General features: G+C 55.2%; 100 protein-coding genes and 4 pseudogenes (2 of these 104 only partly in view). 47 read left to right on the top strand and 57 right to left on the bottom strand.

The window, feature by feature from the left end:
- The 6 genes from VRC33_RS07820 to VRC33_RS07795 all read left to right on the top strand — a co-directional run.
- Window positions 1–177, top strand: the 3' end of a protein-coding gene (locus VRC33_RS07820) for a lipoprotein (protein ID WP_338562541.1). The gene continues 366 nt to the left of window position 1, outside the view; 177 of the gene's 543 nt are visible here — the last part of the coding sequence; the start codon falls outside the window, past its left edge; its stop codon occupies window positions 175–177.
- Between the two features lie 201 nt (window positions 178–378).
- Window positions 379–1,107, top strand: coding sequence for an arginine ABC transporter ATP-binding protein ArtP (artP, locus tag VRC33_RS07815; protein WP_338562539.1), 729 nt, complete (start codon window positions 379–381; stop codon window positions 1,105–1,107).
- A 14-nt stretch (window positions 1,108–1,121) separates the two neighbouring features.
- Window positions 1,122–1,853, top strand: coding sequence for an arginine ABC transporter substrate-binding protein (artJ, locus tag VRC33_RS07810; RefSeq protein WP_338562537.1), 732 nt, complete (start codon window positions 1,122–1,124; stop codon window positions 1,851–1,853).
- Between the two features lie 7 nt (window positions 1,854–1,860).
- The gene (gene artQ, locus VRC33_RS07805; protein ID WP_338562535.1) at window positions 1,861–2,577 is read left to right on the top strand and encodes an arginine ABC transporter permease ArtQ; all 717 of its coding nucleotides are present in this window, start codon (window positions 1,861–1,863) and stop codon (window positions 2,575–2,577) included.
- The gene (gene artM / locus VRC33_RS07800) at window positions 2,577–3,245 is read left to right on the top strand and encodes an arginine ABC transporter permease ArtM (protein WP_338562533.1); all 669 of its coding nucleotides are present in this window, start codon (window positions 2,577–2,579) and stop codon (window positions 3,243–3,245) included. Before artQ ends, artM begins: the two co-directional genes overlap by 1 nt.
- Window positions 3,246–3,362: 117 nt before the next feature.
- The gene (locus VRC33_RS07795) at window positions 3,363–4,115 is read left to right on the top strand and encodes a transporter substrate-binding domain-containing protein (RefSeq protein WP_338562530.1); all 753 of its coding nucleotides are present in this window, start codon (window positions 3,363–3,365) and stop codon (window positions 4,113–4,115) included.
- A 21-nt stretch (window positions 4,116–4,136) separates the two neighbouring features.
- On the opposite strand, the gene VRC33_RS07790 is transcribed toward VRC33_RS07795, so the two are convergent.
- Entirely contained in the window at window positions 4,137–4,616 is a 480-nt protein-coding gene (locus VRC33_RS07790) for a YbjO family protein (protein ID WP_338562527.1), read from the bottom strand.
- Between the two features lie 343 nt (window positions 4,617–4,959).
- On the opposite strand from VRC33_RS07790, the gene VRC33_RS07785 reads away from it, so the two are divergent.
- The 3 genes from VRC33_RS07785 to VRC33_RS07775 are packed head-to-tail and all read left to right on the top strand — an operon-like array spanning window position 4,960 to window position 7,219.
- Window positions 4,960–5,628 (top strand): nucleoside recognition domain-containing protein, encoded by a 669-nt coding sequence (locus VRC33_RS07785; protein ID WP_338562525.1) that lies wholly within the window; start codon window positions 4,960–4,962, stop codon window positions 5,626–5,628.
- On the top strand, window positions 5,618–6,091 hold the full coding sequence (locus tag VRC33_RS07780) for a YjiG family protein (protein ID WP_338562523.1): 474 nt from the start codon (window positions 5,618–5,620) through the stop codon (window positions 6,089–6,091). The genes VRC33_RS07785 and VRC33_RS07780 overlap by 11 nt, the downstream gene beginning before the upstream one ends.
- A gap of 24 nt (window positions 6,092–6,115) precedes the next feature.
- On the top strand, window positions 6,116–7,219 hold the full coding sequence (locus tag VRC33_RS07775; protein WP_338562520.1) for an amidohydrolase: 1,104 nt from the start codon (window positions 6,116–6,118) through the stop codon (window positions 7,217–7,219).
- A gap of 38 nt (window positions 7,220–7,257) precedes the next feature.
- Here VRC33_RS07775 and potI read toward each other — a convergent pair whose 3' ends face one another.
- The 8 genes from potI to VRC33_RS07735 form a co-directional block, all read right to left on the bottom strand.
- The gene (gene potI / locus VRC33_RS07770) at window positions 7,258–8,103 is read right to left on the bottom strand and encodes a putrescine ABC transporter permease PotI (RefSeq protein ID WP_338562518.1); all 846 of its coding nucleotides are present in this window, start codon (window positions 8,101–8,103) and stop codon (window positions 7,258–7,260) included.
- Window positions 8,100–9,059: a putrescine ABC transporter permease PotH gene (potH, locus tag VRC33_RS07765; protein ID WP_338576958.1), complete on the bottom strand. Its 960-nt coding sequence runs from the start codon at window positions 9,057–9,059 to the stop codon at window positions 8,100–8,102. The genes potI and potH overlap by 4 nt, the downstream gene beginning before the upstream one ends.
- A 10-nt stretch (window positions 9,060–9,069) precedes the next feature.
- Complete coding sequence (gene potG, locus VRC33_RS07760; protein WP_338564152.1) at window positions 9,070–10,203, bottom strand: putrescine ABC transporter ATP-binding subunit PotG; 1,134 nt, start codon at window positions 10,201–10,203, stop codon at window positions 9,070–9,072.
- Window positions 10,204–10,315: 112 nt separating this feature from the next.
- Entirely contained in the window at window positions 10,316–11,425 is a 1,110-nt protein-coding gene (gene potF / locus VRC33_RS07755; RefSeq protein WP_338562513.1) for a spermidine/putrescine ABC transporter substrate-binding protein PotF, read from the bottom strand.
- A 411-nt stretch (window positions 11,426–11,836) separates the two neighbouring features.
- The gene (locus VRC33_RS07750) at window positions 11,837–12,316 is read right to left on the bottom strand and encodes a YbjN domain-containing protein (RefSeq protein ID WP_338562511.1); all 480 of its coding nucleotides are present in this window, start codon (window positions 12,314–12,316) and stop codon (window positions 11,837–11,839) included.
- 86 nt (window positions 12,317–12,402) lie between these two features.
- On the bottom strand, window positions 12,403–13,305 hold the full coding sequence (gene rimK, locus VRC33_RS07745) for a 30S ribosomal protein S6--L-glutamate ligase (RefSeq protein WP_338562509.1): 903 nt from the start codon (window positions 13,303–13,305) through the stop codon (window positions 12,403–12,405).
- A gap of 18 nt (window positions 13,306–13,323) precedes the next feature.
- Complete coding sequence (gene nfsA / locus VRC33_RS07740) at window positions 13,324–14,046, bottom strand: oxygen-insensitive NADPH nitroreductase (protein ID WP_338562507.1); 723 nt, start codon at window positions 14,044–14,046, stop codon at window positions 13,324–13,326.
- A complete protein-coding gene (locus VRC33_RS07735; RefSeq protein ID WP_338562504.1) occupies window positions 14,030–14,311 on the bottom strand; it encodes a YbjC family protein in 282 nt (93 codons plus the stop codon). The genes nfsA and VRC33_RS07735 overlap by 17 nt, the downstream gene beginning before the upstream one ends.
- A gap of 190 nt (window positions 14,312–14,501) precedes the next feature.
- Here VRC33_RS07735 and VRC33_RS07730 point away from each other — a divergent pair, with 190 nt between their 5' ends.
- Window positions 14,502–14,765 carry a GrxA family glutaredoxin gene (locus VRC33_RS07730; protein ID WP_338562501.1) on the top strand — a complete coding sequence of 88 codons (264 nt, stop codon included), beginning with the start codon at window positions 14,502–14,504 and terminating at the stop codon, window positions 14,763–14,765.
- A 231-nt stretch (window positions 14,766–14,996) separates the two neighbouring features.
- Here VRC33_RS07730 and ybjM read toward each other — a convergent pair whose 3' ends face one another.
- Window positions 14,997–15,371: an inner membrane protein YbjM gene (gene ybjM, locus VRC33_RS07725; RefSeq protein ID WP_338562499.1), complete on the bottom strand. Its 375-nt coding sequence runs from the start codon at window positions 15,369–15,371 to the stop codon at window positions 14,997–14,999.
- Window positions 15,372–15,979: 608 nt separating this feature from the next.
- Between ybjM and VRC33_RS07720 the strand changes: the two genes are divergently transcribed.
- The 3 genes from VRC33_RS07720 to VRC33_RS07710 all read left to right on the top strand — a co-directional run bounded on the left by VRC33_RS07720 (window position 15,980) and on the right by VRC33_RS07710 (window position 19,102).
- A complete protein-coding gene (locus VRC33_RS07720) occupies window positions 15,980–16,711 on the top strand; it encodes a phosphatase PAP2 family protein (RefSeq protein ID WP_338562497.1) in 732 nt (243 codons plus the stop codon).
- Between the two features lie 2 nt (window positions 16,712–16,713).
- Window positions 16,714–17,319, top strand: a complete 606-nt coding sequence (ybjG, locus tag VRC33_RS07715) for an undecaprenyl-diphosphate phosphatase (RefSeq protein WP_338562495.1) — start codon at window positions 16,714–16,716, stop codon at window positions 17,317–17,319.
- 496 nt (window positions 17,320–17,815) lie between these two features.
- Window positions 17,816–19,102 carry an HAAAP family serine/threonine permease gene (locus VRC33_RS07710; RefSeq protein ID WP_338564149.1) on the top strand — a complete coding sequence of 429 codons (1,287 nt, stop codon included), beginning with the start codon at window positions 17,816–17,818 and terminating at the stop codon, window positions 19,100–19,102.
- A gap of 109 nt (window positions 19,103–19,211) precedes the next feature.
- Here the strand turns inward: VRC33_RS07710 and VRC33_RS07705 are convergent, their stop codons facing one another.
- Window positions 19,212–20,411 (bottom strand): serine hydrolase, encoded by a 1,200-nt coding sequence (locus VRC33_RS07705; protein WP_338562493.1) that lies wholly within the window; start codon window positions 20,409–20,411, stop codon window positions 19,212–19,214.
- Between the two features lie 274 nt (window positions 20,412–20,685).
- On the opposite strand from VRC33_RS07705, the gene VRC33_RS07700 reads away from it, so the two are divergent.
- Complete coding sequence (locus tag VRC33_RS07700; protein WP_338562491.1) at window positions 20,686–21,342, top strand: HAD family hydrolase; 657 nt, start codon at window positions 20,686–20,688, stop codon at window positions 21,340–21,342.
- 99 nt (window positions 21,343–21,441) lie between these two features.
- On the opposite strand, the gene VRC33_RS07695 is transcribed toward VRC33_RS07700, so the two are convergent.
- A complete protein-coding gene (locus tag VRC33_RS07695) occupies window positions 21,442–22,557 on the bottom strand; it encodes a PQQ-dependent sugar dehydrogenase (protein WP_338562488.1) in 1,116 nt (371 codons plus the stop codon).
- 226 nt (window positions 22,558–22,783) lie between these two features.
- Between VRC33_RS07695 and VRC33_RS07690 the strand changes: the two genes are divergently transcribed.
- The 3 genes from VRC33_RS07690 to rimO all read left to right on the top strand — a co-directional run bounded on the left by VRC33_RS07690 (window position 22,784) and on the right by rimO (window position 25,183).
- Complete coding sequence (locus tag VRC33_RS07690) at window positions 22,784–23,302, top strand: hypothetical protein (RefSeq protein WP_338562486.1); 519 nt, start codon at window positions 22,784–22,786, stop codon at window positions 23,300–23,302.
- A 15-nt stretch (window positions 23,303–23,317) separates the two neighbouring features.
- The gene (locus tag VRC33_RS07685; protein WP_338562484.1) at window positions 23,318–23,740 is read left to right on the top strand and encodes a type II toxin-antitoxin system YafO family toxin; all 423 of its coding nucleotides are present in this window, start codon (window positions 23,318–23,320) and stop codon (window positions 23,738–23,740) included.
- A 114-nt stretch (window positions 23,741–23,854) separates the two neighbouring features.
- Complete coding sequence (gene rimO, locus VRC33_RS07680) at window positions 23,855–25,183, top strand: 30S ribosomal protein S12 methylthiotransferase RimO (RefSeq protein WP_338562481.1); 1,329 nt, start codon at window positions 23,855–23,857, stop codon at window positions 25,181–25,183.
- A gap of 147 nt (window positions 25,184–25,330) precedes the next feature.
- Here the strand turns inward: rimO and VRC33_RS07675 are convergent, their stop codons facing one another.
- The 6 genes from VRC33_RS07675 to VRC33_RS07650 all read right to left on the bottom strand — a co-directional run bounded on the left by VRC33_RS07675 (window position 25,331) and on the right by VRC33_RS07650 (window position 32,096).
- Window positions 25,331–25,780, bottom strand: coding sequence for a DUF4385 domain-containing protein (locus VRC33_RS07675; RefSeq protein ID WP_338562478.1), 450 nt, complete (start codon window positions 25,778–25,780; stop codon window positions 25,331–25,333).
- Window positions 25,781–25,797: 17 nt separating this feature from the next.
- Window positions 25,798–26,697: a glutathione ABC transporter permease GsiD gene (gene gsiD, locus VRC33_RS07670; protein ID WP_338562476.1), complete on the bottom strand. Its 900-nt coding sequence runs from the start codon at window positions 26,695–26,697 to the stop codon at window positions 25,798–25,800.
- A gap of 9 nt (window positions 26,698–26,706) precedes the next feature.
- Window positions 26,707–27,627, bottom strand: coding sequence for a glutathione ABC transporter permease GsiC (gsiC, locus tag VRC33_RS07665; protein WP_338562473.1), 921 nt, complete (start codon window positions 27,625–27,627; stop codon window positions 26,707–26,709).
- 63 nt (window positions 27,628–27,690) lie between these two features.
- Window positions 27,691–29,226, bottom strand: coding sequence for a glutathione ABC transporter substrate-binding protein GsiB (gene gsiB / locus VRC33_RS07660; RefSeq protein WP_338564146.1), 1,536 nt, complete (start codon window positions 29,224–29,226; stop codon window positions 27,691–27,693).
- 44 nt (window positions 29,227–29,270) lie between these two features.
- Window positions 29,271–31,124, bottom strand: coding sequence for a glutathione ABC transporter ATP-binding protein GsiA (gene gsiA / locus VRC33_RS07655; protein WP_338576957.1), 1,854 nt, complete (start codon window positions 31,122–31,124; stop codon window positions 29,271–29,273).
- Window positions 31,125–31,133: 9 nt separating this feature from the next.
- Window positions 31,134–32,096, bottom strand: a complete 963-nt coding sequence (locus VRC33_RS07650; RefSeq protein WP_338562471.1) for an isoaspartyl peptidase/L-asparaginase — start codon at window positions 32,094–32,096, stop codon at window positions 31,134–31,136.
- A gap of 253 nt (window positions 32,097–32,349) precedes the next feature.
- Here VRC33_RS07650 and moeA point away from each other — a divergent pair, with 253 nt between their 5' ends.
- From moeA to VRC33_RS07635, 3 genes are all read left to right on the top strand, one after another.
- On the top strand, window positions 32,350–33,582 hold the full coding sequence (gene moeA / locus VRC33_RS07645; RefSeq protein WP_338562469.1) for a molybdopterin molybdotransferase MoeA: 1,233 nt from the start codon (window positions 32,350–32,352) through the stop codon (window positions 33,580–33,582).
- Window position 33,583: 1 nt separating this feature from the next.
- Complete coding sequence (moeB, locus tag VRC33_RS07640) at window positions 33,584–34,336, top strand: molybdopterin-synthase adenylyltransferase MoeB (protein ID WP_338562467.1); 753 nt, start codon at window positions 33,584–33,586, stop codon at window positions 34,334–34,336.
- Window positions 34,337–34,473: 137 nt separating this feature from the next.
- Window positions 34,474–36,021 (top strand): sensor domain-containing diguanylate cyclase, encoded by a 1,548-nt coding sequence (locus tag VRC33_RS07635; protein WP_338562464.1) that lies wholly within the window; start codon window positions 34,474–34,476, stop codon window positions 36,019–36,021.
- A 107-nt stretch (window positions 36,022–36,128) separates the two neighbouring features.
- Here the strand turns inward: VRC33_RS07635 and VRC33_RS07630 are convergent, their stop codons facing one another.
- From VRC33_RS07630 to ompX, 8 genes are all read right to left on the bottom strand, one after another.
- Window positions 36,129–37,721: an ABC-F family ATPase gene (locus tag VRC33_RS07630; RefSeq protein WP_338562462.1), complete on the bottom strand. Its 1,593-nt coding sequence runs from the start codon at window positions 37,719–37,721 to the stop codon at window positions 36,129–36,131.
- Window positions 37,722–37,827: 106 nt separating this feature from the next.
- A complete protein-coding gene (locus tag VRC33_RS07625) occupies window positions 37,828–39,315 on the bottom strand; it encodes a sugar porter family MFS transporter (RefSeq protein ID WP_338562460.1) in 1,488 nt (495 codons plus the stop codon).
- Between the two features lie 422 nt (window positions 39,316–39,737).
- The gene (locus tag VRC33_RS07620; protein ID WP_338562458.1) at window positions 39,738–41,282 is read right to left on the bottom strand and encodes an efflux transporter outer membrane subunit; all 1,545 of its coding nucleotides are present in this window, start codon (window positions 41,280–41,282) and stop codon (window positions 39,738–39,740) included.
- The gene (locus VRC33_RS07615) at window positions 41,282–42,850 is read right to left on the bottom strand and encodes a DHA2 family efflux MFS transporter permease subunit (protein WP_338562456.1); all 1,569 of its coding nucleotides are present in this window, start codon (window positions 42,848–42,850) and stop codon (window positions 41,282–41,284) included. Before VRC33_RS07615 ends, VRC33_RS07620 begins: the two co-directional genes overlap by 1 nt.
- Entirely contained in the window at window positions 42,847–44,007 is a 1,161-nt protein-coding gene (locus VRC33_RS07610; protein WP_338562454.1) for an HlyD family secretion protein, read from the bottom strand. Before VRC33_RS07610 ends, VRC33_RS07615 begins: the two co-directional genes overlap by 4 nt.
- A 94-nt stretch (window positions 44,008–44,101) precedes the next feature.
- Window positions 44,102–45,241 (bottom strand): SLC13 family permease, encoded by a 1,140-nt coding sequence (locus VRC33_RS07605; protein WP_338562452.1) that lies wholly within the window; start codon window positions 45,239–45,241, stop codon window positions 44,102–44,104.
- A 25-nt stretch (window positions 45,242–45,266) separates the two neighbouring features.
- Entirely contained in the window at window positions 45,267–45,719 is a 453-nt protein-coding gene (mntR, locus tag VRC33_RS07600; protein ID WP_338562450.1) for a manganese-binding transcriptional regulator MntR, read from the bottom strand.
- Between the two features lie 338 nt (window positions 45,720–46,057).
- On the bottom strand, window positions 46,058–46,573 hold the full coding sequence (gene ompX, locus VRC33_RS07595) for an outer membrane protein OmpX (protein WP_338562448.1): 516 nt from the start codon (window positions 46,571–46,573) through the stop codon (window positions 46,058–46,060).
- A 423-nt stretch (window positions 46,574–46,996) separates the two neighbouring features.
- Between ompX and rhtA the strand changes: the two are divergent.
- From rhtA to ybiO, 7 genes and pseudogenes are all read left to right on the top strand, one after another.
- Window positions 46,997–47,832 (top strand): annotated as a pseudogene (rhtA, locus tag VRC33_RS07590) (threonine/homoserine exporter RhtA).
- 389 nt (window positions 47,833–48,221) lie between these two features.
- Window positions 48,222–48,725 carry a DNA starvation/stationary phase protection protein Dps gene (dps, locus tag VRC33_RS07585; protein ID WP_338564143.1) on the top strand — a complete coding sequence of 168 codons (504 nt, stop codon included), beginning with the start codon at window positions 48,222–48,224 and terminating at the stop codon, window positions 48,723–48,725.
- An 87-nt stretch (window positions 48,726–48,812) separates the two neighbouring features.
- Window positions 48,813–49,076 carry a DksA/TraR family C4-type zinc finger protein gene (locus VRC33_RS07580; protein WP_338562445.1) on the top strand — a complete coding sequence of 88 codons (264 nt, stop codon included), beginning with the start codon at window positions 48,813–48,815 and terminating at the stop codon, window positions 49,074–49,076.
- Between the two features lie 295 nt (window positions 49,077–49,371).
- Window positions 49,372–50,118 (top strand): glutamine ABC transporter substrate-binding protein GlnH, encoded by a 747-nt coding sequence (gene glnH / locus VRC33_RS07575; protein WP_338562442.1) that lies wholly within the window; start codon window positions 49,372–49,374, stop codon window positions 50,116–50,118.
- An 80-nt stretch (window positions 50,119–50,198) separates the two neighbouring features.
- The gene (gene glnP / locus VRC33_RS07570) at window positions 50,199–50,858 is read left to right on the top strand and encodes a glutamine ABC transporter permease GlnP (RefSeq protein WP_338562440.1); all 660 of its coding nucleotides are present in this window, start codon (window positions 50,199–50,201) and stop codon (window positions 50,856–50,858) included.
- Window positions 50,855–51,577 carry a glutamine ABC transporter ATP-binding protein GlnQ gene (glnQ, locus tag VRC33_RS07565; RefSeq protein WP_338562438.1) on the top strand — a complete coding sequence of 241 codons (723 nt, stop codon included), beginning with the start codon at window positions 50,855–50,857 and terminating at the stop codon, window positions 51,575–51,577. Before glnP ends, glnQ begins: the two co-directional genes overlap by 4 nt.
- 223 nt (window positions 51,578–51,800) lie before the next feature.
- Window positions 51,801–54,062, top strand: coding sequence for a mechanosensitive channel protein (gene ybiO, locus VRC33_RS07560; RefSeq protein ID WP_338576955.1), 2,262 nt, complete (start codon window positions 51,801–51,803; stop codon window positions 54,060–54,062).
- Here the strand turns inward: ybiO and rlmF are convergent.
- Complete coding sequence (gene rlmF, locus VRC33_RS07555; RefSeq protein WP_338562436.1) at window positions 54,059–54,991, bottom strand: 23S rRNA (adenine(1618)-N(6))-methyltransferase RlmF; 933 nt, start codon at window positions 54,989–54,991, stop codon at window positions 54,059–54,061. The two genes, ybiO and rlmF, sit on opposite strands and share 4 nt — an antisense overlap.
- A 168-nt stretch (window positions 54,992–55,159) precedes the next feature.
- Between rlmF and VRC33_RS07550 the strand changes: the two genes are divergently transcribed.
- A complete protein-coding gene (locus VRC33_RS07550; RefSeq protein WP_338562434.1) occupies window positions 55,160–55,789 on the top strand; it encodes a flavin reductase family protein in 630 nt (209 codons plus the stop codon).
- Window positions 55,790–56,389: 600 nt separating this feature from the next.
- Here the strand turns inward: VRC33_RS07550 and hutH (VRC33_RS07545) are convergent.
- From hutH (VRC33_RS07545) to hutI, 7 genes are all read right to left on the bottom strand, one after another.
- A complete protein-coding gene (hutH, locus tag VRC33_RS07545; RefSeq protein WP_338567698.1) occupies window positions 56,390–57,886 on the bottom strand; it encodes a histidine ammonia-lyase in 1,497 nt (498 codons plus the stop codon).
- Between the two features lie 7 nt (window positions 57,887–57,893).
- On the bottom strand, window positions 57,894–58,676 hold the full coding sequence (locus VRC33_RS07540; RefSeq protein WP_338564141.1) for an ATP-binding cassette domain-containing protein: 783 nt from the start codon (window positions 58,674–58,676) through the stop codon (window positions 57,894–57,896).
- Window positions 58,663–59,406 carry an ABC transporter permease gene (locus tag VRC33_RS07535; protein ID WP_338562432.1) on the bottom strand — a complete coding sequence of 248 codons (744 nt, stop codon included), beginning with the start codon at window positions 59,404–59,406 and terminating at the stop codon, window positions 58,663–58,665. Before VRC33_RS07535 ends, VRC33_RS07540 begins: the two co-directional genes overlap by 14 nt.
- 11 nt (window positions 59,407–59,417) lie before the next feature.
- The gene (locus VRC33_RS07530) at window positions 59,418–60,134 is read right to left on the bottom strand and encodes an ABC transporter permease subunit (RefSeq protein WP_338562430.1); all 717 of its coding nucleotides are present in this window, start codon (window positions 60,132–60,134) and stop codon (window positions 59,418–59,420) included.
- Between the two features lie 14 nt (window positions 60,135–60,148).
- The gene (locus tag VRC33_RS07525) at window positions 60,149–61,006 is read right to left on the bottom strand and encodes a transporter substrate-binding domain-containing protein (protein ID WP_338562428.1); all 858 of its coding nucleotides are present in this window, start codon (window positions 61,004–61,006) and stop codon (window positions 60,149–60,151) included.
- Between the two features lie 853 nt (window positions 61,007–61,859).
- A complete protein-coding gene (hutG, locus tag VRC33_RS07520; protein ID WP_338562426.1) occupies window positions 61,860–62,639 on the bottom strand; it encodes an N-formylglutamate deformylase in 780 nt (259 codons plus the stop codon).
- A complete protein-coding gene (hutI, locus tag VRC33_RS07515; protein WP_338562424.1) occupies window positions 62,636–63,856 on the bottom strand; it encodes an imidazolonepropionase in 1,221 nt (406 codons plus the stop codon). The genes hutG and hutI overlap by 4 nt, the downstream gene beginning before the upstream one ends.
- A 76-nt stretch (window positions 63,857–63,932) precedes the next feature.
- Here hutI and VRC33_RS07510 point away from each other — a divergent pair, with 76 nt between their 5' ends.
- A complete protein-coding gene (locus VRC33_RS07510) occupies window positions 63,933–65,288 on the top strand; it encodes a formimidoylglutamate deiminase (RefSeq protein WP_338564139.1) in 1,356 nt (451 codons plus the stop codon).
- On the top strand, window positions 65,285–65,833 hold the full coding sequence (locus VRC33_RS07505; protein WP_338562422.1) for a HutD family protein: 549 nt from the start codon (window positions 65,285–65,287) through the stop codon (window positions 65,831–65,833). Before VRC33_RS07510 ends, VRC33_RS07505 begins: the two co-directional genes overlap by 4 nt.
- 94 nt (window positions 65,834–65,927) lie before the next feature.
- Here VRC33_RS07505 and hutC read toward each other — a convergent pair whose 3' ends face one another.
- The gene (hutC, locus tag VRC33_RS07500; RefSeq protein WP_338562420.1) at window positions 65,928–66,683 is read right to left on the bottom strand and encodes a histidine utilization repressor; all 756 of its coding nucleotides are present in this window, start codon (window positions 66,681–66,683) and stop codon (window positions 65,928–65,930) included.
- A 381-nt stretch (window positions 66,684–67,064) separates the two neighbouring features.
- On the opposite strand from hutC, the gene hutH (VRC33_RS07495) reads away from it, so the two are divergent.
- The 3 genes from hutH (VRC33_RS07495) (at window position 67,065) to VRC33_RS07485 (ending at window position 71,621) form a co-directional block, all read left to right on the top strand.
- Entirely contained in the window at window positions 67,065–68,609 is a 1,545-nt protein-coding gene (gene hutH, locus VRC33_RS07495; RefSeq protein WP_338562418.1) for a histidine ammonia-lyase, read from the top strand.
- Window positions 68,610–68,635: 26 nt separating this feature from the next.
- Window positions 68,636–70,321, top strand: a complete 1,686-nt coding sequence (gene hutU / locus VRC33_RS07490; RefSeq protein WP_338564136.1) for a urocanate hydratase — start codon at window positions 68,636–68,638, stop codon at window positions 70,319–70,321.
- A gap of 130 nt (window positions 70,322–70,451) precedes the next feature.
- Entirely contained in the window at window positions 70,452–71,621 is a 1,170-nt protein-coding gene (locus tag VRC33_RS07485; protein WP_338562416.1) for a M20 aminoacylase family protein, read from the top strand.
- Here the strand turns inward: VRC33_RS07485 and ybiB are convergent.
- The 3 genes and pseudogenes from ybiB to VRC33_RS07470 all read right to left on the bottom strand — a co-directional run bounded on the left by ybiB (window position 71,618) and on the right by VRC33_RS07470 (window position 75,735).
- A complete protein-coding gene (gene ybiB, locus VRC33_RS07480) occupies window positions 71,618–72,589 on the bottom strand; it encodes a DNA-binding protein YbiB (RefSeq protein WP_338562413.1) in 972 nt (323 codons plus the stop codon). The two genes, VRC33_RS07485 and ybiB, sit on opposite strands and share 4 nt — an antisense overlap.
- Before the next feature lie 16 nt (window positions 72,590–72,605).
- Window positions 72,606–74,767, bottom strand: a pseudogene (dinG, locus tag VRC33_RS07475) (ATP-dependent DNA helicase DinG).
- 68 nt (window positions 74,768–74,835) lie between these two features.
- Window positions 74,836–75,735 (bottom strand): LysR family transcriptional regulator, encoded by a 900-nt coding sequence (locus VRC33_RS07470; protein ID WP_338562409.1) that lies wholly within the window; start codon window positions 75,733–75,735, stop codon window positions 74,836–74,838.
- 304 nt (window positions 75,736–76,039) lie between these two features.
- On the opposite strand from VRC33_RS07470, the gene VRC33_RS07465 reads away from it, so the two are divergent.
- On the top strand, window positions 76,040–77,125 hold the full coding sequence (locus VRC33_RS07465; RefSeq protein WP_338562407.1) for an iron-containing alcohol dehydrogenase family protein: 1,086 nt from the start codon (window positions 76,040–76,042) through the stop codon (window positions 77,123–77,125).
- Between the two features lie 85 nt (window positions 77,126–77,210).
- On the opposite strand, the gene VRC33_RS07460 is transcribed toward VRC33_RS07465, so the two are convergent.
- Window positions 77,211–77,987 carry a DUF3750 domain-containing protein gene (locus VRC33_RS07460; RefSeq protein ID WP_338562405.1) on the bottom strand — a complete coding sequence of 259 codons (777 nt, stop codon included), beginning with the start codon at window positions 77,985–77,987 and terminating at the stop codon, window positions 77,211–77,213.
- 404 nt (window positions 77,988–78,391) lie between these two features.
- On the opposite strand from VRC33_RS07460, the gene VRC33_RS07455 reads away from it, so the two are divergent.
- The 3 genes and pseudogenes from VRC33_RS07455 (at window position 78,392) to VRC33_RS07445 (ending at window position 80,077) form a co-directional block, all read left to right on the top strand.
- Window positions 78,392–79,123, top strand: coding sequence for a MerR family transcriptional regulator (locus tag VRC33_RS07455; RefSeq protein WP_338562403.1), 732 nt, complete (start codon window positions 78,392–78,394; stop codon window positions 79,121–79,123).
- Between the two features lie 45 nt (window positions 79,124–79,168).
- Window positions 79,169–79,886 (top strand): annotated as a pseudogene (locus VRC33_RS07450) (SDR family NAD(P)-dependent oxidoreductase).
- An 86-nt stretch (window positions 79,887–79,972) separates the two neighbouring features.
- A complete protein-coding gene (locus tag VRC33_RS07445) occupies window positions 79,973–80,077 on the top strand; it encodes a protein YohO (protein WP_306206772.1) in 105 nt (34 codons plus the stop codon).
- Here VRC33_RS07445 and VRC33_RS07440 read toward each other — a convergent pair.
- The 4 genes and pseudogenes from VRC33_RS07440 to VRC33_RS07425 all read right to left on the bottom strand — a co-directional run bounded on the left by VRC33_RS07440 (window position 80,064) and on the right by VRC33_RS07425 (window position 83,844).
- Window positions 80,064–80,789, bottom strand: a complete 726-nt coding sequence (locus VRC33_RS07440) for an ABC transporter permease (protein ID WP_338564133.1) — start codon at window positions 80,787–80,789, stop codon at window positions 80,064–80,066. The two genes, VRC33_RS07445 and VRC33_RS07440, sit on opposite strands and share 14 nt — an antisense overlap.
- A gap of 2 nt (window positions 80,790–80,791) precedes the next feature.
- Window positions 80,792–81,724, bottom strand: coding sequence for an ABC transporter ATP-binding protein (locus VRC33_RS07435; protein ID WP_338562396.1), 933 nt, complete (start codon window positions 81,722–81,724; stop codon window positions 80,792–80,794).
- Window positions 81,721–82,879, bottom strand: a pseudogene (locus VRC33_RS07430) (ABC transporter permease). The gene VRC33_RS07435 and the pseudogene VRC33_RS07430 overlap by 4 nt, the downstream one beginning before the upstream one ends.
- Window positions 82,880–82,926: 47 nt before the next feature.
- The gene (locus tag VRC33_RS07425; RefSeq protein ID WP_338562394.1) at window positions 82,927–83,844 is read right to left on the bottom strand and encodes an ABC transporter substrate-binding protein; all 918 of its coding nucleotides are present in this window, start codon (window positions 83,842–83,844) and stop codon (window positions 82,927–82,929) included.
- Between the two features lie 221 nt (window positions 83,845–84,065).
- On the opposite strand from VRC33_RS07425, the gene VRC33_RS07420 reads away from it, so the two are divergent.
- Window positions 84,066–85,544, top strand: a complete 1,479-nt coding sequence (locus tag VRC33_RS07420) for an MFS transporter (protein WP_338562392.1) — start codon at window positions 84,066–84,068, stop codon at window positions 85,542–85,544.
- Between the two features lie 101 nt (window positions 85,545–85,645).
- Here the strand turns inward: VRC33_RS07420 and idi are convergent, their stop codons facing one another.
- The 5 genes from idi to bglX form a co-directional block, all read right to left on the bottom strand.
- A complete protein-coding gene (gene idi, locus VRC33_RS07415; protein WP_338562390.1) occupies window positions 85,646–86,188 on the bottom strand; it encodes an isopentenyl-diphosphate Delta-isomerase in 543 nt (180 codons plus the stop codon).
- Window positions 86,189–86,429: 241 nt separating this feature from the next.
- Window positions 86,430–88,325 (bottom strand): methyl-accepting chemotaxis protein, encoded by a 1,896-nt coding sequence (locus VRC33_RS07410; protein ID WP_338562388.1) that lies wholly within the window; start codon window positions 88,323–88,325, stop codon window positions 86,430–86,432.
- 138 nt (window positions 88,326–88,463) lie between these two features.
- Entirely contained in the window at window positions 88,464–89,573 is a 1,110-nt protein-coding gene (locus VRC33_RS07405; protein ID WP_338562386.1) for a suppressor of fused domain protein, read from the bottom strand.
- Window positions 89,574–89,662: 89 nt separating this feature from the next.
- Window positions 89,663–90,535 (bottom strand): oxygenase MpaB family protein, encoded by an 873-nt coding sequence (locus tag VRC33_RS07400; protein ID WP_338562383.1) that lies wholly within the window; start codon window positions 90,533–90,535, stop codon window positions 89,663–89,665.
- A 121-nt stretch (window positions 90,536–90,656) separates the two neighbouring features.
- Window positions 90,657–92,957 (bottom strand): beta-glucosidase BglX, encoded by a 2,301-nt coding sequence (bglX, locus tag VRC33_RS07395; protein ID WP_338562381.1) that lies wholly within the window; start codon window positions 92,955–92,957, stop codon window positions 90,657–90,659.
- A 195-nt stretch (window positions 92,958–93,152) separates the two neighbouring features.
- Here bglX and dld point away from each other — a divergent pair, with 195 nt between their 5' ends.
- Window positions 93,153–94,922 (top strand): D-lactate dehydrogenase, encoded by a 1,770-nt coding sequence (gene dld, locus VRC33_RS07390; RefSeq protein ID WP_338562379.1) that lies wholly within the window; start codon window positions 93,153–93,155, stop codon window positions 94,920–94,922.
- On the opposite strand, the gene VRC33_RS07385 is transcribed toward dld, so the two are convergent.
- The 3 genes from VRC33_RS07385 to VRC33_RS07375 form a co-directional block, all read right to left on the bottom strand.
- Window positions 94,903–97,338 carry a DUF3772 domain-containing protein gene (locus tag VRC33_RS07385; RefSeq protein WP_338562376.1) on the bottom strand — a complete coding sequence of 812 codons (2,436 nt, stop codon included), beginning with the start codon at window positions 97,336–97,338 and terminating at the stop codon, window positions 94,903–94,905. The two genes, dld and VRC33_RS07385, sit on opposite strands and share 20 nt — an antisense overlap.
- 98 nt (window positions 97,339–97,436) lie before the next feature.
- Window positions 97,437–98,384: a D-alanyl-D-alanine endopeptidase gene (gene pbpG, locus VRC33_RS07380; RefSeq protein ID WP_338562374.1), complete on the bottom strand. Its 948-nt coding sequence runs from the start codon at window positions 98,382–98,384 to the stop codon at window positions 97,437–97,439.
- A 175-nt stretch (window positions 98,385–98,559) separates the two neighbouring features.
- A complete protein-coding gene (locus VRC33_RS07375) occupies window positions 98,560–99,147 on the bottom strand; it encodes a Yip1 family protein (protein WP_338562372.1) in 588 nt (195 codons plus the stop codon).
- Between the two features lie 209 nt (window positions 99,148–99,356).
- Here VRC33_RS07375 and VRC33_RS07370 point away from each other — a divergent pair, with 209 nt between their 5' ends.
- Complete coding sequence (locus tag VRC33_RS07370; protein WP_338562370.1) at window positions 99,357–99,953, top strand: DedA family protein; 597 nt, start codon at window positions 99,357–99,359, stop codon at window positions 99,951–99,953.
- A 131-nt stretch (window positions 99,954–100,084) separates the two neighbouring features.
- Here VRC33_RS07370 and VRC33_RS07365 read toward each other — a convergent pair whose 3' ends face one another.
- On the bottom strand, window positions 100,085–100,861 hold the full coding sequence (locus VRC33_RS07365; protein ID WP_338562368.1) for an SDR family oxidoreductase: 777 nt from the start codon (window positions 100,859–100,861) through the stop codon (window positions 100,085–100,087).
- 153 nt (window positions 100,862–101,014) lie between these two features.
- Between VRC33_RS07365 and VRC33_RS07360 the strand changes: the two genes are divergently transcribed.
- From VRC33_RS07360 to VRC33_RS07350, 3 genes are all read left to right on the top strand, one after another.
- Window positions 101,015–102,829 (top strand): glycoside hydrolase family 15 protein, encoded by a 1,815-nt coding sequence (locus VRC33_RS07360; protein ID WP_338562366.1) that lies wholly within the window; start codon window positions 101,015–101,017, stop codon window positions 102,827–102,829.
- Between the two features lie 185 nt (window positions 102,830–103,014).
- Entirely contained in the window at window positions 103,015–104,310 is a 1,296-nt protein-coding gene (locus VRC33_RS07355; protein ID WP_338562364.1) for a L,D-transpeptidase family protein, read from the top strand.
- A gap of 228 nt (window positions 104,311–104,538) precedes the next feature.
- Window positions 104,539–106,146 (top strand): inorganic phosphate transporter, encoded by a 1,608-nt coding sequence (locus tag VRC33_RS07350; RefSeq protein WP_338562362.1) that lies wholly within the window; start codon window positions 104,539–104,541, stop codon window positions 106,144–106,146.
- Window positions 106,147–106,189: 43 nt separating this feature from the next.
- On the opposite strand, the gene VRC33_RS07345 is transcribed toward VRC33_RS07350, so the two are convergent.
- The 4 genes from VRC33_RS07345 to VRC33_RS07330 all read right to left on the bottom strand — a co-directional run bounded on the left by VRC33_RS07345 (window position 106,190) and on the right by VRC33_RS07330 (window position 110,546).
- Window positions 106,190–107,386 carry an MFS transporter gene (locus tag VRC33_RS07345; protein WP_338562360.1) on the bottom strand — a complete coding sequence of 399 codons (1,197 nt, stop codon included), beginning with the start codon at window positions 107,384–107,386 and terminating at the stop codon, window positions 106,190–106,192.
- Between the two features lie 84 nt (window positions 107,387–107,470).
- A complete protein-coding gene (dusC, locus tag VRC33_RS07340) occupies window positions 107,471–108,418 on the bottom strand; it encodes a tRNA dihydrouridine(16) synthase DusC (RefSeq protein WP_338562358.1) in 948 nt (315 codons plus the stop codon).
- Window positions 108,419–108,479: 61 nt separating this feature from the next.
- On the bottom strand, window positions 108,480–109,931 hold the full coding sequence (gene rhlE / locus VRC33_RS07335; protein WP_338562356.1) for an ATP-dependent RNA helicase RhlE: 1,452 nt from the start codon (window positions 109,929–109,931) through the stop codon (window positions 108,480–108,482).
- A 225-nt stretch (window positions 109,932–110,156) separates the two neighbouring features.
- Window positions 110,157–110,546: a YbhQ family protein gene (locus VRC33_RS07330; protein ID WP_338562351.1), complete on the bottom strand. Its 390-nt coding sequence runs from the start codon at window positions 110,544–110,546 to the stop codon at window positions 110,157–110,159.
- 181 nt (window positions 110,547–110,727) lie between these two features.
- Here VRC33_RS07330 and VRC33_RS07325 point away from each other — a divergent pair, with 181 nt between their 5' ends.
- Genes VRC33_RS07325 through VRC33_RS07315 form a run of 3 tightly spaced genes read left to right on the top strand, consistent with a single transcriptional unit; the run spans window position 110,728 to window position 113,699 of the window.
- Complete coding sequence (locus tag VRC33_RS07325) at window positions 110,728–111,489, top strand: endonuclease/exonuclease/phosphatase family protein (protein WP_338562348.1); 762 nt, start codon at window positions 110,728–110,730, stop codon at window positions 111,487–111,489.
- On the top strand, window positions 111,486–112,709 hold the full coding sequence (clsB, locus tag VRC33_RS07320) for a cardiolipin synthase ClsB (protein WP_338562346.1): 1,224 nt from the start codon (window positions 111,486–111,488) through the stop codon (window positions 112,707–112,709). Before VRC33_RS07325 ends, clsB begins: the two co-directional genes overlap by 4 nt.
- A gap of 21 nt (window positions 112,710–112,730) precedes the next feature.
- A complete protein-coding gene (locus tag VRC33_RS07315; RefSeq protein WP_338562344.1) occupies window positions 112,731–113,699 on the top strand; it encodes a lysylphosphatidylglycerol synthase domain-containing protein in 969 nt (322 codons plus the stop codon).
- 57 nt (window positions 113,700–113,756) lie between these two features.
- Here the strand turns inward: VRC33_RS07315 and VRC33_RS07310 are convergent, their stop codons facing one another.
- Window positions 113,757–114,461, bottom strand: coding sequence for a Bax inhibitor-1/YccA family protein (locus tag VRC33_RS07310; protein WP_338562342.1), 705 nt, complete (start codon window positions 114,459–114,461; stop codon window positions 113,757–113,759).
- Window positions 114,462–114,726: 265 nt separating this feature from the next.
- On the opposite strand from VRC33_RS07310, the gene VRC33_RS07305 reads away from it, so the two are divergent.
- Window positions 114,727–115,343 carry the 5' portion of a methyl-accepting chemotaxis protein gene (locus VRC33_RS07305; RefSeq protein WP_338562339.1) on the top strand. The gene runs 1,324 nt beyond the window's last position, so 617 of the gene's 1,941 nt are visible here — the first part of the coding sequence; it begins with the start codon at window positions 114,727–114,729; the stop codon falls past the right edge of the window.

Raw genomic sequence — 115,343 nt, 5'->3', positions numbered from 1 at the left:
GCCCGTAATATTCCACTGCGCGTCACTCTGAGCCGTGATGGCAGTAAGCCTGTGGAGTGGCAGGATGAAGTGCTGATGGTGCGTGAAGGCACCTGCTGGGCCGTTGACGATGTCCGTTACGCCAGCCCGAACCCTCACCTGGAGGGCGGCTCCCTGAGCCAGCTCCTGTTGAAATAAAAGCCTGACCGTGCCGCCTTCGGGTGGCGCGTTTTCCTGTTTTTCCTGTTGCCTCCCGGTGACAAAAAACGGTGAACCCCGCGATCTTATGCCAGACTTTCACTTTACAGCTGCTTATAAAGGTATTTTTCGCGCGGCGATTGCATAAGTATGCCGTCAACGTTAAGATTCGCAGCACTAATTACTATTCACTTTTAGCGCATGAGTATTCAACTAAACGGTATTAACTGCTTTTACGGTGCCCATCAGGCGCTGTTCGACATTCAACTGGCGTGCCCTGAGGGCGAAACGCTGGTTCTGCTGGGTCCAAGCGGTGCCGGTAAAAGCTCCCTGCTGCGCGTTCTTAACCTGTTGGAGATGCCGCGTTCCGGAACGCTGAGCATTGCAGGTCATCATATTGATTTCAGTAAAACCCCGTCAGACGCCTCTGTCCGTGAGCTGCGCCAGAATGTGGGCATGGTTTTCCAGCAATATAATCTCTGGCCACATCTGACCGTGATGCAAAACCTGATTGAAGCGCCCTGCCGCGTGCTGGGGTTAAGCAAAGAGCAGGCGCATGCCCGCGCCGGAAAACTGCTGGATCGCCTGCGCCTGACCAAATTTGCCGATCGTTTCCCACTGCACCTGTCCGGTGGGCAGCAGCAACGCGTCGCCATTGCGCGCGCGTTGATGATGGAGCCTGCGGTTCTGCTGTTTGATGAGCCTACCGCAGCGCTGGATCCGGAGATCACCGCGCAGATCGTCTCGATCATTCAGGAACTCGCCCAGACCAACATTACCCAGGTCATCGTCACGCATGAGGTGGAAGTGGCGCGTAAAACCGCCAGCCGGGTGGTGTATATGGAAAATGGCTACGTGATCGAACAGGGTGATGCCAGCCGCTTTACACAGCCGCAAACCGAAGCGTTTGCCAATTATTTATCGCACTGATGCAGGGTATAACAATGAAAAAAGTTCTGGTTGCCACACTGTTAGCGGGTTTAAGCCTTGGCGCGAACGCTGCGCAAACCGTTCGTTTTGCTACTGAAGCTTCCTATCCCCCCTTTGAGTTTGTGGATTCCGATAACAAGATCCAGGGCTTTGATGTGGATCTGGCTAACGCACTGTGCCGTGAAATGGATGCCACCTGTACCTTCACCAATCAGGCCTTCGACAGCCTGATCCCAAGCCTGAAATTCCGCCGTTTCGATGCGGTGATGGCCGGTATGGATATTACTCCCGAGCGTGAAAAACAGGTGCTGTTCTCCAAAGCCTATTACGACAACTCCGCACTGTTTGTTGCTCAGAAAGGGAAAGTGGCTTCCATCGATGCGCTGAAAGGCAAACGCGTTGGCGTACAGAATGGGACCACTCACCAGAAATACCTCACTGAGCAGATGACTGACGTAAACGTTGTTGCTTACGACAGCTATCAGAATGCCATTCTGGACCTGAAAAATGGCCGTATTGATGCGGTATTTGGCGACACTGCCGTGGTCAATGAATGGCTGAAGCAGAATGCTAAACTGGCTCCGGTCGGCGAAAAAGTCACCGATAAAGCCTACTTCGGCACGGGTCTGGGTATTGCGGTTCGCCAGGGCAACACCGAGTTGCAGAGCAAATTCAACGCCGCTCTGGATAAAGTGAAAGCCGACGGTACTTATAAAACCATCTACAGCAAATGGTTCCAGCAGTAATCCCTGAATGAATGAATTTTCTCCTTTAGCAAGCGCCGCCGGCATGACCGTCGGCCTTGCCGTTTCTGCTCTGGTCGTCGGACTGTTCCTGGCGATGATTTTTGCTGCCTGGGAATCGGCGCGCTGGCGACCCGTTGCCTGGCTCGGGACTGGTCTGGTAACCCTGTTCCGGGGATTGCCAGAGATTCTGGTGGTGCTTTTTGTTTACTTCGGCGCCTCACAGTTGCTGCTGACCCTTTCCGACGGTTTTAACGTCAATCTGGGGCTGTTCAGCTTCCCTGTCCAGATGGAGATTGAGAACTTTGACGTCAGCCCGTTCCTTTGCGGGGTGATAGCGCTGTCAATCCTCTACGCCTCCTATGCTTCCCAGACGCTGCGCGGTGCTTTAAAAGCAGTGCCGGTGGGACAATGGGAGTCAGGTCAGGCGCTCGGCATGAAAAAATCCGCCATTTTCTTCCGGCTGATCCTGCCGCAGATGTGGCGTCATGCCCTGCCGGGCCTCGGCAATCAGTGGCTGGTGCTGCTGAAAGATACCGCACTGGTTTCGTTGATCAGCGTCAACGACATTATGTTACAGACTAAAAGCATCGCCGCCCGCACTCAGGAGCCTTTTACCTGGTATCTGCTGGCGGCCGCCATTTATCTGGTGATCACCCTGCTGAGCCAGCAGGTGTTGAAACGCATTGATGCACGCGCGACCCGTTTTGACCGGGGGAATACCTGATGCTGAGCTATTTACCTGAACTGCTGAAAGGGCTGCATACCAGCCTGACCCTCACGGTCGCTTCGTTACTGCTGGCGCTGATGCTGGCACTGCTTTTCACGGCGATCCTTTCGCTGAAAGTGCCGGTGATGGGGCTGATTGTACGGGGGTATATCACCGTATTTACCGGTACGCCGCTGCTGGTACAGATCTTCCTGATCTATTACGGGCCAGGGCAGTTTCCGTCCATCCAGACCATCCCGTGGCTGTGGCATCTCCTTTCTCAGCCCTGGCTTTGTGCGCTGCTGGCCCTTTCGCTGAACAGTGCCGCCTACACTACTCAGCTATTTTACGGTGCCATGCGCGCTATTCCTTCAGGCCAGTGGGAATCCTGCTCGGCGCTGGGAATGAACCGTAAAGAAACGCTGGGTATTCTGCTGCCTTACGCCTTTAAACGCGCCCTCTCCTCCTACTCCAACGAAGTGGTGCTGGTGTTTAAAAGTACCTCTCTGGCCTATACCATCACCCTGATGGAAGTGATGGGGCATGGACAGCTGCTTTATGGCCGCACTTATGACGTCACGGTGTTTGCCGCCGCAGGGCTGATCTATCTCTGCGTAAACGGGCTCCTTACACTGATGATGCGCTTGATTGAACGACGCGCCCTGGCTTTTGAACGCCGAAACTGACGCATAACTGACCGGTATCCCTGAGAAACAGCCCTTCTGTAGTGGCTATTCATCGAATAGCCCGTGCTTCGTGCGCGAGATAATGGCCCGATAACAGGACCGCAAGAAAGGTACGTGATGTTAAAGCTTGTTTTGACTCTGCTGATAACCGGGATTTGCGCTTTTGCGCAGGCGGCTGAACCTCTGCGTTTCGCATCTACGGCCAATAATCCCCCCTTTGAATTCCTGACCACGGATAATGAGCTGGTGGGATTCGATATCGATTTATCGAAAGCCCTGTGTGAACGTATGCAGCAGGAGTGTATTTTCACCAACATCGTTTTCGAGCGCCTGATCCCTTCACTGAAATTCCGTCGTTATGACGTGATTATTTCCGGGCTGGATATCACCAAAGAGCGTAAAAAGCTGGTGGAGTTTACCGATCCCTACATTACCAACTCCGGGACGCTGATCGCTGGCAAAGGGCTTTACACGGATATTGAGCAACTGAAAGGCAAACGCGTCGGCATTGGGGCAGAAACGACCCAGCAGGCTTACCTGCTCGCTGCCTGGCCAGAAATCATAGCCGTGCCCTACGACAATTATCAGAACGCGCTGCTGGATATGCGCAGCGGCAGGCTGGATGGGATTTTTGGCGATACGCTGGCAGTGCAGGAGTTGCTTAAAACGGACCCGATGCTGGCCAGGGTGGGCGAATCCATCACGGACAGCCACTACTTTGGTACGGGTTTAGGGCTGGCCGTGCGCAAGGGCAATGTGGAGTTAAAAGAGAAGCTGAACAGAGCCCTGCAAAGTCTGAAAGAGGATGGCACCCTGCACAAGCTGGGCCTGCGCTGGTTTGCGCCTTCTGCTGATGCTGCCGGCGTCTGAGCAAAGTCAGCACCTGGCTGATTAAGGCTGCCGGTAATATCCCCGGCTGGTTGCGGGGAGAAACAGCAGCATGATGACCAGAAAATCGGGCAGCTTCTGCGACAGCAGCAGATGAATGATTTGCAGATTGTTTTCACCGTTGATGCTGAACAGCTCAGGGTAAATCCAGCCTACAGAAGCGCAAAACATATAGAGGATCACAACAAGCTGGGCAGCGACAAATCCATACCTTCCCCAGTTCTTACCCCGCATCAGGGCTACTGCGCAGCGCAGCTCAAAAAAGAAGATCAGCTGGCTGGCGATAAAAATCAACGTGGAATCCCAGGCCTGGGCGCTGCGATAAACAAAACTGGCCACTTCTGCCAGCCCTGAATCATGCACCTGTAACGCCACATTTATCACTCTTGTCGCCACAATGGCAATGCCCGCGACCAGAACCGGGACGGGTACAGACGACGGGGAAGCCAGTACAGCCTTACTCTCTCTGAGCACCTCAGACATCAGTCTCTCCTGACAAATGCGTTGTTATGCCCCAGAACGGTGCATACGCGCCATCGTGGGGATCTGCCGAACTTAATCCTTTGAATCCAAACTTCCACGCCGGATATTAACTAATCAATCCTGTAAAAGGCCGTTGGTTATTACGTTCGAAAAATGCACGATGAAGCTGCTAATGGTTTATCGGCAATAACTTTACTTAATTTAGTGACTCTGGCATGAAGCCTGCAATTCTGACCTGGACCCTAGCAATTGTTATTTTTAGCGCAACAAAGGGACTCTTTCCACTCTGCAGCCGCCTTTTATCGCGTTACGGGTCATTTCTTTTATTACAGGAGGTCATTCAATGAGGGATGAAAAAATCATGCCGCAAACCAGACAGTCGGTGGGTATCGGATCTTATCTGGCCCTGATAGTAGCCCTGCTCTTTTTCTCCGGTCTTTTCTATAACGTCTCGGGAATGAAATGGCTGGGTGCCTTTGATTTTACCACCCTGGGCGGTAAGTTCGGCAGCATGAAAGATGCCGCGCACAACACCTTTGTGGGCGAAGGCGGATTGGGTGCCAAAGCGGGTTTTCTGTTTGCCCTTTCACTGGTGCCAACCGTTATGCTGGCGCTTGGCCTGCTGGAGATTTTTACGCATTACGGCGCTATCCGCGCAGCCCATAGATTACTCACCCCGTTACTCAAACCTCTGTTAGGCATTCCTGGCCGTTCAGGTCTGGCATTAATCACCGATCTGCAAAGTACCGATGCCGGTGCCGCATTAACCAAAGAGCTGTATGACGAGAAGCAAATCAGCAAAAAGGACGTGATTATTATGGCTGCCTGGCAATATTCCGGTGCCGGGCTAATCAATAACTATTTTGCTATTGGCTCAGCCCTGTTTGTTTCCCTGTCGATACCCGTACTGATCCCTCTGGTGGTGATGTTCGTGCTGAAATTTGTCGGAGCTGCATTTGTCCGTCTGATATTGAACACTTTCTATAAACGAGATTTCCAGTATGCAGAATAAACCTCAGACCCTGACCAGCCAGAATCCATTCGATATCTTTGTGGTAGGTGCCCGCAAAGGCTTCCACATCGCTATTCACAATTTAATGCCCAACGTGGTAATGGCCTATGTCATTGCTGAGATGCTAAATTTACTCGGCGTTATGGGCTTTATTGGCCAGATCTTTGCTCCGGTGATGGGCGTCTTTGGTCTGCCGGGAGAAGCGATCACCGTATTATTAACCGCGTGGCTCTCCTCCTCAGCCGGGACAGGCGTGGCCGTCAGCCTGCTGGTTAAGGGCGTGCTGAGCGGCGCAGATATCACTATTTTAACGCCAGCCATCTTTTTGATGGGCGCGCAGTTGCAGTATATGGGACGCCTGCTGGGGGTCTCTGATGTACCGAAGAAATACTGGCCATTGCTGATGGTGACCAGCATCCTGAATGCGGTCATCTCAATGTTTGTAATGCGGGTCGTTGCCTGACAATTGCTATAGGGAGTATTTAACGTGTTAAAAGTTCTGGAGCATTACGCTTATCTGCATGAAATCCCTGAACTGGGTTTTCAGGAGTTTAAAACATCAGCTTATATCAGCCAGCAGCTGAAGGCCGCGGGTTTTGCGGTGCAGGATAATTTCAATGCCACAACCGGCATCGTGGCGGTGCTGGATAGCGGCCTGCCGGGACCAACGCTGGCACTTCGCGCTGATATGGATGCGCTGGGCCATGTGATCAATGGTGAGGCCTGCGCCCGTCACACCTGTGGTCATGATGCCCACTCTTCCGTAGTGCTGACAGCGGCACAGGAGATGATGGCCGAAGGGGCAGTAAAAAAAGGCCGCCTGAAGCTGATTTTCCAGCCTGCTGAGGAGTTAGGCACGGGGGCGCTGGCCATGATCGCCGGTGGCGCTATTGATGATGTTGATATGATGCTGGGCTTCCACCTGCGTCCGGCTGAAGAGTGTGCTGTCGGCACGGCTATTCCTGCCGTTAACTATTCCGCCTGCGTGACTGTTGAGGCCACCGTATACGGCCAGACTGCTCACGGTGCCCGTCCTCATCTCGGCATCAACGCGCTGGATGCCGCCGTCAGCGCTGTTCAGGCGGTCAACGCCGTACATATGGCCCCCGGCAAAAGCTGGAGCGCCAAGGCGACGCGCTTCCTGTGCGACGCGGGGGTAACCAACTCAATTCCTGATGAAGCCCGGGTTGTTTTCGACCTGCGTGCAGCAGAAAACGAGGATATGGAGCTGCTGAAAACCCGCGTTGAGAAAGCCATTCAGCACAGCGTGGCAGCCTATGGCGCGAGAGCAGAGATCATGGTGCTGAAATCGATGCCGGCGGCAGAAATTAATGCTGAGATGACCACGCTGATTGCGGAGTCAATTAAAGAGGTGTTGGGCGAAAAGGCTGTGATGCCAGTGCGCTCCACGCCCGGCAGTGAGGATTTCTTCCACTATTCCGTGCAGCGGCCGGAGATGAAATCGGGCTTCTGGGGACTGGGAACAGGACTGGTTCCGGGTCTGCATCATCCCGATATGCGTTTCGATCTGAATTCACTGCCGGTGGGCGTTAAAGTATTTAAGGCGTGTGTGCAGAAGGTGCTGGGATAAGCAGACGTCTGCCGCACGGATGCGGCAGACTTACCCCTTTACCGCCCGCCCCGGGCCTTTTGAATATCCCGCAAACGCTGCTTCTCTTCGTGCGCCATAAAGCGCCAGGCAATAAAGCCTACGATCCCCACCACAAACAGAATCAACGATGCCAGCGCATTGATTTCCGGATTCACCCCACGGCGCACGGTGGCAAAAATCTGCATTGGCAGCGTGGTCGCACCAGGGCCGGTGACAAAGCTGGAAATGACCAAATCATCCAGTGATAAGGTAAAGGCCAGCAGCCAGCCGGTGACGATTGCCGGGGCAATCATAGGGATGGTGATCACAAAGAAGACTTTCAACGGCGTGGCACCCAGATCCATCGCGGCTTCTTCTATTGAGCGATCCAACTCGCGCAGGCGCGAATTGATCACCACCGCCACGTAGGCGGTACAGAAAGTGACGTGGGCCAGCCAGATGGTCAGCATGCCACGGTCCGCAGGCCAGCCAAACGTATTTCCCATCGCCACAAACAGCAACAGCAGGGAAAGGCCGGTGATCACATCCGGCATAACCAGCGGCGCAGTCAGCATAAAGGCGAAACCGGTAGAGCCTTTGAAGCGACCAAAACGCACAATCACCACCGCAGCAATGGTCCCCAACACTGAGGCCGCAGTAGCAGCCAGGGCCGCAATTGTCAGGCTCAGCGTTACGGCGCTAATCATCGCATCATCGTGGAACAGCACGTTGTACCAGTGCAGCGAGAAGCTCTCCCACGCCGCCAGCTGGGACGAGTTAAACGAATAGATGACCAGCAGTGCCATCGGGGCGTACAGGAAGAAAAAGCACACCACCAGGATCGCAATACGCCACGGAGAACGGATAGTCGGTAACGTAGTCATTCCTTCTCCCCCAACTCTTTATTCTGGTGCTTGTGGAACCAGATAATCGGCAGGATCAAAATCAGCAAGATAATCACTGCCAGCGCGGATGCAACAGGCCAGTCACGGTTATTAAAGAACTCCTGCCAGAGCACACGGCCAATCATGATGCTGTCCGGCCCCCCCAGCAACTCAGGGATCACGTACTCTCCGACCGCCGGAATAAAGACCAGCATCGAACCGGCAATAATGCCGCCTTTGGTCAGCGGGACAATCACGCTGAAAAAGGTCTTCAACGGACGCGCTCCAAGATCCAGCGAGGCTTCCACCAGCGAATAATCAATTCTGGTTAACGCGGTATAGATAGGGAGCACCATAAACGGCAGATAGCAGTACACAATGCCAATATAGACCGCGAGATTGGTATAAAGGATCGCCACCGGATGGTCGATGACGCCCGTCCACATCAGAAAACGATTCAGCACGCCGTTGTCATTCAGGATCCCCATCCAGGCATAAACGCGCACCAGGAAAGAGGTCCATGAAGGCAGGATCACCAGCAACAGCAAAATGTTACGCGTGGAGGGTGCGCTGTGAGCCACTGCCCAGGCAAGAGGATAGCCAATCAGCAAACAGATCACCGTTGATATCGCCGCCACCTGCAGGGAGTGCAGATAGGCATCAATATATAAAGGATCGTCGGTCAGCGTGATGTAATTCCCCAGATTCATCACCATCGTCAGCTGGCCATCAGCCCAGGTGACCAGATCGGTGTAAGGGGGAATTGCACGCGCAATATCAGCAAAGCTGATTTTCAGCACGATTAAAAAAGGCAGCAGAAACAGCAGGATCAGCCACAGGTAAGGCAGCGCAATCACCAGCTTTCGCCCCTGCTTCATCTGCAGCCTGCCGAGGAACGCGCTGAGCGCGCCTGGCGGCCGGGTTGACGACCCGGTTTTTGAAGATTGTTGACTCATAACTCCCCCACTACACTGTCAGAACCACACAACTGTCCGCGTCCCAGCAGAGACGGACTTCATCTCCCCAGGTCGGCGCACCCTTGCGGAAGCGATGGGCATTCTGCAACTGGGCGCTGATCATCTGCCCGCTGTTCAGACGCACATGATAAATGGAGAGATCGCCCAGATAGGCGATGTGAACCACTTCACCCACGGCAAAGTTACAGCCATCCGCCGGGAACTCTTCACAGAGCATCACTTTTTCCGGACGCAGTGCGACGTGTACCGGCACGCCATCCACTACTGAGGTATCCGAATTCACTTTCAGCGGATGAATCAGGCCGGGGCTTTCAATCACCAGACCATCGGCCTGACGCTCGCGCGGCAGCCCTTCAAACAAATTCACCGAGCCGATAAACTCAGCGCTGTAGCGGGTAGTCGGATGCTCATAAATCTCTTCCGGCTCGCCAATCTGAACGAATTTGCCCCGGTTCATAATGGCGATCCGCCCGGCCATGGTCATCGCCTCTTCCTGGTCGTGAGTTACCATCACACAGGTGGCCCCCACGCGCTCAAGAATATCAACAACTTCATGCTGCATCCGGTCACGTAATTTCTTATCCAGCGCGCCCATCGGCTCATCCAGCAGCAGCAGCTTTGGTCGTTTCGCCAGACTGCGGGCCAGGGCCACACGCTGACGCTGACCGCCAGAAAGCTGGTGCGGCTTGCGTTTGGCAAACTCCTGCATATGCACCAGCGTCAGCATCTCGGCCACCCGGCTGGCAATCTCATCTTTCGGCAGGCGATCCTGCTTCAGACCAAAGGCGATATTCTGCTCCACGGTCATATGCGGAAAGAGCGCATAAGACTGGAACATCATATTAATCGGACGCTGATAGGGAGGGACGTGAGACAGATCCTGACCATCAAGCATAATCTGCCCGGACGTGGGGGGTTCGAAACCTGCCAGCATACGCAGCAACGTGGATTTCCCGCAGCCTGAAGCGCCCAGCAGCGCAAAGATTTCGCCCTGATAGATGGTCAGATTGACATCATCAACGGCGTGCTGCCCGTCAAAAGACTTGATAAGGTTGCGGATCTCAAGCAGAGGCTTCAGCGCCTTGCTCGCTTTAGATTGGGGGCGTGGGTTCGCGTCATTCACTACCATTACTCTCCGGCGCTGTGCAGAATACGGCCACCAGGCCATATAAAAGACAAAACAGAGGCTGGTTGCGCCTCTGTTGCTTGATCTAAAAGGAAGTCAGACTCGCCAGTTACTTACCACTTTTAACTTTAGTCCATGCACGCGTACGCACACGATCAAGTTTTGGATCCTGTACTTTCAGCACAAACAATTTCGCCATGGTGTCCGGCGTTGGGAAAATGCCCGGGTTGTTACGCACGTCTGCATTGATCAACGGAACTGAAGCCTTGTTGCCGTTGGCGTAGAACACCTTATTGGACACATCCGCAATCACTTTCGGCTCCATCATATAGTTGAGGAACTGATAGGCAGCATCCAGATTTTTAGCATCTTTAGGGATGGCAAACATATCGAAGAAGGCCAGCGCCCCCTCTTTCGGAATGCTGTAAGCGATGTCGACGCCATTTTTCGCTTCCACCGCACGATTTTTTGCCTGCAGGATGTCACCCGCCCAGCCGATTGCCACGCAGGTATTGCCGTTAGCCAGATCGTTGATGTACTGAGATGAGTGGAAGTAACGAATACTCGGGCGCAGTTTCAGCAGCAGATCGGTGGCCGCGCCTGAATAGTCTTTAGGATCGGAGCTGTTCGGATCCTTACCCAGATAGTTCAGAACGGTAGCGAAGATTTCTTCCGGTGCATCCAGGAATGAGACGCCGCAGCTTTTAAGTTTTTCGAGATTCTCTGGCTTCAGCACCAGATCCCAGCTGTCTACCGGCGCATCTTTACCCAGTGCCGCTTTAACTTTCTCAACGTTGTAGCCAATTCCGGTGGTTGCCCACAGGTACGGGATGGCGTACTTATTGCCCGGATCGTGCTGGTCCAGCTTCTTCAGCAGGTCCGGATCAAGGTTTTTGTAGTTAGGCAGTTTGCTCTTATCCAGAGGCTGGAAAACGCCGGACTGTAACTGACGGGCCAGGAAGCTGGAAGAAGGCACTACCACATCATAACCGGTGCTGCCGGCCATCAGTTTCCCTTCCAGCACTTCGTTGGAATCGAAAACGTCATACACCACTTTAATACCGCTCTCTTTTTCAAAGTTCGGCACGGTATCCGGCGAAATATAGTCTGACCAGTTATAAACATGCAGCGTCTTATCAGCAGCAGATGCCCCCGCAGAAACCGCCATCAACACGCCAGCAACCATAGCTGACAACCATTTCTTACGTTGGTTGAACATGTTTTCCATCCTTCTGAACAGGGATAATGACTACCTGAGGGTCAGGCTGCTCACAGCAGGCCCGCTGGCTCTACAATGAATGATTATTCACTGTGCTGTGAAATAGAAAAAACCTATACCCTTTGCGACGTTGCACGCTAAATGCAGCTTCGCAAGGATAGCCCCACTGCTCCCCCCAGGCCAGACCCTGGCGTAAAAAACGCCTTTTATCGATTTTTAATGCATGTTTCCTCTATGTGATACGCCAGACATGGCATAAACGGCGACTGATATGTGGCATTTAAGGGTAAAAAGCAGAATAAAAACTGGTTTTCGTCAGGGGGTCAGATTGGGCGCAGCTGTTTAAAGAGTCAGCAAATGGCGCAGGCATGAGGGTCGATCAGCGATCAACCCAGCCAGAAGAGGAGATATTTAGTGCAGCATCGAGGAGGAAGAGATGCTCTCGGAACGATTTTCGTCTTCATCCAGAATCAGGAGTTGATTGGCGAAGGCTTCCAGAACCACCATCGAGATCTGCTCTTCACTTTGCTTCATAAAGTGAACAAACTGCCCGTAAGTCAGCCCGGCAGTGACACACAGCGACTGACAGACAATCAGCTTCGGCAGATTATCATCCTGAATATCCACGAAAGCTTTTACCGTAAGGGAGCTGGCGTTGATCTGGGATAAATCACCCACCAGGGGGATTAATGCTGTGGGTTTGACCTCGGCCAGCGCTGAAAACAGAATGACGTTATCAACCAGATCGAGTTTGGCATCAAATACTCCGTCGAAATTCTGCATATGCGGCAGGTGGAGGGCCTGACAAGAGTCACACTCAAACCAGGTGATGCTTTGCTGATCCAGCCAACGTCGTATTACGTCAATATCTGGAACGACGAGTGAATCCATGTGATAGCTCTCATACCGCCTTAAAATTGCGCCCTAGCTTACGGAAAAAAGCCGGTAAACACCACGGCTGTGACAGAAATAAGCTCTCACCCACCGGTTTTCAGACTGAAGCCGGGACGGGCCTGTTCTTCTGTCCAGGCGATCATCATCCCGGCAATATCCAGACCTGTTGCTTTCTCAATGCCTTCCAGGCCCGGTGAAGCGTTGACTTCCATTACCAGAGGGCCGCGCGTCGCGCGTAAAATATCCACACCGGCAACGTCCAGACCCAGAGTGGCAGCCGCATTGATGGCCATTTCGCGTTCCCGTCCGGTGATTTCAATACTGCGGGCCGTGCCACCCCGGTGAAGATTTGAACGAAAATCGCCCTCTTTTGCCACGCGCTCAATGGCCGCTACCACTTCGCCACCAATAACCAGACAACGAACATCCCGGCCATTGGCCTCTTTGATGAACTCCTGCACCAGAATATGCGCATTCAGGCCCCGAAAAGCATCGATCACACTTTCCGCCGCCTGGCGCGTTTCCGCCAGCACCACGCCAATTCCCTGCGTGCCTTCAACCAGCTTCACCACCAGCGGCGCACCCCCGACCATCTCAATCAGGTCGCTGGTGTCGTCAGGTGAGTGAGCAAAGCCGGTGACGGGCATATCAATGCCCTGCCGGGCGAGCAGTTGCAGTGAGCGAAGCTTGTCGCGGGCACGGGTAATGGCCACCGACTCATTGAGTGGATAGCTGCCACAGAGTTCAAACTGCCGGAGCACGGCGGTGCCATAGAAGGTGATAGCCGGACCAATACGGGGGATCACTGCATCAAAATGCGCCAGTTTCCTGCCACGATAGTGGATAGCGGATGAGCCGGGGTTGATATTCATATAACAGGAGAGCGGATCGATCACTTCAATGCTGTGACCGCGCAGTCGCGCGGCCTCAATCAGGCGTTTACAGGAATAGAGCGAACTATCCCGGGAAAGAATCGCTATCTTCACCAGCTGCCTCCGGAGAGTTTACCGCGTTGCCCAACCCTGCCGATGCAGGTAGTCCAGCATAAACGGGCGGCTTTCTTTGATAATGGTTTTCTGGATATGTTCACTCCAGCTCTCACGGCGTGGGTTACTCTCACGCGAGAGATAATATTCTTCCTGCTCACCGTCATAGGCAGCAAGCACCTGAGGATCGACAGGCTGGTACTGATTTTCGTGAACCAGCATCGCTGCCGGCATGCGCGGCTTAAGTTGAGGAGACTGAGCTGGCCAGCCGAGGCAAAGGCCAAACAGCGGCAGGACATATTCAGGCAGGCCAAGCAGTTCGGTCACTTCAGCGATGCTGTTACGGATGCCGCCGATAAACACGCCGCCCAGCCCCAGGGATTCTGCTGCTACCATTGCGTTTTGCCCCATCAGAGCAGTATCGACACAGCCCAGCAGCAGCTGTTCTGCCAGGCCCAGTTTAGCCTCAGGGCAAATCTGCAGATGGCGGTTGAAATCTGCGCAGAACACCCAGAATTCAGCGGCTTTTCCGACATATTGCTGTCCGCCGGTCAGGCCAACCAGTTTTTCACGCAGCGTTTTATCGGTAATGCGAATAATAGAAGAACACTGTAAAAAACTGGAGCTGGACGCGGACTGGGCAGCCGCCAGAATCGCCTCACGCTGAGGATCCTCAATCTGCTGTTCGGTAAAGGCCCGAATGGATCGGTGCGAGCAAAGGAGCTCAATGGTCGGCGTCATGCTTATCTCCTGGGGATTTTCCGTCACGTTTGACGTTAAAAAGGTCCGGCGCCATCGCTTTGGCCGTGCGCCACATCATCACTGTCGCGGCAGGAAGCATCAGGGCAATCCCGGCAAATATCATGACGGTGGCGGCCAGCGGGCCGGTAAAAGGTGCTGGCAAGGGTAGCATCTGATGCAGCGTGAAGTAAGAGAGCACCAGCAGAATTCCGCCTACCCCCTCCAGTACCAGTAAGGTTTTCGGTATACGACTAAAAGCTTGCACAGCGACTCTCCTTTAACGGGATACCTGACTGCCGGTAAGAAAAGGCCCGGAAGTCTCTGCATAGCCTGCACGAATCAGATCAACAGGTAATTCCTTCTTCCCTTCCCCAGTTGAAGCGGGCATCATATCCGCCAATAGCAGATAAGTTGTGATGTGTATCACATAAATCCCGACCTTTGAGGAGAAACCTATGTTTGCAGTAATCTTTGGGCGTCCAGGCTGTCCTTACTGTGTCCGTGCGAAAGAACTGGCTGAAAAACTCACTGAAGAACGTGAAGATTTTAACTTCCGTTATATTGATATTCACGCCGAAGGCATCACCAAGGCTGACCTGGAAAAAACCGTTGGCAAGCCGGTAGAAACCGTGCCACAGATTTTCCTGGATCAAAACCACATCGGTGGATGCACAGACTTCGAAGCCTATGCGAAAGCTAATCTGGGCCTGTTCCAGTAAGCTCCGGGCAAACTGCTGCTGAAAAGTAGCGGCTGTCTGAACAAAAAAGGTCGATAATATCGGCCTTTTTTATTGCCTGAAATTCACCCTGCACCCTGAACGCTCTGTATATTTTACACTGTACCAATCGGCCTGCTTAGCCTTAGTCAGTGAACCGCGAAACTGGGCTGACAGTGAGCAAGCTATTCAGCATTTCCCCTCAGAGCATCAATGCAAGTCGCCCGGCATAAATCAGAATGGCTCCTTATTTCCCCACAGCGTTCTCAGTAACATGATCAGTAATGCGCCCGAGCCGCACCAGAATATTGCGCTGGTAATAAAAGCTAACTCCTGTAACAAAGACCCCTGCTCTGCCAGAGAAATATGGAGCCCCAGCAGCACCAGAGGCGTTGCCAGAAACGCGCCCGCCAGCGCCACTGTCAGAGGAGCCTCTCTGGAGGTCAGCGCCGCAATGGCACCGGGTACGCCAAACATTAGCAGCCCCAGCCGGGGTTTGGTCTGCATAATACTGTCGAGGTTCATTTCATAACGCACGGCCACAAAAACGAGGCAGTAAAGGACAAAACAGGCAATGACACCCGTCCATGACATCCCTTTAAATACCATAGGAACTTCTCCCGGCTATGTTTTTAAGATAAAAACTGAAAGAGTGCCGATACAACGTCGCGGCTGTTGCTGGTTGAAAGAATGAAAAAAACATCTTGAAGAGTCTTAATTAAGACTCAGGGCTGAAATTCGCGGTAGTGGCGGAATATTGCCGCTGCTCTGCTGGCAGCGAAGTGAATATAGAATAAATTCCGATTCACTTCAACAAGTTACTGGTAAACAGGACGTTACATCACACCCCTAAAAGTCGCGGAGTTGTTAAAATGAAAAGACACCGTGTTTAGGGCTGGTGTGGCAAGTGAAGTAAGCTGCGGTTTTATAAGAACATTCTTAATTAAACGCCGGGCTGTTTTTTCATTGTTTTACGCTGAACGCGTCAAAAAAAATATTTTTTCCCTTTCGAGAACTTTTATATTCTCGTGCAGTCCTAATTAGTGCCACTGCTTTTCTTTGAAATCCCTAAATTGCGGAGCCCGTTAATCTGATGATTAGCGGGTTTTTTTCTTTTAAGTCCCCTACCCGACGCTCTTCTCCTCTCTTAATGTTTCCTTAACCCCTGTTAAGTATCCTGGCACTCAGATCCTCTTATTCATCTGGTAGCCATAAAAATGCCATCAATTCTTAACAAATCCCAAACCATTCGCCTGATTCGGAGCGAGACTATTTATCTTCTGCCCCGCCGCTTCTATCTTGTGCAGCTGATCTTACTGGCCGTCACCGGGCTGATTTTAACCTGGCTATCCCGTCACGAAGCCTGGGATATCGCGCTTACCAGAGTCTGGTATGACCCGGTAACACAGCAATTCCCGTGGAAAGATAATCGCTGGCTGGATCTGATCAATCACCGGCTGCTTAAAGACCTCGTAATTGGGCTGACGCTGTCAGCCTTATTTAAAGGGCTTTTTAATCGCAATCCCCGACTGGTGTTAGTCGCTCTGCTGGTCGGCATCGGTCCGGCGGTTGTCGGGATCCTGAAGGCGACCAGTGCTCATTCGTGCCCGTGGGATTTGATTGAATTTGGCGGTAAGGCCGTCTCATATCCGTTGTTCTCAGCGGTGCCTGCCGACAGTGGACCCGGCCGCTGCTTTCCTGGTGGCCATGCGTCCAGTGGATTTGGGGTTATGGCGCTGTTTTTCTGGTTCTGGCCACGCAGGCCGACTCTGGCCTGGGCCTGCTTTGCTCTGGGAGCCACGCTGGGAATGCTGATGGGCTATGGCCAGTTAATGCGGGGGGCACATTTCCTCTCGCACAATTTATGGGCTGGCTGGTGGGTTTGGCTTAGCCAGTGTTTAACTTTTTGGTGCGTCTCGCACCTGCTGAACAAGACGAGGAATGATTAACGATGGAAGAGCTGAACCGGACGCTGTTTCTGTGGATAAATGCCACCCCTGAATCGCCGGGCTGGCTGATTTCGCTGGCGACATTTATTGCCCGCGACCTGATTGCGATAGCGCCTCTTGCCGTGGTGGCTATGTGGCTGTGGGGATCAGATCGACAGTTGGGAACGCAGCGCACGCTGGTATTGAAGACCGGGATTGCGCTGGCCTATGCCCTGACCATCTCCTGGTGCATCGGTAATCTGTTTCCTCACGCCCGGCCATTCGTGGTGGGACTGGGTCATCAGTTTCTTCCTCATGCGCCAGATGATTCCTACCCGAGCGATCACGGCACCGCAATCTTTACCTTCGCTATCGCTTTTCTCTGCTGGCACCGTGTCTGGTCCGGAGCGATCCTGATGGGAGTCAGCCTGGCTATTGCCTGGTCACGAATCTATCTTGGCGTTCACTGGCCTGCGGATATGCTGGGCGGCCTGCTGGTAGGAGGACTTTCCTGCCTGTTTGCTGAGGTCGCCTGGTATTTCTGTGGCCGGCGTTTATTACAGAATATTTCCTCCCTTTATCGTCTGGTGTTTGCTGTGCCGATTCGTAAAGGCTGGGTACGTAATTAGTATGTTGTTAATACGGCCTGCTTTTAAGAAGGAAAATAACGGTTAAATAACATTCCGATTTATTGCGCAACACGATAGCCGATTTAAAATATTTCTCTGTCGTGTTGCGCAAATCCTGTAAAAAAGAACTCCCCCTCACGCACAAACAAATTAAATCAATGATTTAAAACAAAAAAAATTCCGTTCTGGACTTTTTCATACCCAACCGAACAATATTTAACCAATGAAATCAGTAAAATGACCAGTGAAAAAAACCATTCTAAAGGCTTAACAGCAGAATATTGAACGTCGTTAAAATAGCCTTACAACACATAGCTCTGATAATTATTTCAATGTTGTGATTCGGATCGCCAGAAATTGATTTTCTTCCCCTTCCTTCTTCGATTTCAGATGGTAAAGTGTCGCCCACTCCTGGAGAGCCATAAATTAAAAAGTGCCCGTCTGGTTATTTCTTATCCGGCACCTTTACTTTACTGTTTTTAATCTGGAGATCATGATGAATTCATCCAAAACGGCAACCCTGCCGCTGACGGGGGCGCAAGACGCCGCCTCGTGGCGTAAAAGCGATACGATGTGGATGCTGGGCCTGTACGGTACGGCCATCGGTGCTGGCGTTCTGTTCCTGCCTATCAATGCCGGGATTGGCGGCCTGATCCCACTGATCATTATGGCGTTGCTCGCTTTCCCGATGACGTTCTTCGCCCACCGTGGCCTGTGCCGTTTTGTCTTGTCAGGGCGAAAAGTGGGGGAAGATATCACCGGTGTGGTGGAGGAGCATTTTGGTGCAGGTGCGGGTAAGCTGCTCACCCTGCTCTACTTCTTTGCCATTTACCCGATATTGCTGGTCTACAGCGTGGCGATCACCAATACGGTTGAAAGCTTTATGACGCATCAGCTTCATCTGCAGGCCCCGCCAAGAGCGCTGCTGGCGTTGATCCTGATTGTTGGCCTGATGATGATTGTGCGATTCGGCAAAGAGATGATCGTGAAGACCATGAGCGTACTGGTCTACCCGTTCGTACTGGTACTGATGGCGCTGGCGCTGTTTTTGATCCCTCACTGGAACAGCTCGATTTTCCATAATGTCAGCCTGGCGGGCAGCGGGAACGGCCTGTGGATGACCCTGTGGCTCGCCATTCCGGTGATGGTGTTCTCTTTTAACCACTCCCCAATCATCTCAGCTTTTGCAGTAGCTAAACGCGAAGAGTATGGCGAAGAAGCAGAAAGGAAATGCTCAAGGATCCTCGCCCGCAGTCATCTGATGATGGTGATAACGGTGATGTTCTTCGTGTTCAGCTGCGTACTGAGTCTGTCGCCGGAGAATCTGGCAGAGGCGAAAGCCCAAAACATCTCAATTTTGTCCTATCTGGCTAACCATTTTGATACACCGCTTATGGCCTGGATGGCACCCATCATCGCCATGGTGGCGATCACTAAATCCTTCCTGGGCCACTATCTCGGGGCGCGCGAAGGCTTTAACGGGCTGATTGTGAAATCGCTGGGTGAGAAAGGTAAAGCGTTACCGGAATCCCGACTGAACCGCATCACCGCCATCTTTATGCTGATCACCACCTGGCTGGTAGCGACCCTGAATCCCAGTATTCTGGGAATGATCGAAACTCTGGGTGGACCGGTCATTGCCGTTCTGCTGTTCCTGATGCCGATGTATGCCATCAACAAAGTGCCTGCGATGCGCAAGTACAGCGGTAAAATCAGCAACCTCTTTGTGGTGCTGCTGGGTCTGATTGCTATTTCAGCAATAGCTTATGATTTGGTAGCCTGATCGAAAAGGGGGCGAATTTTCGCCCCCTTTTGCGGGTCCTGACTTCGGTCGACCCCGCCTGTTTCAATCCTGCTCCAGCCCGCTTATCAAACCAGCCTGGTTCAGATTGTCAGGAAAACCATTTCCCAAACCAGCCGGTCATCTTCATCATCACAAAATCCCACATCCGGCTTAAGAATCCGCCTTCATTTACCTCTTCCATCACCACCAGCGGACGCTGTTCAACAGTTTTGCCGTCAAGCTGGAAATTAATGGTCCCCACCACCTGATTTTTCTTCAGCGGCGCAGTAAGTTGAGGCTGAGACAGCGTGAAGCTGGCCTTGAGATTTTTGATCTGCCCTTTCGGCAACGTAATGGCGGCATCCTTAGCAACCCCCAGATTGACCTCTTTCTTATCCCCGAACCAGACGCGCTGGGTCGAAAACGGCTTATCCGCCTTGATAGGGGTAATGGTTTCATAGAACCGGAAACCCCAGGTAAGCAGTTTTTCACTCTCGCGGAAGCGAATCCCATCCGTTGCAGCCCCCAGCACCACTGAAATCAGACGCTGATCCCCGCTCACTGCGGAGGCGACCAGATTGTTTCCGGCGCCAGCGGTATGGCCCGTTTTGATGCCGTCGACCTGCAGGTTAGTGCTCCACAACAGCCGGTTGCGATTATGCTGACGGATGCGGTTGAAGGTGAACTCTTTCTCTTTATGTAGCGCATACTCTTCCGGAACATCGCGGATCAGCGCCTGACCAATCAGGGCCATGTCCCTTGCCGTACTGTACTGCCCTTCGGAATCCAGCCCGTGTACCGTTTTGAAATGGGTATTTTTCAGCCCCAATGCCTGAACATAGTTGTTCATCAACCCCACAAAGGAATCCTGGCTACCGGCGACATAATCTGCCAGTGCAATACTGGCGTCATTACCAGACTGGATAATAATTCCTTTGTTGAGTTCTGAAACAGGGATGCGATCTCCGGGCTTAAGAAACATCAGAGAGGAACCCTGCAGGATCGGATTGCCCGTAGCCCAGGCATCTTTACCTACGGTCACCATATCGTCGTTGGTGATTTTTTTAGCCTTAAGCGCCTGCCCCACCACGTAACTGGCCATCATTTTTGTCAGGCTTGCCGGGTCAAGACGGTCATCAGCATGTGATTCCGTCAGCACTTTCCCGCTGTTGTAGTCGAGTAATATCCAGGATTTGGCTTCAATCTGAGGAGGTGCAGGCGCTTCTTCAGCTCTGGCTGAGAGCGTGACCAGTAAACATGAGGTAGCGGTCACAGTGATGACGCGGGTGGAGAGCAGCGATTTCTTCATGGCGAGACCCAAGTATCCATTTGAAAGGTAAATATTTTCGAAGCGTGACGGGCGGAAACCCTGCTACGCTAACGTTTTCCGGCCGTAAAAAGAACAGCATTACTGTAAAGTTATTCAGAGTTTATTAGATAAATCTGGGATATGTCCTGATGTTGCGGTTTTTTTAGCCTGCTTGCGCTACTGAAACCAGGATAAATTCCGATTTTTCGCAGATCAGTTAAGCCAGTCACAAAATCCCGCTAACCTGAACAAAGTTTTTCTGAGGAGTCTGAAGATGGATTTAGCGCTGTTTGATCTGGATGAAACGTTGATAAGTGAGGACAGTACCGGACTGTGGCTACGCTGGCTGGTATCCCAGGGCTTTGCTCCGGCAGAGCTGATAGAGCAGGAACAGGCGTTAATGGCCCAGTACTATCAGGGATCTTTGTCGATGGAGGAGTATATGGCGACCACACTCTCCCCCCTGACAGGCAGGGGTACGCTGACGGTTTCCGGCTGGGTCAGGCGCTTTATTCAGCGTGATATCCTGCCCCGCGTCTATCCCTCAGCCCGCGAAAAAATGGCGTGGCATCAAGAGCGTGGAGATACGGTGATGGTGGTCTCTGCCAGTGGTGAACATCTTGTCGTCCCGATTGCTGAGCAGCTTGGTGCCCACGGCGCACTGGCTATTGGCGTGGAAATTGTTGATGACCGCTACAGTGGACTGACCTACGGCACCATGACCTACAGGGAAGGTAAAGTAACCCGTCTGAATGACTGGCTGGCGATTCAGAATAACAGTGCTTTCGCGAAAACCTGGGCATACAGCGACTCCATGAACGACCTGCCGCTGCTGGAACATGCTGACCATGCGCACGTTATCAATCCCGCTGAACCACTGCATCAACTGGCGCAGCAGCGTGGCTGGGAAGTCTGTCGCTGGGAAAGGTGATGGCATACCTGTCGTGTTGTAACGGGTTCTGACGCTCTGTACAGGGTAAGCCGGCCGGAAGCTTACCCTGGTTTAAACGATTTTATGCCGTTTGCTCTGTTATTTCTCCAGACCGATCTTAAGCAGTTTGCCGTCTGACTCATCAGTCAGCACATAAAGATAGCCATCCGGCCCCATGCGCACATCCCGTATCCGTTCGCCGCGATCTTTGAGCAACCGCTCTTTTTCTTCCACCTTATCGCCATTTATCGTCAGGTGAATCAGGCTTTGGTCTTTTAATGCGCCAATGAACAGCGAATTTTTCCATTCAGGGAAGCGCGTGCCGTTGTAGAAGGCCATGCCGCTGAGTGCCGGGGAGACTTTCCACCAGAATAGTGGCTGCTCGGTTCCCGCCACCTTTTCCCCCGTCGAACCGGGCACTTTTGCTCCGCTGTAATCAATGCCATACGTCGCTAACGGCCAGCCATAATTTTTCCCTTTTCCGGCAATATTGACTTCGTCCCCTCCACGCGGGCCGTGCTCGCTTTCCCACATTTGCTGCGTCCGGGTGTTAAATGCCAGTCCCTGAGGATTGCGCACGCCATAACTCCAGATTTCGCTCCTGGCGCCCTGTTTACCCACAAAAGGATTATCTTCAGGAATGCTGCCATCCCCCTTGAGACGAATCACTTTACCGGTCAGCGCGCCCAGGTCCTGAGAGGACTCAGCCTGGAAATTATCGCCAAAGGTGATGAACAGATAACCCTTATCATCAAAGGCCAGACGGGAGCCCAGATTAGCGCCGCTGGAGAGCTGAGGTTGCTGGCGGAGAATAACTTTAAAGTCAGTCAGTTGAGTGGCATCCCTGCTCAGGGTTCCGTATCCGACAACAGCCCCTGCGCGGCCTGCCTCATCGGCTTCGGTATAGGTCAGCCAGACGCGGCGGTTCTGGCTGAAGTCCGGCGCCAGCACGACATCCAGTAAACCACCCTGCCGCTGCGCCCATACCTTCGGCACGCCAGCAACCGGATCGGACAACCCCTTGCCCTGCTGCCAGTGGCGCAATTGCCCTGAACGTTCAGTAATCAACATGCCCTGATTGTCCGGCAGAAACGCCACGGCCCAGGGGTGATCCAACCCTTTTTGTAACTGTTCCACGCTGACCTTTTCAGCCAGCACAGGCTGGGCCATCAACATCGAACCAGCCAGTAAACACAATGAAAATAGACGAGGCATGCCTGCTCTCCGGAGTGAGGATGTCCGTTAAACTTAGTGAAACGTGCTGAAAAAGGCGCTGTTTTTACAAAACATTAAGCGTCGCAGGTGCCGTGACGCTTTTAGCACAAGTAAAGATGTTACTTATACGAAGCGTATTCCGTTTCCTGTTTAATCGTTAGAATCAGATAAAGTGTTGAGGTAGAATTGGCCTTCTGGTAAGCCTTACACCGGACTGGAGAATGAGATGAAAAAACAAAATACCCTGACCTACATTATGACTGCTCTGCTTGCCTTTGTGGGAACACAAGGTGAACCCGCGCTCAGTGAAAGCAAAGCTGAAAGTCATATCAGGAATCAGGTTTCCAGTTTTGGCGATACGCTGAATCTCACCGAGATTCTTGAATTGCTGGAAGGAATCAAAGCTTCTTCTCAACATATTTATTCCCAGCTTCTCACGCTGGGTGATTCTGATTTCGGCAGGGCTGAGCAACTGGCAATGGAATTCCGGGGCACGGTAGCTGCTGATTATGTAGTTATGGCTGGGATGGTCTCGCTGATTCAACGCCAGCTTGAAGTTACCACTTCTGAAGAAGTCGTAACCTGCTATAAAGCACTTCAGGCGGCTACAACGGCGGCAAAAAGCCTCCTTCATCTGACAGACCAGATAACTGCTGATACCGAAAGCATTGTTACTTCGGTCGACCCGGTAGCAATGCGCCATCTCTTGTCTGTTGGGAATCAGGCCGCAAACCAAATTCATTGATCAGGGAGTGAAGCAATGACAAAGGTTACAGTCGATTATAATGCCGAGACTTTGTCGCAATTTTTCACCCCTGCATTTATCAAATATCCTCAGTTAAAAGCGCAGCTACTTTCCGACTTCAGGCTATACAAAGAACAATGTGCCCGATCGGTGCTTTTTGGCCGCGATGTGCAGTTTGATTTTCCTGCGCAATACCGTGACAGTCAGGTTTGGCATATTCACCTTGATCTTTCAGGCAACGATTTCAACGGTCAGCGTCGTCAATTCAGACGAACAAGTAACGATTATCTTATCTATACTTTTGGCTTCAGCGACGAGTATCACTTCAGCTTGCTGGCTGTAATCTCACCTGACGCACATAAAAAGATGTCGGGACAGGATACTCGCTTACTTAGTTACTTTTCCCAAATTGCGAATAACTTCCGTGACAGGAACTGAAATCGGTCCCTCCTCATTTTCCAGAGAATCTCCCTGGTCTTAATATTGCTATATAAATCCTGCTCAGAGATGGGTAAAATCCCGCGCAAAATTGCTGTGCTAAACAGGTAAGTCATGTCGCAAAATACAACAACGGCACCACGAGTCGGATTCGTCTCTTTAGGCTGCCCCAAAAACCTCGTCGATTCAGAACGCATCCTCACTGAACTGAGAATTGAAGGCTACGAAGTCGTGCCGCGCTACGACGATGCTGAAATCGTCATCGTTAACACCTGCGGATTTATCGACAGCGCGGTACAGGAATCGCTGGAAGCGATCGGTGAAGCACTGAATGAAAACGGAAAAGTGATCGTTACCGGTTGCCTGGGCGCAAAAGAAAACCAGATCCGTGAAGTGCATCCCAAAGTGCTGGAGATCACCGGGCCGCACAGCTATGAGCAGGTGCTGTCGCACGTGCATCAATATGTTCCCAAGCCTGCGCACAATCCCTTCCTGAGTTTGGTGCCGGAACAGGGCGTGAAGCTGACGCCACGTCACTATGCTTATCTGAAAATTTCCGAAGGCTGCAACCATCGCTGCACCTTCTGCATCATTCCTTCCATGCGTGGCGATCTCGACAGCCGCCCGATCGGTTCAGTGCTGGATGAAGCGAAACGCCTGGCCGAATCTGGCGTAAAAGAGCTGCTGGTCATTTCGCAGGATACTTCTGCTTACGGCGTGGATGTAAAGCACCGTACCGGTTTCTGGAACGGATCGCCGGTGAAAACCAGCATGGTCAGCTTGTGTGAGCAACTGGGTAAACTCGGCGTATGGGTGCGTCTGCATTATGTCTACCCTTACCCGCATGTGGATGACGTGATCCCACTGATGGCGGAAGGTAAAATTCTGCCTTATCTGGATATTCCTCTGCAGCACGCCAGCCCGCGCATTCTTAAATTGATGAAACGTCCGGGCGCCGTTGAGCGCACGCTGGAACGCATCAAACGCTGGCGCACAATTTGCCCGGATCTGACGCTGCGTTCGACTTTTATTGTCGGCTTCCCAGGTGAAACCGAAGAAGATTTCCAGATGCTGCTCGACTTCCTGAAAGAGGCGCGTCTGGATCGTGTGGGATGTTTCCGCTACAGCCCGGTTGAAGGCGCTGGCGCAAACGATCTGCCGGATCAGATCCCGGAGTCCGTGAAGGACGAGCGTTACGATCGCTTTATGCAACTCCAGCAGACCATCTCTGCTGAACGGCTGCAGGAAAAAATCGGCCGTGAAATTCTGGTGATTATCGATGAAGTGGATGAAGAAGGCGCGATTGGCCGCAGCATGGCGGATGCCCCTGAAATCGACGGTTCGGTTTATCTGAACGGTGAGAAAACGCTGAAGCCTGGCGACGTTGTCCGCGTGAAGGTGGATAACGCCGACGAATATGACCTCTGGGCGACAAAAATCTAAGCGTTATTTTACTGGCCGCCTGCCCTTCCGGCGGCCAGAATCTGCAAAATCTGCTGCTTTCACTGTCCACCATCAGGGTTTCCATACAACCCCCCAGGCAACATACATCCGCTTTTGTCCTGTTCAGACACGGGTTCTTTTGCCCGGTCAGCTGTACTGCTTCTGATGCTGTTTCTTGCGGCGAAGATAATCTTCATCGGCGCGAAGCTTATCCCAGCAGGTTTTGAAAATAGCGGCGGCGGCGGCCTTCTCTTCGTTCACCTCATAAGGCAACAGCTCGCGGTCAACGCCGTATTTCTTACCGCCTTTATGGTTGGCATAGCGCCTGGCTCGCGTGTAACCCATCTGAATAAACTTGCGGGCCATATCCATGCCCACGAAATCATCCGCTTTGCGATAATCTTCGAACATCTGCATGATTTTTTTCGACGATTCTTCGGCAATGGCTGGCGTCTTAAAACGCCAGTGTGGCAGTATTTCCGCTTTATAGGGCTCGACACTCAGCACCCCCTGCTCTCCTCGCCCCACCTGATAAAGTTCAGGATGCTGGCGAAAATCAATATTTTTGAAATCCTGTTGATAATCGAACTCTTTCATCGCCTGCTCCTGGTCATTCAGGTTTTCAGTTTAGGATCCAGCGCATCGCGTAACCCGTCACCCAACAGATTGAAGGCCAACACGGTCAGGAAAATCGCCAGGCTTGGGAAGATGGCCACATGCGGCGCCATCACCATATCCGCGCGAGCTTCATTCAACATTGCGCCCCATTCCGGCGTCGGCGGCTGTGCGCCAAGACCCAGAAATGAGAGGCTGGCAGCAGTGATAATTGATGTTCCAATACGCATAGTAAAATAGACCACAATTGAGGAGATAGTCCCCGGCAGAATATGGCGCATCACGATGGTGAAATCAGAGGCGCCAATGCTGCGGGCTGACTCAATAAAGGTCATATGCTTCAGCACCAGCGTGTTACCCCGCACCAGGCGGGCGAAAGCCGGAATACTGAAGATGGCTACGGCAATGATCACATTAGACATACCGGAACCCATGATCGCCACCACGGCAATCGCCAGCAGGATCCCCGGAAAGGCAAACAGCACGTCGCTGATGCGCATGATAATCCGATCCCACCAGCCTTCGTAATAGCCTGCCAGCAGCCCCAGCACCGAACCTATTGCCGCGCCGATGGCTACGGAAAAGAAACCGGAAATCAGCGACAGGCGGGTGCCCAGCAGCACGCGGCTGAAAATGTCCCGCCCCAGAGAGTCCACGCCGAACCAGTGCATCGACGAAGGCCCTTCAGTGAGCCTGTCGTAGTCAAAATAGTTCTCCGCATCGAAGGGCGCCAGCCAGGGAGCAAGCACCGCGACCAGGATCAACAGCAGCACAAACGCCCCGGCTATCATCGCCACGGGTTGCCGACGGAATCGACGCCAGAATTCACCCCAGGGCGTCCGCACGCGGTTTATCGTTGGCATCGCGGACAGTGCCGCGCTACGTCGCCAGTTTTTCATCGCGAGTCCTTATTTGTAACGTATCGCGGGGTTGATGGCGGCATACAACATATCCACAACCAGGTTGATAAGAATAAATTCCAGCGAGAACAGCAGCACTTCTGCCTGCACCACCGGGTAATCGCGCATCTCTACCGAGTCCACCAGCAGCCGTCCCAGACCGGGCCAGTTAAAGACCACTTCAACCACAATTGAGCCTCCCAACAGGAAGCCGAACTGCAGGCCCATCATGGTCACCACCGGGATCATTGCGTTGCGTAAACCGTGTTTCACCACCACCAGGGTTTCACGCACGCCTTTGGCTCGCGCGGTACGCATATAATCTTCCTGCATCACCTCGACAAAGGAGGCTCGGGTGAAGCGAGCCATCACTGCCGCTACTGCCGCACCCAGGGTGATGGAGGGTAAAATATAGTGCTTCCAGCTGTCCGCCCCAACCGTGGGCAGCCAGCCTAACTCTACGGAAAAGACCTGCATCAGCAACATCCCCAGCGCAAAGGCCGGGAAGGAGATGCCGGAGACCGCCAGGGTCATGCCGATGCGGTCAGGCCAGCGATTACGCCACACGGCAGAGATAATGCCGATGGTCATGCCGAAGATAACCGACCACAGCATGCTGCTGAGCGTCAGCCACAGGGTGGGGAAAAAGCGCGCGGCAATCTCGCCCGAGACGGGGCGTTTAGAGACCATCGACTGACCAAAATCGCCCTGCAGGGCGTTGATGATAAAGTGCCAGAACTGCTGGATAAGAGGCTGATCGAGTCCGAGTTGCTGGCGTACCATCGCTACCACTGTGGCATCAGCTTCCGGTCCGGCAATCAGACGAGCCGGATCGCCCGGCAACATATGTACAAACAGGAACACCAGCACCGCCACAATCAGCAGCGTGGGGATCAGTCCCAGTAATCGTCGGATAAAATAGTTGAGCATGCGTTTTCCTGCGCCTCAGACAGCCGCGCCTCCCGTGAGAGAGGCGCGATGCATAAGCGGGGTTTACTTCAGATCGGCGTCGTCAAAGCTGAACGAGGTGTCAGGCATGACATAGAAGCCCGTCAAATTTTTGGTGTTGGCCGAAACCAGTTTTTCCACCACCAGGGGCACCCAGGGCTGATCTTTCCAGATACGATCCTGGGCATCTTTATAGAGCGCAGCCTTCTTCTCACCGTCGGTGGTGTTCAACGCATCGGTAAGATCTTTATCCACCTGAGCATTACTGTAGAAGGCGGTATTAAAGATAGTCGGGGGCCAGGACTGGGTGGCAAACAGCGGCGTCAGCGCCCAGTTTGCTTCGCCGGTGGAGGCAGACCAGCCGGTGTAGAACATCCGCACACCGCTCTCTTTCTGGCCTTTGTCTTCCACTTCGGCGGCACGCTGACCGGCATCCATAGCCGTTACGGTGGCTTTAATGCCCACCTGCGCCAGCTGCTGCTGGGTGAACTGCAACACTTTTTGCGCGGTGCTGTGATTGTGAGAAGACCACAGGGTGGTGGTGAAACCGTTCGGGAAGCCCGCTTCTTTCAGCAACTCACGTGCTTTGGCCGGGTTATATTCCGGAGCCGGGTAAGCCTGTGAGTACTGAATGGCTGGCGGCACAATCCCGGTAGCCGGGGTTGCGTAACCGGCAAAGGCGACCTTAACCAGCGCCTGACGGTTGATGGCGTAGTTAATCGCCTCACGCACTTTAGGATTGTCGAACGGTTTCTGCGTCACGTTGAAGCTGATATAACGCTGCATGATGGAAGGAGAGGTCACCAGATCCAGCTTCTGATTTTTCTCCAGCAGTTTGGCCTGCTCGTAAGGGATCGGGAAAGCCAGGTTCGCCTCGCCGGTTTGCAACATCGCTGCACGGGTATTGTTATCCACTACCGGACGCCAGGTGATGGTGTCGAGCTTCGGATAGCCCTTCTTCCAGTAGCCGGCAAATTTTTTCACCTTGACGAAATCGGTCTGATTCCAGGTTTCCAGCTCATACGGGCCGGTTCCCACCGGATGGAAGCCAATCTCTTTGCCATATTTTTTCAACGCGGTGGGTGAAATCATCGCTGCTGCCGGGCTGGCCAGAGTGTTGATAAAGGCGGAGAAAGGCTGTTTCAGGGTGATTTTAACGGTGGTGGGATCTACCACTTCCGTGGTCGCCACAGACTTAAACAGGTTGTAGCGTTTGAGATGATTATCCGGATTGCTGGCGCGATCCAGGTTGACCTTGACCGCTTCTGCGTTGAAGTCGGTGCCGTCCTGGAACTTGATGCCGCTGCGCAATTTGATGGTATAGGTCAGCCCATCTTTGCTGGCGTCAAAACTTTCGGCCAGCACGTTTACCCGCTTCATCTCTTTGTCAAAACCAAACAGGCCCTGATAGAAAGATTTGGCCACCGCCTGCGACAGGGTATCGTTTGCGTCGTAGGGATCCAGGGTGGTGAAATTGGAGCCTACAGCAATCACCGCGTCTTTCGCCGCCCAGGCGGGAACGGCGGCAAAGCTGCTGAGTAAACCGGCGGTTAACAGTAACTTACGTTTGCTATGAATCATCATTTTACGTTCATCTCCTGAAGTCCTTGTTGTTGTGCAGCAAATCAGACACCGCCAATGGCATGACGGGCAACATAGTGTCCGGCACTGACTTCGGTCAGCGGCGCCACGATCGGTTCGTCCCCAAGGGCACGGATCGGGCTGGGTATTTCGTCCACCAGCAAGGCTCGTTCACGACGACGATGGCTGGGATCGGCCACCGGCACGGCAGACATCAGCTTGCGGGTATAAGGATGCTGAGGATTTTCAAAAACCGACTGGCGTGGACCAATTTCCACAATCTGCCCGAGGTACATCACCGCCACGCGATGGCTGATGCGCTCTACTACTGCCATATCATGGGAAATAAACAGGAAGGCGATGCCAAATTCCCGCTGGAGGTCGAGCATCAGATTCACGATCTGCGCCTGAATAGAGACATCCAGTGCCGAAACGGATTCGTCGGCAATCACTACTTTTGGATTCAACGCCAGCGCGCGGGCGATACAGATTCGCTGGCGTTGTCCTCCGGAGAACTCATGCGGATAGCGTCTTGCATGTTCCGGCAGCAGGCCAACACGTTCCAGCAGCCAGGCCACCCGATTTTCCGCTTCCTGCCCTTTCGCCAGCCCGTGAACCAGCAGCGGCTCCATGATTGAGAAACCGACGGTCAGTCTGGGATCCAGCGAGGCATAAGGATCCTGAAAAATAAACTGGATATCGCGCCGCAGATGAGAAAGCGCCGCGCCGGACAGGTTATCAATCCGTTTACCGTCGAAGGTGATGCTGCCCCCCTGGCTTTCGACCAGGCGCAGTAAAGAGCGTCCGGTGGTGGATTTACCACAGCCGGATTCACCCACCAGCGCCAGCGTCTCGCCACGGCGCAGGTCGAAACTGACTTTTTCCACCGCGTGTACCCGCCGGGTAACGCGATTCAGAATGCCACTGCGGATATCAAAGCGGGTAACCAGATCCCTGACCTGTAATACCGGTTCACTCCCGGCCACTACCGTATCCTGAGGGATCTGTATTTCGCCCTCCTGCTGAGTAATCAGCGGGAATTTTGCCGGGAAAGGCTGCCCTGTCATTGAGCCTAGTTTGGGGACAGCGGCCAGCAGAGCTTTGGTATAGGGCTGTTGCGGGTTCTGGAAAATGGCGTCGACCGGGCCGGTTTCCACCACGTCACCGCGATACATCACCTGCACGCGATCGGCCATTTCGGCCACCACGCCCATATCGTGGGTGATAAATATCACCCCCATCTGCATCTCTTTTTGCAGCACGCGGATCAGCTGTAAAATTTGTGCCTGAATGGTTACATCCAGCGCGGTGGTAGGTTCATCAGCGATCAGCAGCGCAGGCCGGCAGGAGAGCGCCATCGCAATCATCACCCGCTGACGCATACCGCCAGAGAGCTGATGCGGGAAGCGTGAAAGCACGTTTTTAGCTTCGGGAATGCGCACCAGATCCAGCATCCGCTCCGCTTCTTTCAGCGCTTCGCGATGGCTTTTGCCCTGATGCAGACGAATAGATTCGGCAATCTGTTCCCCCACCGCAAAGACCGGGTTCAGCGAGGTCATCGGCTCCTGGAAAATCATCGCCATATCGGCACCACGAATGCCACGCAGTTGTGACTGACGGGCGCTGGCCAGATTGACCAGCCGATCGTTACGCCTGCGCAGCCATATCTCCCCGCTGTCGATGCTGCCACCGCCCTGCTCTACCAGACGCATCAGCGCCAGCGAGGTGACGGATTTTCCGGAACCCGATTCACCAACGATAGCCAGCGTTTCGCCACGCTGAACATCCAGCGACAGGTTTTTCACCGCGTGTACAACCCCCTCTTCCTGACGGAAGCTGACGCTGAGGTTTCTGACTGAAAGTACCTGCCCGGCAGGCAGGTCAGTGGTCACCGACATCCTGCATCCTTATTCTTCGCGGTAAATACCTACGTTCGGCGCATCGCCGACGTAGCCATAGCCCCGGTACATGCCTTCGCTGTTGAAGGGTAGCGCAACGTTGCCGTCACGATCGACGGCAATAACGCCGCCGCTTCCACCGAGAACCCGAATTTTTTCCATCACCACGCGGTCGCTGGCTTCTTTCAGTGACAGTCCGGCGTATTCCATCAGCGCGGCAATATCATAAGCGGCCAGAGTACGCATAAAGACCTCGCCGGTGCCGGTACAGGAGACGGCGACGTTGGCGTTGTTCGCATAACAACCAGCGCCGATAACCGGCGAATCACCCACGCGTCCGGCCTGTTTGTTGGTCATGCCGCCGGTTGAGGTTGCTGCTGCCAGGTTGCCAGAGAGATCAAGCGCTACGGCACCGACAGTGCCGAACTTGCGATCGGGATCCAGGGGATCGTCCGAAGTCTGCGCTGCACCATCATGATCCAGCACGGCGCGATCGGAGTGTAGCGCGCGCTGTAACTGATCCCAGCGCTCAGGCGTGGAGAAAAAGTCAGGTGAAACCTGTTCCAGCCCCTGCTCAGCGGCAAATTGCTCTGCCCCTTCAGCAATAAAAAGCACATGAGGGCTTTTTTCCAGTACCGAACGGGCGGCCAGCACCGGGTTACGCACTCTGGTTACGCCCGCCACCGCGCCCGCTTCCAGTGTGCGTCCGTCCATTACGCAGGCATCCAGCTCGTGGGTGCCCTGATGGGTAAAGACGGCACCTTTACCCGCGTTAAACAACGGGCACTCTTCCAGAAGGCGCACCGCCTCGGTCACGGCATCAAGGGCGCTCCCGCCGCCTGCAAGGATCGCCTGCCCACTGGTGACAATCTCTGACAGGGCCTGAATATAACGCTGCTCTTTCTCTGCGCTCATGCTGGCGCGGGCGATTGCGCCAGCACCACCGTGAATTGCGATGACTGCTCTGACCATAATCCGGTTTACCCTGCGTCTCAAATCAGCATGAAAAACACTGAGTTAGAATGAAATTCTTAAGTATTAAGCCGTTTTCGACTATAGGCAGGCTGTAAAGTGATGTAAAGCAGAATGTTCGCTGGCTGATAATACCCAAAGGTTCTGTCTTATAACCGGTCCTGGGTTCGCGTGACCCGGCGGGGAATTCGCGCCATAATAACGCCCTCTTAACTGGATGACTGCCTGACCCTCAGGTCACGCTGGAGACATTATGGAAGCCTTTACCGCGGGTTTGATCTCGCTTGACGATGCGCTGGCAACAATGCTGGCGGCTGTTTCGCCCGTGACCGAAACAGAAATCCTGCCCCTGCCAGCCGCCGCCGGACGTATCACCTCCTGCGCCGTAACCTCGCCGGTTAACGTGCCGCCTTTCGCCAACTCCGCGATGGATGGTTATGCGCTGCGCCTGGCGGAACTCTCCATGCAGCCGCTGAGCATTGCCGGAAAAGCCTTTGCTGGCGCTCCCTTTAAGGGCGAGTGGCCAGCGGGAAGCTGCGTACGCATTATGACCGGTGCTCCCGTTCCTCCGGGAACCGAAGCGGTGGTGATGCAGGAACAGACGGAGCAGGATGGCGAGTCAATCCGCATTAACGCTGAAGTTTTCCAGGGCCAGAATATCCGCCTGCCGGGCGAAGATATTGTGCAGGGAGCCACGGTTCTCAAGGCGGGAACCCGTCTCGGAGCCGCTGAACTTCCCCTGCTAGCCTCGCTGGGCGTTCCCGAAGTGCAGGTGCTGCGTAAGCTTCGTGTCGCCGTGTTCTCAACCGGCGATGAACTTCAGCCCGTGGGGCAACCGCTTGCCGAGGGTCAGATTTATGACACCAACCGCTTTGCTGTTCACCTGATGCTGGACAAGCTCGGCTGTGAAGTGATTGACCTCGGCATTATCCGTGACGATCCGCAGGCGCTGCGCGACGCATTCCGCCAGGCAGACAGTCAGGCCGATGTGGTGATCAGCAGCGGCGGCGTGTCAGTGGGTGAAGCGGATTACACCAAAAGCATGCTGGAAGAGCTGGGTGAGATCAGCTTCTGGAAGCTGGCAATCAAACCCGGCAAACCTTTCGCTTTTGGCCGCCTGACCGACAGCTGGTTCTGCGGCCTGCCAGGCAACCCGGTCTCGGCCGCCCTGACCTTTTATCAACTGGTTCAGCCTTTACTGGCAAAACTCACCGGTCAGCAGGGTCCAGCGCTGCCTCCCCGGCAGCGGGTAAAAACGGCCAGCGCGTTGAAAAAGTCGCCGGGCCGCCTCGATTTCCAGCGTGGTCTGTTGCAGCGCAATGCGCAGGGCGAACTGGAAGTACTGACGACCGGGCCACAGGGTTCCCATATCTTCAGCTCTTTCAGCCAGGCCAACTGCTTTATCGTACTGGAGCGTGAACGGGGCAACGTTGAAGCCGGCGACTGGGTTGAGGTCGAACCCTTTAACAGTCTGCTGGAGGGCTGAGATGCTGCCGGAACTCAGTGATGAAGAGAGCCTGCGTTACAATCGTCAGATTGTGCTGCGGGGTTTTGACTTCGACGGGCAGGAGAAGCTCAAAGCCTCAAAAGCGCTGATCGTCGGTCTGGGCGGTTTAGGCTGTGCAGCCAGCCCCTGGCTTGCGTCCGCTGGCGTGGGGCATCTCACGCTGCTGGATTTTGACAGCGTCTCCCTCTCCAATCTGCAACGTCAGATTCTGCATCGCGACAGCCAGATTGGCGTGGCGAAAGTGGAATCAGCACGTCAACAGCTCAGCGCCATCAATCCGCATATCACCCTGGAAACGGTTGACCGGCAGCTTGATGACGAGGCGTTGCTGGCGCTGATTTCTCGCCACGATGTGGTGCTGGACTGTACCGATAACGTCTCCACGCGAGAACAGTTGAACAGGCTATGTTATGCCAGCAAAACGCCGCTGGTTTCCGGCGCGGCCATTCGCATGGAAGGCCAGATCAGCGTGTTCCGCTGGCAGGAGGATGCGCCCTGCTACCGTTGTGTAAGCCGTTTATTTGGCGAGTCCACGCTAAGCTGTGTGGAGGCGGGTGTGATGGCGCCGCTGGTGGGAGTGATCGGTTCCCTGCAGGCGATGGAAGCTATCCGGCTGCTGGCCGATTACGGCAACAGCGTGGCAGGAAAACTGCTGATGTATGATGCGATGACTCTGCAATTTCGCGAAATCAAACTGGCGAAAGATCCGGCTTGCGAAGTGTGCGGCGGTTGATAATTTCTTCATCCCAATCGCATCTGCCGGAAGCTATTTTTCACTCCATAAGAGGTTTTGAAAGGAAAAACAACGCGCTTTTCCTGCTGGCACTATAATCAGTCAATGATAACACCAGCAAAAAGGGAAAATAACTGATGGCCAGGGAGCCGGAGAGACAAACCGATCTCAGCATTCACAACCTGCGCCGGATGCTGATTACCTTTTTGCTGGTGATCGTCAGCGCGGTGCTGCTTGTCTCATGCTGGGTGATGATCAACAGCTGGGAACGCCTGAATCATGAAGTGCAAAAAGATGCCCGCAATCTTTCGCAATCCGTTTCACGCCAGTCTGAAGACTCAATTCTGCCCATTGACCTGACGCTCCAGGATCTGCGGGACCGTATCTCACTGGTCGGTCTGGATCATGAAAGGCTGACCTATCTGCGTATCCTGCTCAGCGAACGCAAAACTTCGCTTCCTCAGCTGCACGGCCTGTTTGTTTATGATGACCAGGGCAACTGGGTGGTCACTTCAGAAGGTTTACTGAAGCAACACCAGCCGAATAACGACCGCGCCTATTTCATCTGGCACAAGACGCATACCGATCCCGGGGCGCTCATCAGTAATGTGATCCGCAGCCGGACTACGGGTGAATGGATCATTCCGGTCTCAATGCGGTTAAATAATCGCGATGGCTCCTTCCGCGGCGTGCTGCTCGCCACCCTCAGGGTCAACTATTTCCGCCAGATTTTCAGTTACTACAACCTGGGCGATCGCGGAATGCTGGCACTGATCCTCAGCAGCGGCAACGTGCTGTATGCCCGTCCCTACGGCAATGAAATGATCAACCGCAATATCGCCGCAAAAAGCCCCCTGTTCACCGATTTGTTGAAAGCCTCACCTGAAGGTACAGCAACTTATAAGGCCGCCCTCGACGGTGTTGAACGGATATTCGGCTATGCGAGTATGAAACGTTATCCGTTGGTGGTGGTGGTTGGTTACGAAAAGGCCCTGCTGGTAAAGGCCTGGTTAACTGATCTGCTGGTTTATATGATACTGGGCGCGTTGTTATTGCTGGTGATCATCACGCTGGGCTATTTTCTGCTGCGAAATTTAAGTCAGCACATCCGCGATCAGGCGGAACTGACCCAGGTACGCGATCAGCTCACCAGTATGAACCGCACGCTGCAAACTCTGGCCCTGGTGGACAGCCTGACCGGGCTGGCCAATCGCAGGCAGTTCGATCTCTATCTGGACCACAGCCTGGAACGATCGCTGAAATTAAGAAAGCCGATGGCGTTACTGATGATCGATGTGGATTCTTTCAAGCGGTTTAACGATACCTATGGCCATCTTGCGGGTGATGACTGCCTGAAGAGAGTCGGAGATGCGCTGCTGACGGTTTCCCACCCTCCCGATGATTTGATTGCCCGCTATGGGGGAGAAGAGTTTGCGGTGATCCTGCGCGATACCACGCAGGAAGAAGCTCTGCGCTTTGCCAGGGGCGCGGTAGAGGCCGTGGCAGAGATGGGCATTCCTCATCAGAACAGCGATCACCCCAGCAAAGTGGTCACCATCAGCGTCGGTCTGCATATCATGCCAGCCGGTCTTACGGCCTTCGATCGCCACACCTTGATCAGTCAGGCAGATAAAGCGCTGTATCAGGCAAAAACTCTGGGAAAAAACCGGGTGGAAGTGCTGTAACAGGATGGTGAGTTGAGAGGATTTGACGCGCCATTATGAGCAGATTTCAGGCATAAAAAAAGGGGATCTGGCGATCCCCTCTTGTGGCAATCAGTGCAACAACAGAATCAGTTAATGCCCTGGCTACGCAGGTAGTCTTCGTAGTTGCCGGTGAAGTCTTTGAACTTGCCTGGGGTCATTTCAATCACGCGGGTAGCCAGCGAGCTGACGAATTCACGGTCGTGAGAAACAAACACCAGCGTGCCTTCGTACATCTCCAGCGCCATGTTGATCGCTTCGATGGATTCCATATCCAGGTGGTTGGTTGGTTCATCCATGATCAGCACGTTAGGCTTTTGCAGCATCAGCTTACCGAACAGCATACGGCCTTTCTCACCACCGGAGAGCACCTTAGCCGGCTTTTTGATGTCATCCTGGCTGAACAGCAGACGACCCAGAATACCGCGGATAACCTGCTCGTCGTCGCCTTCCTGTTTCCACTGGCTCATCCAGTCGAAAACGTTCAGGTCGTTAGCAAAGTCATGGGCGTGATCCTGCGCGTAGTAACCAATACGGGCATTCTCAGACCATTTCACTTCACCGTTATCCGGCTGCAGTTCACCCACCAGCGTTTTCAGCAGCGTGGTTTTACCGATACCGTTCGGACCGATGATCGCCAGCTTTTCACCCACTTCCAGCAGCAGATTCACGTTCTTAAACAGTGGACCCTGATCGAAACCTTTAGTCAGGGATTCAAGCTGCAGGGCGTTACGGAACAGTTTCTTGTCCTGATCGAAGCGGATAAACGGGTTCTGACGGCTGGAAGCTTTAACTTCTTCCAGCTTGATTTTGTCGATCTGCTTGGCACGGGATGTTGCCTGACGGGACTTGGAGGCGTTCGCGCTGAAGCGGCTGACAAACGACTGCAGTTCGTTGATTTGCGCTTTTTTCTTGGCGTTATCAGAGAGCAGACGCTCACGTGACTGGGTCGCCGCCGTCATATACTCATCGTAGTTGCCAGGGAATACGCGCAGCTCGCCGTAATCCAGGTCAGCCATATGGGTGCAGACCATGTTCAGGAAGTGACGGTCGTGCGAAATGATGATCATGGTGCTGTTACGTTCGTTCAGCACCTGCTCCAGCCAGCGAATGGTATCGATGTCCAGGTTGTTCGTCGGTTCATCGAGCAGCAGGATTTCCGGGTTTGAGAACAGCGCCTGCGCCAGCAGCACACGCAGCTTCCAGCCCGGTGCCACTTCGCTCATCGGGCCGTAATGCTGTTCCAGCGGAATACCCACGCCTAACAGCAGTTCGCCTGCACGGGCTTCAGCGGTGTAACCGTCCATCTCGCCGTAAGTGACTTCGAGATCGGCCACTTTGTAACCGTCTTCTTCGCTCATCTCTGGCAGCGCATAGATGCGGTCACGCTCTTCTTTCACTTCCCACAGCTCGCCGTGGCCCATGATCACCGTGTCCAGCACGCTGAACGCTTCAAAGGCGAACTGATCCTGGCGCAGCTTACCGATACGTTCGTTGGGATCCAACGCCACGTTACCGGCAGAAGGAACTAAATCCCCACCCAGAATTTTCATAAAGGTGGACTTGCCGCTGCCGTTGGCACCGATCAGGCCATAGCGGTTGCCGCCGCCAAATTTGACAGAGATGTTTTCGAACAGCGGCTTACTGCCAAACTGCATGGTGACGTTGCTGGAAACTAGCACAGGATTGCCTTTCGTTTGCGATGTGAGGAATGTGAATCAGCGCGCATTATGCCAAAAAAAGGGGCGGCGAATACACCGCCACCCCAGCTACTGCTTTTACTTTCCGTCAGTGGCTTTCTGCTTCACGTTTCGGAGCCGGCACCGGACGCGTTTCCACCTCATCATTCAGCCAGTCATGCAGGTAATGCTCAATCTGTTCCAGACTGCGGTTACGGGTTTCAGGGACGCATTTAATCACAAACGCAGCGCCGAACAGGCCGATAAAGGCGAAGACAAAGAAGGCACCCGCCAGGCCCACGCTTGAAAGCAGGACCGGAAAGGCCAGAGAGATAAGGAAGTTGGCGATCCACATCGCAAAGACTGCGCCGCCCATAAAGATGCCGCGCAGACGGGTCGGGAAGATCTCAGAGAGCAACAGCCAGGTAACCGGTGATAGCGCCCCCTGCTGGAAGCTGAGGAACATCAGCATACCCAGCAGCACCATATAGCCCCGGAACACGTCAACTTCGCCATTGATGGTTTCAGGCATAAAATAGCTGACGGCACCGATAAACAGCAGACAGGCGGTACAGCCAAACTGCCCAATCATCGTCATGGTGCGGCGACCTATTTTCCCCAGCAGCCAGATGCCGACAAATGTCATCAACACGGAGATAGCGCCATTGGCAATGGTGGCGAACAAGGCTGAGTCGGTACTCATCCCCACCGCTTTCAGCATGGTCGGCGCATAATACATAATGGTGTTCACGCCCGACAGTTGCTGAATAACAGCAATCCCCACACCAATCAGGAACAGTTTAAATAACCAGGGTTTCCGGAGTTCACGCAGTCCTGGCTTCGCTTTGTTTTCATCTTCACAGAGCGTTTCTTCAATCTCGGCCAGCTCCCACTCCACATCGGCTTTGGCGCGGGTGCGTTCCAGGACTTTACGCGCCTCTGCCAGGCGACCTTTCATCGCGTACCAGCGTGGGGTGTCAGGCATGAACATCATCCCAAACCACAGGGCCACGGCAGGAATGGTGGCGACGGCTAACATCCAGCGCCAGGTGGTTTCGCCGCCCCAGGCCGCATTAAAACCGGCATTGGAGATATAGGCCAGCATCTGACCGGAGACAATCATTAATTCCTGCAGCGTCACCAACTGCCCGCGCTTGTTGGCAGGTGCGATTTCGGCAATATAGACCGGTACCGTAGCCGAGGCTCCCCCTACGGCCACGCCCAGAACCAGGCGGAAGAAAATCATCCAGTGCACATCCGGTGCCAGTGCGGTTCCCAGTGCGCCTGTGGCAAACAGCACGGCAAGGATAATGATGATTTTCTTACGCCCGGCTGCAGCGGCAAAGTGACCAGAGAACAGCGCGCCAAATGCGGCACCAAACAGCAGGGAGCTGGTGACAAGACCGGTGGTAAACGGCGTGAGATGAAGTTCGTCGCCCATAAACAGCAGGGCACCAGAGATAACGCCGGTATCGTATCCAAATAACAGGCCACCCAGCGTGGCAACGATAGCGATAATTTTTACAAAAGGTTCGGTACGGGTTTCGCTGTTAGGGCCAGAGGCCCTGCTGGGAGTGAGATACTGTTCTTTTGCCATGATCTTTTTGACCCCATAATCATACCTGACAGAAAAGGTTCAGCCGGGAAATGCCCTGCAACAGCGACGCTCCCGTGCAACTGACAATTTAGTTTATTTTTTTCATTTTCATTAAATATGAAATTTAATTTTGAGACATGGCGCGCGTTGCGGCGGGAAGAATGTGACCCGTGGCGCATTAGTGGATTGAAATGGTTGTTTAAAAGGGCAAGGCGTGTCGAAAAGCAGATTGGCTGAATTTTATGCAGTTAAAAATAAAAATTTCATTTCGTTTTTTTTTGCTATTTCTGTTACGGAAAGCTAGTCGATCGCTCAGGAGAGTGAGTTTATCTGCCGGGCATTGCCAGCTACGCAGGCTGTGAAACGGAATCCCTCTCCGTCACAGCCGCGGGTTAAAAGCGCAAAGGCTACTGCCACACCGGTCAGTTGACCGGCTTATTGACCCCTTCTGCCGGGCCAAATACCGGATAGTCCGGCATTTTCACGTTCTGATACAGCTCCCAGCCGCCACCCAGCGCTTTGTAGAGTGCCACCAGATCCAGACTGCTTTGCACTCTTGCCTGAGCGGCCTGCTGCTTCGCCTGAGCAAGCTGACGCTGGGCATCCAGCGCGTCAATAAACGAGGAGAGCCCTTTGCCATAGCTGTCATTAGCCAGATCAAAGGTGTTCTGTAACGCCTCCACGGTCTGGTCAAGTCCCTCCACCTGCTGTTGATCGGTACGGTAGCTGACCAGCGCATTCTCCACATCCTGCAGCGCCGTTAAAACGGTCTGACGATAGCCAAGGGCAGCACTGGCCTGTTCTGCCCTCGCCAGCTTGACGCTGGAGACCAGTCGTCCGCCCTGGAAAATCGGGATCGATACCGACGGGCCGAAGCTGTAAAAGTGGCTGCTCCAGTTATCCAGGTAGCTGGTATCGGTATTGCGCATACCGAACTGGCCGGTCAGTGACAAATCCGGGAACAACTGCGCCACCGACACGCCAATGCTGGCTGTAGCGGCATGAAGCTGGGCCTCTGCCTGACGCACATCTGGCCGGCGTCTGGCGAGGGTGGAAGGTAATCCAACCGGCACCACTTTTGGCAACGGCGGCAACGCTTTTTCAGTCAACAACTCGGCATCCAGCGCGCCTGGCGGCTTGCCGACCAGCACGGCCAGACCATTCAGCGCCTGGTGAATTTGTGACTGATACTGTGGCAGTTGCGCGCGAAGCGAGCTGAGTTGCGCCCGGGCGTTTTCCACGTCCATCTGCGGTGCCAGCCCGTTACGCTGCTGACTCTGGGTCAGCTCCACGGTCTGCTGAGCGACCTCAATCTGCGTTTGCAGCGTCCGGCTTACGGACTGCGCGCCACGAAGTTGCAGGTAAGTCCGCGCCACTTCCGCCTCAAGCGACACCAGCGCATCGTTGCGGCTCTCAACCGATTCCTGCTGTTGCGCATCCGCCATTTCAACCTGACGACGCACTTTGCCCCATAAATCCAGCTCCCAGGAGGCATCAAAGCTGCCCTGATAGAGCGCCACGGGCTGAGTCAGGCCGTTCAGCGCCGAGCTGATTTCCGGGTCAGCCTGGTTATAGACGCCGTTGGATTCCAGCTCGCCTTTGATCCCCAACTGCTGACGCTGGGCGGAGAGCTTGCCGTTGACCGAAGGGAACCACGCGCCACGCGCCTGATTCAGCTGCTGACGCGATCCGGCAATGCGCAACACCGCCTGCTGTAGGCTCAGGTTTCCGGCAATTGCCCGGTCGATCAGGCTGTTTAACTGCGGATCGTTAAAGGACTTCCACCAGTTGGGATTGGTCACTGTGGCCTGCGGATTGGATCCACTGTCGGACCTGATGCTGTTAAATGAGCCCGGTGTGACCGGTTGCGGCGCATGATAATCAGGCCCCACGGAACAGGCGGACAGCGCCAGGGTGGCCATCAACACGCTGAGCCGGGAACGCATAAATTGGGGATAAACGAACATCAGTGTGCTCCAGCACTGCCTTCGCTTTTGATCGGCGAGAGCAGTAAACAAAAAGGAATAAGGATCAGCGCCACAATACTCAGGCCCATAAAGACATCGACATAGGCCAGAATACGCGCCTGAGCAATCATCTCTTTATAGAGTTGCCCGGTAGCTATAGTGACCGGGTCGCCTACCGCCGTGGTGAAATCTCTCACCCCCTGCGCCCAGCGTTCAACGGTCAGGTTGAAGGGCTCGTTTAGCGGCGACATGTTGTGCACCATGCTGGCACTGTGCACCTGTTGCCGTTCGGTGATCATCGCCGTGGAGAGCGAAATGCCTACCGACCCCGCCACGTTACGGCACATGGTAAACAGCGCTGCGGCATCGGCATTAAGCCGTTGCGGAATGGTCACGAAAGCTATGGTGGTCAGCGGTACAAACAGGAAGCCCAGCCCGATGGTCTGCGCGCTACGCATCAGCACCAGCGTGGTGAAATCCACATCCGGCGTTAAGGTGGCGGAATAGATAAACGAGACAAACAGGCAGGTAAAGCCAAAGGCGATGATCCAGCGCGTCTGAATAATGGGCATCAATTTCAGCACCAGCGGGATCGACAGCACGATCAGTACGGCACCGGGCGAGAGCACCAGCCCCGACCAGGTGGCGGTATAGCCTAAATCCTGCTGGGCAAGCTGCGGGATCACCACCGAACTGCCATAGAGGATTGCTGCCATGCCCGCCATCAAGATACTGGCGACGGCAAAGTTTTTATCCTTGAGCACATGCAGATCGACCACCGGCTTTTTAGCATAGAGCAGCCAGTAAACCGCCCCCACCAGCCCGATAATCGTCAGAATGGCAAAGGTCACAATAAAGCTGGAGCTGAACCAGTCGTCATCCTCACCGCGATCCAGCATTACCTGCAAACACCCCAGCCCGAGAGTAATCAGGCTGATGCCGATATAGTCGATCGTCAGCTTGCCTTTGGCCCACTTGCGCTCCCACGGCGGATCTTCCAGCAGCTGGTAGATCGCCATCACGCTGAAAATTCCCACGGGAATATTAATGAAGAAGACCCAGCGCCAACTATAATTATCGGTGATCCAGCCACCCAGCGTCGGACCCAGCACGGGCGCTACGATAATCGCAATGGAGGAGAGTCCAAACGCCTTGCCGCGATCTTCCGGCTTGAAATAATCCAGCAGCACAGATTGTTGCACCGGCTGTAGCCCGCCGCCAAAAAAGCCCTGTAAGACCCTGAACAGGATAATTTGCCACAGCTCGGTGGCGATCCCGCACAGGAAGGAGCAGACGGTAAACATCACGATACAGATCAGGAAGAACTGTTTACGGCCAAATAACCGGCTGAGGAAAGCAGAGATCGGCAGGACAATGCCGTTGGCAACCAGATACGAGGTCAGTACCCAGGTGGATTCGTCATAGCTGGAAGAGAGTGAACCGGCAACGTGAGGCAGCGCAACGTTAACGATAGTGGTGTCCAGGATCTCCATGAACACCGCCAGCGTAACCGTCATGGCGACCAGCCAGGGATTGCTGGCCGGTTTCCAGCTCTCGCTGTGACTCATTCCACCGTCACCTTAGGTTCAACTGACAGACCCAGAGGCAGCGGCTTATTCGGATCCAGCCCTTTATCCACCACGATTTTTACCGGCACACGCTGCACGATCTTCACGTAGTTCCCGGTGGCATTTTCCGACGGGAAAGTGGAAAAGCGCGAGCCGGAACCCATCTGCACGCTGTCGACATGGCCTTCCAGCTTCATATCCGGCCACGCATCCACGGTGATCTCCACTTTGTCGCCCGGATTCATCCGCTCAAGCTGAGATTCTTTAAAGTTAGCGGTGATCCATACATCTGGCGAAACCAGCGAGAACAGCGCGGTGCCTGCCTGAACCAGGGTGCCCACCTGAACGTTACGCTTGGTGACAAAGCCATCATAAGGCGCACGCACTTCGGTATAGGAGAGATTCAGACTGGCGGTATTAAGCTGCGCCTGCGCCTGCTCCACCTGCTGCTGGCGGGCCTCAACATTGGTTTCCTGCTGACGAATCTGCAGTTTGATTTGCGAAGCGACTTCCACCTGAGCTTTAGCGCTTTCCAGCTCGGCACGGGCGCTTCTCAGCTGGGCGCTGGCTGCATCAATATTACGCTGCGAGGTTGCCCGCGGGTCTACGCCACGCTGGCGCCGGTCATCTTCCTGAGCATTGAGGAAATTGGCCTGGGCTTTAGCCTGCTGAGCCAGCGCCTGGTCCTTTTGCGCAGGATACTGCACTTTGGAAAGTTCCAGCGAAGCCTGCGCCTGATGGAGCTGGGCTATTGCCAGGCCAAGCTGGGCCTGGGCCTGATCGCGTTGCGCAGTGTTATCACGCGGATCGATAACCACCAGCAGATCGCCCTTCTTCACCCGCTGGTTATCTTTGACCCGCAGTTCAGTAACGTAACCTGAGGCTTTTGGCGCAATAGTCACCGCATCCGATTCGGTAAAGGCATCATCGGTGGTTTCTATATTACGGGTAGTGAACCAGAACCACAGGGCAACAATGATGGCGATGACGACCACTATCGCCAGAATAATAAGCGGCTTTTTACCGGGGCGTTTGCGCTCCGGCTGGTCATTATCCTGCTGCCGATCGTTATCCTGCTGCTGGTCTTTGTTCTGCTGCGGGTTGTCATCCTGATGACGCTGGTCATCATCTGACGGAGAGTTTGATTGGTTAGCCATAATTCTCATCAGTTTACGGCGGACTCAGGCCGAATCCGCTAAGTTCACGCTGCTATAAACAATAGGACGTAAACTGACAAATGCCAGCGTTTCTTTACGAACCAGGAATACCCTGAGCCTGAGCCGCATTAATTACTAAAAACAGCCCCCATCCAACGGCAACCGCCCAGACCAGCATCGGCAGAGAATAGAGATGGAAATGCCACCAGATACTGCGATCTTTCGCCATCCGCAGAGCGATAAGGTTGGCGAGTGAGCCCGGCAGCAAGCCGAAGCCACCGATATTCACCGCCCACGCCATCAGGGTGGTGGCTGGCAGGCTGCTGAGTAGCAGGATGGTTGCCGGGACATTGCTGATCGCCTGCGACAGGCCGATCGCCAGAAGATACTGCCCTCCTCCCGACAAGGTTGAAACAGAGTGCAGAGCAGTCTGCAACACCGGCAGCCGGGTCAGCAGATAAACGTCGATAAACATGGCGATAAATACCGCCAGCAGGCTCCAGTCAATCTTCAGCAGAATCCCCCGCGCCATCACCGCAAAAACGGCAAATACCAGCAGCAATCCCCAGAGGGCGTAATCCAGCTCCAGCGAAACAATAAAAACGCCATAGAGAAGGACGCTGGCCACCAGCAACGGACGTTGCCACTGTGGCCGATCCTGCTGGGCGACCAGCTCAATTTTTTTGCGCGAGAAGCAGAAGAAAGTCAGCAGCAGCAGGCTCCCCACCAGTAGGGTAGCCAGCGGCAGCATTTGCCAGATAAACCCGGCAAAGCTGGCCTCACCGTGACGCCACATCAGAATATTTTGTGGGTTACCGATAGGCGTCAGTAATGAACCGGCATTGACGGCCAGCGCTTCAAAGATGATCAGCCGGGCGATGGGCAGCGCAGAGAACCGACGCAATGACAGCGTCAGCGGAACCAGAATAAACAGGGCTACATCGTTGGTCAGAAAGGTCGAGAGCAACGCCGCGGCAGCCACCAGAAACAGCGCCAGCGTGCGCTGCCGGTGAAAACGCTGCACCAGCCGCCGCCCCAGCACGTCAAAATAGCCGCTGGCTTCAATTCCCTTGGTCAGCATCAGCAAGCCGCAAAGGGTCATGATGGTCGGCCAGTCCACCGCTCCGGGAAGTTCCCGCAGTGAGAAGGGGGCAAAAACGGCCAGTATCAGACCCAGCAAAATTAACAGATGCAAAAATCGATCGTGCAGAAAAGGCCTGAGCAGCGTTGCCATACAGACTCACTGAGAGTGGAACGGGTTATTGACGGCTTTCGAAAAATTGCTGGAAGATAGCCAGGGTTTCATCACTGACATGATGTTCTAACCCTTCCGCATCACGGCGGGCCGTATCCGGGCTGATGCCCAGTGCCAGCAGGAACGTTTCCACAATGTAGTGCCGCTTGCGGCTCTCTTCGGCCAGGGCTTCGCCTTCCGGGGTCAGAAATACCCCACGGTAAGGAACCTGCTCCACCAGGCCGGCCAGGGCCAGTCTTTTCAGCATCTTCGCCACGGTCGGCTGCGAGACCCCCAGACGGGCGGCCATATCGACCTGACGGGCTTCACCAAACTCGCGGATCAGATCGGAAATCAGCTCAACATAGTCATCGATTAGCTCGCGACGGTGGGCTTCACGTACCTGGCGGAAGCCTTCGACATGCTCTTCGATATCTTTCAGTGGCGCAGGCACTGCACTTTTTGCGCGACGACTCATTCAGCTTCCTCTTCTTATTCTCTGATGCATATAAGGCTCACACCAGTCCTCGGTGCCACATTGTAAACGAAGCTCAAAGAAGCACAAATTTTAGCGAAATAGCGATGGCTACAAAATATAGCCTGTGCTATACCTGATTATAAAGCGAACGGAGGAAACCTGATGAAAAAGCCACTTTTATTGAAGCTGCTGAGTCGCTCACCGTTCACGCTGCGTCTTATGCTGCTTGAGATGTTAACGGAACAGAAATCCGCCCCACTCTGAATCAGCCAAAAAAAATCCGCCTCACAGGGCGGATTTTTTATTGCACCAGCCAGGCTGGGCTTGAGGGAAACAACTTAGAAGCTGTAACCTACGCCTGCGATCCAGGTGCCAACGTCAACGTTGCGGATGCGGCTCTGCTCGTAACCAACGTCCAGAGCAACATTTTCGATGCCTGGGTTGAACTGCATGCCAGCACCGTAGGAGAAACCTACGTCGCTTGAATCAGATTTGTCACGTGCAGTGGTGCTGTTCTGCTGGTATTTGCCGTAGCCGATACCTACAACGCCATAGATGCTAGCCCAGTCGTTCAGACGGAAAGCTGGACCACCGGTGATGCCGTAGTACTGACCTTTGTTGTAGATACCAGAGTCAGTGTTATCTTTTTCGGTGTAGGTGAAAGAGCCAATCCAACCCAGTGGGTCGTTACCGTTTTCGTAACGGTATTTCAGGTTGAAGCCGTTAGCTTTGTTAGCAACGCCCTGATAGTCGCTCTGTGCGTAGCCACCAGAAACAGTGCTTCGTGCCATTGCTGAACCAGCAGTAACTGCCAGTACACAAGCCAGTGCGGAAAGACATGCAATTTTTTTCATAACCACCTCAAATGTGAAAATACTTATTCTCCTGACAACGCTGAAAATATAACAAACCTTAGCGAGAAACTCTGCCTGGAAATTGTTGTCCAACACAATGTTTGGTGTAACAGGACGTTAATGATGGTTCGTATGTCATTCTTTTCTCTTATGTTTATTGAGTTCCCTGCCGTCATAACCGGTAATGTAAAAAAATGTTCATTGAGATAATTCTTAATTAATCCTGACATTTCTTTACTGAAATGGCGCTGTTTTTGACCTTTTCCTTAGTCTTTTTCCTGGTTTTTGATCTGTTTTAAGGCCCCGTCAGGTACACTTCAGGGAACTTTTTACTGTTTAAATGGACGAACAAGATTGATTCACAGGATCTCTGCTTCTCAAAAATCCCCTCTCTGGCTACCGGTCATAGTGCTGTTGGTTGCCATGACTTCGATCCAGGGGGCGCTGCCCTGGCCAAAACCTTATTCCCCGTGGTCGGCGCGCCGGGTATTACTGCGCTTCGCCTCGGCCTGGGTACCCTGATCCTCTGCGTCATCTTTAAACCCTGGCGTCTGCGCTTCACCCGCAAACAACTCCTGCCGCTGATTTGTTATGGCCTGGCACTGGGAGGCATGAACTACTCCTTTTATCTGGCGCTGCGAACCGTGCCGCTGGGGATTGCGGTTGCTCTGGAATTTACCGGGCCTCTGGCACTGGCTCTGGCAGGCGCAAGACGTCCGCTTGATTTTCTTTGGGTGCTGCTGGCGCTGCTGGGATTGTGGCTGCTGCTGCCTGTAGGCAAAGATATTTCCAGCGTCGATCCTGGTGGTGCTTTACTTGCGGTGCTGGCAGGTGCGTTCTGGGCTGTCTATATCCTGAGCGGTCAGCGTGCCGGTGCAGAGCACGGTCCGGCTACGGTCGCTATGGGCTCACTGATAGCTTCAGTCATCTTTGTGCCTCTGGGTCTGGCATATGCCAGTGCCGGTCTCTGGAGCCTCTCGCTGATCCCCGTGGCAGTGCTGATTGCTATCCTCTCCAGCGCCCTGCCCTATTCTCTGGAAATGGTCGCGCTGACCCGGCTCCCGGCCAAAACCTTCGGCACCCTGATGAGTCTTGAACCGGCGATGGCCGCCCTCTCTGGCATGCTGTTCCTGGGTGAAATCCTCTCATTGATTCAATGGTTTGGTTTGCTGGCTATCATCCTGGCTTCGGCTGGCTCCACCCTGACCATGCGCTCTTCTAAACAGCAGATAGATCCGGTCAGCGAGTTACGCGAATAACTGGTGCGTTATATTCGCCCCAATTTAGGGGCGATAAATTTATACTTTTCTTGAATAACATCACTCCTGAGATAAGATAAATCTTACCTGAGATTCCCTGTACAGAAATATCCTGAAAGGCTTATTCATTAAAAATAACGCCTGATGCCAGATGCTTTATGATTGATTAATTTTAAACATATAAATCAGCATGTTATATTTTAAATCCAGATGATAACTTCTATCACTCGCATTTAAACCTGCATGAAAGCGTTGATAAACAGCCAGTCATTCCTGAAAGGCCAGCGCTATTCAACTAATAGGCAGCAACTTTCCGGCAAAGTGTAAAACCGGTGCTATACTTAACTCCGTACTTAATTAGGACAACCCACATTAAGAGGATATTAATGATGAGTACCGCTAAACTGGTTAAAACGAAATCTTCCGATCTGATTTACACCCGTAACAACGTGGCTGACGACGAGAAAAAAGCCACCATTGAGGTGCTCAATCGTCTGGTTACGGAATTCATTGATTTGTCCCTGATTACCAAGCAGGCGCACTGGAACATGCGCGGCGCGAACTTTATCGGCGTGCATGAGATGCTCGACGGTTTCCGTACTACTATTACCGATCATCAGGACACGATTGCTGAGCGTGTCGTACAGTTAGGCGGCGTGGCTCTGGGTACTACTCAGATTGTCAACGACAGAACACCGCTGAAAAGCTACCCCCTTAACATTCACAGCGTACAGGATCACCTGAAAGCGCTGGCGGAGCGTTATGCTGTAGTGGCTAACGATACCCGCAAAGCGATCACTGAAGTTGAAGACGAAGACACTGCAGATATCTTTACCGCGGCCTCACGCGATCTGGATAAATTCCTGTGGTTCATCGAATCCAATATTGAGTAACCGTCAGGCTGCACAAGGTGCGGCTTCATAGAGTGAATTCAGAGCAGATGAGGCCTTCATCTGCTCTTTTGCTATCTGGAGGTCATTATGGCAAGCGGATGGGCACGCGATGACGCAGTGCAGGAACAAATTGACTCAACCATAGATGATGCTGTGGCCAGAGCACGCCGGGCTATACATCATGGAGCCAGTGCGGAATATTGCGAACACTGCGGCGAACCGATACCGGAAGCACGCCGCCTCGCTCTACCGGGCGTTCAATATTGCGTCCAGTGTCAGCAGAAGCGTGATAATCAGCAGGCGTCCTCTTTATATAATCGCCGTGGCAGCAAAGACAGCCAGCTCAGGTAACAAAACCTGTTTTCACAATTAAACCAGACTTCGTTAACAATTCTACTAATCCCTCTTCACTATAAGTTGTTTTTATCCCCTGATTTGCTAAAAGAAACCTGCACCCAAATGGATCTTACGCACCATTTTAGCGCCCCAAAATGGTGCGTAATAAGTTTCTGAACTGAGCCTTAGCGCCAAAATTGACTTAACGTGCTGTTTTCAATATATTTTGAAAAGTTGGCATAATTTTTTCATATGGCTGATGGCACCCAATCAGACAAAGACCTTGTCTGACTGCATAAAGGATAAAAAAATGAAGTCGATTGTTAAGTTTTCCCTGGCCGCGCTGACGTTGGCGTTTGCCGTCTCTTCTACTGCCGCAGAAAAGAAACTGGTTGTTGCAACCGATACCGCCTTCGTTCCTTTCGAGTTTAAGCAAGGTGATAAATACGTTGGCTTTGATGTGGACCTGTGGGCTGCTATCGCTAAACAGCTGAACATTGACTATACCCTGAAGCCTATGGATTTCAGCGGTATCATCCCTGCCCTGCAGACGCGCAATATCGATCTGGCGCTGGCTGGCATTACCATCACCGAAGAGCGCAAAAAAGCGATTGAATTCTCTGACGGCTACTACAAAAGCGGCCTGTTAGTGATGGTGAAAGCGAATAATGACAGCATCAAAGGCCTGGACGATCTTAACGGCAAAGTGGTTGCGGTTAAAAGCGGCACCGGATCAGTAGATTATGCCAAACAGCATATTAAGACCAAAGACCTGCGCCAGTTCCCGAACATCGACAATGCCTATATGGAACTCGGCACCAACCGTGCTGACGCCGTATTGCATGACACGCCTAACATTCTTTACTTCATCAACACCGCCGGTAAAGGTCAGTTCAAAGCGGTAGGCGAATCTATCGAAGCTCAGCAGTACGGTATCGCCTTCCCGAAAGGCAGCGATGACCTGCGCGAGAAAGTGAACGGCGCACTGAAAACTCTGCGCGACAACGGCACTTACAACACAATTTATAAAAAATGGTTCGGCACCGATCCTAAATAATTTGTCCCTCTTTAGCGCAGGCTCAGGCCTGCGTTTTTTACCACCAACGAAAAAATGTTTTTTGATCCGGAGAGTAAAGCATGCAGTTTGACTGGAGCGCCATTTGGCCATCAATTCCGGCCCTGCTTGAAGGCGCCCGACTGACCCTGTGGATTTCGGTCCTTGGTCTGGTAGGCGGCCTGATAATTGGGCTGGTAGCGGGATTCGCCCGAGCATACGGCGGCTGGGTATCACGCAATATTGCGCTGGTATTCATCGAGCTGATCCGCGGCACGCCAATTGTTGTGCAGGTGATGTTTATCTATTTTGCCCTGCCAATGGCCTTTACCGACCTGCGCATTGACCCGTTCAGTGCTGCCGTTGTCACCATCATGATCAACTCCGGCGCCTATATTGCCGAGATCACCCGCGGTGCCGTGCTGTCGATCCATAACGGTTTCCGTGAAGCCGGCCTGGCACTGGGTCTTTCCCGCCGCGAGACGCTGCGCTACGTGATTATGCCGCTGGCACTGCGCCGTATGCTGCCCCCGTTGGGAAATCAGTGGATTGTCAGCATCAAAGACACCTCCCTGTTTATCGTGATTGGCGTGGCCGAACTGACCCGTCAGGGCCAGGAAATCATCGCCGGAAACTTCCGCGCGCTGGAGATCTGGAGCGCCGTGGCGGTTATCTATCTGATTATTACTTTGGCGCTGAGCTTTGTTCTTCGTCGCATTGAGAAAAGGATGAAAATCCTGTGATTGAATTTAAAAACGTCTCCAAGCATTTTGGTGAAACGCAGGTACTGCACAACATCGATCTGACCATTCAGCAGGGTGAAGTGGTGGTGATTATCGGTCCATCAGGATCGGGTAAATCAACCCTGCTACGTTGCATCAACAAGCTGGAAGAGATCACCACCGGCGAGCTGATTGTTGATGGTCTGAAGGTCAATGACCCGAAAGTGGATGAGCGCCTGATTCGTCAGGAAGCCGGCATGGTTTTCCAGCAGTTCCACCTGTTTCCACAGATGAACGCGCTGGATAATGTCGCTTTTGGCCCTATCCGCGTTCGTGGCACCAAAAAGGCCGAAGCTCATCGTCTGGCGAAAGAGCTGCTGGGTAAAGTCGGTCTGGCCGAACGGGCGCATCACTTCCCGTCTGAACTTTCTGGTGGGCAGCAGCAGCGCGTGGCGATTGCCCGTGCGCTGGCCGTGAAGCCGAAAATGATGCTGTTTGATGAGCCAACCTCAGCGCTGGATCCGGAATTGCGTCACGAAGTGCTGAAAGTGATGCAGGATCTGGCCGAAGAAGGCATGACTATGGTGATCGTGACCCACGAAGTGGGCTTTGCGAAGAAAGTCGCCTCGCGCCTGATCTTTATTGATAAAGGCCGCATTGCAGAAGATGGCAACCCGGATGAGCTGATCGACAATCCACCGAGTGCCCGTTTGCAAGAATTCCTGCAACACGTTTCGTAATCCGTACTCCGGGGGAAAACGATTCCCCCGCGATTTTACTGTTCAGGGCGGACAATGACCTGCACCCGAATGTCAGACAAACTTCTGACATTTTGCGGCGCCGTTCATTGCCCGCCTTTTTATGCTAATCATCTTCTTAAAATTCCTGCTTTTACCTCCCACTGACACTCAGCCAACTATACTTGCAGGCTGACGCTTTGACGCGCGGCAACGGGAGAACACGATGTTAGAAACTCTTCCACCCTGGCGCTTTGCCTTCAGGTGGCTATTGCTCTGTTTCATATTTGCCGGATCGGCCCAGGCTGTGTCACTTCCGGCGGCCGCTGTGGCTGCCTCACAAACACAACAATCCGCTACAACCCAGACGGGTGAACCCGATCCTGAACAAAAAAAAGCCGCTTATGCAGCCTTAGCCAACATCCTGCAGAACGACCAGTCGCGGCAGGAGCTGATAGAGCAGCTGCGTAACGCTTCTGAAACGCCCTCCACCGCTGCGGAGCCGGTACTGACCCCACCGACAGAGGATGAGGATAAAACGGTGCTGGAGAGCGTCACCGACGTCAGCCGGCACTTTGGCGGAGAGTTTCTGACCAGGGTTGAAAAGCTTCAGCGTAATATTGCCGAGGCTCCTCATAAACCCTTCAACCAAAAAACCTTTTTCACCGCACTCAGCCATTTCTCCATGCTGGCAGCGGCGCTGTTTGCTTTTTACTGGCTGATTTGCTGGGCTGTGGGCCCGATATACCGGCGAATGGGTCAGTGGGGACGGGAAAAAAACAGCGTCCACACCAACTGGCTACACCTGCCGTTAATGATCCTCGGGGCCTTTATCATCGACCTGCTGCTGCTGGGGCTGGCGCTGTTTGTCGGCCAGATCCTCAGTGATTCGCTCAACGCAGGCAGCAGAACCATCGCTTATCAGCAGGGGCTGTTCCTTAATGCCTTCGCGTTGATTGAATTTTTCAAAGCGATCCTGCGATTGATGTTCTGCCCACGTTTTCCCCAACTGCGCTTTTTCCATCTGTCGGATGACCGTGCCGTTTACTGGAATACCCGCCTGAGCTGGCTTAGTGGGCTGATAGGTTACGGATTGCTGGTGATTGTGCCTATCGTGTCCAATCAGGTGAACGTGCAGGTTGGCGCGCTGATCAATGTAGTGGTGATGGGGCTGATCACCGTCTGGGCGTTATATTTGATCTTCACTAATAAACGCAATATTCAGCGGGAGCTCTCCGCACTGGCCGATCGCTCTCTGTCGTTCTTTTCGCTGTTTATCCGCGCCTTTGCCGTGGTATGGCACTGGCTTGCCAGCGCGTACTTTATCACCCTGTTCCTGTTATCCATGTTTAATCCGGGCGACAGCCTGAAGTTTATGATGTCGGCGACGGTACGGTCGCTGGCGATCATCGGCCTGGGTGCGCTGATCTCAGGTATTCTGACCCGCTGGATCTCCAAAACCATTATTCTCTCGCCCGACCTGCGCCGGAACTATCCGGAGTTGCAGCAGCGGGTAAACGGCTGGATTTCGGTGATGCTGAAGCTGGCCCGCACGCTGACGGTGTTTGCAGTAAGCCTGCTGTTACTTAATGCCTGGAACCTGTTTGATCTCTGGCACTGGCTGACGGAGGGCGCAGGCGTGAAACTGGTGGATGTGATTATCCGTATCGTGATGATCCTGTTCTTCTCGGCGGTTGGCTGGACCCTGCTGGCAAGCCTGATTGAAAGTCGCCTGGCTTCGGATTCACATGGGCGTCCCATGCCCAGTGCCCGAACCCGCACGTTACTGACGTTGTTCCGTAATGCGCTGGCGGTGGTGATCAGCACCATCACCATCATGATCCTGCTGTCGGAAATTGGCGTGAATATCGCGCCGCTGCTGGCGGGCGCGGGCGCACTTGGCCTGGCGGTCTCCTTTGGGTCGCAAACGCTGGTGAAGGATATTATCACCGGGATATTCATTCAGTTTGAGAACGGGATGAACACAGGCGACCTGGTCACAATCGGGGCGATCACCGGCACGGTTGAACGGATGTCGATTCGTTCGGTAGGAGTACGCCAGGATACCGGCGCGTATCATATTATCCCCTGGTCTTCGATCACCACCTTCGCCAACTTTGTGCGCGGCATCGGCTCGTTTGTGGCGAACTATGATGTGGATCGTCGTGAGGACAGCGATCGGGTTAACAGCACGTTGCAGGCGGCAGTACAGGAGTTGATGGAGAATCCCGACATCCGGGGAATGGTGATAGGGGAACCTTCGTTTGCCGGGCTGGTTGGATTAACAAACCAGGGCTTTACCGTGCGCGTTTCCTTCACCACGCAGCCGCTGAAGCAGTGGACCGTTCGCTTCGCGCTGGACAACATGGTGAAGAAACATTTCGATGCGGCGGGCATTAAAGCGCCGCATCAGACGGTTCAGGTGATGCAGACCGGCAGCGAAATTGAGGGCGCTGCCAGCTTTCAGTCATTGCCGTCGCCGGATTAAATGCGGCTCATCTGACGTTCACGCACCGGTTTTTCCATAAAGGTCCAGGCGATAATACGGCTCTGCTTTTGTCCCTGGGCCATCTCAATGGTGCGGTAAGCGGTCACTTCTGCCGCTTCCAGCGCACGCCAGATGTCAGGCAGGTTTTCCTTGCGGGAAACCAGCGAGGTGAACCAGACGCACTGACGTGAGAAGTTAACGCTCTCTTCAATCATGCGGCCAATAAAGCCTTTTTCGCCGCCTTCACACCACAGCTCATCCTGCTGTCCCCCAAAGTTCAGCGGGGAGTCTTTCGCCAGGCCCAGGTTACGCACTTTGCGCTGGCTGCCCTGCTGAGCATCGCTGGCGGAAGCATGGAAGGGAGGATTGCACATCACGGCGTGATAAAAATCGCTCTTGTGAATGATGCCGGTGAAGATAGCTTTACTGTCTTTCTGACGGCGTAAACGCACGCCACGATTCAGGCCAGGATTTGCTGCAAGGATAGCGTTAGCCGCTTTCATCGCTTCTTCATTGACTTCGCTGCCGGTGAAACGCCAGTCATATTCACGGTGGCCAATCAGCGGATAGATGCAGTTAGCACCACAGCCAATATCCAGCACGGTAAGGTTACGCGGCGGAATACGACGGTTATCTTCAGCCAGCAGATCGGCCAGATGGTGTACATAATCAGCGCGACCGGGGACCGGCGGGCACAGGAAACCTTCAGGGATAGACCAGCCTTCAATCTGGTAGAAGTGTTTCAGCAGTGCCTGGTTCAGCGACCGGACAGCCGCCGGATTGGCAAAATCCACCGACTCATCGCCATGCTTGTTGACGGCCACAAATTCTTTCAGTGGCGGATAGCTCTCGATCAGCGTGGGGAAATCATACTGTTCACGATGACGGTTACGGGGATGAAGTTGAGTTTTTTCGACGGTAGTTTTCATGGGCGGCTCTCTGGACTTAAGGCGCGTAAGATACCTGCTACGGTAAAGATCGTAAACAATTCCCGGCTTTTTTCCACACTCTCTTCAGCTACTATGATTGAATCCCGCTTTACCTGCGGCTTATTGCGGGTAAGACACTTCCTGAATGATAAGGACAAAGGCGTTCTGATGACCCACTCCCGTTACTCCTATCAACCCCGTCTTGGCCATGGTTTACCCCACGATCCGCTTAACGCTATTATCGGGCCGCGTCCGATTGGCTGGATCAGCTCGCAGAGTGCCAAAGGCGAGCGCAATCTCGCCCCTTACAGTTTTTTTAACTGCTTCAATTACAAGCCCCCGATCATTGGTTTTTCGAGCCAGGGCTGGAAAGACAGCGTGGCCAATATTGTCGAGACCGGTGAATTCGTCTGGAATCTTGCCACCCGCGAACTGGCCGTGCCGATGAATGAGAGTTCAGCCTCCGTCCCCAGAGGCGAAGATGAGTTTGCGCTTGCCGGTCTGACACCGTTGCCAGGCACGCAGGTCAACGTAAGCATGGTGGCGGAAAGCCCGGTGAATTTCGAATGCAAACTGACTCAGGTGTTACAGCTGGAAGGCACCGGCGGCGAGAAGCTGGAACAATGGATGGTGTTCGGCGAAGTGGTAGCTATTCATATAGATCCTGCGTTGCTGGAAGAGGGCATTTACCAGACCGCAAAAGCCAACCCAATCCTGCGCGCGGGCGGCCCCAGTGCTTATTACGCCATTGAAGAAGCTTCACGATTCGACCTTGTGCGGCCTGATGCCCGGAAGTAGCAATTAAAGGACTAAAGGATTAAGTTCAAAACAGGCTGCGGCGAAAAGGCGTCCCCCCGGAGCTCGTTATCCGAGACGCCGTAAATACATCCATGTAGGCTTGGCTGCCGCATCCATGCGGTAGACACTCGGCTAACGAGCTCCGGGGCGCCACCCAAAAACTTCAGTGCGGTTGGGCAGTCAGGTGGATACACAAGCCAGTTTCGTACGAGTTTTGACCTGGGCATCCCCATCCCTGCAGAAAAAACTGAAGCTAACGGGAAGGGAGAGTGGGCTGATAAGCAGTTGTATCGATGATGACTTCATTGCATTCCCGGCACAAACTCAGTTTGTTTTGACCTGTGTATCCCCACCCTGGCAGACAAAACTGAAGCTAACGGGAAGGGAGAGTGGGCTGATAAGCAAAGCGTCTCGCCACATGGACGTGGCGAGCCGAGCTGTCAGGGACGACGCTTTTTGCGTCTTTGTGTTCAGCCCACTCTCCCTGACCAGGCACTGGAACATGCAGACAACTTAGTGAGCTGCACCAATCCACTCTCCCTGACCAGGCATCGAAAAAGCAGGCAACTTAGCAAGCTCCCTGACCAGGCAACACCCCTTTCACACCGCAATATGCACAGACCGAATCAGCGCGGCGGCTTTCTCAATCTCTGGGGCTAACCACCGGTCTTCTGTCCAGGTTGCCACCTCATGCCGTAACAGCTTGCAGGCGCGCTTTGTCCCCTCGCCTGCTCTGGCGGCATCATGGAAATCCAGCGCCTGCGCGGCAAGCAGATATTCGATCGCCAGAATCTGAACGGTATTCTCCGCCAGCTTCAGCAATTTCAGTGCCGCGCTGGTCCCCATGCTGAGATGATCTTCCTGCAAACCAGAAGTCACGAAATTATCCAGCACTGCCGGTTGTGCAAGCTGCCGGTTCTCACCGCACAACGACGCGGCCACATACTGAGCAATCATCATGCCGGAATTGACACCCGGCTCGGCCACCAGAAAGGGGGGCAGCCCACTCACCAGGGGATTAATCAACCGATCAAGCCTTCGCTCCGCTACGCTGCCTAACTCCGCCAGAGCAATCGCTAATGCATCCGCCGCCATCGCCACAGACTCGCCGTGAGGATTAGCCTGAGAAACCACCCGCCAGCTTTCCGGGGTGCCTAACACCAGCGGATTATCCGTGGCAGCATTCAGCTCCGTCTCAATCTGCCGGGCGGCATAGTCAAACTGATCGCGACAGGCACCATGAATCTGCGGCATCGAACGCAAACTCAGCGCATCCTGCGTTCTGATCCCTTTGCTCTCCTCTACTATCTGGCTGCCCGCAATCAGCTGCCGCAACCTCTCTCCGACAATCTGCACATTCATGCTGCCCTTAAGGGCGAGGATTTCAGCATCAAAGGCTTCCTGCTGGCCGCGTAAGGCTTCAAAACTCATCGCACCGGTGACGTCTGCCCAGGCCAGCAAACGACTGGCCCCTTCAAGCGCCAGACAGCTTAGCCCGGTCATACACGGCGTGCCGTTAACCAGGCTCAACCCATCTTTTGCCCCCAGCTTACAGGACTGCAACCCCTCTGCCGCCAGCGCCGCGGCTGCCGGAATAATCTCTCCGCGATAGCTCACGTTGCCAATCCCAATAAGCGCCAGACCAGCATGCGCCATATGGGTCAGGTAGCCCACGGATCCCTGCGAAGGGATCTGCGGAGTAATGCCGCAATTCAACAGCGCGATCAATCCCTGTACCACCCCAGGGGAAATGCCGGATTTCCCCTGACTGTAATTGGCTACCGCCGCACAGATAATCGCTCTGGCCTGAACGTCAGTGAGCTTTGGCCCCACGCCACAGGCATGGCTCAACAAAGTATTGCGTGAAAGTAAACTGAGCTGATCCTCTTCCAGAGTGATATTGCACAGCGCACCCAGTCCGGTATTAATGCCGTAAGCTACCTGCTTTTCGCTGACGATCAGGCCAACAATCTCCCTGGCGGTATGAATACGCTGCCAGGCGGCCAGGCTCAACTGTAGCCTGGCCGATGACTTCGCCACGTGGACCACATCCTGCCAGTGCAAACGCGAATCGCCCCAGGTCACCAGTTCTGTCATGCTCATCTCAACCCGCCCGGTGACTGGAAATAAACTGCTGAAAACGCGGTGAGCCCCGATCGCCAAACATCGCTTCCGGCTCCCCTTCACAGTCGATGGTTCCCTGATGCATAAACACCACCCGGTTAGAAACGTTACGGGCAAAACCCATCTCATGAGTGACCACCAGCATGGTACGTCCCTCATCAGCCAGGCTGCGCATCACTTTCAGCACATCGCCCACCAGCTCCGGATCCAGCGCTGAAGTGGGTTCATCAAACAGCATCACTTCCGGCTCCATCGCCAGCGCACGTGCAATGGCTACCCGTTGCTGCTGACCACCGGAAAGCTGTGACGGGTAAAACTCTTTGCGATTCAGTAAACCCACACGATCGAGGATCTTCTCGGCCTGTTCAACGCACTCTTTGCGATTTCGCTTCAGCACGTACAACGGCCCTTCAATCACGTTCTGCAACACGGTCATATGCGACCACAGATTAAAACTCTGGAAGACCATCCCCAGTCGTGAGCGAAGCGTCTCCACCTGCCGGTGACTGGCGGCCATCTGATGACCGCGCGCATGGCGTTTCATCTCAATGGTTTCACCCGCCACGCTCACCACGCCGGAATCTGGCATCTCCAGCAGATTAATACAGCGCAGAAAGGTACTTTTTCCGGAGCCGCTGGCCCCGAGAATCGAAATAACATCGCCCTTTCTGGCTTCCAGCGAGATGCCTTTCAGCACCTCCAGCGAGCCGAAGGACTTGCGGATCTCGCTCATCGACAAGGTGACGGGGTTATTCATGTTTATCTCCGGCAATCACAGGGGGAACGGGCAGAGGCAAATCGGCCTCCACCGGGCGCAGACGAGGTGAAAGCCTGCGCTCAGTCCAGGCGTAGATCTGGACGATAATGAAATTGAGGATCAGGTAGATCAGCGCGGCACAGACGAAAACTTCCATCGTCCTGTAGGTACGCTGGATAATTTGCTGAGCTACTCCGGTCACATCCCAGACGGTAACCAGACTGGCGAGGGCGGTGGATTTCACCAGCAGGATCGCCTCGGTAGAATAAGCAGGCAACGCATAACGCAACATCACTGGCGCGATAATGCGGCGCAGCAGCAGCCAGCGGGACATGCCACAGGCCATTCCCGCTTCAATCTGGCCCGAAGGGATTGCCAGCAACCCGCCGCGAAAAATCTCTGCTGTGTAGGAAGCAGTACACAAGGCCAGCGCCACCACCGCGCAGAAAAACGGCTCGCGCAGCACCGGCCAGACAAAGCTGTGACGGATCACTTCAAACTGCCCCAGCCCGTAATAGATCAGGAACAGCTGGATCATCAGCGGTGAGCCGCGAAAAACCAGAATATAGAGCCGTGCAAAACCACTCAGCAGGCGATTACGGCTCATTCTCAAGGCGAGGATAACCAGCGCCAGCAGCCCGCCCAGCACAAAGGAGGAGAAAAACAGCCCCAGCGTAGTCGGCAACGCCGCCGCCAGCTTGAGGAAGGTTTCCGTCAGGAAAGGAAAATCAATCATCTGACCGCCTGTTAACTGTGGGCCGCAGTGCGGCTTTGATGGGCGCGGCCAAGGCGTTGTTCTGCCTTTTTAAATGCCGTGTTCGAGAGCAGGGTCAACACCAGATAGCAGATGCCCCCAATCAGATAGAAGGTGAAATACTGGCGCGTCGAGCCTGCCGCAACCTGGCTGGCCCGCATCAATTCCACAATCCCGGTGACCGAGATTAACGCGGAATCTTTCAGGCTCATCTGCCAGACATTCGACAGCCCCGGCAAGGCATAGCGCACCACCTGAGGCAGAATAATGCGCTGCAAAATACGCCACTTCGGCATGCCGATAGCCTGCGCCGCTTCGACCTCACCAGCGTTCAGCGCCAGCCTGCCCGCACGGAAAACCTCTCCCTGATAGGAGGCAGAAATCAGCCCTATCGCCAGCGCACCAATCAAGAAAGGCGGCACCTCTATAAAGCCATCCGCCCCAAAAAGCTGGCCAATCTGCGTAATCAGCCCGGAACCGCCGAAATAAAACAGATAGATAATCAACAGTTCCGGTATGCCGCGAAATATCACTGAATAGCCATCACCCAGCCAGCGCACCGGACGACGGGGAGAGAGCTTGGCGGCAGCCACTCCACTGCCCACCACCGCTCCTACCATCATCGCCACCAGCGAGAGCAGCAATGTGGTCAGCGCCGCGCTGAGGATTAAGGATCCCCAGCCATTTTCACCAAATCCGAGAATGGCCATTGTTCACTCCCCGCTTAAGGCGTCACGTCAGTTTTGAACCACTTTTCGCTGAGCTTTTTCACCGTGCCATCGGCCAGCGCGGCTTTGATCGCTTCATCCAGTTTCGCTTTGAGATCGCCATCGGATTTGCGGATGCCCAAGGCTTCGCCCTCGCCCCAAACCGGCCCGCCAAGCTGGGTGCCAGCCAGTTGCAAATCTTTGTTTTCAGGCTTACTCAGCACCGAGTTAGCAAAGGTCACGTCATCAAAAACGGCATCGATTCGCTCAGCCTGGAGATCCAGAATCGCATCCGCCGAGGCGTTGTATTCACGCACGGTGGCTACATCCCTGAAGTATTTATCGATGAAAGGCGTATAGACAGTGCCCGAGGCGATGCCGATGGTTTTACCCTTGAGCGCCGCTTTCAGACTGGCAATTGCCGGTTCAATCTCTTTAGGATCGTCATGCAGTTTGACGATCTTTTCCGGGCCGCTGCCCGCAGGCAGCACGCCACCGCTTTTGGTAGTAATAAAACTGGCCGGGGTGGAGGCATAGGGCAGGGTAAAATCAATGACCTTCCGGCGGTCAGGCGTGATCACTATCGCGTCCATGATCACATCGTATTTACCAGCCTGCATTCCGGCGATCATCCCGTCCCAGTTCTGCACCACCAGCTTGCAGCTGATTTTCATTCGCTGGCATAAATCTGCCATCAGTTCCGGTTCAAAACCGCTGAGCTTGCCGCCGGGTAAGGTCAGGTTCCAGGGTTCATAGCTTCCCTCGGTGGCAATGGTGATCGATTTCCACTCTTTAGCCTGTGAAGGTAATGCGCAAAGCAGGGCGGAAGTAACAATAGAGGTAAGCACTACCCGACGGACTGACAGATGTTTCATCAAGCGCTCCTGGAGAAATGATGGCCGGACGAGGGCAATGCGCCCGCCCGAAACCGGTGAATGTCTGTTAAAAGAGAAGAGATGCTGAGTAGCCATGTCATGTATATACAACCAAACAGCTCACTCTTCCCGTGCTCAGAGATAAAACTGTGACGCACTCTATGTTAATAAGTTGTGTCACAGGTTGTTATGTCTTGTACATACAACCAGAGCAATTTTTATGCCATCCCCCGGGTGAAGCTTATGAAAATCCGGTTCAGGTATAGCGGGATACCTGATATCAGCAGGCAAATTCAGCTGCGTGCGCCGTTTATAACAGAGGTGTTTATCCACTTACATGAGGGCTACTCTGGGAGAAAATGCCGGAGGTTAAGAACAGACAACGTCTTTCAGGAAGGTACCTGCGCTTTTCAGGTGCATAGCGGCCCTGTAAGAGTGCAGAAAAAACCTCTGCACGCTGTTAACCGGTATCGGTAATAATTTCATTGCATCCCTGGCACAGCCCATACGTATTTTGACCTGTGTATCCCCATCCTGGCAGGCAAAACTGAAGCTAACGGGAAGGGAGAGTGGGCTGATAAGCAAAGCGTCTCGCCACATGGACGTGGCGAGCCGAGCTGTCAGGGACGACGCTTTTTGCGTCTTTGTGTTCAGCCCACTTTCCCTGACCAGGCACGGGAACATGCAAGCAACTTAGTGAGCTGCACCAAACCACTTTCCCTGACCAGGCACTGGAACATGCAGGCAACTTAGTGAGCTGCACCAACCCCCTCTCCCTGACCAGGCACGAAAACATGCAGGCAAATTAGTGTGCTGCACCAATCCCCTCTCCCACGATAAAGCCCATCAGGCTTCAGCGCTGCAACAGCGTTGCGATAATCTTTTTCAGCAGCGGCTGCAAAGCAGCGGCTCTGTCGCCCCGCCAGCCAAACGGCGGCGTTTCATCCATATAATTGCACTGGGCCAGCTCCAGCTGCACCGCATGCTGATCCTGTTCGGGCTTGCCCCAGGCACGGGTGATATAGCCACCTTTAAACCGGCCATTCACCACCCAACTGAACTCCGACTGGGACTCGCATAAATGGGTCAGCGCTGAAGTAACAGCCGGGCTACAGCTCTCCCCACCGTTGGTGCCCAGATTCAAATCCGGCAGTTTTCCGTCAAACAGGCGTGGGATCACCGAAGCAATCGAGTGCGCATCAAACAACAGCGCATAGCCAAACTGCTGCTTTATGCGTGCCAGCTCCTGCTGAATCTGCTGATGATAAGGCGTCCAGATCCTCTCCAGATACCCCTGACGCTGAGCGTCGGTTGGCGTCATACCTGGCTTAAAAGTAGGCGTGCCATCAAACAGCGTTTCAGGATAAAGACCGGTGGTGGCAGTGCTATATAACGCCTGATTATCGGGAGGACGATTAAGATCGATAACGAAACGGGAATAGTTGGCCACCAGCACGCTGGCACCCATTTCTCGCACAAAATCATACAGCTGTGGGATATGCCAGTCGGTATCCGGCAAGCCTCTGGCGGCATCACTTAACCCCTGCTCCACCTCTGGCGTCAGCGCCGTGCCGGCATGAGGGGCGCTGAACAGCAGCGGCAGGGTTCCCTGAGTAAACTCAAACGGTTTCATCGTATTGCCTCTCCTCTGAAAATAACCTGGCAGGGAAGTTGCCCGCCAAGCCAGTAAACCAGCTCGGCCGGTCGTTGCAGCGGCCAGTGGACGAAATCAGCATACTTGCCGGTCTCCAGCGATCCCTGCGTCTCACCCAGCCCCAGCGCCTGCGCGCCGTGAAGAGTAACGCCAGCCAGCGCTTCTTCCGGCGTCATGCCAAACAGCGTGCAGCCCATATTCAACATCAGACGCAGCGACAACGCCGGAGAAGTGCCCGGATTGGCATCGCTTGCCAGCGCCATCGGCACCTTGTATTTGCGGAACAGTTCAACGGGAGGAACCTGCTTTTCACGCAGTAAATAGAAAGCACCAGGCAACAAAACGGCGACCGTGCCGCTTTCAGCCATCGCCGCCACATCAGCTTCGGTAGCGTATTCAAGATGATCGGCGGAAAGCGCATGAAATTTTGCTGCAAGGGTGCTGCCGCCCAGGGAAGACAGTTGTTCCGCATGCAGCTTCACCGGCAATCCCAGACGCTGCGCAGCTTCAAACACGCGGGTGACCTGCGCCGGTGAAAAAGCCAGATGTTCACAAAAGGCATCCACGGCGTCAGCCAGTTTTTCGTGGGCTACCTGAGGCAGCAATTCGTCACAAATCAGGGTGATCCAGCCATCGGGATCGCTTTTAAATTCAGGGGGTGTGGCGTGGGCGGCCAGACAGGTTGCCTGGATCTGAACCGGATGCTGTTTCGCCAGCTGACGGATAGCCTTCAGCATCCGCAGTTCGCTCTCTTTATCCAGCCCGTACCCCGATTTAATCTCAACGGTGGTCACCCCCTCGGCAAGCAGCCGCTCCAGCCGCCAGCCGCCGCTGGCCACCAGCTGCTCCAGCGACGCTTTACGGGTGGCGGTAACGGTGGAAATAATCCCCCCGCCCTGCGCGGCAATCTCGCTGTAGCTGACACCATTAAGGCGTTGCTCAAACTCATGGCTGCGATCGCCACCGAACACCAGATGCGTATGGCAATCCACCAGCCCTGGAGTCACTATTCCACCGCCCAGATTATTGTGGATCTCCGCTTTGATATGTTTCGCTTCTTTCCAGGGCCCAATCCAGATAATCCTGTCCTGCTGAACCGCAATAGCCCCGTTCTGGATGATGCTATACTTCCCGTCCTGCATTGTGACGATATCGGCACCGTACCACAGGCTGTCACAGCGAAGTTCACCGCTCATCTTCTCTCCCGGCTTTACTGTTGTTTCATAAGTATGTATATGTATATACAACTACATTGTCTGGGAAGCAACCATGATGGCTCGCTATTTTGCGCCTCGCGTCCTGCTGGTGGACGGTTGGCATCACAACGTATTGATTGAAGTAGACCCTGCAGGATTTATCCATTCTCTGACACCCGATTCCCCGCCGGATAATGCTCAACGCCTGAATGGCGCGGTAATCCCGGCAATGGCTAACCTCCATTCCCACGCTTTTCAACGGGTAATGGCCGGGCTTGCCGAAATGGCTGGCGATCCGCAGGACAGCTTCTGGACCTGGCGGGATTTAATGTATCGCATGGTGCAACGCCTTTCGCCCTCGCAGGTAGGGGATATCGCCACGCATCTCTATATCGATATGCTGAAAGGCGGCTATACCCAGGTTGCTGAATTCCACTATCTCCATCATGACACCGACGGCACGCCCTATCCCAACGATGACATGTTGCAGCAGTTGATTGCCGCAGCAGAGCGGGCCGGAACAGGTCAGACGCTGCTTCCCGTCCTTTACAGCTACGCCGGTTTTGGCGCGCAGCCGCCTCAGCCGGGCCAGAAACGCTTTATTCAGGACAGCGCCAGCTATCTGCGCCAGCAGAAACGGGTGGCGGAGTTGATTACCGACAAGCCGCTGCACAATCAGGGGATCTGCTTCCACTCGCTTCGCGCGGTCAGCGAACAGCAGATGCGTGAAATACTGGATGCGACCCCGGCCTCCCTGCCGGTACATATTCATGTCGCCGAGCAGGAAAAAGAGGTCAACGACAGTCTGGCCTGGAGCGGTGAACGTCCGGTCAGCTGGTTGTTAAACCGCTTTAATGTGGATGCCCGGTGGTGCCTGATCCACGCCACGCACCTCGATCCAGGCGAAGTCGCCCGCCTCGCCGCCAGTGGCGCTGTTGCCGGACTTTGCCCCACTACCGAGGCCAATCTGGGCGACGGCATTTTCCCGGCAACGGACTACATCGCTCAGGGTGGCCGCTGGGGTATTGGTTCAGACAGCCATGTGTCGCTGGACGTGGTGGAAGAGCTGCGCTGGCTGGAGTACGGTCAGCGTCTGCGCGATCGTCGCCGCAACCGGATTGTGAGCGGGCAACAAACCTCGGTGGGCGATCTGCTTTATCGCCAGGCCCTGGAGGGCGGCGCGCAAGCCTGTGGCGTGAAGATGGGCCAGCTTGCCATCGGCTACCGCGCAGACTGGCTGGTGCTGGCAGATGATGCATTGCTGGGAAGCACCGAAAACCACGCCCTGCTCAACCGCTGGCTGTTTGCCGGGCAGCGCGGACAGATCCAGGATGTATTTGTCGCGGGCCGCCAGGTTATTTACCAGGGAAAACACCCGATGCAGCAACAGGCCGACGCGGCTTTACGTACGGTCATTGAGGCGCTGAAATGATCCACTTTTATGACAGCAACACCCTGCCCGTCAGCCGCTGGCGGAATGGCGGGGGAGAAACCCGCGAAATTATCAGTTTTCCGCCTGAGGCCACCGATTTCAGCTGGCGCATCAGCATAGCGACCCTGGCCACAGACGGCGCCTTTTCCCGCTTTCACGGCATCGACCGGGTGATTACCCTGCTGGAAGGGGAAGGCGTGGAACTGAATGCCGAAGGAAAATACCGCCAGCAGCTACTCCGCCATCAGCCGTTTGCCTTTGCTGGTGAAGATCAGATCCATGCAAGGCTCAGTGGGGGCGTCAGCAGTGACTTTAATGTGATGACCCGTCGTGACACGCACCGGGCCGATGTCGGGGTAATCAGTGAGGCATTTTCCCCGGACAGCGCGGCATCAGGGGTGGTGTACGTGCTGGCTGGCGAATGGATTACCGGCGACCTCAGGCTGCAACAGGGTCAGGGGGCATGGTGGCAAAGCGACGGGCAGCCGCTGGATCCGGCTTCTTCGGAAGCGCTGCTGCTGGTAGCGCTGATCGGAGAGAAATAACGTCGGCATCACCGGCCGTGATGCCTCATGGCCTGACTTCAGGCCTGGGCGTTTACGCAACGAACGGGTCAGTTACGGCCCTGAAAACCCGCAATCATCCGTGACCTTTGAAGCGGCCCAGCAGTTTATAGCGCGACCCCGGATAGAGCAGTTTTGCGTAGGTGACGATTTTCGCATCGCTCCAGGTCTGGCGACGGATCAGCAGGCAGGGTTCGTTGGATTCGATCGCCAGAGCACCGCACTGCTGGCGGTCCGGCAATACCGCTTCCACAATATGCTCTCCCGCCGTTAAGGGTGCGACACGCATCAGATAGGTATAAGGCGTTTGCGTCTGAAAATCCTGTTCCAGATAGTCAGAAGCCACCAGCGGATTCACCAGGCGATCTTCAAGCTGTACCGCCAGGTCATTTTCGAAATGCACAATGACTGAATGATAAATGGCGTGACCTGTGGTTAGCCCCAGCACGGCTGCCTGTTCCGGATCGGCCTTGATTTTGCGAAGCTCCACCACTTTGCAGCTGTGACGATGGCCGCGCTGGGCGATCTCTTCTGCAATATTGTGCACTTCCAGCATCGCCGTATAGCCCTTGGACTCGGCAACAAAGGTACCCACACCCTGCATACGAAGCAGATACCCTTCACTGGTCAGCTCGCGTAATGCGCGGTTGATGGTCATCCGGCTGACGCCCAGTTCATTCACCAGCTCACTTTCGGAAGGGACTCGCTGATTGGGTTTCCAGACGCCTTCGGAAATCTGGCTGATAATCGCCTGCTTCACCCGCTGATAAATGGGCGCCGGGAGATCGCTCATGGCAGCAGAGAGTTGAGAAATGGCAGTCTGGTCAACCATAGTAAAGCTTCCTTGATGAAAAAACTTTAACCAGTTTACTGTCAACGGTGCTAAATGTATATACATCTGGGCGGCGTTGACTGCACCACCGTTGAGCATTCTGCCCTGGCATGGCGCAGCCTTTAACAGGCGACAGCAGATTCCTCAGACCCGGTGCACAAGATTTGCTGCTGAACGTCCCGCAAACGGGTACCTGATGCGCCAACAGGGTCTGGTAAAAGTTTTGTGATCGACCTGGCACAAGCATTGCTAATTGTATAGACAAGACTATACACATCTGCTTCACTGCAGAAAGCTATCTGTTATTCGCCGGTGATTGACTGCGCTGGCCGCCCTCAGAAGGGCCGAATACTTACCAACTTGTCTATACAGGAGTATACCATGTCAGCCACCCCGCAACTTTGTACCCTGGTCCCCGGAAAAGTGGATCTGGCGATGCTTAAACGCATTTATCACGGAGAGGTCCGTCTGGCGCTGGATGAACACGCTCGTGCCGGCGTTCTTAAGTCGCGGGACACCGTTGCAGCCATCGTCAATGCGGGCAAGGTGACCTATGGCATCAATACCGGCTTTGGCAAGCTGGCTCAAACCTCTATCCCTGCCCAGCGCCTGGAAGAGTTGCAGCGCAACCTGGTGCTTTCGCACAGCGTGGGCATCGGCGAACTGCTTCCTGATGACGTGGTCAGGGTGATTATTGCCACCAAAGTGATTAGCCTGGCCCGGGGTCATTCCGGCGTGCGCATCGAACTGATTGATGGCCTGCTGGCGCTGTTCAATGCCGGCGTTATGCCCTGCATTCCGGAAAAAGGTTCGGTGGGTGCATCTGGCGACCTGGCTCCTCTGGCGCACCTGTCGCTGATGCTGTTAGGCGAAGGCGATGTCCGGGTTGAAGGCAAACGTATCCCGGCGACCGAAGGCCTGAAACTGGCGGGTCTGGCACCCTTCGTGCTCGGTCCCAAAGAGGGTCTGGCTCTGCTTAACGGTACCCAGGTCTCTACCGCACTGGCGCTCCGGGGTCTGTTTGAGGGTGAAAAGGTCTTTGCGGCGGGTCTGGTTGCCGGTGCCCTGTCGCTGGAAGCGATCAAAGGCTCGATCAAACCTTACGATCATCGTATTCATGAAGCGCGCGGCCAGCACGGTCAGATTGTGGTGGCTGCCGCTGTCTCTTCTTTGCTTGAAGGCAGCGAAATTCTGGACTCGCATGCTGACTGTGGCCGCGTACAGGATCCCTACTCCATTCGCTGCGTGCCTCAGGTGATGGGAGCCTGCCTGGATAATCTCATCCATGCGGCAAAAATCCTGCAGATTGAGGCCAATGCCGCGTCAGATAATCCGCTGGTGTTCAGTGAGACAGGCGACGTGATCTCTGGCGGCAACTTCCATGCCGAACCCGTCGCCTTTGCCGCCGATATTCTCGCGCTGGCGATTGCCGAGATCGGTGCCATCTCCGAACGCCGTATGGCCCTGCTGCTGGATACCGGCCTTTCCGGTCTGCCGCCCTTCCTGGTCAACGAGGGGGGCGTAAACTCCGGCTTTATGATTGCTCAGGTTACCGCTGCGGCACTGGCCTCTGAGAACAAATCGCTGGCACATCCCGGCAGCGTGGACAGCCTGCCCACCTCCGCCAATCAGGAAGATCACGTCTCGATGGCCACTTACGCCGCCCGCCGTCTGGGTGCGATGTGTTTCAACACCGCCGCCGTGGTGGGCATTGAAGCGATGGCAGCCGCCCAGGGCATTGATTTCAATCGTCCGCTGCAAAGCTCCCCGCTGCTGGAAAGTGAACTGGCCGCCCTGCGCAAGCGGGTAGCTTTCCTTGAGAAAGATCGCCTGATGGCCCCGGATATCGAACAGATGCAGTTATGGGCAAGCCGCGACAGCTGGCCTGCGCCCGTCGCCGCCCTTTTTCCCAGTGCAGCACGTTAAGTAACCCCCAATTTAAGGATCAGATGATGAGTGACAATTTACGTAATGCAATGGCCCGTGAAGTGCGCGCGCCTCATGGCAGCGAACTTCACTGTGCCAACTGGCTGATTGAAGCGGCATATCGCATGATTCAGAATAACCTCGATCCGGATGTGGCCGAGCGTCCTGAAGATCTGGTGGTCTACGGCGGCATCGGTAAAGCCGCGCGAAACTGGGAGTGTTTCGAGCAAATTTTACGATCGCTGAAGGCGCTGCAACCGGAAGAGACGCTGCTGGTGCAGTCCGGCAAGCCTGTGGGGGTGTTCCGCACCCATGCCGATGCCCCACGCGTGCTGATTGCCAATTCTAACCTGGTGCCACACTGGGCAACCTGGGATCATTTCCACGAGCTCGATAAACTGGGCCTGATGATGTATGGCCAGATGACCGCCGGGTCCTGGATATATATTGGTGCGCAGGGCATCGTCCAGGGCACTTTTGAAACCTTTGCCGAAGCAGGCCGCCAGCACTATAACGGCGATCTCAGCGGCAAATGGATCCTCACCGCTGGCCTGGGCGGCATGGGTGGCGCTCAGACCTTAGCGGGCGTGCTGGCTGGCGCATCAGTGCTGGCGGTGGAGTGTCAGGAGTCGCGTATCGATTTCCGTCTGCGCACCCGTTATGTCGATTACAAAGCCACCACGCTGGACGAGGCGCTGGAGATGATCGACAAGGCCAACAAAGAGAAGCGCGCCATCTCAGTGGGCCTGCTGGGCAATGCCGCCGAAATCCTGCCTGAGATGGTGAAGCGCGCCAGCGCGGGAGGAATGAAGCCGGATATTGTCACCGATCAGACTTCGGCTCACGATCCGATCAATGGCTACCTGCCGATTGGCTGGAGCCTGGAGCGCTGGGAACAGAGCCGTAAAGCCGAACCGAAAACCGTGGAAAAAGCTGCCCGCGCGTCTATGGCTGTTCATGTTCAGGCGATGCTCGACTTCTGTCATATGGGCGTGCCAACGGTGGATTACGGCAACAACATTCGTCAGGTGGCGCTGGAGGAAGGGGTGAAAAATGCCTTTGACTTCCCAGGCTTCGTTCCGGCCTATATTCGCCCGCTGTTCTGCGAAGGCAAAGGGCCTTTCCGCTGGGTGGCGCTGTCGGGCGATCCGGAAGATATCTATAAAACCGATGCCAAACTTAAAGAGCTCTTCCCGGATCATAAAAACCTGCATCGCTGGCTGGATATGGCGCAGGAGCGCATTGCCTTCCAGGGACTGCCAGCGCGTATCTGCTGGCTGGGCCTGGGAGAGCGCCATCTTGCCGGTCTGGCGTTTAATGAGATGGTCCGCAATGGCGAGCTGAAAGCGCCGGTGGTGATTGGTCGTGACCATCTGGACTGTGGTTCTGTGGCTTCACCAAACCGTGAAACGGAAGCGATGAAAGATGGCTCCGATGCGGTTTCCGACTGGCCGCTACTGAATGCCCTGCTGAATACCGCAGGCGGAGCGACCTGGGTCAGCCTGCATCACGGCGGCGGTGTGGGCATGGGCTTCTCTCAGCATTCAGGTGTGGTGATCGTCTGTGATGGCACCCCGGAAGCGGATAAGCGCCTTGGCCGCGTACTGTGGAATGACCCGGCAACAGGCGTTATGCGCCATGCTGACGCGGGGTATGAGCTGGCCCAGAGCTGCGCGACTAAACATGAACTGAACCTGCCAATGATCCGTTAACCTTTCTGGCCGGGCGCCCTGCCCGGCCTCTTTGAGGTGAATCATCTCCGATTCCCACCGCCTGGCCTGCCGCTTTTATGCTACCTTAAATCTGCCAGATATCAGGCAGAGCCTGTGAGGAGAGGACGCTATGACAATTCCCGTTTCGCTGATTGAAGAAGCCACCGGCTGGCGCAGAGAGTTGCACGCCCTGCCGGAACTGGGCTATCAGGAACAGCAGACTTCGCGCAGGGTTGCGGAACAGCTGCGGGCATTTGGCCTACAGGTTCATACCGGCCTTGCCGGTACCGGCGTGGTGGGCACGCTGGAAAATGGCCCTGGCCCGACCATAGGTTTTCGGGCCGATATGGATGCCCTGCCCATTACCGAACTGAGTGAACTGCCGTGGCGCTCAACGCAGCCGGGCGTGATGCACGCCTGCGGACACGATGGCCACACCGCCATGCTGCTGGCCGCTGCAAAACATCTGAGTAAAACCCGGGGGTTCAGCGGCACGGTGCATTTTGTCTTTCAGCCCGCCGAAGAGAACCTGGGCGGCGCGCGCAAAATGGTGGCTGACGGCCTGTTTACCCTTTTCCCGATGGACGCTATCTATGGCCTGCACAACTGGCCAGGGTTACCGGTCGGGCATGTTGCGGTGAACAGCGGTGCGATGATGGCTTCGCTGGATGCTTTTGAAATCAGGCTGCGCGGCAGAAGTTGCCACGCGGCAATGCCGGAGAACGGGGCGGACCCTATCGTGGCCGCAGCACAACTGATCCTCGCGCTGCAAACCATTCCTTCCCGCCGCCTGTCGCCTCTGGCTTCTGCAGTGGTGAGCATCACGCAGATTAACGGCGGTGAAGCGATCAATGTGATCCCGGAGGAAGTGGTCCTGCGCGGCACTTTACGCTGCCTGCAGGCCGAAGTGAGAAGCCAGGTCCGCAGGATGATTGACGATTTTGTGACCACCTTTACCGCGCCGATGGGTATAGAAGGTCGCATTGAGTATCTGACGGATTATCCGGTCACAAAGAACAACGCGGAGGAAGCACTGAAAGTCCGCGACAGCGCACTGAAGCTGCTGCCAGCAGAGCAGGTACACTGGGAAGTGAACCCGTCTATGGCCTCGGAAGATTTCGCCTGTATGCTGGATGTCTGTCCCGGCGCTTATTTCTGGATTGGCGCTGATGGCGACACGCCTTCCCGGCCTTTGCACAACGCGCATTACGATTTCAACGATGGGATAATTCAGGAGGGCGTCGCGCTGTGGGTGACGCTGGCTGAGCAACTGTTGCCGCCCAGCCATTCGCACTTTTAATAGCCGGCTTTACCCAACTGCTCCAGCGCTTCAGGCAGATCTACTGCCCTTCCGGTGGCCACATAGCAGCAGGCGATTTGCTGGCGCAGCGAGTCCGGCAGGGTAATCTCCCGATCCAGACAACGGCGGATCCACAGAGCCGTTGTCTCCGCATCTTTCGCCTCTGGCAGCGTGTCCCTTGGGGCTCCCTCCTCATCCTGACGCGGCAGCAGCACCTCCGGCTCGCTGGCGGCAATCAGACTGATCGCCGGGCGGCGTTGCGGATTGGCATACACTTCGCCTTCCGTGCCGTTCAGCAACAGCGCACGGCCGCCAATGGCCTGGAAGAATTTACCGACGCGGGGGATGTATTCGGGATGAGAGACGCTGGAGAGGCGCAGCGCGGCATCTTCCGCAAAGGGCGTAGCCAGTTTTGCCAGCGTATGCGCGCTGTTGCGCACCCCCATTTTCCAGCGCAGAGAGAGCTGCACGGCCAGTGGCTCACACAGCGTTGCCACGGTCATAAAGACCAGCTCACCCCGATCAAGCTTCGCCTGCGCCTGTTCTGCACTTTGTACGGCCTGCACGCCAAGCGCCTGAAACACCGCTTCGCTGGTGACGCGGGTGGGATCGTCACTGACGCCATGCACCACCACCGGGAAGCCAAGCTTGCTCAGAACCAGCGCCAGCAGAGGCGTCAGGTTGCCCTGCTTACGCGCGCCGTTGTAGCTGGGGATCACTACCGGCATCGCAAAATTTACTGGCGGAGTCAGTGTCAGCACCCGCTCCTGCATCGCCTGATAAAAGCCCAGCATCTCCTCTTCGCCTTCGCCTTTGATGCGCAGCGCAATCAGGATGCCGCCCATTTCAAGATCCGGTACTTTCCCGGCCAGCATTTCGCGATAGAGCTCGCGGGCGGTGTCAAAATCGAGATCACGGGCATGGTTTTTGCCACGGCCCACTTCTTTGATGATCTTGTTATATTCCATGCTCTGCTCTTAATAGTTAGCGACGACGACGGGAAGGCGCTCTCTTTTCCTGTAACGCGGCGCTGGCTTTGGGTAACTCCCCTTCCGGCATAGCCGGCTGCTCGATGGGGAATATCGGGAGCGCGCCCAGTAAACGGGCACCATAGCTTTTGCTCAGCAAACGTCGGTCATAAATCACAATTTCGCCAAAACAGTCATGGCTGCGGATCAACCTGCCTACCTGCTGGATCAGGTTGAAGGAGGCGCTCGGCAGACTCTGTACTTCAAACGGGTAGCGTTTCAGGCTTTTCAGCCATTCGCCCTCGGTCAAAATAACCGGACTGTCCACCGGGGGAAAGCAATTTTATGAATATGCACCTGTGACAGCAAATCGCCTTTCAAATCCAGCCCTTCTGCAAAGCTCTGCAGCCCCACCAGCACGCTGGTTTCGCCCTGCTGGACCCGTTTACGGTGCAGCGCCACCAGCGCCGGACGGGGTTTGTCACCCTGTACCAGCATCATCAGCCGCAGCTCCGGCAGGTAGGCCAGAAACTGTTTCATCGCCCGGCCACTGGCAAACAGCACCAGAATACCTTTGTGCTTGCCCTCTTTAATCTGGGCGCGGAAGAAATGCGCCATTTCAGCCAGATGCCCGACTTCATTTGCCAGCATGGGCTCAAGCCGCATTTGCGGGATGATCAGTTTGCCCTGCTCAACATGGTTAAACGGCGAGTCCAGCGCGACGAACCGATCGCCCACCTTTTCGCTAAGGCCGGACATCTCCTGCAGCCGCTGGAAGCTGTTCAGCGATCGCAGCGTGGCAGAGGTCACCACCACATGCGGGATTTTCCGCCACATCAGTTTTTCCAGCTGATCGCTGACGCGGATCCCGGCGCAGTGCAGCAGCAGATGAGCATTGCCTTCACGCAGTTCCCGCGTCACCCATTTAGAGACCGGCGCGTTGGAGGCTTTCTCCATCGCGGCCAGCCGCCACAGTTTGCTGAACGCTTCAAACCAGCCCAGCGCTTTGCTCATCTGGATCAGCGTGCGGTGCAGTCTGACCACATCAAACTGGCCCGTTTTTTCACCGAGATCGTTGAGTAACGCTTCTGCCAGCCCGCGCAGGCCATCGGATAATTTGAACAGGCGGGCGCAGATCGTCAGCACCTCTTCCGGCAACAGCCCCATTTCAAAACGGTATTCGCCTTCCTGATTATGCGGTAGCAGCACCTGATTCAGGATCTGCGAGAGCATTTGCAACTGCTCCCGCACCTCCTCACAGTGCGCTTTTAACCGTTCGGGATTGCTCAACCCCGGCGGCCTTTTCGGCCTGAACTGCGCCATACACTGCTCCACCAGGCGGCAGAAGAGATCGAGTTGCAGCGTATTCCAGCCCGGCGTGATTTCCCCGCTCATCTCCAGCGCATCGCGCGCCACATCCGGCAGATGATGCCCTTCATCCATCACCAGCAGCAGATTTTTTGGCGGCGGCAACACTGACTCCGTCTCCAGCGCGGCCATCACCAGGGCATGGTTAGCCACCACCACATCCGCGTGTTCAATCTCGCGGCGGGCGACATAAAATGGGCACTCCTTAAACCAGTGACAGTTGCTGCCCAGGCAGTTCGCCTTGTCCGTGCTCAGACGCTGCCACAGCGAATCTTCAATAGAGTCCTCGCAGTGATCGCGCAGGCCATCCCACTGATGGCGGTTCAGGTTCTTTTCAAGCGTGGTGCAAAGCGCGCGCTCGTCTTTGCTGGCGGTCATCTGCTCATCCAGAAACAGCAGCAGATCGCCCTGCTTTTCTTCATCAGTCGCCAGAGCGGAGAGATTACGGGGACAGACATAACGTCCACGCCCAAAGGCAGCGGTAAATTGCAGATCGGGGATAATTTTCTTCAGCAGCGGGAGATCCTTACTGAAGATCTGATCCTGAAGCGCCACGTTGGCGGTACTGACCACCAGCGGCTTTTCTTCCGCACGGCTGACGGCAATGCCGGGGATCAGATAGGAGAGTGTTTTCCCCACGCCAGTCGGCGCTTCAATCGCCAGATGGCGGCCGTCGTCGCCCGACAGCGTTTTTGCCACTTCAGCAATCATCTGCCGTTGCGGGGCGCGGGGAATAAAATCGGGAATTTGTTGCTGGAGGGCTTTATACCATCCGGCAATTTGCGCTTTCAACGCGGCAGATAACGCCATGACAACCACTTATGACCAGGAGAGCCTGTATTTTTACACAGTATCAGCCTCGCGTCAGCCCTGCTGAATCAATGAAGCGGTACGACTCGCAGTTTCACCATGTCGCGAAAGGCCCTGATCAGCATCTCACGGCTACGGCCCCGGCGAAATATCAGCGAAAAAGGTGCCTGATAGCTGAACTGGTGCGGCGAAAGTTTTTTTAACCGCCCTTTTTCCACCCAGGGCAGCGCACAATGCTCCGGCAGATAACCGATGTAGTTACCGGAGAGGATCAGAATCAACTGCGCCTCAATGCTTTCGACCGAGGCCGCACTCGCTTTGAAACCCCGCCGTGCCAGCTCAGCCTGGTTCCAGTAGCTGCGGGTGACAAAACCATACTGATGTAATTCTGTCGCTTCCGGCTCTGGCCGGGCATAAAGCTGATGGCTGTCACTGCAGTAAAGCCAGTGCTGCTCATGATGCAAGGGCACCGTTACCAGATTATTGACGTTTACCGGAAAATGCCCGATCGCCAGATCAAGCCGGTTATCCAGCACTTTCTGTTGCAACTCATTGGGATCTCTCACCGAGAGGTTGAGGTAAACTCCGGGGAACCGCTCGCTGAACTGATTAATACTTTCTGCCAGCCCCAGCTGATTATCGGTGGAAACGGAGTCCACCACGCCCAGAGAGAAAACGCCGCCCTGCTCCGTTTTCAGCCCTTCCACCTTGCGTTCAAAGTCAGAAAGCGTGCCGAGCAATTGCAGGCTGTGCTGAAGATACTGCTCGCCGCGTGCCGTCAGCGAAAAGCCCCCGCGTCCGCGCTGGCAGAGCACGAAGCCGAGCTGCTGTTCCAGCTCGCTCATATAGCCGCTTATTGCTGGCAGGGTCATATTGAGTTCCTGCTGCGCACGGGAGTAGCCCTGACAGCGGGCAACGGTGGCGAAGATGGTCAGCAGCTTGAGATTGGGAAGACGACTGGTGCTCACAACATTTCCTCCGGGGTGGCTGGCAATAGCACTCACTGACTCTGCCTTCAGGGCTGGCAAAAACTCTCGCCTGCGGGATTTTTTTGGCTGGCAATCCTGACGGCTAAGGGTTCGCCTCAGCGATCTTTTAGTTATGAAATTCCTGAACTGATTATTTGCCGTCAGGGATTTTTTCACAAGCTTATCCGACAGATGATGGCACCTCACAGCTGGCCGCTAATATTCTTTATGAAATGCTCTGTGTGTTGCCCGGAGTGAAGTACAACTGATGGCGCCGAGCGTCTCTCACATTAAAAGGTCCGGCATGTCTGAACAAAATCTGGTTTTCCCTGCACGCATACTGCGTGGCGCAGGCGTAATACATCAGCTCGGTGAAATCTGTCGCGAACTGGGGCAGCGCGCCCTGCTGATTGGCGGGCATCAGGCACTGAAAGCCGTTGAGCCTCAGGTCCGGAGACAGCTTGCCGATGCAGAGGTTGAGCTGGCAGGCTGCGAATGGTTTGGTGGCGAAACTTCCCTGAAGCAAATCAGCCGCCTGGGCGAGCTGGCAAAGTCGCTGAACGTTGAGGTGATCATTGCCGCCGGCGGCGGGAAATCGCTGGATACCTGCAAAGCGGTGGGGGCGGAGCATAACATTCCGGTGATTACTGTTCCAACCATCGCCGCCACCTGCTCAGCCGTTACTCCGCTGAGCATCCGCTATGATGACCACGGCAATTTCCACGATATCTTTCCGCTTCCTCAGGCACCTGCGGCAGTGATCATCGACAGCGAACTCCTGGCCAAAGCCCCGCTGCGCTGGCTGGCTGCCGGGCTGGGCGATACCCTGGCCAAATGGTATGAGTTCCGCGCTGTCAGCCAGCGCCATCCGCCGGTCGACGCCAGTGCCAAATCCTCGCTGGCCCACAGCCTGATTTGCTATGAAGTGATTGCGCAGCATGGCCCAAAAGCCTGTGAAGCAGTGCGTAAAAATCTGCCGGATCATCATCTCGATCAGGCGCTGGATGTGATTTTCACCTTCGCCGGGCTGACCTCTTTAATGAGTAACGGTGCGCATGCGGCGGCGGCCCATGCCATTTATGAAGGCTTTACCTTCTGCGACAAAACCCGCGAATATGGTCATGGTTTGCTGGTGGGCTATGGCAATCTCTGCCTGCTGGCGCTGGAAAACCGCAGTGATGAGGAGCTGCTGGAGGAGATGGCGCTGGCCAGAGCCTGTGGTGTGCCGCTCAGCCTGACGGCCATTGCGGATCTGACGGAGCAGGAACTTGCGGTGATCGTTCGTGAGTCCGTCCATGCACCGGATATGGAAAATATGGCAGAACCTGTCACCGAGGCGTTGCTGTATCAGGCCATCGCCCGCGTGGAGGCGCTCAGCGTCAGCCTGTGAAAACAGCGTAGCCCACAGAAGAGTGGGCTACAGCACGCCTGAAGGCGGGAACAGGTAGCGGCGCTGCAAGTGAATAAGACGGGCACTACGAAGCCGGGTCAGTCTCTGATTTACTTTGCCCCAGACGCCCAATGAAAGGTAAACGCAGCGCCGGATATTTCACATCCACCCCCATATTGAAGCCAAGAACATTCACTTCCAGCCCCTCTTCCGCGCCAAAAGTCACGCCCAGCACGCCCAGCAGGGAGAGCTGAAGACCCCGGCCAGAAGGCGGTAAGCCTACGGGATTGGTCAGCGCACGGAAATCTTTGCCAATGGCATTAGCAGGCAGATCCAGCCTGAGCGTGGGCACTTCGCGGCCTATGTGAGCCAGAAAGGTGTTGCTGTTGGGGCCCGGCCAGACGCGATAGGTGTGAGGCCAGGGATAACTTTTTATCGCCGCCTCAATCTTTGGGATCATCGCCGCTGCGGAAGCCCCACGATGGTCGGTGATAAGTTGCGGTCTGGCACCAAACCAGTAGCCATCAGGAAGGGTGAAGTTCTCGCGGATAACATTGCTGCTGCCCCAGCTCACCACCTCATAACGCCTGAACTCCGTTTCGCCCGCCTTTTTGATCAGGATCCACGGATGCACGGCAAGCAGGCCGCGCCAGCTAAAAGCAGGTGCAACATAGACCTGTACGATGGCCACGTCTTTCAGGGCGACAGGATCGGGTGCCAGATGAGCGGAGTCACGTCGGGCGGTTGACCAGCTCTGCCCACTCAAGGCCACACCATTATGGGTAGCTTTAAAATAGCTCTGTGCAAATGAAAGCAGCATCACGCAGATAAAACCAATACTGAAAACTTTTAACCAGATCATAGTTCCTTCGTCCACCAGTGGAAAACGGGTATTAAGCATGCATCAGAAAGGGTTGAGGTCAGCGGATCTTCGGAGATAAAGCTAATACTTGCACCTTATACCACACAACCTGCAAAACATTGTACAACCCGGAATGAGCGTCTATCGCCTGCTCAGCCCTCAAAATCTGATAATCAGTCTCACTCATTAACGCAGGTCTCCAACCTCAATTAACTGCGCGCACTGACCCCGGACCAGGAAAAAAGGGGCTAATTTCCGCCAGGCGCTCACCTCTGACACTCATCAGGATTCTCAGAATAGGACGATTTTCTGGACCAGGATCAAGTTGTACATATAAATTTTAGTTGTACAACAATGGAGAGTCCGCTACGGTTAACGGGTGCTGGAAGGATAAGAGGAATTGCATGGCATTGTACAGTATTGGTGACGTCGCCATACGCTGCGGGATTAATCCGGTGACTCTCCGGGCCTGGCAGCGTCGTTACGGGTTGTTAAAACCTCAGCGGACCGAAGGCGGGCACCGCCAGTTTGATGATGAAGATATTCAACGTATTGAAGAGATCAAACGCTGGATAGACAGCGGCGTGCCTGTGGGCAAGGTGAAAGCCCTGCTCGAAGGGGAAAGCGTTAACGTCCATGATGGCTGGGTGACCGTTCAGGAAGAGATGATGGCCGTGCTGCGTCATGTCAGGCCCGCCAAGCTCAGGCAGAAGATCGCCACCATCGGCAAGGAAAACCCGGCTGATGCGCTGATCGATCACGTTTTCATTCCCATTCGTCAACGTCTTGGGCTGGATCAGAATACCGCCCGCGCCATGTGCAGCCTGCTGGATGGGGCTTTAATTGATTATGTCGCCTTCTGTCTGACCGGCTCCCGTAAAAAGCCCGGCAAGGATGCATTGCTGATCGGCTGGGCTGTCGAAGATCGTACCCGTTTGTGGTTAGAAGCCTGGCGTCTCTCTCAACAGGGATGGCGGATTGACGTGCTGGCAGAACCTTTAGAGTTACCGCGCCCCGAGCTGTTCCCCGGCCAGAAACTCTTTGTGTTCACCGGCAAACCTCTTACCCGCAGGCAGCAGGAGCAGCTGGTCCACTGGCAGGAGCAGGGGTTCTCTGTCACCCATCAGGGAAGCTGAGGAGCCCCCTCTCTTCGACCTTCGGTTCATCAAGAGATTACGTCTATGAAGCGGGTTTTAATCACCGGTGCCAGCTCCGGTATTGGTTACCAACTGGCCCTCGATTATGCCGCTGAAGGCTGGCATGTTACCGCCTGTGGACGAAACCGCAGCAAGCTTGAAACCCTGCGTGAGAAATTCAGCAGCATTACACTCTGTGAATTTGATATCACCAGCCTCAGTGAAACGCGCACGGCCCTGAGTGGCAGAAACGCCCGCCTGGTTATTCTTTGTGCCGGCAGTTGTGAATATCTCAATCACTGGCGTGGTTGAGGCGGAAAAAGTCCATAGGGTGATGGACGCCAACTTTACCGGCGCGGTGAATTGCCTGGATGCGATGCTTCCGCAACTTTCTCCCGGCAGCCGCGTTGCGCTGGTGGGCTCATCAGCCAGCCTGGTGCCCATGCCAAGAGCCGAGGCTTATGGTGCGGCCAAAGCGGCGCTGGCCTATTTTGCCCGCAGTCTGGCGCAGGATCTGAAACGCCAGCAAATTGCCATCACCCTGGTGCAGCCGGGCTTTGTCGACACGCCCATGACCCGGCGGAATGATTTCGCCATGCCGATGATAGTCAGCGTCGGTCAGGCTTCGCGTTATATCCGTGAAGGGCTCGCCAAAGGCAAAGCGGAGATCGCCTTCCCCCGCCTTTACTCCTTTATCCTGAGGGTGACGTCGCGGCTGCCCGTGTCGCTACAGCGATTGTTGACACAGCAGATAGCCCGGTAACAAAAAGCCAGCAAAGGCTTAACCCGACGGGCTGATAAGCGGTATACTTCGCCCTCTTTCAGCGGCAGACCTGGGAACACACCGGCATGAACTGGCAAAAAATTGGCGTAATCTTTATCTTCCTGTTGATGGCGCTTGGCGGCATTGGCGGCGTAATGCTGACGGGTTACACCATCCTTATCCGCGCGTAAGCCGCTGTTGCAGGCGCTCAAACAGGCGGTCGGTAACGATGGCCAACAGCGCCACCAGGCAGGCCCCCTGGATGATATAGGCGGTATTGAAGCCGCTTAATCCAATGATCACCGGTGACCCCAGCGTTTTCGCACCCACCGTTGAGGCTATCGCTGCCGTCCCGATATTGATAATCACCGACGTCCTGATCCCGGCGAGGATCACCGGCGCGGCCAGAGGCAATTCTACTTTACGCAGGATCTGCCAGGCACTCATCCCCACCCCTTCGGCTATTTCCCGCGCGCTGCCAGGCACCGCGCCAATACCGGCCAGCGTGCCCTGCAGAATGGGCAGTAAACCGTAGAGCAGCAGCGCGATGATTGCCGGCTTTTCGCCAAACCCCATCACCGGCACGGCAATCGCCAGTACGGCTACCGGAGGAAAGGTCTGTCCCGCTGCGACCAGCGTCTCCACCAGCGAGCGAAATTCTTTGCCTGCCGGACGCGTAACAAAGATCCCCGCGCCCATGCCGATAATCACCGCCACCAGGCTTGAGATCGCCACCAGCGTAATATGGGCCAGCGCAAGCTGCAGAAAGCTGTCCTGCTGGTAGAGCGGCCTGTCGAGCTGGGGAAACCAGCTGGCAAACAGCGGCCCGCTGTAGGGCATAGCCAGTAGCAATGCCACAAACAGCCCCACCAGCCACAGCAGAGGATCCCGAAGCCAGCGCATCATTACGTCCTCCTCTGCTGCAGAAGATCGGCAAAGTGCAGCACGCCCAGCGGCTGTTGCTGTTTATCTGTGACCGGCAACCTGTCGGTCTGGCGGGCGATAAATTGTGACAGGGCCTCTCTGAGCGTCATCTCTTCCGGTATGGCTTCGCCTTCCAGCCACTCCCCACGCCGTGCTGCGGCCCCGGCATTGCCGAGTGAAAGCAGGCGCACGCCCAGTTCGCTGCGGCCAAAAAAATCCCGTACAAAATCATTTTTCGGCTGGGTCAGCAGCTCAACCGGCGTCCCCTGCTGGATCACTTTGCCGCCATCCATCAGCACCAGCCTGTCGGCCAGCGCCAGCGCTTCATCAATGTCATGGGTAACCAGCACGATAGTGCGACCGGAAATCTGGTGAATGCGGACGATTTCCTGTTGCAGCGCACCCCGCGTGACCGGATCCAGCGCGCCAAAAGGTTCATCCATCAACAGCACTTCCGGGTCTGCCGCTAAAGCCCTGGCGACACCCACGCGCTGCTGCTGGCCACCGGAAAGCTGATGCGGAAAACGGTGACGGAACTGTTCGTCCAGATTGAGTAACGCCAGTAATTCACTTACCCGCTCCGCAATCCGCTGTTTTGGCCAGTTCAGCAAAGCGGGTACGGTGGCAATGTTCTTCTCCACCGTCCAGTGCGGGAACAGCCCGATAGACTGGATTGCATACCCCATCCGGCGGCGCAGAACCTGCGGATTAAAGCTGCGGATCTCCTCACCGGCAAACTGAATGGTGCCGCGATCGTGCTCAATCAGACGGTTGATCATTTTCAGCGTGGTGGATTTTCCTGAGCCGGAGGTGCCGATCAGCACGGTGAACTCCCCTTTGGCTATGTGCAGCGTCAGATCGCTGACCGCCGCCTTGCCGTCAAAGTGTTTGCTCACCTGGTTGAAGTTGATCATTGGCGTTTCGCCTCAATAACGGAAAGAAGAAATTTGAACAGCGCATCAATAATCACTGCCAGGGCAATCACCGGTATGACGCCCAGCAGAACCAGCTCCAGCGCGCTGCTGAGCAATCCCTGGAAGATGATGGTCCCAAAGCCTCCGGCGCCTATCAGGGCGGCAATGACTGCCATCCCCACGGTCTGCACGGCAATCACCCTGAGTCCGGTCAGCAACACCGGCAGCGCCAGCGGCACTTCGGCATGCCAGAATATCTGACCGCGCGTCATGCCCATGCCTTCCGCCGTTTCGATCACCTCTTTCGGCACCTGTTGCAACCCGGCGACCACGCTGCGCACCAGCGGCAGCAGCGCATAGAGCACCAGCGCGATCAGGGCCGGGGCCATGCCAATGCCACTGATCCCCAGATCTGCCAACGCCGGAAAAGCACGAGCCAGCCCAGCCAGCGGCGCAATCAGCAGGCCGAACAGCGCGATGGATGGCACCGTTTGAATGACGTTAAGCACGGCGAATACCGGCGACTGCACCGCCTTTTTTGGCGCACAGCCAGCCCAGCGGAATACTGATCAGCAATGTCGGTATCAATGTTCCAGCCAGCAGTAGCAGATGCTGCGACAAAGCCTGATCGAAGACGTCCCGGCGATTGGCATACTCTTTCAGCAGGGCCAGCTGATCGAGCCGATCGCTGAGCAGTAAAACGATCACCGGTAGCCAGATTTGGCCATTGAGCAGCAAACGCCACAGGGCATTTTTGCTGAGCCGCCCTGCTGCATCTGCTGCCATAAGCAGGCACAATCCGGCAGCCAGCCAGAAGCCGCTGCCCCAGGAGGTTCTCGCCAGGGCGCTACCCTGCTGCGAAAGCAGTGTTGCCTGATGGCCGCTGAGGGCGATCAGGGCAATAAACAGCCCTTCGCTGAGCAACACCACCAGCGCCAGATTCCCGCGGGTGACGGGCAGAAAAGCCTGAAGGATCAGTATGCCTGGCGGCACTGCCACCAGCCACCAGCCCCCCTCTAAAACCTGATGCAACGGCAAAGGCTGGCCGGATACCAGCCGGTTGGGGGCGTAATCAAGGAATGGCAGGGTGGCCGCTGCCACAGCTAACAGAATGGACAGCGTCAGCAGCACAGGATTATGGATTTTTAGGCGCAAAATTTTCCTGATGATATGCGGGCCGGTCTCTCCGGCCCGGGCTAATCCTACAGCAAGTGTTTCTGCTGCAAATAATCCGCGGCTACTGTTTTCGCGTCCTGCCCTTCAACAGCAATTTTGGCGTTAAGCTGCTGCAGTGTTTTTTCATCCAGCGAGGCAAAGACCGGCTTCAGCCAATCGGCAATCTGTGGATAGGCTTTCAGTACCGCATCCCGGATAACGGGTGCAGGGGCATAAATAGGCTGCACGCCTTTGGGATCGCTTAAGGTCTGCAAGCCAAGCGCCGCTACCGGGCCATCTGTGCCATAGGCCATTGCAGCATTCACGCCGGAGGTTTGCTGCGCCGCCGCCTTAATGGTTACAGCGGTATCTCCCCCGGCCAGCGACAGCAGCTGATCCTGCTTAAGCGTGAAGCCGTAGGCTTTCTGGAAGGCAGGCAGAGCGTCAGGCCGTTCGATAAATTCGGCAGAAGCCGCAAGCTTGAAGTCGCCGCCTTTTTTCAGGTAGGCGCTGAGGTCGTCCAGCGAATTCAACTTGTTTTTCTGCGCCAGATCGCCACGCACCGCAATCGTCCAGGTGTTGTTGGCAGGCGCGGGAGTCAGCCAGGTCAGCTTGTTCTTTTGATCCAGCATTTTGACTTTTTCATACCCGGCCTGCGCATTTTTCCACGCCGCGTCGTGTTCATCGTTAAAGAAGAAAGCGCCGTTGCCGGTGTACTCCGGGTAGATATCCAGCTCCCCGGCGGTAATGGCGGCCCGGACAACCTGGGTGGTGCCAAGCTGCACTTTATTCACCGTTTTCACGCCGTGTTTATCCAGCACCTGAAGAATAATATTGCCGAGCAACGATCCCTCAGTATCTATTTTTGATCCTACCTTGACCGGTTCTGCTGCGCTGGCCGTGGCCGACAACGCCAGTAATCCGGCCAGTGCCAGCGCGGACTGAAGCCCTGTTCTCTTCGCCATTTTCTGTTCCTTTTCGTCAGGTTAGTAACAAGCGTAGCCTAATAAATCCCCGGATAAAGCCAGACGGCGAAAAAGCCCGGTGGAAGCCTCTGCAAGAGAACCTTTTGTCAGGCCATTTTTCAACGAGCATTTAGCTTTAAGTTATAACCAGCCGGCATTTAAATCCTGCTCAACCGGGGGTATTCTTTGCGCTTATTCTTAGAAAAAAAGACCATAACATCATGACTGATTTAGCAACTTCGGCGCATGTCGCCACGGCAGGGGCTCCTCCAACGGGTGAAACCGTCACTATCCGTCGGGCAGCCGACGTATCACATCTGGTCAATACCAGCACTCAGGCCCGCAGTAACGCCCGCATCGTTATTGGCATTGCTCTGGGCGGCGTGTTTCTGGACGCTTACGATCTGGGCGCGCTGGCGTTTGGCATGAAGGATGTCACCAAAGAATTTGGCCTGTCGCCGACCGGCGCGGGAATGGTGGCTTCCGCTATCGCTTTTGGCGCCATTGTCGGCGCATTGATTGGCGGCTATCTCACCGATAAAATTGGCCGTTATCGCGTTTTTATGGCGGATATGTTTTTCTTCGTCTTCGCCGCGCTGGCCTGTGCTTTTGCCCCTAACGAGTATGTGCTGGCTGCCGCCCGTTTTGTGATGGGGCTGGGGGTGGGAATAGATTTACCGGTAGCGATGGCGTTCCTGGCCGAGTTTTCAAAACTCAAGGGGCGTGGCAATAAAGCCGCCAGTATTGCGATGTGGTGCCCGACCTGGTATGCCGCAATCTCGATTTCCTATCTGCTGGTGCTGTTCTTCTATTCGGTGCTGCCGGAAGCGCATTCAGGCCTGCTCTGGCGCATTATCCTCGGGTTTGGCGCGGTACCAGCCATTCTGATTATCTGTATCCGTAGCCGTTACATGAGCGAGTCGCCAGTATGGGCGGCGAATCAGGGGGACCTTAAAGGTGCCGCCGCTATTTTGCGTCACTCTTACGGCATCAATGCGCAGGTGGCAAAGGATGCCGACCTGACGCCAGCTAAGCCGACACGTCCTGCCAGCTGGCGTAATTACGGTGAACTGCTGAAGGGGGTTTATCTGCGCCGGACCCTGCTGGCTACCATTACGGCTATCGCTTCCGCCTTTGCCTATAATGCCGTGGCCTTCGGACTGCCGGTGATCATTTCAAGCTTCCTCGCCCAGTCGATGCTGACCACTATTCTGGTGTCGCTGGCGCTGAATCTGCTGTTTGCTTTTGTGGGAGGGATTCTGGCCGTACGTCTGGTGCCGCGATTTGGCGCATGGAAGATGACCACGCTGGGTTACAGCTTCCAGTTTGTCGCCCTGATTGGGCTGGCGCTGATTGGCCGCCCAACGGAGGGGGCAGAAGCAGCGGTTTCCATTGCCATGCTGGCGCTGTTCCTGCTGGGTCAGGGCTTTGGTCCGGGTTCACATACCATGACCTTTGCTTCCCTGAGTTACCCGACATCCTTACGCGGCGTGGGCGTGGGCTTTAATCAGACGTTAATGCGCGGCAGCTCCACCGTTTCGCTGTTTCTGTTCCCGCTGCTCTCTGCGGCGCTGAGCACCAACGTCTTCTGGGTGATTGCGCTTGCCCCACTGGCCGGTCTGATTGCCCTGCTCGCCATCCGTTGGGAACCTTCCGGCTACGACGTGGATGCCGAGGACTTTGCGCGGGACATTCCCTGAATCCTTTCTCAACCGCCAGGACTTTCCTGGCGGTGGAGACTTCTGGAAAAGTCTTTTTATCGGGCTGACTGGATGGCGATATTGATTGATGGAAGGGCTGTTCAGCCCGCCAGTTGTTGGGCTGAAAAGGTTCTGAAGGCTTCCGGAATGCGGGAGAAAGTGTGCAGGAACCAGGGGGTAAAGCGTTCCGGATGGTGCGCCATCTCCTGCTCAATATCGCTGAGCGAGGCATAACGCCAGCTATCGGCCTCTTCAGGATTGGGAACGGGCAGCTCGTTGCTGAAGGCAAAATAGACGTGACCGTATTCATGCTCGGTCAGGCCATTGCCCATCGGCAGGTTATAGCTGAGTTCAAAAACAGGATGCAGCGTCAGCTGCATGCCCATCTCTTCACGCAGGCGACGCTCGGCCGCGGTACTGGTCGCCTCCTGAGGATAAGGATGGCCGCAGGTGGTATTACTCCAGAGCCCGCCACAGTGGTATTTTCCACTGGCACGCTGCTGCAACAGTAGCTGATGGCGAGAGTTGAACACATAAACGGTTACCGCGCGATGCAGCAGCCCTTTTTCGTGAACCTCAAGCTTTTCCATTCTACCGGTGGGACGATCGTGGCGATCAACCAGAATCACTTCAATAGCGGACATGCAGACTCCTTCGGACTAATCTCAGGTAATTGTGGCACATGATCCGCGAGGACGACGGCATAAATTCGTGCGATTTTGTGACTGTCTCAGGAAGATTTTACGCAGGGTTAAAACGGATGCCCTTCGCCCTGGTTCTGCCGGGCGGGCTTTTGAGGATGTCAGGCGTTGATCAAACGGGCGCTGCAGGTGTAATTTCAGATCGCAAAAAGGGAGCCCGACGCCTCTGCGCCGGGCTATTTTTCTACAGTTTGAAGCTGCTGACCACCTGTTCAAGCTGTACGCTTTGCTCTTCCATCGCCTGCGCGGCAGCCGAAACCTGCTCCACCAGCGAGGCGTTTTGCTGGGTAGTGCTGTCGAGCTGGTTGATGGCCGTGTTGACCTGATCAATGCCCATGCTCTGCTCGCGGCTGGCTGACATGATTTCGGCCATCAGCGTGGTGACGCTGCTGACGCCGTTCATCAGTTCATCCATGGTGCTTCCCGCTTCCTGCACCAGCTGGCTGCCCTGATCGATATTGGCCACCGACTCTTCAATCAGTTTCTTGATTTCACGGGCCGAGTTAGCGGAACGTTGCGCCAGGTTACGCACTTCTGAAGCGACTACCGCAAATCCACGCCCCTGCTCACCGGCACGAGCCGCTTCGACCGCCGCGTTCAGCGCCAGGATGTTGGTCTGGAAAGCGATGCTGTCGATTACGCTGATAATATCCACAACCTTACGGGAGGAGGTATTAATCTCGCCCATGGTATTCACAACCTGTTTCACCACGTTGGAGCCCCTTGCCGCCACGCGGGAAGCGTCACCCGCCAGCTGATTGGCGTGGGTGGCATTATCGGCATTCTGGCGCACCGTGCCTGTCAGCTCTTCCATCGAGGCTGCCGTCTGAACGATAGAGCTGGCCTGCTCTTCGGTCCTGGCGGAGAGATCAAGGTTGCCGCTGGCAATCTCTTTCGAGGCTGCGGTAATCGCCATCGCGCTGTCGCCCACCTGGCGCATCAGCCCCTGCAAATATTCGATAAAGCTGTTGAAGCTGTCAGCTACCGCGTTAAATTCCGGGCTGCTGCTGGCTGGCAGACGCTGCGTCAAATCGGCACCGCCGGTAGAGAGCGCCAGGATATTCTCGTTCAGGCCGCCCAGACGTTTCATCATGGTGCGGATAAAGCCCAGCAGAACCAGTAACAGCAGGATCGCCAGCGGGATCTGCACCAGGCCCAGACGGGTCAGAATAGAGTGAGTTTGTTTAGAGAGTAAGGCTGTCGGCACATCACTGGCAATGAACCACGGGCTGCCGCTGATTTGCTGAACAAACAGCGTGTGGTTGCCATCTTCGCCATCGTAAGTGCTCTGGACTGGCCCGCTGCCTGCGGTATTCAGCGCTGAACGCAACGAGACGGCCATTGGAGAAGTGATTTCACTCAGATTGCGTAACCTGGGTGCCGCACCAATCAGGCTGGCATCGCCCACCACTTTACCATCGGCCTCAACAATCAGCGCCTGTCCCTGTACCGCGTCGCCCATCTCTTTCGCCAGATGGTTGAAGAAGCCCAGCGTCACGTCAATAGTGGCTACACCCCAGGCCGTGCCGTTACGGTAGATGGTCATGGCACAGTTAGTGCGGGGCTGAGGGCTGGCGGCATCCTGATAGGCTTTCGCCCAGGCGCACTGCCCTTTAGCGGCGGCCAGTCCATCTTTATACCAGGATTGCTCGTAGTAATAAGGCGCTTCAGCCGAGTTCCAGAAGGTGTTCTCCTGCAAAGTGTTGCTGCTGTCGCGGGCAAAGAAGGTGCTGAATTTGTCTACGGCAGGATCGCGCATTTTCGGCAGAGGCCAGATGCCGCCGCCAAAGACGTTGACGTCCTGGTACTGGTTTACCAGTGCCGGTAACAGGGTGTTAATGCCGGTACTGTCCAGCACCGCTACCGATTCGGTAATGCTGCGCTGCTGAGCCTGGATGCGGTTCATCATCTCGGTAATGCGGGAACCGATTGATTCCACTTCATAACGCACCAGACGACTCTCATTGGTCGTGAGTTGGGGCGCAACGAACATATTGATCACCACTACCGTGATCAGCAGCAGCAGCATAAAGAAGCCGACGATCAGCAAGGTAATTCTGGCCTGGGTTGTTTTAAACATGAAAAGCCCCACTCAACTCAATCAGGCACAATTGCCTGATCGTGTTAACGGCCTGTTAAAGGAAAACTTGATGTGATCTTGATCAAATATCGCAAAACGGGTTTAGGGCAGAGATATCACGCAAAACAGATACAAAATTTAACTCTGTGAATCAACAACCTGCTGTCTTGGACGGAAAATATGGTTGCATCCCGCCTGCAGTAATTTCTCTACCAGCTGATTTCCCCCGCTCTCTTCCGCTTCGGCCAGCTCGCGTTCTGCCGTGGTCACCGGCGTGGCCCACAGCAGATTTACCTTCTCGCCTTCACGCTTTGGCAGCGTGAACTGCCCCTGTTCTCCGCCTAACTCACCAGAGAGCAGGAAACCCTCAAATCCCACTGGCGCAACTGCAGATTCCAGCGTGTGGCCTTCTCCCAGCCAGCTCAGACGAGCCCAGGGAAAATGCGCGAAGCTGGCTAAGGCGCTGGCCATCTGCACGGCGTTCTCTTCGGTCATCACTTCGGCATCTATCGCCATCGCCAGCTCTGTACGGCGGCGCTGCGGGGCCAGCTCTTCATAAAGAAAATCCACCCAGGGCATTGGCCGAATGCTCATGCCCAGCGTCAGGAAATACCAGTTTCCCTGATGATAATGCTGGGAGATGGCCATCGGCGGCCAGTTGCCCTGGTCGATGGAATAGTATTTCAGCGATTCGCCGTAGTGAGATTCATAGCATTTGATCATCTCACGCTGCATGGGATCCCACAGATGGCCATCGTGCCAGTCACGCCAGAAATGGCGATGCTTTTCAGCGCTGGCGTAATAGTCATTGGTCGAGGCTGACCCCAGGGGTGCAGTGAGACGGTTTGTTTTGATACAGGCCGCTGAGAAGCTGACCTGCTTATCCTGGTAGAGGCTCCAGCCAGGAATGACGGCTAACAACTGCCCCTGATACCACAGGGCTGCGCCATCATCGGCCGGTTCCCAGACGATCTGCAATCCGGCCGGATCCAGCATGGGCTCGGCTTCCAAAGTACGGCAGAATTCTGCACTCAGCAGCGGAGGGATCCCCTGCTCCATCGCTTCACGATCTTCACGGGCGGGGGCAGGTAAGAGATTACGCAGCCAGCAGCCCCGCACGGCGTACTGTCCGCGAAACGGTCCGGCAGGCCTGAGGTAAAAATAAGCAGTACGCTCATCCTGTTCAACCATGGCGATCAGCGTTTGTTGCTGATTAGTGACTTCAGCAATCCGGTACGACTGTGTCATAAAGCCTCGACGGTTGGGGTGGGGGATCCATTTCCCGGAGAATAGAGCAGGATGTCCCGTTGTGCCACGTCAGGGCAAGGGTAAAAGTCTCAAAATGGCCGGCCCATACGCTGCATTGCCCGCTGATAAGCGCCACGACGTATCGCCCAGCGCAGGGTGGCTGCCAGTAAGGTGATCCGCAGGCGAATCGCCCGACGGCGTAAAGGTGAAAACTGGAAGCCAAACTGCTGCTGAGCCCATTCCGGCAGCAGTTCAATCCCTGCCATCATCATCGATTTCATGGCGGGACGAGCCTGCCAGCTGGGCGCGGGGGCATTTAACAACAGCGAAAGCACCTCGCGGGTGCGTTCATCGCAGCGTAACTCGGGCCGCATCGCCTGCAGATACTCGTCGATCGCTTTTACCGTTTTGGGCACCTTTTCAGCGCCGAGCGCTTCGGCCACCACGGCGGCTTCGGCGTAATAGCGATCCTGTTCCGCAAGGCTGAGTCGGGGATTTTTATAGCGCAGGTGAGCGGCAAGGAAACGGCTGGTTTCGGCCACATGCACCCAGGTCAGCAAACGCGGATCGCTGGCGGCGTATGGCGTGCCCTGCGCATCCACCCCGCTGACCTGGAGATGAATACGTTTAACACGCTCGATCAAGGTTTGCGCATCGGCGGTGTTGCCGAAGGTGGTGACGGCAATAAACTGGCTGGTACGGCGCAGTCGTCCCATCATATCCTGACGAAACGTGGAGTGATCCCACACGCCAGCCAGCGCCAGTGGATGGAGCATCTGCATCAGCAAGGCTGATATGCCGCCGCAGAGCATCGACGAAAAGTCGCCGTGTACGCGCCAGATTACGCTGTCCGGCCCGTAGAGACCGGGGTCACCGACCGGCTTAGAGAGATCAAAATCATTCATCGCCAACCCATTCAGACGAAAGACCTGCTGTTGGATTCTGTCGCGAACCGAAGGCATAAAGGGATCCTGGTTGGGTCATCCGATCAAAAAGGGACGAAATCTCTTCGTCCCCTGAGTCAATTCAGAAACCCGTCACGGCGCTTTTTCAGCCGACCGTGCCGGTTTCTGCTGGCCTGGATCAGAGATAGGTAAACTCTGCATCCACCGTGCGGGCCGAATCCAGCCCGATCATGACGCTGAATTTACCCGGTTCGGCTACCTGCTGCATCTTCGCGTTCCAGAACTTCAGGGCTTTCACCTCTATCGGGAAGGTCACAGTTTGTGATTCACCCGCCTTCAGCATAATTCGCTTAAAGCCTTTAAGTTCTTTCACCGGACGGCTGAGGCTTGCCATCTGGTCACGCAGATACAACTGCACCACGGTTGCGCCCTCTCTGCTGCCGGTGTTGGTCACCGTCACGCTGGCGTTGACCGTGCCGTTGCGTGGCATGGTAGCCGCGGACATTTTCACCGGTGACAGTTTGAACGTGGTGTAGCTCAGGCCATAGCCAAACGGGAACAGCGGGCCATTGACCGCATCGTAATAATGCGAAGTGTATTTGTTCGGCCTGTCAGCGTCATAAGGCCGGCCCGTATTCAAATGATTATAGTAAATCGGGATCTGTCCTACTGAACGCGGGAAGGACATGGGCAGCTTGCCTGACGGGTTGTAATCGCCAAACAGCACATCCGCAATCGCATTTCCACCCTCGGTGCCGCTGAACCAGGTTTCCAGCAGCGCGTCAGACTGCGCCGTCTCCTGCACTATGGTCAGCGGCCGGCCATTCATCAGCACCAGCACCAGCGGCTTCCCGGTTGCCTTCAGCGCATCAATCAGCGCTCTCTGGCTTTGCGGAAGGGTGATGTCGCTGCGGCTGGAGGCCTCATGCGCCATGCCCTGCGCTTCGCCCACTACGGCAACCACCACATCGGCTTTTTTCGCCGTAGCTACGGCCTCATCCAGCATTTGCTGAGGCGTGCGCTGATCCACCACCACCCCATTTTTCTCGTACTGATTCAGGAACTGCTGAATCCCCTGGTTATCGGTGACGTTAGCCCCTTTGGCCGTCAGTACCGTGGCTTTTCCGGCGAGGACATTTTTCATGCCCTGCAACACGGTGATCGCCTGATCAGCTTTGCCAGCGGCTGACCAACTGCCCATGATGTCACGCTTGCTGTCGGCCAGCGGGCCAATCAGCGCAATAGTGCCGGACTTCTTCAGCGGCAGCGTCTCAAGACGGTTCTTCAGCAGCACGATACTTTTGCGCGCCACATCCCGCGCTTCCGCCCGGTGCAGACGGCTTTCAGCATTGGTATCCTCCGGGTCGCTCTCTTTTGGCCCCAGATGGCTGTAAGGGTCGTTAAACAGACCCATGTCATACTTGACGTTCAGCACATGGCGCGTGGCATCATCGATCTCTTTTTCGCTGACCGCCCCGCTTTTCACCAATCCCGGCAGGTATTTGCTGTAGTACTCATCGCTCATACTCATGTTCACGCCGGACTGAATAGCAATGCGCACGGCATCCTGCGGATCGCTGGCAACGCCATGTTTAATCAGCTCTTTAATTGCGCCGTGGTCGCTGATGGTGATGCCTTTAAACTTCCAGTCATCACGCAGCACATCTTTCAGTAACCAGCTGTCTGCGGTGGCAGGCACGCCGTTCAGCGAGTTAAGCGCCACCATGACCCCGCCGCTTCCGGCATCCAGAGCGGCTTTATACGGAGGAAGATAATCCTGCGCCAGACGCTGTGGGCTCATGTCGACGGTGTTGTAGTCGCGGCCGCCTTCCACTGCGCCGTAAGCGGCAAAGTGCTTCACGCTGGTCATTACCGAGTAGCGATCGGCCGGGCTTTTACCCTGCATCGATTCCACCAGCGTGCGGCCCATGGCGGAGGTCAGGAAAGTATCTTCTCCAAACCCTTCAGAAACCCTGCCCCAGCGCGGTTCACGCGTGACGTCAACCATCGGCGCCCAGGTCATATTCAGGCCATCATCGGCGGCTTCATAAGCGGAAATCCGGCCCACGCTGGCTACCGCATCCAGATCCCAGCTTGCTGCCAGCCCCAACGGGATGGGGAAGACCGTACGCTGCCCATGTACCACGTCATAGGCAAAAAACAGGGGAATTTTCAGGCGGCTGAGCTGCATCACCTGGTCCTGCATGGCGCGGATATCTTTGCGGGTAACCGTGTTGAAGATTGCACCCACCTGCTCGTGCTTGATCATCTCACGGATAGCTTCTTTAGGATTATCCGGCCCTACAGTGATCAGCCTGAGCTGCCCGATTTTTTCGTCGAGCGTCATTTTGTTCAGCAAGTCAGTGACAAATGCATCACGGGCTTCAGGGGTTAAAGGGTGTTGTCCGGACGGGTCTTCAGCAAAAGCCGGCTGCAGGGTTAAAGCGGCAGCGAGGCTGACAGAGTAAATCCATTTCATCAGGTTGGTTTCTCTTAATATCTGCGGAGCAGGAAGGTCATGCGCAACAGGCGCCACAACGTTTTCAGTGTGCCATAAGTTGAGGATAGCAGGTAGTTTTCAACGCACTGGCGCGATCGGCCTCTGATTTTTGCGCCTTCAGAGGCCGCAGGTAAGTGCTAAAGTCAGAGAGTGATACAGACAAGGACAAAGGATATGCACAACTCTACCCCTACAGGTAGCCAGAAGCTGGTTACCGAACTGCAACGCATTGTTGGCCGCGCCCATCTGCTTACCGAGCCTCAGCAAACGGCGCGATATCGCACAGGGTTCCGCTCCGGTCAGGGCGATGCGCTGGCCGTGGTTTTTCCCGGCACTCTGGTTGAACAGTGGCGGATCCTGCAAGCCTGCGTGGCGGCCGACGCTATCGTGCTGATGCAGGCAGCCAACACCGGCCTGACTGAAGGTTCCACGCCCAACGGCAACGATTACGACCGGGAGATCGTGATAATCAGCACGCTGCGGATGGATAAAATTCAGCTGATCGATCAGGGCAAGCAGGTGCTGGCTTTCCCCGGCAGCACCCTTTATCAGCTGGAGAAAATCCTTAAGCCGCTGGGACGTGAACCCCACTCGGTGATTGGCTCATCCTGTATTGGCGCCTCGGTGCTGGGCGGCGTCTGCAACAATTCCGGGGGGTCGCTGATTAAACGCGGGCCAGCCTACAGCGAGATGGCGCTGTATGCGCAGGTGGATGCCCACGGCAAGCTGACGCTGGTTAACCATCTGGGGATAGATTTGGGCACCACGCCGGAGCAAATCCTGGGCCGTCTGGATGATGAAACCTGGCAGCAGAATCAGGTGAAATATGACCAGCGTCTGGCCTCCGATCATGAGTATGCTGACCGCGTGCGTGAGGTTGAAGCCGACACCCCTTCCCGTTTCAATGCTGATGCGCGTCGGTTATTCGAAGCCTCTGGCTGTGCCGGTAAGCTGGCGGTATTTGCGGTGCGCCTCGACACTTTTGTCAGTGAAAAAGAGCAGCAGGTATTTTATCTCGGCACTAACGATCCCGGCGTGCTGGATGAATTACGTCGTCATATGCTCAGCGCTTTTACCCATTTACCGGTGGCCGGTGAATATCTGCACCGGGACATTTTTGATATTGCAGAAGTCTACGGAAAAGACACCTTTGTGATGATTGACAAGCTGGGCACTGACAAAATGCCCTTGTTTTTCACGCTTAAAGGCCGGGCTGATGCGCTGTTCAGCAATGCCGCGTTCCTGAAGCCCAACCTCAGCGATCGGCTGCTGCAAAAATTCAGCAAGGTGCTGCCTTCCCATCTGCCAAAACGCCTCAAGCAGTACCGCGACCGTTTTGAACACCATCTGATGATTAAAATGTCTGGCGAAGGCATTGCCGAAGCCCGCGACTACCTGACCGGCTATTTCCAGCAGGCGGAAGGCGAGTTTTTCGAGTGTACGCCGGAAGAAGGCAGTAAAGCCTTCCTGCACCGTTTTGCCGCAGCGGGTGCCGCGGTGCGTTATCAGGCTGTGCATCATGATGAGGTCGAGGATATTCTGGCGCTGGATATCGCTCTGCGCCGCAATGACCGCGACTGGTTTGAGCGGCTGCCGGCTGAATTTGATGATGCGCTGGTGCACCGGCTCTACTACGGGCACTTTTTCTGCCACGTATTCCATCAGGATTACATTGTGAAAAAGGGGGTGGACGTGCATCAACTAAAAGAGAAGATGCTGGCGATTCTCGCCGATCGGGGAGCGGAATATCCGGCGGAACATAACGTCGGCCACCTTTACCAGGCCAAACCGCAGTTAAAAGCCTTCTACCAGCAGCTCGATCCAACCAACAGTTTCAATCCGGGGATAGGTAAAACGACCAAAGCGAAACACTGGGGAGAAAGCGGTGTGCCACAGGCCAGGACCGGCGACACACCGCAGGCGATTAAGCCTCGGGATCCTTAACCACGATATTGCCGTTACGCTGTTCGACAATCATGGTCTGTGGCGTGGAGAGCACCACACCCTCTTTACGCAGGCGGGTCAGGATATCGAACAGCAGATCGCTTTTCGCCCCTGAGACCTGGCGTGGGCTGGCAACGTTGCCGGTCACGGCCAGCACGATACCCGCCGGAGTCAGATCTTTGAACGAGACCGACGGCTCCGGCGTTTCCAGAATACGTTCGTTTTCGTTATAGACCTCCAGCAGCAGATCGCGAACCTGTTCAGGGTCGATATCCAGCGGGAAAGTCAGCGTGATGGTAGCCACACCCTGCGCATTTCCCATCGTCGCGTTACGCACGTTCTGTGAAATAAGCTGCGAGTTCGGCACAATAACGGTGGATTTGTCACCGAGCTGGATTTCAGTGGCGCGCACGTTAATCCGGCGGATATCGCCCTCAATACCACTGATACTCACCAGATCCCCTACTTTGACCGGACGCTCCGTCAGCAGGATCAGGCCGGAGATAAAGTTCTTCACAATCTCCTGCAGACCAAAACCGATACCCACCGACAACGCACTGACGATCCACGCCAGTTTGTTCCACTGCAGCCCCATTATCGACAACGCCAGCAGGAAGACCGTCACATAGCCGAGGTTACTGAACAGGGTGATCAGCGACACCCTCATGCCGACATCCATAGTGGTTTTCGGCAGGAAGTCATGCTCAAGCCAGCGCTTAACCGAGCGCAGCACGTAGATGCCAACCACCAGGGTAATCAGCGCGTTCAGCACATGTGCCGGCACGATGTTCATCGACTCCAGGCCTTTACCGCCCCAGAACTCGATCGCTTTCTGCACCAGTTCGATCGGTGTCGAGCTTCCGAAGGTGCCGTTTAACAGCGCCATCGCGGCGGCCAGAATCAGGAAGGTCTTACCAATCGCCGCCAGCAGCGCGGCAACCTGCGACAGATGGCGCTCATCGATGTTCAGTGAACGCTGGATGCCTTTGCCAGAGCTGTTGCTGGTAGAGAACAGGCTTTCACAACCGTCAACAACCAGCTGGCTGAGGATATAGAAGGAGCCAAAGACGATGCCCATCCAGATCAGTTCATAGCTCAGGAAGCGGGCAAGGGTTACGTAACCTATGACCAGCGCGATCATAATCGCCACGCCAATCAGCGTGATAGCCATCTGGATCAGGCCTACCAGGGTGGATTTCGCTTCCGGCTGCTCCCCTTCCAGGATCATTTTGCGGCGAACGCGGTTGGTACGAAAACTGATGCACAGGGCGGTGATGCCTATCAGCAACGCGGTGATGCCATTGGCGAAGATAGTGGTGCCAACGCTAGTGCTGGCGCTGCTGTTGAGGACTTCAATGGTCTGGAAAACAAACACCAGCGCCGCGGTCAGGGGCGGGAAGGGTTTTAATGCCGTAGCCACCTCATTAGAAATATTCGGTAAGCGCCAGGAAGGACGACGGGTGGAAAGAAACGCCCTTCCCAACCCGGCAATCAGGCCACACAGGACGCTCAGCCCGACCAGTTTATCGGCGAAATCCCGCACGTCATCCAGCACCTGGTCATGCCGGGTGAAGGCTAAATCCAGGAAGTTAAAGGCCACCACCACCGCCGCCAGGGTGGTCACGGCGGTAGCTGCCGCCAGGAAACTACGGCGCAGACGCCCTTCCGGCAGCAGATGGATACCGACCCAGGCCAGGAACTCTTCCAGATAGCGACGGCCCAGCGTGGCGACCAGAATGGCCGATATAATCCACAGGATAGTGCCCACGCGCCAGCCAGACTCCCAGGAGAGCGCTGCGGTGTCCTTGAGTTCATCCACAAAGGCACCGACTTTTTCGCTGTCATCGCTTTGGGTATCGAAGACCGGTGCCCAGAAACGCGGCCCGAAGATACTGCCGGCATTCAGCGCCAGCTGGGTTTTAAGCGCGTCGCGTCGCAGGTTGATGATCTGGGCAGAAAGATTGATTGAACCGCTTTTGATCGCCTCAGCCTGCCTGACCTGATCGTCCATTTTGCTTTTCTGGTTGATCAGATTTTTGCGTTTGCTGGTGACTTCTGAGGTCTCTTTCACGCCGCTTTCAGGTTTGGGCGCCGGACCCAGCACATCCAGCTGGGCCTGAAGCTGGGCACGTTGCGGGATAATGCCCTGCATCAGGGTATCGGCATCGCCCGAGAGCTCAAGCGCCATGTCATTCAGGGCGCTGAGTTTACTGTCGTTGCTCTCGCCAGAAACCTGCTGCTTAATTTTATCCAGCACTTTCTGCATTTTCGGCAGTTCAACCGCCGCGTTGACCTTAACGGGCGCGTCGGCGGATTGCTGGCTGTTATCGTCAGCCGCCTGCGCCATCACCGGAGAGAACAGGGTGAGGGCGAACAGGCAGAGGCTGAAGCGTAAAAAAGTTAATAACGTCGACATGAAAATTTCCAGGTATCAGACCAGGCCGGGCAATTCCGGCAGCCTGCGCAAGTCTAAGCGTTTGCCCGGCCCGACACTATAGGATTCAGTAACGATAATTACTCAACGATTTCGGTGGTACTGCCGGTGCTGGCCATCTCAGCCGCTTTCTGCTTTTTATAGCTCAGCGCCGCTGCCGGGACCGGCGAGATTTTACCGGTTTCAATCCAGCTACGCAGACGATTGGCATCGGCAAAATGGGTGTACTTGCCAAAGGCATCCATAACGACCAGAGCGACCTGACGCTGTTTGATCGTCGTGCGCATCACCAGGCAATGCCCTGCTTCATTGGTGAAGCCGGTTTTGGTTAGCTGGATGTTCCAGTCAGGCCGGTAAACCAGATGGTTAGTGTTGCGGAAAGGCAGCGTGTAGTTCGGGCTTTTAAACACCGCCATATCTTCATGCGTGGTGCTCAACTCGCCGATCAGCGGATAGCTTTTGGTGGCAATCAGCAGTTTCGTCAGATCGCGCGCCGTGGAGACGTTTTGCGTCGATAATCCCGTGGGCTCAACATAGTGGGTATGGCTCATGCCCAGCGCCCGCGCTTTGGCATTCATCGCGCGGATAAACGCATCGTAGCCTCCCGGATAGTGGTGCGCCAGGCTGGCGGCCGCCCGGTTTTCGGAAGACATTAAGGCCAGCAGCATCATATTTTTGCGGCTGATTTCACTGTTCAGACGCACGCGGGAATAGACGCCACGCATCTCCGGCGTATGGCTGATATCCACATTCAACATCTCATCCATTGGCAGGTGCGCATCCAGCGTCACCATCACCGTCATCAGTTTGGTAATGGAGGCCATAGGGCGCACCAGGTCCGGATGACTGGCGAAGAGGATTTTATTGGTATTCAGATCGACAATCATCGCGCTGCCGGAAGCGATCTGCGGCTGAACGATAGGGGCAACATCCGCCAGACGCGGAGCGGCAACAGCCTGATGCAGGCAGGCCTGACCAGTGAAAAGCAAAGCCAAACTCAGAAGAGACAAGCGAATTTTTGCGGGCATCTTAAACTTAACCGGGAAGTGATTCAGGTGCGGAATTTCCGCACGTTGCCGCCGCGTAAAACCAGGCCTCGCGGGGGCTGACAGCGCATCATACCCTTGCGGTTAAGTTTTTTCCTGGGAGATTTTGTTTCTGATGATGAATGGAAAGCCGCCGGCGTTCCGGCGGCTGAAAGCGTCAGAAAAGTCGGTATCCGTAGCCCCAGAGCACGACGGTCATGGCCAGCAGAACTTCCAGCACCAGCACCCCGATAGCAAGGGTTGAGCCGGAGAAGCGCAGGCTCTCTTCCCGGTCGATATTCAGGAACAGAGGAATGCCGAGATAGAGCAGATAGCCGGTATAAACCAGCGCCAGAGTCCCTGTCAGTACGCACAACCAGACCAGTGGATAGAGCGCCACCAGCCCACTGAGAAACAGCGGTGTAGCTACGTAACCTGCAAACACCGTACAGCGTTGCAGTGAAGGACGTTGAGGATAATTGCGCGCCATCCAGTGAATGACCCGCCCCATCACGGCCACTCCGCCCAGGATCAGCGCATAGAACAGAACAGCCAGCCCCAGGGCATTCATCAGCGTCAGAGCGATATTATGCTCAGCGCCTAAATCCCAGCCTATTTGCGTGGTGCCGATAAAGGCACTGAGTACCGGGATCAATGCCATCAGTAAGACATGGTGAGTGTAATGATGGGAAACCGTTTCGTTTTCCTGCTTGATATTACGCATCTCGCGATCAGGATGCGCAAGAAGTCCCCAGACATGGTTCATATCTTCACTCCTTTACTCGGAAAGCCGCAGCCAGGGCGGGGTAATCACAAGTATAAGTGGTCCCACTCTGTTTGTTTTTTATCCCGCAGGGGTTTGTGCTAATCGCTTCTATTTGCTGTGAAAAAAAACTGTTTTCCCGACAACTTTTATCGCCGTTTACGTCACAGCAGTTAGACTTAGGATTTTCTGCGCAACAACCGGGGGAGATTTTGCATATGGATGTAAACAGTCTGATTTCACAATACGGTTACCTGGCGCTGTTTATTGGCTGCATAGCCGAAGGGGAAACGTTCACGCTTCTGGGGGGGATCGCCGCCCATGAAGGGTTATTGCACTATGGCTGGGTCGTTCTGGTGGCGATGGCGGGTGGCATTGTGGGTGATACGGCGCTGTTTTTTATTGGCCGTCACTATGGCAACACCATTCTGAAACGCTTTAAAAAACACCAGAAGCAGATTGCGAAAGCCAACCGGCTGATCCGTAAACGGCCCGTGCTGTTTGTGATTGGCGTGAGATTTATGTACGGCCTGCGGATTGTCGGGCCCATTATCATTGGCGCGAGTAACCTCAAACCGCAAAAGTTTATGTTGTTGAATATCGTGGGCGCCATTCTCTGGGCCACGATTTTCGTTTCTCTGGGCTATTTGGGTGGCCAGGTGATTGCCCCCTGGCTGCACACGGTCGACCGCCATCTGAAACAGATTTTCTTTGTGGTGCTGATTCTGGCGCTGGTGTGGGGCGTGCGGATTTACCTGAAACGCCGCTCGGAAAAAGAGAAGGATGAATCTGAAGCCGAAGGGGAATAGCCGGGGCAAACAGCCACGGGGGAGCGTGCTGTGCTCTCCCCCGTAGCGGGTCAGCCCTGAAGACGCCTGCAGAAAACCACCAGCGCAGAGCCCAGGCATCGGGCTCTGTAGCCAGTGAAGTGCTGAAGGTGCTATTTCTGCATAAAATATTGCGGATTGGCCAGAGTAAACCCGCCGTCAATCACAAAGGATTGCCCGGTGGTATAGGTTGACCACTGCGAGCAGAGCCAGGCGACCATGCTGGCAATTTCACGCGTGTCGCCAGGGCGCCCCGCCGGGATCTCCGGCATGGAGACAGTCATGGCATCTTCATTACTCATCTCGTTCATGGGTGTGGCAATGGCACCGGGTGCAACCGAGTTCACCAGGATTTTGTGCGGCATCAGGCTCAGCGCCATAGATTTGGTCAGCCCGCCGAGCGCATGTTTGGCGGCGGTGTAAGCTACAGAACCAGGCAGGGGCGTATGTTCATGGACTGAGGTGATATTGATAATTCTGCCCCCTTCCCCCTGTGTAACCATATGGCGTGCGGCAATCTGCCCGCAGACAAAGGCGCCATCAACATCTACCGAGAACACTTTTCGCCAGTCTTCAAAGGTGGTTTCCAGAAAATCCGCCTTGACGTTGGTCCCGGCGTTGTTAACCAACACGTCTACCCTTCCCAGCCTGGCAATCAGCGTTTGCAGAGACTCCCCGCCCTGCTGCGGATCCGCCAGATCCAGCCGTTCAATTTCAGCTCTTCTGCCCAGCTCCCTGACCTGCTTTGCCGTCTCCTGCGCGCCTTTATCATCGGAACGCCAGGTAATGCCAATATCAAACCCCTGCTCTGCCAGCATCACGGCGCAGGCCTGCCCGATCCCGGAATCTGAAGCGGTAACAATAGCGACTTTATTGTCGGGTGAACGCATGGTTTTCTCCTCGTTATGAGTGACAGCCAGCAGCAAGTATAGAAGAGGAAATGTTAACCCGGTTGTCCCGCCGTTGTGGTCGCGGTCCGCACCGCTGCTCTTCTGTGACTATAGTTAAGCCTGTTTGTTTGGTTTTTTAACGCCGGGAGCGATATGAGTCAGGTTAAACGGAAAATAGAAGACCACGGTGTGATTGGCGATCTCCGCACCTGCGCATTGATCGCCAGCGATGGCGCGCTGGATTACCTGTGCTGGCCCGAGCTGGACAGCCCTTCCGTCTTTACCGCGCTGCTGGATGGCGATGAAGCGGGCGTGTTCAGCATCGCGCCGGACTGGCCGGATGCGCGCCGCCAGCAGATTTATCTGCCCGATACCAATATCCTGCAAACCCGCTGGCTGGCCAGTGAGGGCGTGGCGGAAATCACCGATTACATGCCTCTTTGCCGCCAGGAGGAGGATCTGCCACGGGTTATCCGCCGGGTGAAGATGGTGCATGGTCAGGCGACTTTCGCCCTGCGCTGCTCACCGGTGCATGATTATGCCAGGGCCGACACCCGTGCCACCCTGAAAGAGGGGTCTGTGGAGTTCAGTGCGGAGGGTCAGCCGACACTGCGCCTTTGCGGCAAAGTGGATTTCTGGCTGGATAAAAACGCGGCGGAGTCCTCCTTCAGCCTGAAGGCGGGCGAACACCGCGAATTTATTCTTGGCAGCGCCGACGATGAGCACCTTGATGATGAGAGCAGCGGCGAGTGTTTCCAGCAAACGCTGAATTACTGGCGCCACTGGAGCGCGAAAAGTAACTATCGCGGCCGCTGGCAGGAGATGGTCAACCGTTCCGCGCTGGCGTTGAAGCTGCTGACCTCCTGGAAGCATGGCTCAATTGCGGCAGCGGCCACCTTTGGGCTTCCGGAAGAGCCTGGCGGCAGCCGTAACTGGGATTACCGCGCCTCCTGGCTGCGTGACGCCTCCTTCAGCATGTATGCCCTGATGCGTCTTGGCTATGTTGAGGAGGCCAAACACTTTACCCACTGGGTAGGCCGCTGCGTGGAAAACAGCCATCACGACGTGGAAAAACTTCAGGTGATGTACCGGCTGGACAGCGGCACTGAACTGCACGAAAGCGAGCTGCTGAATCTGTCGGGCTATGCCAATTCGACGCCGGTCAGGATAGGTAACGATGCCTGGAGGCAAACGCAGCTGGATATCTACGGCGAGCTGATGGATGCGGTCTATTTAGCCAATAAGTATGGCGAGGCGATATCCCATCGCGGCTGGGCACACGTCAGCAAGATGATTGATTTTGTCAGTGAGAACTGGAACCAGCCCGACGCCGGGATCTGGGAAATGCGCGGAGAGCCGCAACATTTTCTGCACTCCAGGCTGATGTGCTGGGTGGCGCTGGATCGGGCGGTGCGCCTTGGCGAGAAGCGCTCGCTCTCTTTCCCCTATGAGCGCTGGTGTAAGGCCAGGGATGAGATCCGCGAAGACATCTGGAGCAATTTCTGGAATGAAGAGCGCGGCCATTTTGTTGCCACCCGGCAGGGCGAGTTTGTGGATGCCTCCATGCTTCTGATGCCGCTGGTGCGCTTTGTGGGGGCGACCGACCCGGACTGGCTGGCAACGCTGGATACGATCAAAGAGAAGCTGGTAAGCGATGGACTGGTGCGGCGCTACAATCTTTCGGAGACGCCCGCCGACGGTCTGGAGGGTGATGAAGGGGCCTTTACCGCCTGTTCTTTCTGGTACGTTGAGTGTCTGGCGCGGGCGGGACGGGTGCAGGAAGCCCATTTCGAGTTTGAAAAGCTGCTGCGCTATGCCAATCCGCTGGGATTATATGCCGAAGAGTTTGACCGTCAGGGCTATGCGCTGGGCAATACGCCGCAGGCTTTAAGCCATCTGGCGCTGATCAGCGCGGCATTTTTCCTCAATCGTAAGCTGAGTGGCGAGGATCCTTTATGGCAACCCTGAGGGATAATCGCAGGCTGGTGCCCCGCCAGGCCCGGTTTCGTTGACCATTTTGCGTAAAGTTAGTTCAACTGTTACAAATCCTGGTTTATTCCTGATCCATTATGACCATATAATGTGCAGCCGGTTGGACCCGACCGGCACTGGCATTTTTATCCACCGTTTACAGGCGCTTCAGTTTAAAGAATATGAAAAAGAGCATTCGCGCGTTAGCCACTTTAGTCCTGGCCGTGACGGCATACAGCCAGTCAGCCTCTGCCGTAGTTTATTCCCTGCCAGCGGCCAACAGCCGTCTGCTGGGAGAGAACTTAGAAATCACCGTGCCTCAGGACAGTAAACTTCCGCTGGAAGCCTTTGCTGCACAGTACCAGATGGGCCTGAGCAATATTCTGGAAGCCAACCCTGGCGTTGACGTCTACCTGCCGAAAGCCGGCACTAAGCTGATTATCCCTCAGCAGCTGATCCTGCCAGACGCCCCGCGTGAAGGCATCGTGATCAACAGCGCCGAGATGCGCCTTTATTACTATCCGAAAGGCACCAAAACCGTGGTTGTGCTGCCGGTTGGCGTGGGCGAACTGGGCAAAGATACCCCAATCAACTGGACGACGGCGGTTGAGCGTAAGAAAGATGGCCCAACCTGGACACCGACCAAAAAGATGCACGAAGAGTCCGTGGCTGCGGGGTCACCTCTGCCCTCCATCTTCCCTGCCGGTCCGGATAACCCGATGGGCCTGTATGCGCTCTATATCGGTCGCCTGTATGCCATCCACGGCACCAACGCCAACTTTGGTATCGGTCTGCGTGTGAGCCACGGCTGCGTGCGTCTGCGTGCTGACGACATCAAATGGCTGTATGACAACGTGCCGGTTGGCACCCGCGTGCAGTTTATCGATCAGCCGATCAAAGCGTCTGTCGAGCCGGATGGTTCCCGCCTGGTGGAAGTGCATAACCCACTTTCCCAGACCGAAGAGCAGTTCAACTCCCGCGAGCCTGTCCCACTGACCATCACGCCTGTGGTGAACAAAGTGGTCAGCGATGCCAGCGTGGATACCGCCGCAATGGACAATGCGCTGAAAGCCCGTACCGGGATGCCAACCAAAGTGAACGGTGCTGCGGATAACGCCCCTTCAGCGCCGATTGCCGTACCAGAAAACGACACCGCCATGCCGGTGGAGCAGCCAATGACCCCGGCGACCCCACAGGGCGCTAACGTGCAGGATCCGAACGCGGCACCCGCACCGGTGGAGACTGCCAATCCAGCCAGCGCGGCTCCGGTAACGCCTGCCCAAACGGGTGAACCTGCTCAGCAGGCGCCTGCCGCAACGCCGGACGCTCAGGCAGCCACGCCTGCTGCACCAGTTGCGCCGGAAAATAACACCTTTGTGGTGCCTAAACAGCCAGGCCCGGTTTATGAAAGTGCCCCGGTGCCGGCTAAAGCCACCGCACCGGTTACTGCTCCGGCTGCTGCCAGCACCCGGTCTTAAGCCGATAGCGTGTTCAGAAACGGGCCTGATGGCCCGTTTTTTTATGCTTTTTCCCCCTCCCCAAAGCATAACGATCTCTCCCACACCGGCAATTTCAGATCCACCGCCAGCCTGAGCCACTTTTCAGCTTCATCTCTTTGTCATAAAACCTGCGTAGACCCTCACTGAGACGTCCTTCTCACCCGATCAACAGGTCACTTTTCTTTAACGGAAAGTCCAGGAGAGTTTATGAGCCAGAACAGTGCGCTTCAGCAGGGCCAGTCCGCCAGTGGACGCCTGCCCGTCTATGGCAAAAACAGCCGCTTCTCGGTATTGCTGTTTATCCTGCTGGTGATCCTCGGGATTGCTTTCGCCGGCGTTAATCTCTTCAACGATGTCAGTGACGCCGGGGGCATAGTGACCAGCTATGTTCCCTTCCTGCTGCTTGGGCTGGCGTTGCTGATTGCGCTGGGCTTTGAATTCGTTAACGGCTTTCACGACACTGCCAATGCGGTAGCGACCGTGATCTATACCCACTCGATGACGCCCAATGTGGCGGTGATGTGGTCCGGCTTCTTTAACTTTCTGGGTGTGCTGCTCTCCAGCGGCGTAGTGGCGTTTGGTATTATCTCGCTGTTGCCGGTGGAGCTGATTTTGCAGGCGGGCACCGGCAGCGGCTTCGCCATGGTCTATGCCCTGCTGTTCTCCGCCATCATCTGGAATCTGGGCACCTGGTGGTTCGGTTTACCCGCTTCCTCTTCCCACACGCTGATTGGATCGATCATTGGTGTGGGCGTGGCGAATGCGCTGATTCATGGCCGCACCGGTACCAGCGGCGTGGACTGGGATCAGGCGTTAAAAGTGGGCTATGCGCTGCTGTTCTCGCCGGTCATTGGCTTTGTCTGCGCAGCCGTGCTGCTGTTGGTGATGAAACGCCTGGTCAGAAAGCCGGAGCTTTACAGCGCTCCGCGAGGCAATAAAAAACCGCCGGCCTGGATCCGGGGCCTGTTGATCCTCACCTGTACCGGCGTCTCTTTTGCCCACGGCTCCAACGACGGGCAGAAGGGAATGGGGCTGATTATGCTGATCCTGGTCGGCACCATGCCGATTGCCTATGCGCTGAACAGGTCGATTCCGGCAGAACAAAGCCCACGCGTTGCCGCACTGGCGACGGTAACTCAACAGCAACTGATCGAATCGTCTTCAGCTACCCCTCCACCCAACGCCTATAACACCCTGACGGAGTATGTCCGCACCGGCACGCTGAATCCGGGCGTGCTTCCGGCGCTGGCACAGATTACCGGCAACATCGGCAATCAGATCCGGCAGTACGGCACGGTGGAAAAGATCCCGGCCCAGGCGGTATCCAATACCCGAAACGATATGTACCTGGCTTCTGAAACCATCAAACACCTGAAGAGTGACGAGCAGCTTAAACTGCCCGCTCAGACGCAGCAGGATCTGGATGCGCTGAAAGTTGAGCTGGATAACGCAACCCGCTATATCCCCTGGTGGGTGAAAGTGGTGGTGGCGATTGCATTAGGTCTGGGGACCATGGTCGGCTGGCGACGGATTGTGGTCACCGTCGGCGAGAAAATTGGTAAAACGCACCTGACTTATGCTCAGGGTGCCAGTGCCGAGCTGGTGGCGATGGCCACGATTGGCGCGGCGGATGCGTTTGGCCTGCCCGTCTCCACCACGCACGTTCTCTCTTCTGGCGTTGCCGGGACCATGGCCGCCAACCGTTCCGGCCTGCAAATGTCCACCCTGCGCAATCTGTTGATGGCGTGGGTACTGACGCTGCCGGTTTCTGTCCTGCTTTCAGCCTCGCTGTACTGGCTGTTTACTCACTTCTGACCGCAGGGGCCATGCAGGCATGATGCCTGTATGGCCGGTAAAGTCACTCGGTGACGGCCTGCCTGCGGGTCATCAGCTGCAGTCTGAGGGTCAGAGCAAAGGCAAACATCACCACCACTGCCGCCGCCAGATAGATGGAATCCACCCCCCAGCGCCCAATCAGCAGGCCCGCTACCGGCCCGGTGATCCCCAGGCCAAAATCCAGGAAGGCGGAATAGAGGCCCAGCGCCGAGCCCTGGTTTTGCGGTGCCACCTGACGAATGGCTTCGACGCCCATAGCCGGGAAAATCAGCGAGAAGCCTGAGCCGGTCAGGAAGGCACCCGCATCGACCATCAGCGACGAATCGCCCTGCCAGATCATCATCAACCCCACGCATTCCATAGCAAACGAAACCAGAGAGACACGGATGCCGCCGAAACGGCCAATGCAGTTACTGAACACCAGCCGCATGGCGATAAAGCCCAGGCTGAACAGCGTCAGTGAAAACGCTGCGCCCTCCCAGCCGTGGCTGGAGAAGTAGAGAGTAATAAAGGTGGCGATGGTGCCGAAGCCCACGGTGCCCAGCCCCAGACAGAGGCCGTAAACCCAGATGCGTGAGAACACCTGACTGAAGGGAATGCGCTGCCCGACGGCCACCACTACGGCGGCGCGCCTGGTCGCCAGCCAGAAGCCAAATACCGCCATCAGCATAATCAACACCGCGAAGCCGGGGATGCCAAACAGTGAGTTAAGCATCACGCCCAGCGGCGCCCCTATCGCCATCGCCAGATAGGTTGCCACGCCATTCCAGGAGATCACGCGGGCGCTCTGTACGGTGCCCACGATATTGATGCCCCAGAGAATCGAGCCGGTGGCAGTCAGGCTCTCACCCAGCCCCAGGAAGATGCGTCCCACCGCCAGCAAAATCAGGCTGGTTAAGGGATTCGCTTCATAAAACACCGCCAGCAGGGTGAACAATCCGCTGGCCCCGCACAGCACCAGTCCCATCAGCACCACTTTTTTGGGGCCGAGCAGATCGGCATAGCGGCCGGACTGCGGGCGGCTGATCAGCGTGGCGAAGTATTGCAGGCTGATGATCAATCCGGCCATAAACGAGCTGTAGCCCAGCTGGTTATGGACATAACCCGGCAGCACCGCCAGCGGCAAACCTATGGAGAGGTAACAAAAGAAGGTGAACACCACCACAGAGATGATGCGCTTGTTTAGCTGTGCGTTGGATAATGCCGGGGTCGAAGACATGTCAGGACCAGAAAAAGTGTGTGATGTAAGTCACATCATACACTTAGCAAGCTAAGATATCCTGCGAAGAAGTGAAATAAGACGTTAACTCTGCGTTACAGGATAGTAAGTGATAAAACGCTGTATCTCGGCGGAAGTTTTCATCGCCCGGATATGAACGAACAATTCCGTAGCTTCGTTATACTCTTTGCGCAGATAGCTTAACCACTGTTTGATACGCGCCACATGATACAGCCCGGAATCGCCCTGCTTTTCCAGCTGCACATATTTTTGCAACAGTGTGACCACATCCTGCCACGCCATTCGCGGCTCATTGTATTTAATCACCCTGCTGAGATTCGGCACGTTGAGTGCGCCACGGCCAATCATCACCGCATCACAACCGGTGGCTTGCAGACAAGCCTGGGCGCTTTGCCAGTCCCAGATTTCGCCGTTGGCGATCACCGGAATAGCCAGCCGTTGACGGATTTCGCCGATAGCCTGCCAGTTGATGCATTCGGCCCGGTAGCCCTCTTCCTTGGTGCGCCCGTGCACCACCAGTTCGGTTGCGCCAGCCTGCTGAACCGCATCGGCAATTTCGAACTTCTTATCACCCGATTCCCAGCCCAGCCGGACCTTTACGGTAACCGGAAGATGATCCGGCACCGCCTCACGCATCGCTTTCGCCCCGCGATAAATCAGCTCGGGATCTTTCAGTAGCGTGGCACCGCCGCCGCTGCCGTTGACCGATTTAGAGGGACAGCCACAGTTGAGATCCACGCCCCAGGATCCCAGTTCCACCGCGCGCGCGGCGTTTTCAGCCAGCCATTCGGGATACTGGCCCAGCAGCTGGATGCGCACGAGCGTTCCGGAAGGTGTCCGGCTGGCATGGTGAAGTTCGGGGCAATGGCGATAGAAGGATTTGATCGGTAAAAGCTGGTCAACAACCCGGAGGAATTCCGTGATGCAGAGATCGTAATCGTTGACGTCGGTGAGCAGTTCGCGCACCAGTGAGTCCAGCACGCCCTCCATCGGGGCAAGTAAAACGCGCATGTCACAACCTGTCCGGAGCGTTGAAAAGGGGGATCGGAGGATCCCCCGGATGAGAAACTATTTAGGCTGGATCGGAACGGCGCTGACGGGTTTTGTTCACGCGTGGTGCCCCGCTGCTGCTGCCTTCCGGCTTGGCGCTGCGTCCGGCACCTGCAGCCTGACGACGCTGGCCGTTGCCCTGGCTACGTTCGCCACCCGCAGACTGGCCACGTTCGCCGCCTGCAGACTGGCTGCGCTCGCCGCCGTTACCACGACCGCCGCCACCCTGACCACGACCGCCACCGCCTGGCGCGCCACGACCACGGCCACCGCCGCCACCTGCACCGCCACGCTGCTGCTGGCGACCGTTCTGGATCGGCTCAGCTTTGATTGACGGGTCCGGCTCGTAACCTTCAATAGCCACTCGTGGGATCTCACGCTTCAGAACGCGTTCGATATCACGCAGCAGTTTGTGCTCGTCCACGCAGACCAGTGACAGGGCTTCACCGGTTGCAGCCGCACGACCAGTACGGCCAATACGGTGAACGTAATCTTCCGGCACGTTAGGCAACTCATAGTTGACTACGTGTGGCAGCTCGGAAATGTCGATGCCACGGGCAGCAATATCCGTTGCCACCAGCACACGAATTTTACCGTCTTTGAAATCGCTCAGCGCGCGGGTACGGGCACCCTGGCTTTTATTGCCGTGGATGGCTGCCGCGGTGATGCCATCTTTATTCAGCTGTTCAGCAAGATGGTTAGCCCCGTGCTTGGTACGGGTGAAGACCAGCACCTGCTGCCAGTTGTCACGCCCAATCAGGAAGGAGAGCAGCTCACGCTTGCGCTTCTTATCCACGAACATGACGTGCTGAGTAATCTGCTCAGAGGCGGTGTTGCGGCGCGCCACGGAAACTTCTTCCGGGTTGTGCAGCAGTTTTTCCGCCAGGCCTTTGATCTCATCAGAGAAGGTGGCAGAGAACAGCAGGTTCTGACGTTTGGCAGGCAGTTTAGCCAGCACGCGACGGATATCATGGATAAAGCCCATATCCAGCATGCGGTCCGCTTCGTCCAGCACCAGAATCTCCACTTTGGAGAGATCCAGTGCGTTCTGATGTTCCAGATCCAGCAACCGGCCCGGCGTGGCGATCAGCACATCAACGCCGCCGCGCAGTTTCATCATCTGGGGATTGATGCTGACGCCGCCAAAAACCACCAGCGAACGCAGATCCAGATACTTACTGTAATCAGAGACGTTTTCCCCTACCTGAGCGGCCAGCTCACGGGTCGGGGTTAAGATCAGCGCGCGAACCGGGCGACGACCTTTTGGATGAGGATTGTGGCTGCTCAGCAGCTGTAACAGCGGCAGCGTAAAGCCTGCTGTTTTACCGGTACCGGTCTGGGCGCTGGCCATCAGGTCGCGGCCCGCCAGAACTACCGGAATGGCCTGACGCTGGATCGGCGTTGGCTCGTTATAACCCTGTTCTTCAACAGCACGCAAAATATCGGCATTCAGGCCGAGAGAATCAAATGACATAAAATTGACTGACTCCGGATCCGCCCTGACCGCAATAAGCGGTGTAGTTTCCAGGGGGAGAATATGACGCCAGGCTTCGCCTGACGTTTGAAAGGGAGCACAAACCACGGTGCGTAAGCGGCGGATTATAACAGATGTTGCGCCAGCACAGAGAGATATTCTTTTCAGGGGGAAAATCGTGCGGGGGCGGGATAAAGAACAGGCCACTTTCGTGGCCTGCAGTGCTTAGCGGTGACGCTGGCGAGCGGGAACAGGCTCTTTAGCCAGCAATGAGACCACACAGGGTCCGGTCAGCATCAGCACACCAACAACCCCCAGTAGCAGGTTGTTGTGGATCACGCGGGAGAGCATAAAGAGCACCAGCATGGCCGCGCCAAAATAGTACGTGGTGGTGGCATCTTCAAGGAAGTCCCCTACCCGGCGCAGACGTGGCAGCCGCTGAGTCAACAGCATTGCGATAAACACGCTGGCATACATCGCCAGTAAAACCGTGCTGACCTGCAGCAGTGCCTGGTGCTTCCAACCCCACACCAGCCCTGCGATCAGCAGAAGATGGAGCGTGATATGTACACAGGTTTGTCCGGTGACAATCTGAATACGGTTAGACCATTTCATTTTCTTCTCCTGGCAGACCCAACAGAGGTCGCCCAGCCTTGTTAACACAGTAAGTGATAACGAATTTCCTCAGACTAACTTAGTTTTCGGATAATGCCTTAAAGAACGCGGTTTCAGGGCACTCTTTTGTGACAAAGACTACACTTTACTCTTCACAGGTGAAAAGGAGAGCGCGCACAGTATGTCACAAAAATCCCAGGGATTTTCATTAAAAGTCCTGACGATCAATACGCACAAGGGTTTTGCAGCCTTCAATCGCCGTTTTATCCTGCCAGAACTGCGTGAGGCCGTCAGGGCAACTTCAGCTGATATTGTTTTTTTACAAGAGGTGATGGGCACCCACGCCGTTAACCAGGAGCAGGTTGAGAACTGGCCGGAAACACCTCATTACGAATTTCTCGCTGACACCATGTGGAACGATTTTGCCTATGGCAGAAACGCGGTTTACCCGGAAGGGCATCACGGTAATGCCATCATGTCCCGCTTCCCGATCGTGGAATTTGAAAACCTGGATATCTCCGTGGAGGGCACGGAGAAACGGGGGCTGCTGCATTGCCAGGTGAAAATCCCCCATCAGGATCAGACCGTTCACGCTATATGCGTGCATCTTGGCTTAAAAGATGCCCACCGACGTGCTCAGTTAAATTTGCTGTGCGACCTGGTCAACAGTCTGCCCGCAGGCGCACCTGTAGTTGTGGCGGGTGATTTCAATGACTGGCAGCAAAAAGCCAATGCCATATTAAAGAAAGGAGCCGCTATGGAAGAGGTCTTCAGCCGTAAATTTGGCCGCCCGGCGCGCACCTTCCCCGCCCGTTTTCCACTGCTGCGGCTTGACCGCATCTATGTGCGAAATGCTGGCATCAGCCATCCGCAGACCATACCGCTGCGCCCCTGGTCCCACCTTTCCGATCATGCCCCGCTGGCAGTGGAGATTCACCTATGAACATGGAATGGCGTGACGGTAACCGCCTGCGCCTGCTGGAAAATGGCGAAGAGTATTTTCCACGGGTGTTTGAGGCTATCCGGCGGGCGCGCGAAAGCGTCATGCTGGAAACTTTTATCTTATTTGAAGATGAAGTGGGTAACGAGCTGCATGAAGTGCTGCTGGCGGCAGCCAATCGCGGCGTGAAAGTTGAGATGATGCTGGATGGTTATGGCTCTAACCACCTCTCCACGGAGTTCGTCAACAGCCTGACTTCGGCCGGGGTTCGTTTTCTGTATTACGATCCCCGTCCGCTGGTATTAGGTATGCGAACCAATATCTTCCGCCGCCTGCACCGGAAAATTGTGGTCTGCGATGGCGTAATTGCCTTTGTTGGCGGCATTAATTATTCCGCGGAACATAACTCCAGCTATGGCGCCCAGGCCAAACAGGATTACGCCGTTGAGGTGAAAGGCCCGATTGTTGATGACATTACGCAGTACGTGCAGCAGGCGATAAACAGCGAAAATGTTACCCGACGCTGGTGGGGAGGCCGCTCGCACCGTCCGGCAAAAAACGCCACGCCTGGCGATGCCCAGGTGCTGTTTGTCTGGCGGGATAATGACGAACATCGCGATGATATCGAGCAGCACTATATTGATATGCTGCGGGATGCGAAGAAAGAGGTGATCATCGCCAATGCTTACTTCTTCCCGGGCTACCGTCTGCTGCGTGAAATGCGCAGTGCCGCGCAGCGGGGCGTTTCGGTGAAGCTGATTGTGCAGGGTGAACCCGATATGCCTATCGTTAAAGTCGGCGCGGAGTTGCTCTATAACTATCTGGTGGGAGGTGGCGTGGAGATCTATGAATATATTCGTCGCCCCCTGCATGCCAAAATCGCCGTGCAGGACGATTACTGGTCAACGGTGGGGTCCAGCAACCTTGATCCGCTCAGCCTGTCGCTGAACCTTGAGGCCAACCTGATCATTCACGATCGTACCTTTAACGAGGTGGTGCGGGGTAACCTCAACCGTCTGCTGAATGAAGATTGCCAGCGTGTGGAAGAGAGCCAGCTCCCCAAACAGAACTGGTGGCAACTGAGTAAAAGCGTGGTGGTCTTCCATTTTCTGCGGCATTTCCCGGCGATTGCGGGCTGGCTGCCTGCTCACACCCCGAAACTGGCGCAAATTTCGCCTCCTGTCCAGCCAGAGCTGGAGACCCAGGATCGTGTTGAACCCTGAAACTGAGCGAGTGTAATCCTGATGTCTGCTGCGCATTCCCGCTGGAAGTGGGTTAAAAAGATCCTCACCTGGCTGTTCTTTATCGCTGTGATTGTGTTGCTGGTGATCTATGCCCGCAAGGTTAACTGGCATGACGTGGTGGAGGTCATTTCCAACTATAACCGGTTCGCCATTCTGGCCTCAGTGGCGCTGGTGGTGGTCAGCTATCTGACCTATGGCGTGTACGATTTAATCGGCCAGGCCTACTGTGGCCATAAGCTGCAAAAACGCCAGGTGATGCTGGTGTCGTTTATCTGCTATGCCTTTAATTTAACGCTGAGTACCTGGGTAGGCGGCGTGGCCATGCGCTACCGGCTCTATTCCCGGCTGGGCCTGGAAGGCAGCACCATCACCCGTATTTTCTCGCTGAGTATTGCCACTAACTGGCTGGGCTATGTGCTTGTGGCTGGCGTGGTGTTCAGCTCCGGCATGGTACCGGTGCCCTCCGGCTGGTTTATCGGTGAAGGCACGCTGAGAACCATTGGCGTGGCACTGCTGGCTTTTGTGGTGCTCTATCTGGCGCTTTGTGCTTTCTCTAAACGCCGCCGCTGGGTGGTGAAAGGGCATAAGCTGGCGCTGCCGTCGTTACGCATGGCCCTGCTGCAATTTACCGTGTCCAGTGCAAACTGGCTGGTGATGGGCACCATTATCTGGCTGCTGCTGGCTCAGAAAGTCGATTATCCGCAGGTGCTGGGCGTGTTGCTGATAAGCAGCATTGCCGGAGTGATTATCCATATCCCGGCGGGGATTGGTGTTCTGGAGGCGGTGTTCCTGGCTTTACTGGGTGGCGAGCATCTTTCTCATGGCTCAATCATCGCCGCGCTGCTGGCCTACCGGGTGATCTACTTTATCGCCCCCCTACTGCTGGCGCTGGTGCTCTATCTGTTGCTTGAGGGCAAGGCAAAAACGCTGAGGAAGAAGAATCAGCAGGATATGCAAAAGCAGACTTAGCCACGCGGGCAAAAGGGGTTTGAAAAAAGGGGGCGAATGATTCGCCCCCTTTTTTTATTAACGGCGGTTGCCGAAAATCCGCAACAGCATCAGGAACAGGTTGATGAAGTCCAGATAGAGTGTCAGTGCGCCCATGATGGAGTAACGACGCAGATTCTCTTTGTCTTCAACGTTGATCCCTTCACCGATGTTTTTCAGCTTCTGCGTGTCATACGCGGTCAAACCCACAAAGACCACCACGCCGATATAGGTCACAGCCCACATCAATGCGGTGCTTTTCAGCCAGATATTCACCAGAGACGCCAGCACGATACCAATCAGGCCCATAAACAGCAGGCTGCCCATTTTGCTGAGATCGCGTTTGGTGGTGTAACCCCAGAAACTCATCACACCGAACATGCCGCCGGTGACCACAAAGGTGCTGGCAATTGAGGAGTAGGTGTAAACAAGGAAGATACTCGCCAGGGTTAACCCGGTCAGTGCCGAATAGAGCATAAACAGCGCGGTGGCCGCCGCTCCGCTTAGCTTGTGCACCATGCCAGACAGCACGAACACCAGACCGAGCTGCACAATGATCAAACCAAAGAAGGTGATACGGTTGGCAAAGACCATCTCCATGACCGCTGGCGTATTAGCAGCAAACCATGAAACGAAGGCCGTCAGCAGCAGGCCGCAGGTCATCCAGCCATAAACCTGAGCCATATAGGTTTGCAGGCCAGCCTGCGAAACCATTTGACTGTCGGAACGTTGATATCGATCCATGATGCTCTCCTGATTCTTGAATTAACAAAGTGAACGCAGGGAAATGCAGACCCTGGTCGTGGTTAAGTCTGGCACAGGCAGGGGAAGATAAGCCAGCCCTGCCAGGGGTTTTTCAGTCAGCGTGTAGCCAGCGTTGAAACAATAATTGCACAAAGCTCTACAGCGTGCATAAAGTTTGTCCAGTTTTCGCCGATAGATTAAGCACAGGGAGATTTACCAACAGGAAGTCAATAAACGCTTCATCTCTTACACCGGGGAATCTTCCATGTCTAATCCTGCTAAGCGGAAAATGAGTACCCGCACGCTTATGCTCCTGACGGGAGCCATGACCATCACGCTGGGTTTCACCATCACCATAGGTTTACTGAGCTGGCAATCCAGCCAGCAGCAACGCAAGCTGGCTGGCGATTACCTGGGCCAGATCGCCGAAAGCAACGCGCTGAAGGTGCAGAATGACCTTGATTATGCCCGAACCGTGGCGCGGAACCTGGGACAAAGCCTGATTGCCCTGCCCGCTACCGGCATCACCGATCGCAAAGTCGGCGAAGAGCTGATGAAGTATTCTCTGAAGCAAAACCCCGACTATCTTTCCATGTCAGTGATCTTCGAAAAAAATGCCTTTGATGGCCGCGATGCCGACTTTGCTCAGCAGGCTGATTCCGCACCGCAAGGCCGGTTTGCACGTTTTGTCGATCGTGACAGCGCAGGTAATTTTAAGCTGCACAATCTGGATTCTATCTTCAAGCCTGGTCAGGGCGACTACTATCTGCTGCCGCAAAAGTCGCAGAAAGATATGCTTATTGAGCCTTACAGCTATGCCTATAACGGGGTGGATACCCTGCTGACTTCCGTGGCTGCGGTGGTGGTCGACGATAGCCAGCT

It is taken from the genome of Erwinia sp. E_sp_B01_1 (assembly GCF_036865545.1).
In the GTDB taxonomy this organism is placed as follows: Bacteria; Pseudomonadota; Gammaproteobacteria; order Enterobacterales; family Enterobacteriaceae; genus Erwinia.
This window is presented reverse-complemented; position numbering and strand designations above follow the sequence as displayed.

What these genes read in the sequence shown, in the direction of transcription:
- rhlE (WP_338562356.1), bottom strand. Translation starts at nt 109,931, where the DNA reads ATGTCATTTGATTCTCTCGGCCTGAATGCCGATATTTTGCGTGCTGTT.
- ompX (WP_338562448.1), bottom strand. Translation starts at nt 46,573, where the DNA reads ATGAAAAAAATTGCATGTCTTTCCGCACTGGCTTGTGTACTGGCAGTT.
- VRC33_RS07345 (WP_338562360.1), bottom strand. Translation starts at nt 107,386, where the DNA reads ATGTCTTCGACCCCGGCATTATCCAACGCACAGCTAAACAAGCGCATC.
- hutU (WP_338564136.1), top strand. Translation starts at nt 68,636, where the DNA reads ATGAGTGACAATTTACGTAATGCAATGGCCCGTGAAGTGCGCGCGCCT.
- VRC33_RS07445 (WP_306206772.1), top strand. Translation starts at nt 79,973, where the DNA reads ATGAACTGGCAAAAAATTGGCGTAATCTTTATCTTCCTGTTGATGGCG.
- moeA (WP_338562469.1), top strand. Translation starts at nt 32,350, where the DNA reads ATGGAAGCCTTTACCGCGGGTTTGATCTCGCTTGACGATGCGCTGGCA.
- VRC33_RS07790 (WP_338562527.1), bottom strand. Translation starts at nt 4,616, where the DNA reads ATGTCTGAGGTGCTCAGAGAGAGTAAGGCTGTACTGGCTTCCCCGTCG.
- hutH (WP_338562418.1), top strand. Translation starts at nt 67,065, where the DNA reads ATGTCAGCCACCCCGCAACTTTGTACCCTGGTCCCCGGAAAAGTGGAT.
- potH (WP_338576958.1), bottom strand. Translation starts at nt 9,059, where the DNA reads ATGAGTCAACAATCTTCAAAAACCGGGTCGTCAACCCGGCCGCCAGGC.
- VRC33_RS07325 (WP_338562348.1), top strand. Translation starts at nt 110,728, where the DNA reads ATGTCACAAAAATCCCAGGGATTTTCATTAAAAGTCCTGACGATCAAT.
- VRC33_RS07535 (WP_338562432.1), bottom strand. Translation starts at nt 59,406, where the DNA reads ATGATTGATTTTCCTTTCCTGACGGAAACCTTCCTCAAGCTGGCGGCG.
- VRC33_RS07400 (WP_338562383.1), bottom strand. Translation starts at nt 90,535, where the DNA reads ATGCCTTCGGTTCGCGACAGAATCCAACAGCAGGTCTTTCGTCTGAAT.
- VRC33_RS07525 (WP_338562428.1), bottom strand. Translation starts at nt 61,006, where the DNA reads ATGAAACATCTGTCAGTCCGTCGGGTAGTGCTTACCTCTATTGTTACT.
- VRC33_RS07385 (WP_338562376.1), bottom strand. Translation starts at nt 97,338, where the DNA reads ATGTCGACGTTATTAACTTTTTTACGCTTCAGCCTCTGCCTGTTCGCC.
- VRC33_RS07635 (WP_338562464.1), top strand. Translation starts at nt 34,474, where the DNA reads ATGGCCAGGGAGCCGGAGAGACAAACCGATCTCAGCATTCACAACCTG.
- clsB (WP_338562346.1), top strand. Translation starts at nt 111,486, where the DNA reads ATGAACATGGAATGGCGTGACGGTAACCGCCTGCGCCTGCTGGAAAAT.
- VRC33_RS07610 (WP_338562454.1), bottom strand. Translation starts at nt 44,007, where the DNA reads ATGGCTAACCAATCAAACTCTCCGTCAGATGATGACCAGCGTCATCAG.
- VRC33_RS07710 (WP_338564149.1), top strand. Translation starts at nt 17,816, where the DNA reads ATGAATTCATCCAAAACGGCAACCCTGCCGCTGACGGGGGCGCAAGAC.
- moeB (WP_338562467.1), top strand. Translation starts at nt 33,584, where the DNA reads ATGCTGCCGGAACTCAGTGATGAAGAGAGCCTGCGTTACAATCGTCAG.
- glnH (WP_338562442.1), top strand. Translation starts at nt 49,372, where the DNA reads ATGAAGTCGATTGTTAAGTTTTCCCTGGCCGCGCTGACGTTGGCGTTT.
- VRC33_RS07505 (WP_338562422.1), top strand. Translation starts at nt 65,285, where the DNA reads ATGATCCACTTTTATGACAGCAACACCCTGCCCGTCAGCCGCTGGCGG.
- VRC33_RS07580 (WP_338562445.1), top strand. Translation starts at nt 48,813, where the DNA reads ATGGCAAGCGGATGGGCACGCGATGACGCAGTGCAGGAACAAATTGAC.
- bglX (WP_338562381.1), bottom strand. Translation starts at nt 92,957, where the DNA reads ATGAAATGGATTTACTCTGTCAGCCTCGCTGCCGCTTTAACCCTGCAG.
- VRC33_RS07720 (WP_338562497.1), top strand. Translation starts at nt 15,980, where the DNA reads ATGCCATCAATTCTTAACAAATCCCAAACCATTCGCCTGATTCGGAGC.
- artJ (WP_338562537.1), top strand. Translation starts at nt 1,122, where the DNA reads ATGAAAAAAGTTCTGGTTGCCACACTGTTAGCGGGTTTAAGCCTTGGC.
- VRC33_RS07685 (WP_338562484.1), top strand. Translation starts at nt 23,318, where the DNA reads ATGACAAAGGTTACAGTCGATTATAATGCCGAGACTTTGTCGCAATTT.
- gsiA (WP_338576957.1), bottom strand. Translation starts at nt 31,124, where the DNA reads ATGTCGGTGACCACTGACCTGCCTGCCGGGCAGGTACTTTCAGTCAGA.
- artM (WP_338562533.1), top strand. Translation starts at nt 2,577, where the DNA reads ATGCTGAGCTATTTACCTGAACTGCTGAAAGGGCTGCATACCAGCCTG.
- gsiC (WP_338562473.1), bottom strand. Translation starts at nt 27,627, where the DNA reads ATGCTCAACTATTTTATCCGACGATTACTGGGACTGATCCCCACGCTG.
- VRC33_RS07650 (WP_338562471.1), bottom strand. Translation starts at nt 32,096, where the DNA reads ATGGTCAGAGCAGTCATCGCAATTCACGGTGGTGCTGGCGCAATCGCC.
- VRC33_RS07695 (WP_338562488.1), bottom strand. Translation starts at nt 22,557, where the DNA reads ATGCCTCGTCTATTTTCATTGTGTTTACTGGCTGGTTCGATGTTGATG.
- VRC33_RS07465 (WP_338562407.1), top strand. Translation starts at nt 76,040, where the DNA reads ATGTCTGAACAAAATCTGGTTTTCCCTGCACGCATACTGCGTGGCGCA.
- dusC (WP_338562358.1), bottom strand. Translation starts at nt 108,418, where the DNA reads ATGCGCGTTTTACTTGCCCCGATGGAGGGCGTGCTGGACTCACTGGTG.
- mntR (WP_338562450.1), bottom strand. Translation starts at nt 45,719, where the DNA reads ATGAGTCGTCGCGCAAAAAGTGCAGTGCCTGCGCCACTGAAAGATATC.
- VRC33_RS07625 (WP_338562460.1), bottom strand. Translation starts at nt 39,315, where the DNA reads ATGGCAAAAGAACAGTATCTCACTCCCAGCAGGGCCTCTGGCCCTAAC.
- VRC33_RS07355 (WP_338562364.1), top strand. Translation starts at nt 103,015, where the DNA reads ATGAAAAAGAGCATTCGCGCGTTAGCCACTTTAGTCCTGGCCGTGACG.
- VRC33_RS07310 (WP_338562342.1), bottom strand. Translation starts at nt 114,461, where the DNA reads ATGGATCGATATCAACGTTCCGACAGTCAAATGGTTTCGCAGGCTGGC.
- VRC33_RS07460 (WP_338562405.1), bottom strand. Translation starts at nt 77,987, where the DNA reads ATGATCTGGTTAAAAGTTTTCAGTATTGGTTTTATCTGCGTGATGCTG.
- VRC33_RS07675 (WP_338562478.1), bottom strand. Translation starts at nt 25,780, where the DNA reads ATGAAAGAGTTCGATTATCAACAGGATTTCAAAAATATTGATTTTCGC.
- VRC33_RS07455 (WP_338562403.1), top strand. Translation starts at nt 78,392, where the DNA reads ATGGCATTGTACAGTATTGGTGACGTCGCCATACGCTGCGGGATTAAT.
- ybjG (WP_338562495.1), top strand. Translation starts at nt 16,714, where the DNA reads ATGGAAGAGCTGAACCGGACGCTGTTTCTGTGGATAAATGCCACCCCT.
- ybjM (WP_338562499.1), bottom strand. Translation starts at nt 15,371, where the DNA reads ATGGTATTTAAAGGGATGTCATGGACGGGTGTCATTGCCTGTTTTGTC.
- artP (WP_338562539.1), top strand. Translation starts at nt 379, where the DNA reads ATGAGTATTCAACTAAACGGTATTAACTGCTTTTACGGTGCCCATCAG.
- ybiO (WP_338576955.1), top strand. Translation starts at nt 51,801, where the DNA reads ATGTTAGAAACTCTTCCACCCTGGCGCTTTGCCTTCAGGTGGCTATTG.
- VRC33_RS07420 (WP_338562392.1), top strand. Translation starts at nt 84,066, where the DNA reads ATGACTGATTTAGCAACTTCGGCGCATGTCGCCACGGCAGGGGCTCCT.
- VRC33_RS07360 (WP_338562366.1), top strand. Translation starts at nt 101,015, where the DNA reads ATGAGTCAGGTTAAACGGAAAATAGAAGACCACGGTGTGATTGGCGAT.
- gsiB (WP_338564146.1), bottom strand. Translation starts at nt 29,226, where the DNA reads ATGATTCATAGCAAACGTAAGTTACTGTTAACCGCCGGTTTACTCAGC.
- hutH (WP_338567698.1), bottom strand. Translation starts at nt 57,886, where the DNA reads ATGACAGAACTGGTGACCTGGGGCGATTCGCGTTTGCACTGGCAGGAT.
- potF (WP_338562513.1), bottom strand. Translation starts at nt 11,425, where the DNA reads ATGTTCAACCAACGTAAGAAATGGTTGTCAGCTATGGTTGCTGGCGTG.
- VRC33_RS07330 (WP_338562351.1), bottom strand. Translation starts at nt 110,546, where the DNA reads ATGAAATGGTCTAACCGTATTCAGATTGTCACCGGACAAACCTGTGTA.
- potI (WP_338562518.1), bottom strand. Translation starts at nt 8,103, where the DNA reads ATGACTACGTTACCGACTATCCGTTCTCCGTGGCGTATTGCGATCCTG.
- artQ (WP_338562535.1), top strand. Translation starts at nt 1,861, where the DNA reads ATGAATGAATTTTCTCCTTTAGCAAGCGCCGCCGGCATGACCGTCGGC.
- VRC33_RS07700 (WP_338562491.1), top strand. Translation starts at nt 20,686, where the DNA reads ATGGATTTAGCGCTGTTTGATCTGGATGAAACGTTGATAAGTGAGGAC.
- VRC33_RS07530 (WP_338562430.1), bottom strand. Translation starts at nt 60,134, where the DNA reads ATGGCCATTCTCGGATTTGGTGAAAATGGCTGGGGATCCTTAATCCTC.
- VRC33_RS07730 (WP_338562501.1), top strand. Translation starts at nt 14,502, where the DNA reads ATGTTTGCAGTAATCTTTGGGCGTCCAGGCTGTCCTTACTGTGTCCGT.
- VRC33_RS07440 (WP_338564133.1), bottom strand. Translation starts at nt 80,789, where the DNA reads ATGCGCTGGCTTCGGGATCCTCTGCTGTGGCTGGTGGGGCTGTTTGTG.
- hutG (WP_338562426.1), bottom strand. Translation starts at nt 62,639, where the DNA reads ATGAAACCGTTTGAGTTTACTCAGGGAACCCTGCCGCTGCTGTTCAGC.
- rimO (WP_338562481.1), top strand. Translation starts at nt 23,855, where the DNA reads ATGTCGCAAAATACAACAACGGCACCACGAGTCGGATTCGTCTCTTTA.
- VRC33_RS07550 (WP_338562434.1), top strand. Translation starts at nt 55,160, where the DNA reads ATGACCCACTCCCGTTACTCCTATCAACCCCGTCTTGGCCATGGTTTA.
- dps (WP_338564143.1), top strand. Translation starts at nt 48,222, where the DNA reads ATGAGTACCGCTAAACTGGTTAAAACGAAATCTTCCGATCTGATTTAC.
- hutI (WP_338562424.1), bottom strand. Translation starts at nt 63,856, where the DNA reads ATGAGCGGTGAACTTCGCTGTGACAGCCTGTGGTACGGTGCCGATATC.
- glnP (WP_338562440.1), top strand. Translation starts at nt 50,199, where the DNA reads ATGCAGTTTGACTGGAGCGCCATTTGGCCATCAATTCCGGCCCTGCTT.
- ybiB (WP_338562413.1), bottom strand. Translation starts at nt 72,589, where the DNA reads ATGGAATATAACAAGATCATCAAAGAAGTGGGCCGTGGCAAAAACCAT.
- VRC33_RS07615 (WP_338562456.1), bottom strand. Translation starts at nt 42,850, where the DNA reads ATGAGTCACAGCGAGAGCTGGAAACCGGCCAGCAATCCCTGGCTGGTC.
- VRC33_RS07425 (WP_338562394.1), bottom strand. Translation starts at nt 83,844, where the DNA reads ATGGCGAAGAGAACAGGGCTTCAGTCCGCGCTGGCACTGGCCGGATTA.
- VRC33_RS07375 (WP_338562372.1), bottom strand. Translation starts at nt 99,147, where the DNA reads ATGAACCATGTCTGGGGACTTCTTGCGCATCCTGATCGCGAGATGCGT.
- pbpG (WP_338562374.1), bottom strand. Translation starts at nt 98,384, where the DNA reads ATGCCCGCAAAAATTCGCTTGTCTCTTCTGAGTTTGGCTTTGCTTTTC.
- nfsA (WP_338562507.1), bottom strand. Translation starts at nt 14,046, where the DNA reads ATGACGCCGACCATTGAGCTCCTTTGCTCGCACCGATCCATTCGGGCC.
- VRC33_RS07510 (WP_338564139.1), top strand. Translation starts at nt 63,933, where the DNA reads ATGGCTCGCTATTTTGCGCCTCGCGTCCTGCTGGTGGACGGTTGGCAT.
- VRC33_RS07365 (WP_338562368.1), bottom strand. Translation starts at nt 100,861, where the DNA reads ATGCGTTCACCCGACAATAAAGTCGCTATTGTTACCGCTTCAGATTCC.
- VRC33_RS07690 (WP_338562486.1), top strand. Translation starts at nt 22,784, where the DNA reads ATGAAAAAACAAAATACCCTGACCTACATTATGACTGCTCTGCTTGCC.
- VRC33_RS07620 (WP_338562458.1), bottom strand. Translation starts at nt 41,282, where the DNA reads ATGTTCGTTTATCCCCAATTTATGCGTTCCCGGCTCAGCGTGTTGATG.
- VRC33_RS07785 (WP_338562525.1), top strand. Translation starts at nt 4,960, where the DNA reads ATGAGGGATGAAAAAATCATGCCGCAAACCAGACAGTCGGTGGGTATC.
- VRC33_RS07780 (WP_338562523.1), top strand. Translation starts at nt 5,618, where the DNA reads ATGCAGAATAAACCTCAGACCCTGACCAGCCAGAATCCATTCGATATC.
- dld (WP_338562379.1), top strand. Translation starts at nt 93,153, where the DNA reads ATGCACAACTCTACCCCTACAGGTAGCCAGAAGCTGGTTACCGAACTG.
- VRC33_RS07410 (WP_338562388.1), bottom strand. Translation starts at nt 88,325, where the DNA reads ATGTTTAAAACAACCCAGGCCAGAATTACCTTGCTGATCGTCGGCTTC.
- hutC (WP_338562420.1), bottom strand. Translation starts at nt 66,683, where the DNA reads ATGGTTGACCAGACTGCCATTTCTCAACTCTCTGCTGCCATGAGCGAT.
- VRC33_RS07435 (WP_338562396.1), bottom strand. Translation starts at nt 81,724, where the DNA reads ATGATCAACTTCAACCAGGTGAGCAAACACTTTGACGGCAAGGCGGCG.
- VRC33_RS07795 (WP_338562530.1), top strand. Translation starts at nt 3,363, where the DNA reads ATGTTAAAGCTTGTTTTGACTCTGCTGATAACCGGGATTTGCGCTTTT.
- VRC33_RS07750 (WP_338562511.1), bottom strand. Translation starts at nt 12,316, where the DNA reads ATGGATTCACTCGTCGTTCCAGATATTGACGTAATACGACGTTGGCTG.
- VRC33_RS07705 (WP_338562493.1), bottom strand. Translation starts at nt 20,411, where the DNA reads ATGAAGAAATCGCTGCTCTCCACCCGCGTCATCACTGTGACCGCTACC.
- VRC33_RS07485 (WP_338562416.1), top strand. Translation starts at nt 70,452, where the DNA reads ATGACAATTCCCGTTTCGCTGATTGAAGAAGCCACCGGCTGGCGCAGA.
- idi (WP_338562390.1), bottom strand. Translation starts at nt 86,188, where the DNA reads ATGTCCGCTATTGAAGTGATTCTGGTTGATCGCCACGATCGTCCCACC.
- VRC33_RS07405 (WP_338562386.1), bottom strand. Translation starts at nt 89,573, where the DNA reads ATGACACAGTCGTACCGGATTGCTGAAGTCACTAATCAGCAACAAACG.
- rlmF (WP_338562436.1), bottom strand. Translation starts at nt 54,991, where the DNA reads ATGAAAACTACCGTCGAAAAAACTCAACTTCATCCCCGTAACCGTCAT.
- VRC33_RS07350 (WP_338562362.1), top strand. Translation starts at nt 104,539, where the DNA reads ATGAGCCAGAACAGTGCGCTTCAGCAGGGCCAGTCCGCCAGTGGACGC.
- gsiD (WP_338562476.1), bottom strand. Translation starts at nt 26,697, where the DNA reads ATGAAAAACTGGCGACGTAGCGCGGCACTGTCCGCGATGCCAACGATA.
- VRC33_RS07315 (WP_338562344.1), top strand. Translation starts at nt 112,731, where the DNA reads ATGTCTGCTGCGCATTCCCGCTGGAAGTGGGTTAAAAAGATCCTCACC.
- VRC33_RS07605 (WP_338562452.1), bottom strand. Translation starts at nt 45,241, where the DNA reads ATGGCAACGCTGCTCAGGCCTTTTCTGCACGATCGATTTTTGCATCTG.